The 89,245-nt window shown below is 51.4% G+C and carries 72 protein-coding genes, 1 rRNA gene and 1 pseudogene (1 of these 74 only partly in view); 54 read left to right on the top strand and 20 right to left on the bottom strand.

The window, feature by feature from the left end; genetic code table 11:
* The 16 genes from FGI41_RS13745 to FGI41_RS13820 form a co-directional block, all read left to right on the top strand.
* Nucleotides 1-1,032, top strand: the 3' portion of a protein-coding gene (locus FGI41_RS13745) for a cache domain-containing sensor histidine kinase (RefSeq protein WP_139490865.1). The gene continues 756 nt to the left of window position 1, outside the view; the window shows 1,032 of its 1,788 coding nt (coding positions 757-1,788); the start codon falls outside the window, past its left edge; the stop codon is at nt 1,030-1,032.
* Between the two features lie 7 nt (nt 1,033-1,039).
* The gene (locus FGI41_RS13750; protein WP_139490867.1) at nt 1,040-2,713 is read left to right on the top strand and encodes a response regulator; all 1,674 of its coding nucleotides are present in this window, start codon (nt 1,040-1,042) and stop codon (nt 2,711-2,713) included.
* 30 nt (nt 2,714-2,743) lie between these two features.
* Nucleotides 2,744-4,414: a beta-N-acetylhexosaminidase gene (gene nagZ, locus FGI41_RS13755; protein WP_139490869.1), complete on the top strand. Its 1,671-nt coding sequence runs from the start codon at nt 2,744-2,746 to the stop codon at nt 4,412-4,414.
* A gap of 37 nt (nt 4,415-4,451) precedes the next feature.
* A complete protein-coding gene (nagB, locus tag FGI41_RS13760) occupies nt 4,452-5,222 on the top strand; it encodes a glucosamine-6-phosphate deaminase (protein ID WP_139490870.1) in 771 nt (256 codons plus the stop codon).
* Between the two features lie 69 nt (nt 5,223-5,291).
* Nucleotides 5,292-6,287, top strand: a complete 996-nt coding sequence (locus FGI41_RS13765) for a GNAT family N-acetyltransferase (RefSeq protein ID WP_139490872.1) — start codon at nt 5,292-5,294, stop codon at nt 6,285-6,287.
* Between the two features lie 36 nt (nt 6,288-6,323).
* Nucleotides 6,324-7,088, top strand: a complete 765-nt coding sequence (locus FGI41_RS13770; protein WP_139490874.1) for a hypothetical protein — start codon at nt 6,324-6,326, stop codon at nt 7,086-7,088.
* A gap of 67 nt (nt 7,089-7,155) precedes the next feature.
* The gene (locus FGI41_RS13775; RefSeq protein ID WP_139490875.1) at nt 7,156-7,407 is read left to right on the top strand and encodes a helix-turn-helix domain-containing protein; all 252 of its coding nucleotides are present in this window, start codon (nt 7,156-7,158) and stop codon (nt 7,405-7,407) included.
* Between the two features lie 627 nt (nt 7,408-8,034).
* Nucleotides 8,035-9,669 carry a glycoside hydrolase family 10-like protein gene (locus tag FGI41_RS13780; protein WP_255298457.1) on the top strand — a complete coding sequence of 545 codons (1,635 nt, stop codon included), beginning with the start codon at nt 8,035-8,037 and terminating at the stop codon, nt 9,667-9,669.
* A 250-nt stretch (nt 9,670-9,919) separates the two neighbouring features.
* Nucleotides 9,920-11,392, top strand: coding sequence for a sigma-54 interaction domain-containing protein (locus FGI41_RS13785; RefSeq protein WP_368656708.1), 1,473 nt, complete (start codon nt 9,920-9,922; stop codon nt 11,390-11,392).
* Nucleotides 11,393-11,691: 299 nt separating this feature from the next.
* Nucleotides 11,692-12,381 carry a CoA transferase subunit A gene (locus FGI41_RS13790; protein WP_139490877.1) on the top strand — a complete coding sequence of 230 codons (690 nt, stop codon included), beginning with the start codon at nt 11,692-11,694 and terminating at the stop codon, nt 12,379-12,381.
* An 18-nt stretch (nt 12,382-12,399) separates the two neighbouring features.
* Nucleotides 12,400-13,056: a CoA transferase subunit B gene (locus FGI41_RS13795; RefSeq protein ID WP_139490879.1), complete on the top strand. Its 657-nt coding sequence runs from the start codon at nt 12,400-12,402 to the stop codon at nt 13,054-13,056.
* Between the two features lie 3 nt (nt 13,057-13,059).
* The gene (locus FGI41_RS13800) at nt 13,060-14,379 is read left to right on the top strand and encodes a GntP family permease (RefSeq protein WP_139490881.1); all 1,320 of its coding nucleotides are present in this window, start codon (nt 13,060-13,062) and stop codon (nt 14,377-14,379) included.
* A gap of 58 nt (nt 14,380-14,437) precedes the next feature.
* The gene (locus FGI41_RS13805; RefSeq protein ID WP_438358023.1) at nt 14,438-15,211 is read left to right on the top strand and encodes a 3-hydroxybutyrate dehydrogenase; all 774 of its coding nucleotides are present in this window, start codon (nt 14,438-14,440) and stop codon (nt 15,209-15,211) included.
* A 276-nt stretch (nt 15,212-15,487) separates the two neighbouring features.
* Nucleotides 15,488-16,240, top strand: a complete 753-nt coding sequence (hemQ, locus tag FGI41_RS13810; protein ID WP_139490996.1) for a hydrogen peroxide-dependent heme synthase — start codon at nt 15,488-15,490, stop codon at nt 16,238-16,240.
* 155 nt (nt 16,241-16,395) lie between these two features.
* The gene (locus FGI41_RS13815) at nt 16,396-16,821 is read left to right on the top strand and encodes an SRPBCC family protein (protein WP_139490884.1); all 426 of its coding nucleotides are present in this window, start codon (nt 16,396-16,398) and stop codon (nt 16,819-16,821) included.
* A 1-nt stretch (nt 16,822) separates the two neighbouring features.
* Entirely contained in the window at nt 16,823-17,155 is a 333-nt protein-coding gene (locus FGI41_RS13820) for an ArsR/SmtB family transcription factor (RefSeq protein WP_255298458.1), read from the top strand.
* Nucleotides 17,156-17,186: 31 nt separating this feature from the next.
* Here the strand turns inward: FGI41_RS13820 and FGI41_RS13825 are convergent, their stop codons facing one another.
* Complete coding sequence (locus FGI41_RS13825; protein ID WP_139490888.1) at nt 17,187-17,672, bottom strand: ferritin-like domain-containing protein; 486 nt, start codon at nt 17,670-17,672, stop codon at nt 17,187-17,189.
* 226 nt (nt 17,673-17,898) lie between these two features.
* Between FGI41_RS13825 and FGI41_RS13830 the strand changes: the two genes are divergently transcribed.
* From FGI41_RS13830 to FGI41_RS13855, 6 genes and pseudogenes are all read left to right on the top strand, one after another.
* A complete protein-coding gene (locus FGI41_RS13830; protein WP_139490890.1) occupies nt 17,899-19,287 on the top strand; it encodes a Mur ligase family protein in 1,389 nt (462 codons plus the stop codon).
* Between the two features lie 233 nt (nt 19,288-19,520).
* The gene (locus FGI41_RS13835) at nt 19,521-20,828 is read left to right on the top strand and encodes a C40 family peptidase (RefSeq protein ID WP_255298459.1); all 1,308 of its coding nucleotides are present in this window, start codon (nt 19,521-19,523) and stop codon (nt 20,826-20,828) included.
* A 434-nt stretch (nt 20,829-21,262) separates the two neighbouring features.
* Nucleotides 21,263-22,633: pseudogene (locus FGI41_RS13840) on the top strand (alpha-amylase family glycosyl hydrolase); the annotation flags it as partial.
* Between the two features lie 196 nt (nt 22,634-22,829).
* Nucleotides 22,830-23,438, top strand: a complete 609-nt coding sequence (locus FGI41_RS13845; protein WP_139490895.1) for a zinc metalloprotease — start codon at nt 22,830-22,832, stop codon at nt 23,436-23,438.
* 1 nt (nt 23,439) lies between these two features.
* Nucleotides 23,440-24,030: a hypothetical protein gene (locus FGI41_RS13850; RefSeq protein WP_139490897.1), complete on the top strand. Its 591-nt coding sequence runs from the start codon at nt 23,440-23,442 to the stop codon at nt 24,028-24,030.
* A 102-nt stretch (nt 24,031-24,132) separates the two neighbouring features.
* Entirely contained in the window at nt 24,133-24,555 is a 423-nt protein-coding gene (locus tag FGI41_RS13855) for a hypothetical protein (protein ID WP_139490899.1), read from the top strand.
* An 83-nt stretch (nt 24,556-24,638) separates the two neighbouring features.
* On the opposite strand, the gene FGI41_RS13860 is transcribed toward FGI41_RS13855, so the two are convergent.
* Nucleotides 24,639-26,015, bottom strand: coding sequence for a UDP-N-acetylmuramoyl-tripeptide--D-alanyl-D-alanine ligase (locus tag FGI41_RS13860; RefSeq protein ID WP_255298460.1), 1,377 nt, complete (start codon nt 26,013-26,015; stop codon nt 24,639-24,641).
* A 70-nt stretch (nt 26,016-26,085) separates the two neighbouring features.
* A complete protein-coding gene (locus FGI41_RS13865; protein ID WP_176560271.1) occupies nt 26,086-26,886 on the bottom strand; it encodes a YheC/YheD family protein in 801 nt (266 codons plus the stop codon).
* A gap of 200 nt (nt 26,887-27,086) precedes the next feature.
* Here FGI41_RS13865 and FGI41_RS25460 point away from each other — a divergent pair, with 200 nt between their 5' ends.
* From FGI41_RS25460 to pgoN, 3 genes are all read left to right on the top strand, one after another.
* On the top strand, nt 27,087-28,148 hold the full coding sequence (locus FGI41_RS25460) for a YheC/YheD family endospore coat-associated protein (protein ID WP_255298461.1): 1,062 nt from the start codon (nt 27,087-27,089) through the stop codon (nt 28,146-28,148).
* 16 nt (nt 28,149-28,164) lie between these two features.
* On the top strand, nt 28,165-29,280 hold the full coding sequence (locus FGI41_RS25465; protein ID WP_255298462.1) for a UDP-N-acetylmuramoyl-tripeptide--D-alanyl-D-alanine ligase: 1,116 nt from the start codon (nt 28,165-28,167) through the stop codon (nt 29,278-29,280).
* A gap of 233 nt (nt 29,281-29,513) precedes the next feature.
* On the top strand, nt 29,514-30,356 hold the full coding sequence (pgoN, locus tag FGI41_RS13875; protein ID WP_139490904.1) for a glyoxal/methylglyoxal reductase: 843 nt from the start codon (nt 29,514-29,516) through the stop codon (nt 30,354-30,356).
* A gap of 67 nt (nt 30,357-30,423) precedes the next feature.
* Here pgoN and FGI41_RS13880 read toward each other — a convergent pair whose 3' ends face one another.
* Both FGI41_RS13880 and FGI41_RS13885 read right to left on the bottom strand, forming a co-directional pair.
* A complete protein-coding gene (locus tag FGI41_RS13880; protein ID WP_139490906.1) occupies nt 30,424-31,641 on the bottom strand; it encodes an ATP-grasp domain-containing protein in 1,218 nt (405 codons plus the stop codon).
* Nucleotides 31,642-31,753: 112 nt separating this feature from the next.
* A complete protein-coding gene (locus FGI41_RS13885) occupies nt 31,754-33,541 on the bottom strand; it encodes an extracellular catalytic domain type 1 short-chain-length polyhydroxyalkanoate depolymerase (protein WP_255298463.1) in 1,788 nt (595 codons plus the stop codon).
* A 275-nt stretch (nt 33,542-33,816) separates the two neighbouring features.
* Between FGI41_RS13885 and FGI41_RS13890 the strand changes: the two genes are divergently transcribed.
* Nucleotides 33,817-34,347 (top strand): hypothetical protein, encoded by a 531-nt coding sequence (locus FGI41_RS13890; protein ID WP_139490908.1) that lies wholly within the window; start codon nt 33,817-33,819, stop codon nt 34,345-34,347.
* Nucleotides 34,348-34,685: 338 nt separating this feature from the next.
* A complete protein-coding gene (locus FGI41_RS13895; RefSeq protein WP_139490910.1) occupies nt 34,686-35,306 on the top strand; it encodes an adaptor protein MecA in 621 nt (206 codons plus the stop codon).
* Nucleotides 35,307-35,422: 116 nt separating this feature from the next.
* Here FGI41_RS13895 and FGI41_RS13900 read toward each other — a convergent pair whose 3' ends face one another.
* Entirely contained in the window at nt 35,423-36,250 is an 828-nt protein-coding gene (locus FGI41_RS13900) for a halocarboxylic acid dehydrogenase DehI family protein (protein WP_139490912.1), read from the bottom strand.
* 181 nt (nt 36,251-36,431) lie between these two features.
* Between FGI41_RS13900 and bcaP (FGI41_RS13905) the strand changes: the two genes are divergently transcribed.
* Entirely contained in the window at nt 36,432-37,823 is a 1,392-nt protein-coding gene (gene bcaP / locus FGI41_RS13905) for a branched-chain amino acid transporter BcaP (RefSeq protein ID WP_139490914.1), read from the top strand.
* Nucleotides 37,824-38,273: 450 nt separating this feature from the next.
* Complete coding sequence (gene bcaP / locus FGI41_RS13910; protein WP_139490916.1) at nt 38,274-39,668, top strand: branched-chain amino acid transporter BcaP; 1,395 nt, start codon at nt 38,274-38,276, stop codon at nt 39,666-39,668.
* Nucleotides 39,669-39,799: 131 nt separating this feature from the next.
* Here the strand turns inward: bcaP (FGI41_RS13910) and FGI41_RS13915 are convergent, their stop codons facing one another.
* Both FGI41_RS13915 and fliB read right to left on the bottom strand, forming a co-directional pair.
* Nucleotides 39,800-40,531 (bottom strand): HD domain-containing protein, encoded by a 732-nt coding sequence (locus FGI41_RS13915; protein WP_139490918.1) that lies wholly within the window; start codon nt 40,529-40,531, stop codon nt 39,800-39,802.
* Nucleotides 40,532-40,876: 345 nt separating this feature from the next.
* Nucleotides 40,877-42,073, bottom strand: coding sequence for a flagellin lysine-N-methylase (gene fliB, locus FGI41_RS13920; protein WP_139490920.1), 1,197 nt, complete (start codon nt 42,071-42,073; stop codon nt 40,877-40,879).
* A gap of 171 nt (nt 42,074-42,244) precedes the next feature.
* On the opposite strand from fliB, the gene FGI41_RS13925 reads away from it, so the two are divergent.
* A complete protein-coding gene (locus FGI41_RS13925; RefSeq protein WP_255298464.1) occupies nt 42,245-43,627 on the top strand; it encodes an APC family permease in 1,383 nt (460 codons plus the stop codon).
* Between the two features lie 177 nt (nt 43,628-43,804).
* On the opposite strand, the gene FGI41_RS13930 is transcribed toward FGI41_RS13925, so the two are convergent.
* Nucleotides 43,805-44,932, bottom strand: a complete 1,128-nt coding sequence (locus tag FGI41_RS13930; protein ID WP_139490922.1) for an HD domain-containing phosphohydrolase — start codon at nt 44,930-44,932, stop codon at nt 43,805-43,807.
* 20 nt (nt 44,933-44,952) lie between these two features.
* Nucleotides 44,953-45,747 (bottom strand): MBL fold metallo-hydrolase, encoded by a 795-nt coding sequence (locus tag FGI41_RS13935; RefSeq protein WP_139490923.1) that lies wholly within the window; start codon nt 45,745-45,747, stop codon nt 44,953-44,955.
* A 184-nt stretch (nt 45,748-45,931) separates the two neighbouring features.
* Here FGI41_RS13935 and FGI41_RS13940 point away from each other — a divergent pair, with 184 nt between their 5' ends.
* The 4 genes from FGI41_RS13940 to FGI41_RS13955 all read left to right on the top strand — a co-directional run bounded on the left by FGI41_RS13940 (nt 45,932) and on the right by FGI41_RS13955 (nt 56,564).
* Nucleotides 45,932-47,737, top strand: coding sequence for a CHASE2 domain-containing protein (locus FGI41_RS13940; RefSeq protein WP_139490925.1), 1,806 nt, complete (start codon nt 45,932-45,934; stop codon nt 47,735-47,737).
* A gap of 17 nt (nt 47,738-47,754) precedes the next feature.
* The gene (locus FGI41_RS13945) at nt 47,755-54,330 is read left to right on the top strand and encodes an immunoglobulin-like domain-containing protein (protein ID WP_176560272.1); all 6,576 of its coding nucleotides are present in this window, start codon (nt 47,755-47,757) and stop codon (nt 54,328-54,330) included.
* Nucleotides 54,331-54,359: 29 nt separating this feature from the next.
* Nucleotides 54,360-55,748 (top strand): NHL domain-containing protein, encoded by a 1,389-nt coding sequence (locus FGI41_RS13950; RefSeq protein WP_139490929.1) that lies wholly within the window; start codon nt 54,360-54,362, stop codon nt 55,746-55,748.
* Between the two features lie 162 nt (nt 55,749-55,910).
* Nucleotides 55,911-56,564: a glycoside hydrolase domain-containing protein gene (locus FGI41_RS13955; protein ID WP_139490931.1), complete on the top strand. Its 654-nt coding sequence runs from the start codon at nt 55,911-55,913 to the stop codon at nt 56,562-56,564.
* Between the two features lie 174 nt (nt 56,565-56,738).
* On the opposite strand, the gene FGI41_RS13960 is transcribed toward FGI41_RS13955, so the two are convergent.
* Nucleotides 56,739-57,296, bottom strand: coding sequence for a helix-turn-helix domain-containing protein (locus tag FGI41_RS13960; RefSeq protein ID WP_139490933.1), 558 nt, complete (start codon nt 57,294-57,296; stop codon nt 56,739-56,741).
* Nucleotides 57,297-57,589: 293 nt separating this feature from the next.
* On the opposite strand from FGI41_RS13960, the gene FGI41_RS13965 reads away from it, so the two are divergent.
* The 3 genes from FGI41_RS13965 to FGI41_RS13975 all read left to right on the top strand — a co-directional run bounded on the left by FGI41_RS13965 (nt 57,590) and on the right by FGI41_RS13975 (nt 60,266).
* Complete coding sequence (locus FGI41_RS13965) at nt 57,590-58,003, top strand: DoxX family protein (protein WP_139490935.1); 414 nt, start codon at nt 57,590-57,592, stop codon at nt 58,001-58,003.
* Between the two features lie 6 nt (nt 58,004-58,009).
* The gene (locus FGI41_RS13970; protein WP_139490937.1) at nt 58,010-58,804 is read left to right on the top strand and encodes a dioxygenase family protein; all 795 of its coding nucleotides are present in this window, start codon (nt 58,010-58,012) and stop codon (nt 58,802-58,804) included.
* A 139-nt stretch (nt 58,805-58,943) separates the two neighbouring features.
* Nucleotides 58,944-60,266: a TrkH family potassium uptake protein gene (locus FGI41_RS13975; RefSeq protein ID WP_255298465.1), complete on the top strand. Its 1,323-nt coding sequence runs from the start codon at nt 58,944-58,946 to the stop codon at nt 60,264-60,266.
* A gap of 16 nt (nt 60,267-60,282) precedes the next feature.
* On the opposite strand, the gene FGI41_RS13980 is transcribed toward FGI41_RS13975, so the two are convergent.
* Together FGI41_RS13980 and FGI41_RS13985 are read right to left on the bottom strand one after the other, a co-directional pair.
* Nucleotides 60,283-62,415: a PAS domain S-box protein gene (locus tag FGI41_RS13980; RefSeq protein WP_139490940.1), complete on the bottom strand. Its 2,133-nt coding sequence runs from the start codon at nt 62,413-62,415 to the stop codon at nt 60,283-60,285.
* 191 nt (nt 62,416-62,606) lie between these two features.
* Nucleotides 62,607-64,109: a thermonuclease family protein gene (locus tag FGI41_RS13985; RefSeq protein WP_139490942.1), complete on the bottom strand. Its 1,503-nt coding sequence runs from the start codon at nt 64,107-64,109 to the stop codon at nt 62,607-62,609.
* Between the two features lie 155 nt (nt 64,110-64,264).
* Between FGI41_RS13985 and FGI41_RS13990 the strand changes: the two genes are divergently transcribed.
* The 3 genes from FGI41_RS13990 to FGI41_RS14000 all read left to right on the top strand — a co-directional run bounded on the left by FGI41_RS13990 (nt 64,265) and on the right by FGI41_RS14000 (nt 68,300).
* Entirely contained in the window at nt 64,265-64,798 is a 534-nt protein-coding gene (locus FGI41_RS13990; RefSeq protein WP_139490944.1) for a DUF6932 family protein, read from the top strand.
* Nucleotides 64,795-65,754 carry a hypothetical protein gene (locus FGI41_RS13995; protein ID WP_139490946.1) on the top strand — a complete coding sequence of 320 codons (960 nt, stop codon included), beginning with the start codon at nt 64,795-64,797 and terminating at the stop codon, nt 65,752-65,754. Before FGI41_RS13990 ends, FGI41_RS13995 begins: the two co-directional genes overlap by 4 nt.
* 491 nt (nt 65,755-66,245) lie before the next feature.
* Nucleotides 66,246-68,300 carry a tyrosinase family protein gene (locus FGI41_RS14000; RefSeq protein WP_139490948.1) on the top strand — a complete coding sequence of 685 codons (2,055 nt, stop codon included), beginning with the start codon at nt 66,246-66,248 and terminating at the stop codon, nt 68,298-68,300.
* An 84-nt stretch (nt 68,301-68,384) separates the two neighbouring features.
* Here the strand turns inward: FGI41_RS14000 and FGI41_RS14005 are convergent, their stop codons facing one another.
* A complete protein-coding gene (locus tag FGI41_RS14005; protein ID WP_139490950.1) occupies nt 68,385-68,846 on the bottom strand; it encodes a YiiD C-terminal domain-containing protein in 462 nt (153 codons plus the stop codon).
* 48 nt (nt 68,847-68,894) lie between these two features.
* Nucleotides 68,895-69,251, bottom strand: a complete 357-nt coding sequence (locus FGI41_RS14010; protein WP_139490951.1) for a DUF952 domain-containing protein — start codon at nt 69,249-69,251, stop codon at nt 68,895-68,897.
* Between the two features lie 199 nt (nt 69,252-69,450).
* Between FGI41_RS14010 and FGI41_RS14015 the strand changes: the two genes are divergently transcribed.
* The 9 genes from FGI41_RS14015 to FGI41_RS24995 all read left to right on the top strand — a co-directional run bounded on the left by FGI41_RS14015 (nt 69,451) and on the right by FGI41_RS24995 (nt 78,058).
* On the top strand, nt 69,451-70,971 hold the full coding sequence (locus FGI41_RS14015) for an OB-fold domain-containing protein (protein WP_139490954.1): 1,521 nt from the start codon (nt 69,451-69,453) through the stop codon (nt 70,969-70,971).
* A gap of 15 nt (nt 70,972-70,986) precedes the next feature.
* Nucleotides 70,987-72,171, top strand: coding sequence for an acetyl-CoA acetyltransferase (locus tag FGI41_RS14020; protein ID WP_139490956.1), 1,185 nt, complete (start codon nt 70,987-70,989; stop codon nt 72,169-72,171).
* Nucleotides 72,172-72,174: 3 nt separating this feature from the next.
* On the top strand, nt 72,175-73,320 hold the full coding sequence (locus tag FGI41_RS14025; protein WP_139490958.1) for an acyl-CoA dehydrogenase family protein: 1,146 nt from the start codon (nt 72,175-72,177) through the stop codon (nt 73,318-73,320).
* A gap of 32 nt (nt 73,321-73,352) precedes the next feature.
* Nucleotides 73,353-73,808 (top strand): MaoC family dehydratase N-terminal domain-containing protein, encoded by a 456-nt coding sequence (locus tag FGI41_RS14030; RefSeq protein WP_139490960.1) that lies wholly within the window; start codon nt 73,353-73,355, stop codon nt 73,806-73,808.
* Nucleotides 73,809-74,195: a MaoC/PaaZ C-terminal domain-containing protein gene (locus FGI41_RS14035; RefSeq protein WP_139490962.1), complete on the top strand. Its 387-nt coding sequence runs from the start codon at nt 73,809-73,811 to the stop codon at nt 74,193-74,195.
* A 32-nt stretch (nt 74,196-74,227) separates the two neighbouring features.
* Complete coding sequence (locus FGI41_RS14040) at nt 74,228-75,040, top strand: SDR family NAD(P)-dependent oxidoreductase (RefSeq protein ID WP_139490964.1); 813 nt, start codon at nt 74,228-74,230, stop codon at nt 75,038-75,040.
* Entirely contained in the window at nt 75,040-76,083 is a 1,044-nt protein-coding gene (locus FGI41_RS14045) for a CaiB/BaiF CoA transferase family protein (RefSeq protein ID WP_139490966.1), read from the top strand. Before FGI41_RS14040 ends, FGI41_RS14045 begins: the two co-directional genes overlap by 1 nt.
* A 34-nt stretch (nt 76,084-76,117) precedes the next feature.
* Nucleotides 76,118-77,740: a long-chain fatty acid--CoA ligase gene (locus FGI41_RS14050; protein ID WP_139490999.1), complete on the top strand. Its 1,623-nt coding sequence runs from the start codon at nt 76,118-76,120 to the stop codon at nt 77,738-77,740.
* 147 nt (nt 77,741-77,887) lie between these two features.
* The gene (locus tag FGI41_RS24995; protein WP_176560273.1) at nt 77,888-78,058 is read left to right on the top strand and encodes a hypothetical protein; all 171 of its coding nucleotides are present in this window, start codon (nt 77,888-77,890) and stop codon (nt 78,056-78,058) included.
* A gap of 440 nt (nt 78,059-78,498) precedes the next feature.
* Here FGI41_RS24995 and FGI41_RS14055 read toward each other — a convergent pair whose 3' ends face one another.
* From FGI41_RS14055 to FGI41_RS14075, 5 genes are all read right to left on the bottom strand, one after another.
* Nucleotides 78,499-79,140 (bottom strand): copper amine oxidase N-terminal domain-containing protein, encoded by a 642-nt coding sequence (locus FGI41_RS14055; protein WP_139490968.1) that lies wholly within the window; start codon nt 79,138-79,140, stop codon nt 78,499-78,501.
* 84 nt (nt 79,141-79,224) lie between these two features.
* Nucleotides 79,225-80,997, bottom strand: a complete 1,773-nt coding sequence (locus FGI41_RS14060; RefSeq protein WP_139490970.1) for a glycosyltransferase family 39 protein — start codon at nt 80,995-80,997, stop codon at nt 79,225-79,227.
* 137 nt (nt 80,998-81,134) lie between these two features.
* Nucleotides 81,135-82,073: an FTR1 family iron permease gene (locus FGI41_RS14065; RefSeq protein ID WP_139490972.1), complete on the bottom strand. Its 939-nt coding sequence runs from the start codon at nt 82,071-82,073 to the stop codon at nt 81,135-81,137.
* 70 nt (nt 82,074-82,143) lie between these two features.
* Nucleotides 82,144-83,649: a copper amine oxidase N-terminal domain-containing protein gene (locus tag FGI41_RS14070; protein WP_139490974.1), complete on the bottom strand. Its 1,506-nt coding sequence runs from the start codon at nt 83,647-83,649 to the stop codon at nt 82,144-82,146.
* Between the two features lie 40 nt (nt 83,650-83,689).
* Nucleotides 83,690-84,796 carry a hypothetical protein gene (locus FGI41_RS14075; protein WP_139490976.1) on the bottom strand — a complete coding sequence of 369 codons (1,107 nt, stop codon included), beginning with the start codon at nt 84,794-84,796 and terminating at the stop codon, nt 83,690-83,692.
* A gap of 223 nt (nt 84,797-85,019) precedes the next feature.
* Here FGI41_RS14075 and FGI41_RS14080 point away from each other — a divergent pair, with 223 nt between their 5' ends.
* The 5 genes from FGI41_RS14080 to FGI41_RS14100 all read left to right on the top strand — a co-directional run.
* Nucleotides 85,020-85,595, top strand: coding sequence for a TlpA family protein disulfide reductase (locus tag FGI41_RS14080; RefSeq protein ID WP_176560274.1), 576 nt, complete (start codon nt 85,020-85,022; stop codon nt 85,593-85,595).
* An 85-nt stretch (nt 85,596-85,680) separates the two neighbouring features.
* The gene (locus tag FGI41_RS14085; RefSeq protein WP_139490980.1) at nt 85,681-86,859 is read left to right on the top strand and encodes a YyaL domain-containing protein; all 1,179 of its coding nucleotides are present in this window, start codon (nt 85,681-85,683) and stop codon (nt 86,857-86,859) included.
* Between the two features lie 180 nt (nt 86,860-87,039).
* On the top strand, nt 87,040-88,026 hold the full coding sequence (locus FGI41_RS14090; protein WP_176560275.1) for a GNAT family N-acetyltransferase: 987 nt from the start codon (nt 87,040-87,042) through the stop codon (nt 88,024-88,026).
* A 5-nt stretch (nt 88,027-88,031) separates the two neighbouring features.
* Entirely contained in the window at nt 88,032-88,640 is a 609-nt protein-coding gene (locus tag FGI41_RS14095; RefSeq protein ID WP_139490982.1) for a TetR/AcrR family transcriptional regulator, read from the top strand.
* Between the two features lie 400 nt (nt 88,641-89,040).
* A 16S ribosomal RNA gene (locus FGI41_RS14100) occupies nt 89,041-89,245 on the top strand; the annotation flags it as partial.

Below are 89,245 nucleotides of genomic sequence, written 5' to 3' on the forward strand. Positions count from 1 at the left end.
TATCAAAGCTTCAAGGCCCATGTCGACGGACAGGAGAGCCTTTTATCCATCTATCCGTTGGCAAGCAATGACTGGCATCTCGTCTCTGTCGCATCGTGGGAAGAGATCTCGTATGACGACACGCTCGTCGCCAAATGGGTCGGGACGATTACCTTGTTATGCATGATGGCGGCACTCTTTTTTATCCTGTTCTTCGTTGGCCGGATCGCCACCTCGATGATCGGGATCGTCAATCTGATGAAGCGTGTGGAGCAGGGGGATTTCTCTGTGCGGGCCAAGGTGACGGGCAAGGATGAGACGACCCGTCTGGCGTCAGGCTTCAACAGTCTGGTGACGACGATCACGCATCTCTTAGAGGAGGTCAGGCTGGAGCAGGAGCGCAAAAAGCAGGCAGAGCTGGCCCTCTTGCAGGCGCAGATCAACCCGCATTTTCTCTTCAACACCTTGGAGTCGATCAATGTCCTGGCGATCCAGAACGAAGGGAAAAAAGTGAGCCAGATGATCTACCGGCTGGGCAACATCTTGCGGATCAGCATCAGTGGTGAGGATCATATCTCGATTCGCCGTGAGATTGAGCATCTGAAGAGTTATCTGGAGATTCAGCTGTTCCGGTTCGAGGATATGTTCGAGTACAGCATTGAGATACCGTCTGAGCTGTTGGATGATTCAATCGTCAAGCTGACGTTGCAGCCGCTGGTGGAGAACGCGATCCAGCATGGCTTTGAGGGGCTGGAGCGCAGGGGCTTCATCTCGATTACAGCGAGGGTGGCGGGAGAATCGATTGAATTTTTCATCACGGATAATGGAAGGGGAATCACGGACGATGTGCTGGCTTCGCTGGCCTATGAAAGCATGAAGCCGGTCGGCGTATCCGGACAGCCCGTGTTCAAACGAGAGAGAAGAGGTCTGGGTCTGCAAAATGTAGCCGAGCGTACCCGTATCCAGTACGGCAAGGCATACGGCCTCTATATCTGCAGCCAGGCAGGAGAAGGAACCACGATCAAATGTACCATCCCCCGATACAGAAGGTGAGGTCAGTATGGATATCAAAGCGATGATCGTCGATGATGAGGTTCATATTCTGAAGAATTTGAGCATGGTGATTCCATGGGCTGAGCTGGGGATTGAGATTGTGGCATTAGCCAAAAACGGGGTGGAGGCACTTGAGCAGGCAGAGGTGCACCAGCCTGATCTGATCCTCTCTGATATCCGCATGCCGATGCTCGATGGGATCGGTTTGCTGCAACAACTGCGGGAGCAGAACCACCAGTGTGAGGTCATCCTGCTAACAGGCTTTACCGATTTTGAGTACACCCGCTCGGCGATCCGTTATGGTGTGAAGGATTATATCGTCAAGCCGATCAATTATCAAGAGCTGCATGAGGTGATCGAGCGGATTGCCGGACAGATCCGCTCCCGCAAGCAAGAGCATGTCTCTGAGATGCGGAAGTGGCGGGAGATGAACGAGATGGCCTATCAGAAGCTGTTGTTCGACGCCTTGATGGGCTTGTCCAATCCTGAGAGCCGTTATCTGTTCGATGAAAAAGGGATGGCGATCGAGCAGCTGCGCTTCATCCTCTTTGTAGTCGATGTGGATGAGTATGCCCAGCAGGCCAGGCATTGGGATGAGCGGGAGCGGAAGGTATGGAATTTTGCCATTCACAATGTGTTGTTGGATCTGATCGAGGAGCGGGAGATCGAGGCGACCCTTTTGCAGATGCGTGAGGGGGAGTGGTGCATCCTCGTCGAGCAGCGGGAAGACAGGGGGCTGAGGCAATCAGACGGGATGATCGCGTGGGCCGAGGACATCAGCTATATCGTGGAGCATACGCTCGGCTTTGCTGTTAGCATCGGGGTGCATGAGCAGGCGGTTGGAATCAGCGAACTGCCCCCTGTCTATCAGCAGGCAAAAAAGACCGTCCACCTGCATCTGATGAGCAAGGGCAGCAAAGTGAATGTGACCGCACCGAAGCGGACGGGAGCATCGGGCGAGACTGATAAGTCCGATCACACCGATGACACCAATCCGTTCGGTGAAACAACAGAAACTAGTGAGACGGAAGCCAGCTGGTGGCCCGTGCTAGAGGAGTTCGTCTCCCGGCTCAAGCGCAACGATGTGAGTAATATGCAACAATCGCTGCATGATCTGCAAGTCTACCTCCAGTCCATCTCCCACCTCTCGCTCGTGCGTGCTGAACGGATTCTGCAATACTTCGTCCTCCATCTGGTGCGGGAGATGCGCGACATGAAGATTCTCTCTGCCGAACAGGAGGAACGAGTATGGAGCAAGCTGGAGCACAGTCGCGGGCTGAAGGATCTGCTCCTGTTAATCCAATACCTGATGGAGAGCAGCATCGAGGAGAGCGTCAAGAAAAAGACCAGTGAAGTGCTGATGATCGCAGCCAAAGAATACATCCAGCGCAATTTGGGACGTGACTTGGGCATAGATGAAGTGGCTGGTTTCTTAGAGATCAGTTCGAGTTATTTCAGCCTGATTTTTAAACAGCATGTGGGCGAGACCTTCGTCGAGTATGTGACACGGGAGAGGATGGAGCGGGCTCTGTCGCTGCTCGTGATGAGCAACAAGAGCATCACCGAGATCAGCAGAGAAGTAGGATACCGGGAGCGTCGGTATTTTACCAAGGTGTTTCAGAAGTGTGTCGGCATGACCCCGTCGGAATACCGGGAAAAAGCGATAGCGAATGCCAAGTGATGCCAATCGAGTGAGAGGGGATGCGTGAGGATGAAACCAATACCAGAGATGAGCCTGCGCGAAAAGATCGGGCAGATGGTGATGGTCGGGTTTCACGGGACAGAGCCGTCACCGGAGATTGTGGGGTTGTTGGAAACCTATCATCTGGGTGGAATCTTGTACTTCAGCCGGAATGTCGGCACACCGAAGCAGGTGTATGAGCTGTCCAGTGCTCTGCATGCCAAAGCAGCAGAAGGGACGGATATCCCTCTATGGATCGCGATTGATCAGGAGGGAGGCATGGTCGCACGGATCTGGGAAGGCATCACCTTGACACCTGGCAACATGGCGGTCGGAGCGACACGTCAGGCCACCTACGCCTATGAACTGGCGCGTCTCTGCGGACAGGAACTGCTAGCTCTTGGGATCAATATGAATCTCGCACCGTGTCTGGATATCAACAACAATCCGCTCAATCCGGTGATTGGTGTCCGCTCGTATGGTGAGACCGCAGAGCTGGTGGGCGAGATGGGGGCCGCTGCCGTTCGGGGCTATCAGGAGGCTGGTGTGAGCGCCACGGTCAAGCATTTTCCCGGTCACGGTGATTCGTCACAGGATTCACACAAAGCGCTGCCAAGCCTGCCACATAGCTTGAAACGCTTGAGAGAGCTGGAATTGGTGCCTTTTAAACAATCGTTTAAAGAGGGGGCAGATGCGGTCATGACGGCCCATATCGTCCTGCCAGAGGTAGACCCTGCCGAAGTGCCTGCGACGATCTCCAAGCGCATCATCACGGAGCTGCTTCGCGGTGAGCTGGGATACGAAGGTGTAGTGATGACGGATTGTCTGGAGATGGATGCCATCGCCAAGTTCTATGGTGTGGAAAAAGCAGCGGTGCAGGCGGTCGAAGCGGGAGCAGATATCATCCTCGTCAGCCATACCTACAAGCGGCAGGTAGGGGCGTTGGAAGCGCTGATCGATGCGGTCGAGTCGGGGCGTGTATCAGAGGAGCGGATCGATGAGTCGGTAGAGCGGATTCTGGCGTTAAAGCAGAAACGGCTGTCAGGTGCGGGGGCACAGGCCCATGCCCATGCAGAAAAAGCATACACACATCCGCTCATTCCATCCAGCTGGGAGGAGGCCAAAACCCGTATCAACACCAGCGAAGGCCAGAACCTCGTCCAGTCCGTCTACGAACAAAGCATCACCTTGGTCAAGGACGAATCCAACCAGCTCCCGATCAATCCCCGTGAGCCTGTCTACGTCCTCTGGCCGACCGTGGCCACCGCAACCGAGGTAGACGAGATCTATGAGCAGCAGGGCACACTCGGAGCATATCTTCAGACGTCCGGCGTCACCGTGGTGGAGCGTCTGATCAGCACAGAGCTGACCTTGGAGCAGATCGATGCTATCACCGCCGAAAGCAGGAACTTCCGCCAAATCGTCGCGCTGACCTACAACACCGCCCTTTACCAAAGTCAGGCCGATCTGATCAACAGGCTCAACCAGCGCCAAGACGCACGACTGATCGTGGTTGCGGTACGCAATCCGTTTGATCTGATGGATTATCCGGAAGTGTCGACCTTCCTCGCTAGCTATGAGAACCGGCCGCTGGCGATGAAAGCAATGGCAGATGTGCTAGTAGGCAAAATGCCAGCAAGGGGACGGCTGCCTGTGACACTGTTGGAGACATATCCGCTGGGACACAGACTCGGTAACTGACGACACCACCATACAGATAGGAAAGAGGGAGAGAAGCATGAGAGTTATTGTCGTGGAAGATTACGCAGCGCTGAGCCAAAAAGCAGCGTCACTCACCGCAGACCAGATCAGGCAAAACCCGCGCATCGTCTTAGGCCTCGCTACCGGAAGCACTCCACTCGGTCTGTATCAGGAATGGGTGGAGATGTATAAGCAGGGCACGCTTGATTTTTCCCGTGTCCGCACGTTCAATCTGGATGAATATGTCGGGCTGGCTCCTGAGCATGAACAGAGCTACCACACCTACATGCAGCAGAATCTGTTCTCACAGGTAAATCTCAGACCGGAACATACCCATATCCCCAGCGCCTATCAAGCTGATCTGACACAGGTCTGTAAGGAGTATGACGAGCGGATCGAAGCGGCGGGGGGCATCGACATCCAAATCCTCGGTATCGGAGCCAACGGGCATATCGGCTTTAACGAACCGGGCACAGACCCTGGCATCGGCACTCATATCGTGCAGCTGGCCGAGACGACGATCCAGGCCAATTCCCGTTTTTTCGCGCGTCTGGAGGAAGTGCCTGGGCAGGCCGTGACGATGGGAATCCGGACGATCATGAAAAACAGCCGCCAGATCCTCCTGCTCGCCTATGGCGAAGAAAAAGCGGAAGCGGTACGGCGCATGATCCACGGGGATATCAGTGCCAATCTGCCTGCCTCCTATCTGCAGCTGCACCCCTCTGTGACCGTGATCGTGGAGAAAAAAGCAGCACACCTGCTCGACGAGATCGCGTGCGGTACAGCCGATGCACTCACAGGTAGGTAACAGAAGGGTGGATGACCTCCACCCTTCATCTATGACGCAAATGAACTGGACGAAAAGAGGCGGGGACACATGCGTATTCATTATCTCCCATGGGGCCGGCAGGTGGACGCGGTCTGCCAACTGTGGAATCAGGAAGTAGGGAGCCATTTTCCGATGCGGGAATCGCTTTTTCAGAAAAACAGCATGGATGATCCCAACCTGCTGCACGATGGCTCGTGGATCGCGTGGGATGAGACCGCTGACCGACTGGCAGGGTTTGTCATCAGCAAATCCTGGCAAGACGAGATCGTCCAACAAGCCGCCATCTGGCACGACCCACAGACCGGATGGATTCAGGCCCTGCTCGTCCACCACGATTACCGTGGGCAGGGTATTGGCTCGGAACTGATCAAGCGGGCGGAACAGGCGTTGCGGCGGACGGGGGTAGCGAGAATCCGTCTTGGCAGCGATCTGTATCACTATTTTCCCGGAATTCCCCGTGATTTCACGCAGGCAGCAGAATGGTTCGGGCGAAGAGGCTATCGGCTTGGGATGGAGCAGCATGATTTGTTGGCTGACTTCACGGATTTGCCTGACACCCCGATGCCTGCTCTTTCTGGCGCAACACTCCGCCTGATGGTGCCGTACGACCGCGAAGCGTTTCTGTCCTTTTTGCGTGAATCGTTTCCGGGGCGGTGGGAATATGAGGGGCATCGGTATTTTGCTGACGGTGGCAGTGGACGCGAGTTTCTATTGTTGGAAAAAGACAGGGAGCTGATCGGCTTCTGCCGGCTCAATGATGCGCATTCTCCTGTGATCGCGCAGAACATGTATTGGTCACCACTCTTTGGCGGTGCAGTTGGCGGGATCGGACCACTTGGGATCAGCGAGGCCGCTCGTGGCTCGGGCTATGGTCTGGCGATCGTGCAGGCGGCGGTCCACGTCCTGCAAAAGCGGGGGATTCGCCAGATCGTGATCGACTGGACAGAGCACGTCGATTTTTACGCGAAGCTGGGATTTGGCGTATGGAAGAGCTACGTGTTGGCAGACAAAGAGTGGCAGATAATAGAGGATACAACCAACTGATTCGATTTGCGATGAAAAGGGGACTGCTATCCTGCCATGCCACCAACAACAGACACAGACGCAGACCAAGGTTTGATTCCGGCCCGTTTCCTCCGCCATATCCGTTCCTTGCCCGCCCATGAGCCGCTTACCAAGGAAGACCTGTTGCGGCCTGAGTTCCTTTTGCAAAAAGAGGGGGCCATCGAGGTCTACTACACCCCGCACAACGAGCTGGTCAACCAGAATCCGAAAGTCGTCGTGATCGGTCTCACCCCAGGCTGGACACAGATGGAGCTGGGGTACCGCCAAGCAAGAAAGGATCTGCTCGCAGGTCTGTCCATCCGGGAGGTCTGCCTCCGTGCCAACCTCGCCGCACGCTTCGCCGGAACCATGCGCCACAACCTGATTCAGATGCTCAATGCGCTTGGTCTCGCTCGGTATCTCGGAGTCTCTGATTGTGCCTCCCTGTTCGCAGAGGAGAGCCATCTGCTGAATTCCTCTTCGGTCTGGAAATACCCCGTGTTCGTCAACGGTGAAAATTACACCGGACACACTCCGGTCTACACCCGTTCACCTATGTTGAAACAGATGGCAGACACCTATCTTCCAGAGGAATTACGTAAGTTCGCAAGCCCCTTGCTCATACCGTTGGGGCAGACGGTGGAGCGGGTCCTGCGCGGAGTGGTCGCTGACGGCTTAGCCGATGAACGCCAATGCCTGTTCGGATTTCCCCATCCATCCGGAGCCAATGGTCATCGGCACAAGCAGTTTGCGACCCGACAGGAGGAGATGCGCAGGCGTGTCCGGGAGTTTTTGACATGAACAGCCCCGTCTGTATGAGTTCCCGCCCATTCGGTCACAATAGGGGCAAAAAAAGGGATGGGTTGCCATGTATTACACTGCCAACGAAATCGCTGAAAAATTCTCAGTCACACTGGACAAAGTGGAACGAAGCTGTGCTACTGGTCACTTTGCAGGAGCCTTTCACGTCAACGATGAGTGGCGGATTCCCAAACAAAGCTTTGACGATGCCCTGCGCCGTGACCCGATGCTTTTTGCCCCTGATGGTTCCTACAGCACCGCCGACCGCATGGAGCGGGAGTATGGGAATTATGATGGAAGCGATGATTACGCGGGATAAGATGCCTGTCGTGTATAAGTGAATAGTCTGGTTCATTTGTCATGTGAGTGGGAGTATAAATCCTGCTCTTTTTTTATGGCACACTCACACATTTTATGGCACACCCACACATCCCAAGCTGTTATTACATCGGCAGAATTGTGCAAGCATCCCGACAAACCCAAGGAGGATTGCCGAACCTGACGCACATGGAGTAACAGTCATCCTCTATGGAAAAGGAAGATCTCGGATAGCTATAGGGATTGGTTGGGGTGGAGTAGGGAGGATGGAACCAGTTGCCAGATCTTGATCGAAACAGGTTTTCACATGGCGGGACACATTCATAATAATATCCTCCTGCATCTTGACAATCCGCTATACATTGTTCATAGGTATAGTTCGGAGGCAGATACCTTGAAGGCGGGTATTGTTGACGATAATACAAAGTCAATCACTCCTTATCTTCCCTCTTATTTTCTTGATAGTGTATGGATCTGGATCATTTTAGATGTTTGTCTATGAATAAATGGGCGATTGTCCAACAAATAGACTGTGTCCTTCCACCCTTGACTGGATCTACTGACCAATCCTACAATGATAGAACTATTGGAAAATACAAGAAATGATAGGGAAGGGGATTTGTTTGATATGAAAAAACGCTCGTGGCAACAACTCACCTCCGGCACGCTTGCTCTCGTCTTCGGTACCTCTCTGATGACAGGCTCGCCTGTATCCGCGCAGAACAGTACACCAGCAGGACAAGCCCCTGGCAAGACTGCCCTCACCGCCAACACCCCAGTCACCATCCCGCAAGAAACCAGCTACGCCAAGCGTCAACTCCGCGCAGCCTGGATCGCCACCGTGGTCAATATCGACTGGCCCACCAAGCCCGGTCTCGCAGTAGAAGAGCAGAAACGTCAATACATCGCTATCCTCGACGACATGCAGCGCATGGGCATGAACGCGGTGATCGTTCAGGTGAAGCCGACGTCAGACGCTTTTTATCCGTCTGAATATGGCCCATGGTCCCAATATTTGACCGGCGTGCAGGGCAAAGATCCAGGATACGACCCGCTTGCTTTTCTGATCGAAGAAGCTCACAAGCGCAATCTCGAATTTCATGCCTGGTTCAACCCATACCGCATCAGTATGAATGATAAGCTCGCCAACCTCGTCCCGAACCATCCGGCCCGCCTGCATCCAGACTGGGTGGTCAGCTACGGCGGTAAGCTCTACTACAATCCTGGCATTCCGGCGGCTAAAGATTTCGTCACCAACAGCATTTTGGAAGTCGTGAAAAAGTACGACATCGATGCGGTGCATCTGGATGACTATTTCTACCCATACCGTGTCGCAGACGTGGAATTCCCCGACGAAGCCACCTACCAAACCTATGGCGCTGCCCAATTCGCCAACAAAGATGACTGGCGCCGCAACAACACGGATACGTTCGTCTATCAATTATCCACCGCCATCAAGCAAGAGAAGAGCTACGTCAAGTTCGGGATCAGCCCATTCGGCGTGTGGCGCAACAAAGCGGTAGACCCGACAGGCTCAGATACCCAAGCAGGTCAGACCAACTATGACGATCTTTTTGCCGATACCCGCAAGTGGGCGCAGAATGAATGGATCGACTATATCGCTCCGCAAGTCTACTGGAACTTCGGTTTCGCCCCGGCCGCCTATGAAAAGGTAACCGACTGGTGGATGAAGCAGACCGAGGGCAAGAACATCCATCTCTACATCGGACAAGCCGCATACAAAGTAAATGCCAACAACGAGCAATGGGCACAGCCGAACGAACTGCCCAACCAGCTCACATACAATCTGCAATTCGACCGCATCAACGGCAGCATGTTCTTCAGCGCCAAGGACCTGCGCCGCAACCCGCTTGGTGTCGCCGACCGTCTCGCCAACGATATCTACAAGCATCCCGCCCTAGTACCTGCCATGCCGTGGCTGGACAACGAAGCGCCGAAGAAGCCGAAGCTCAAAACCGCTGATCCGACCACAGATGGCGTCTTGATCGAGTGGGAAGACCACAACAAAAATGATGCCGCTTACTTCGTCGTCTACCGTTTTGACGGGGACAAAGTGGGGAATCTGCAGGACGCAACCAAGCTGCTCACCACCGTGCGCAACAACGGGGCTGAAGTGCAATTCTTCACCGACAAGACAGCGGTAGACGGGCAAGCGTACACCTATGTGATCACGGCTGCCGACCGCCTGCATAATGAGAGCAGCGAGAGCAACAGCATTACGCTGAAAGTGAAAAAGAAATAAGGTTGCTATGGACTATGTTCGTATCTTTGGAATGGCTGTATGCAGTGTGGTTGTATTGGTGGGAGTCAACATGGGAACTTCCTTATTGACAGCCACTCAAGGCAAAGCACACATTGAATTTGTTTAACATCATAGCTTACCGTAAACATCCTTTTCAGTGAAAAGGGTGTTTTTGCCTTGTTCATTTATTTTTTTGAATCTTTTGCAAAAATATGCTCTAATAAAAATAAGTAAAGGGGGAACGCACATCATGCGGATTCATAAAAACGGCTGGGTGCATCACCTGCTGACAGCAGCCCTACAAAAGGCAGACCAGCTCGAACAAGCGATGCATCTCTACAAAACAGCGCTTGACCAGGCGTATGAGGGAATCATCATCGTCGACCCCGTGGGTACTGTCTTGTTTACCAATCATATGTACGCAGCTTTTTTAGATAGAGAAATCGAGCAACTCATCGGCAAGCCTGTCACCGATGTGGTGGAGAACACCCGGATGCATATCGTCGCCCGCACCGGGAAGGCAGAGGTAGCTTCCCTGCAAAAAATCAATGGTCAGCAAATGATCGCCAACCGTGTCCCGATCATCGACAACGGCGAAGTAAAAGCGGTTGTGGGCAAGATCATGTTTCAGGATGTCAACGATCTGTTCGAGATGAATACCAAGTTTGAGCGGGTCAAGCGGGAGCTTGCATTTTACAAGGGGGAGCTGAACAAGCGGCTTAGGGCCAAGTATACCTTTGACAGCATGATTGGCACCAGCCCTGCGCTCGATGAGGTGAAGAAGCTGTCCAGACGCGCCGCCCAGAGCAATTCTACCATCCTGATCACCGGCGAGAGCGGGACTGGTAAAGAGCTGCTCGCCCACGCCATCCACGACGAAAGCAAACGGCACGCAGGCCCGCTCATCCGGGTCAACTGTGCGGCGATCCCGGAGACGCTCTTTGAGTCAGAGCTGTTCGGGTACAAGGAAGGCTCTTTTACCGGGGCGAAGAAGTCCGGGCAGAAGGGGAAATTCGCGCTGGCGGACAAAGGGACGATCTTCCTCGATGAGATCAGCGAATTGCCGCTCAGCATGCAGGTGAAGCTCCTGCGCGTCCTGCAGGAAAAAGAGATCGAACCTGTAGGCGCAGAATATCCCGAACCGATTGACGTGCGCATCATCGCGGCGACCAATAAGCCATTGGACAAGCTGGTAGCTGAGGGCAAATTTCGCCAAGACTTGTTCTACCGCCTGCATGTGGTGACGATCGACATCCCGGCCCTGCGCGAGCGGCCCGAGGATATCACACTGCTGGCTGATCACATGCTCCAGCAGCTCGCCCAAGAGACCGATATCCCGGTCAGAGGCATCGACCAGGGAGCGAAGGATCGGCTCACCCGCTACAGCTGGCCGGGGAATATCCGTGAGCTGCGCAATGTGCTGGAGCGAGCCATCCATGTAAAAGACGGGGAGATGATCACCGAAGAGGATCTGCCGGCGATGGTAAGAGAGGGGACGGCATACACACTGTCAACAGGTTCATCCCACTCTGCCGCCGTCGCATCATCCCAGGAACCATCGCAGCTTACGCTGGACGGTGCATTGGAACAGGCCGAACAGATGATCATCCGGCAAGCCTTGGAGCAGGAGAAGGGGAATAAGCTGGCGGCTGCACGAAGGCTCGGGGTCAGTAAGTCCAGCTTTTATGCGAAGCTGCAGAAGTATCAGATTGGGGACGAATAGTGGAATACTAGTCTGCCTGCCGTCGCGGTGGGCTTTTTCTTTATGTTTGATCCGTTATTTTGGTCTTCTTACAGACTTGTCTATAAACACGATAAATAGACATGAGATTCCATGAAACCGGAATAAAAATCCGTATTCTCGGAAAAACACAACTTGTCTATCCCCGTCCCTTCTGCAAAAAATGGCGAATTATGTACAATCTTAGCTTTTAACTGAATTGGCACGCTACTTGCTATGTATTGAAAGCGGTTACTAATAAAATCAACATAAACAACCAATACAAAGGGGTGTGAATTGAGATGAAAGTACAATCAAGCATTCAACAAGCTCTCGAAGGGATTACCGATGGCATGACCATCATGGTAGGCGGCTTCGGACTGGTTGGAATTCCCGAGCATCTGATCCTTGGTCTGTATGAGAAAGGTGTCAAAGACCTGACCGTCATCTCCAACAACTGCGGGGTGGACGACTGGGGTCTGGGGATTCTTTTGCAGAACCGTCAGATTAAAAAAATGATCTCCTCCTATGTTGGTGAAAATAAAGAATTCGAGCGCCAATTCCTCTCTGGTGAGCTGGAAGTAGAGCTGGTGCCACAAGGTACGCTGGCAGAACGTGTCCGCGCAGGCGGAGCAGGGATTCCGGCATTCTATACTCCGGCAGGCGTCGGTACCGTGATTGCGGAAAACAAAGAAACCCGCACCTTCAACGGCAAAGAATACGTACTCGAAACCGGGCTTCGTGCTGATTTTGCCCTGGTCAAGGCTTTCCGTGGTGACACCTACGGCAACCTGATCTACAACAAAACCGCGCGCAACTTCAACCCAATCATGGCGACAGCAGGGGCAATTACAATTGCGGAGGTAGAGGAGCTCGTGGAAGTCGGCAGCCTCGATCCAGACAGTGTCCATACGCCAAGCGTCTATGTCCAACGCATCATCCAGCGCGACCACTACGAGAAGCGCATCGAAAAACGTACGGTGAAAAAGTAAAAGGAGGGGGAAGAAAACATGCTTACAAGAGAACAAATCGCTATGCGTGCGGCAAAAGAAATCCAAGACGGCTTTTATGTCAATCTGGGGATCGGGATTCCGACACTGGTAGCCAACTATATCCCAAGCGATATGCGGGTTGTACTCCAATCCGAAAACGGACTGCTTGGCATTGGGCCGTATCCATCTGAGGACGAGCTTGACCCGGATATGATCAATGCAGGGAAAGAGACGATCACGATGATTCCGGGAGCGAGCCTGTTTGACAGTGCGGAGTCGTTTGCGATGATCCGCGGCGGTCACATCGACTTGGCGATCCTTGGTGCGATGGAAGTATCCCAGAACGGTGACCTGGCCAACTGGATGATCCCAGGGAAAATGGTTAAAGGCATGGGCGGCGCGATGGATCTCGTTCACGGAGCGAAGCGCATCGTCGTCATCATGGAGCACGTCAACAAATACGGAGAACCGAAGATTCTGAAAACGTGCAGCCTGCCACTCACAGGCAAAGGCGTGGTCAACCGCATCATCACCGACCGTGCTGTCATCGATGTGACCCCAGAAGGTCTCACGCTGGTTGAAGTGGTTGAGGGCTACACCGTAGAAGACATTATTGCCTGTACTGAGGCGGAACTGAGCGTTTCCCCAACACTGACACAACTAAGAGGTGAATAAAACATGCTGAGTATGATTGGATTGGCCGGGGGGCTTGGCCTCCTGATCTGGTTGACGATGAGAGGGATGAACCTGCTGATTGCAGCTCCCTTGTGTGCTTTGTTTTTGGCGGTATTAAGCGGTATTCCATTATTCCCCCAACTCGCTGGTGAAGGTGTTCCCAGCTTGGTTGGTAACTACATGACTGGATTTTCCGGATTCGTTTCTTCTTGGTTCCTCATGTTCTTATTAGGTTCTATTTTCGGAAAAGTCATGGAGGATTCTGGGGCCGCAGATGCTGTCTCCAAGTGGGTCGTTACCCGTCTTGGCATGAAGCAGGCCGTTCTCGCGGTTGTAGCTGCTTGTGCGATCCTGACTTATGGCGGTGTAAGCTTGTTCGTCGTAGCCTTCTCCGTCTATCCGCTGGCGCTTAGTCTGTTTAAGCAGGCGAACCTGCCACGCCGCTTTATCCCGGCTGCATTGGGATTTGGTTCCATTACATTTACCATGACGTCTGCAGGTTCCCCAGAGATTCAGAACTGGATTCCGATCGAATACCTCAAAACCACACCGTTAGCCGGTTGGGAAGTAAGCTTGATCGTTGCTGTATTCATGATGATCTTTGGATACTGGTGGCTGAAACGCATGGTTGCCAAAGCGGTTGCCAATGGTGAAAAATTCGAAGATCGCGAAGGGGACCCTGTGTTTACCGAACGCGATTTGCCGAACCCGATTTTGTCCGTCATTCCATTGCTGGTCGTACTTGTTATTTCTTTCGTCTACCATGATAGCCTGAAGCAGTCTGCCTTGATCATTGCTCTGTTGGGTGGTGTGATTGCGACTTGGGCGCTGAACTACAAATATATTAAAAACGTGTGGGAATCCGCATCTGTAGCTACACTCGGATCATTGATCGCAATCGCCAACACAGCGGCGGTCGTAGGTTTTGGTGCTGTAGCAAAAGAAAGTGCTGCCTTCACTGCAGCGGTGGATGCGTTTACATCTCTGCCGGGGAACCCATTGATCGGCGCAGCGATTGCAGTCAGTGTGGTCGCAGGTATGACAGGTTCTGCTTCAGGTGGTCAGGTTATTGCTCTTCCATTGCTGGCACCTGGTTATTTGGACGCCGGGGTCAATCCAGAAGCGCTTCACCGTGTCGTTGCTCTCGCTTCCGGTGCCCTTGATGCCTTGCCGCACAACGGATATGTAGTTACGACGATCCGGGGTATTTGTGGTGAGACACATAAAGCCGCCTATGGACCACTTGCGATGCTGACAGCTGTCGTACCAACGATTGGTCTTATTATCGCAGTTGTACTGTTTTCATTTGGTCTAGGCCTCTAGGTATCGATATATGAAGAAGATTTCGGTTAAGGGAGCGGAATACAAGATGAGTCAAACCATGCAGGACAAAACGATTTTTATCACAGGAGCGGCAAGCGGAATTGGTCTGGAATTGGCACGAGCGTTCGCTCAGGCGGGCGGCAAAATCGTGATCAGTGACCTGAATGCGGCGCAAGCCCAGCAGGCAGCCGAAGAGCTCAAGCAGCAGGGCTATCAGGCAATCGGGCTTGGATGCAATGTAGCCAATGAAGAGGAGATCGCAGAAGGAATCGCTCAGGCCGTAGAGCAATTCGGCAGCCTGGATGTCGTGATTAACAACGCAGGTCTGCAATATGTCTCCCCGCTCGAAGACTTCCCGACTGAAAAATTCGATCTGATGCTCCGTGTGATGCTGACCGCTCCGTTCGTGGCGATCAAGCATGCCTTCCCGATCATGAAGGAGCAAGGCTTCGGGAGAATCATCAACATGGCCTCCATCAACGGCCTCGTCGGCTTCGCCGGTAAAGCAGCTTACAACAGCGCCAAGCACGGTGTCATCGGCTTGACCAAAGTAGCTGCCCTCGAAGGCGCTGCACACGGCATCACCGTCAATGCCATCTGCCCAGGCTACGTGGACACCCCACTCGTCCGCAACCAACTCGCCGACCTCGCCCGCACCCGCAACGTCGAGCTGGAAAAGGTGCTCGAAGAAGTCATCTACCCACTCGTCCCACAAAAACGCCTCCTCAATGTGCAGGAAATCGCTGACTATGCGCTGTTCCTTGCAAGCGAGCAGGCCAAAGGCGTTACCGGACAGGCAGTCGTAATCGACGGCGGCTATACCGCACAATAAAATCATAGAATCACTTTGTACACAAAGCTGTTGGATTCTCATCCAACAGCTTTACCCATGTTTTGCTATTATTTTATATAGAGGCTGGATACTCCACGGAGAGTGAGGATGGATGATCTGTTTGTAAGGAGACCGGCCGAACGAAGTGAGGGAAAGGCGACTGGAAAACAGATCATCCGTCCTCACTCTTCTCCTCCGGAGTTATACACCTATCGTCCCTTATGCTATACTGATTAATGGTTATCTCATGACAAAAGGAGTTGTTCACTCATGGAATTGAAACCAAGTGAAGCGTTGCTTACTCTGGAAGGCTGGTATTCCTTCCACGATTTTCGCAAAATAGATTGGGAGAAATGGAAACTCACACCAGAAGACGAGCGTCAAGCAGCGATTGAAGAACTGCAGGCCCTCTTCAACGAGTGGGACGAGAACGAACAGGCAGGCCAAGGCAGCACAGCGATCTATACCGTGCAAGGCCACAAAGCAGACATCGTGTTCATGTTCTGCCGCCCAACGATGGAAGAGATTTATGAAATCAAAACCAAATTCAACAAAACAGCGTTCGCTGACTTTACCTTCAATGACTATTCCTATGTCTCCGTCGTAGAGTTGTCCAACTATGTGAACAACCCAGGCGAAGATCCAAAAGCAGATCCACGCGTGCAGGAGCGTCTCTACCCAGCTCTGCCAAAATGGAAACATATCTGCTTCTACCCAATGAACAAGAAGCGTTCCGGCAATGACAACTGGTACATGCTCTCCATGGAAGAGCGCCGCGAGATGATGCGTTCCCACGGGATGTATGGCCGCAAATACGCAGGCCGCATCAAGCAAGTGATCTCCGGTTCTGTCGGCTTCGACGATTGGGAGTGGGGCGTAACGCTGTTCTCCAACGATCCATTGGAGTTCAAGCACATCATCTATGAAATGCGTTTTGACGAAGTAAGCGCGCGTTTCGGTGAGTTCGGCACGTTCTTCGTAGGGAACATCCTTACCAGAGAAGGTGTACATAGCTTGTTGGAAGTGTAAAAAACAGATCAAAAGCGGGTAACGGCCAAATCAGGCGGTTACCCGTTTTTTTATAGGGAACAATCAAGGTAGAAATACATTTGACATAACACTATAAGGTGTTACAATAACTTATGACACCAAATGGTGTTATATTGAAACTTGGAGGCATCATCATGCAAACACAAGGAACCTTACCAGAAATCCGCAAAACGATTGTACTCAATGCTCCGATTGAAAAAGTATGGAAAGCGGTTGCCACATCAGAAGGCATTGCTTCATGGTGGATGCCAAATACGTTTGAACCTGTTTTGGGACGTGACTTCATCCTTCATGCAGGTAATTTCGGGGATTCCCCTTGTAAAGTAACAGAACTCGATCCACCGAACCGACTCAGCTTTGACTGGGGGAAGGATTGGCAGCTTACGTTTGAATTAAAGACAGTAGAGGATGGAAAAACAGAGTTCACACTGATTCATTCTGGCTGGGATGCAGACAAGGTCACTGAATTCGGACAACCTCACTCGGTCATTCGTGGCATCATGGACGGTGGATGGGAGAAAATCGTCAAAGAAAATCTTCCTGCATCGATCGAGGCTTAACTTGGTCACCTCTCCAGCTAAGCACGATGTATTTCAGGCAATCGCAGACCCTACCCGCAGGAGGCTGTTAAAATTGCTTGCCGACAAGGAAATGCCGATCACCGCCATTACAGAATGTTTCCCGATCACACGTACGGCTGTCAACAAGCATCTGCATGTTCTATCCGATGCGGGTCTTGTCAGCAGTCAGAAGGTCGGACGGGAGACCCGGTACAAGCTTCAGCCAGAACCCCTTGTCGAATTAAAACAATGGCTTGCCTTTTTTGAACAATATTGGGATCAAAGGTTGTCTGCTCTAAAAGAATGGGTAGAGGCGGATAACGATTCGCAGTGAAAAGACCGAGATGCGCTCTCGGTTTTTTTGCTTATCTTGTATTTTTCGCGTACAGCCAGTTGTAGTAGGATGCATGCTTGATCTCATCTGTCATGATCTCAAACATGATATCCCTGTATGGATAAGGCAGATTGAGATAGATGATACGGTAATTTTCAAAGGCGCGCAGTTCACCGAGCAGGGCTTGCTCGATTCCGGCGAGATAGCTGGCAGGGCGTTGGAAGGTTTCGGTCTCTGCAGTAGTGGGCGGTTGTTGTCCTGTCAAGGCGGTATAGAGCTGGCGAAACATGCGGCGGTGCTTGCGCTCGTCATTGCGGATCGAGGTGATGATCTGTTTTTCCTGCTGGGTGGGGGCGACACTGATCAGGTAGTCATAGAACAGTTCATCGTTACGTTCTCCGCTGATCCCTTGCAAAATGCCTCTGAGTGCGATGTTGAGGTTGTTGGCATTCATGTCCATGCGTACAGGGGTCATCATAGGGTTGGAATATGGATCAGCGTAGGAATATGGATTCATGTCGGAAGTCTCCTTTTGGTGGGGAATGTTCCTTAGCAGGATATTCACCTACAGAGGGCAGAGTGAGGGGAAAGATGCCCAATTTGACCGTGCTCCATTCGACAATCTTTTTAGCGTGGCTGGTTATGTGCCGTTTCTGTTTGATCCTATCTACATATATTGTCAGTAGCAGGCATACGAAATTACCCGCCTATGTGCGAGTGATAAAGCGAAAGGAGCAACGTTGATGAAAACATTCACTCTCCAACAGATCGCCGACCTCATCAACGGAACGGTCGTGGATGGCGATCCTGATCTGCTTATTCACGATGTTGTCTATCTGCAAAATAAGCTGACACAACCGCATACCCTGATTTTTAAAAGAAGTGAAACCTCCTCACTGAACTGGGGATTATTGCGCAAATATGCTCCTTTTGCGATCGTTGTGGAAGATCGGGACCCCACGTTCATTGAGGAGGAAGATTGTGCAATCATATTCGTGAAGGATATTGAGGACGCTTATTACCGGTTTGTGGAAGCGTATCGCAATCTTTTTGATATTCCGGTAGTCGCGGTCACGGGGACCTGCGGCAAGACGACGACGAAAGAGATGATTCGGCACATCCTGCAGGAGACCATGAACGTACAGGCCACTGTCAAAAGCAATAATTCTTTCCATCGCAATCTATCCTATCTGACCGGGATTGACGAGCATACGGATGCAGCTGTGTTTGAAACAGCGGTAGGAAAACCGGGGCAATTATCCTATCATTGTGATTACTTTCAACCCACCATCGGGATCATAACCAACATCGGTGTTGATCACCTGGACGGGTGCAAGACGTGGGAAGCTTACCTGAATGCCAAGGCCGAAATCCTTGGAGGACTGAAAAATCAAGGCGTTCTGATCATCAACGACGACTGTCCCAATATCAAAAAAATAGATATGAGCCAATACCAAGGGAGGATTGTGACTACGGGCCTCGGGAAGACAGCCGAGTTCGGAGCCGAAAGAATCCGCTATGGTGAGGGCGGCATGCATTTTGTCCTGCGGCATCAGAATAGAAAGTATGCGGCATTCGTCACAGGCTATGGCGAGCATCAGGTGTATAATGCACTTGCAGCGGTGGCGGCCGCTGTAGAGATTGGGGTCAGTGTCAAAGCAGCGATTGACCGGTTGGCATCCTTTCAACCCGTGAGATTGCATACAGAGATGTTTACGGGAATCAATGGATGCACGGTCATCGACGATACCTGGAGCGCCAACATGAATTCGATCGAAGCCGCTCTGAAGGTCCTGCGCGATCTGAAAAAAGGCAGAACCTCAATCTTTATCATCAGCGACATCACGATGCTCGGAGATGCAGTGCAGGAAGTCCACCGCCAAGTAGGGGAGATGGTGACGCGCTACGATGTAGATATCCTCATCACTGTCGGCGAGGCAGCTTCTCTGATTGGCACCAGCGCCTTATCCGTCAAGCCCCAGATGAGGGTGCACATCTACAAGGAACCCGAGCCAGCCTTGGAACTTCTCACCCGGATTTTGAATGAGCGGACCATCATTTTGATGAAATCCGACATGACAGACCGCCAAATGCCAACCGTGATCAAAAAAATAAAACTCAAGAAAAAATAGCGAAAAAAAAGAGGCACTCCGACCTAAAAAAACAGGAATAGAGAACCTTGTCATCATTTATGTATTTGGTATATTAATAGTATAAGTTAATACAAATACAGGAAACGAAAAAGTGAAAACCCGGACCTTGGTACATAAGGTCTGGGTTTTTTTACATATGCTTAACGAGATTAATTATGTTAAAGTTGTTTAGTGAGCAAAACAAGGTAACATAACATCCAAGGAGGCGCATCATGAAAAAGTTTTTACCGTTGACATTGGCTGGTCTTATGGCATTTGGAGCTGTCTATTCTGCTGCACCGGTTGCTCCGGTTTCCGCAGCGACACCACTCAGTGCCACTGCACAAGCGAAGGCTGACGAGATCATCAAGATCGCTGAGAGCCTGATTGGACAAGCCACTTACAGCACAGCCGAGTACAAGACCACTTACCCTTACAAATTCTCCTGCGCGACTTTTATTGACTACGTATTCAAGCAAGCAGGCGTAGACATTGCCACATATAACGAAGACTTCATGCAGCAGATGGGCGAATTCGTCCCACGCGATCAGCTGCAAAAAGGTGACATCATCATCTTTGATGCTAACAAAACCACTCCGGAGCCAGACCACGTAGGGGTCTACTACGGCAACAACAAAGTAATCCACATGGCTGACCCGAAACAACATATCATCATCTCCGACATGGCAGCGAAGCCATACTACACCACTGCATACGTCGAAGCCCGCCGTGTGATTCCAGACTTCCTGCCATCCAACCCACCGACCAAAGCGGACCAAGCAGTAAGCCTGGCCTACAGCCTGAAGACATCTGCTACCATCGCAAACACCAACAGTACCTCCAGCATGACCTTTACCAACCCTGGTTTTGCGAACTATGTATTCGGTCAGATCGGTTATTCCCTCGGAACCAATAATGTTGAAGAGCAGATGAAGCTGGGTACAACCGTTCCAAGATCTGAACTGAAAAAGGGTGACCTCGTCTTCTTCGGCAATACAGCAGGTTCTACCACACCATCCATCGTCGGGATCTATGTAGCGAACAACGTCGTGATCGTTCCGAACTCCAGCAGCGGCGTACTCAGCCGTACCCTGTTCGTGGACTATTACAAAGACCGTTATATCACAGCCAAGCGTGTCCTTCCTGTTGAGGTTGCGCTGACTGAGCAGGACAAGCTGGTCAACACAGCAGAAGGCTTGATCGGAAAAGTGAAGTACGGTTACAGCTACAGCCCAAGCACACTCACCTTCACTGGTGCAGGCTTCACGTACTATGTATACAGCCAATACGGTATTGACCTCAAAGAAAAAATCGCCAGCCGCCAAGCACAGATGGGTACCGCTGTTGCAAAAGCCGACTTGAAAAAAGGCGACCTGGTCTTCTTCTCCCTGAACAATTCCGGTACAGATATCACACATGCGGGTATCTACGCAGGCAACAATGAAGTGATCCACCTGTCCCGCACCAATGGTCTGGTGAAAGAAAGCCTGAGCTCTGACTTCGCAACGAAAAACTACGTAACTGCACGCCGCGTGATGTAGGATCTGTTGCAAACAAGCAATTTCACGAAAAAAGCATATATGCATGAAAAAAACGTGGGAGAATCATTCCCGCGTTTTTTTTGTCTGTTATTCCAGCAGGGAGGGCTTGCAAGGCTTCTTGAAGGAGAAATCTCAGTCAAAAAGCAAGAAGTGCAAACGTTTGTTTTACATACATATTAAAATATTTATTCCTAACAGAAAGAAATAGGTAGTCTTAATTTCGATTTGGGTATTTTTTACTGATTTTTTATAATAAGAAATATTTTACTTGCTGTATGATTTTACCATCCCCTATAATTCGAGATGCAAACGTTTGCATTTTAGAAAAACCATTCATGGAAGGATTGGTTAGAAGGATGAAAAAGTGGTTTGCGACTACGGCATTATTGGCTATGACACTCTCAGGCATTGCACAACCGGCTTCTGCTCTTGGTTCGACGGATTGGGAAAAGAAGAGTATCTATTTCATCATGACTGACCGCTTCAGCGACGGTGACACTTCCAACAACAACTATGGCGGATTCTACGCGAACAAGAGCGACCCCTCCAAGTATCACGGTGGCGACTTCCAAGGGATTATCAACAATCTCGACTATATCAAAAACATGGGCTTCACCGCGATCTGGATCACACCCGTGACCATGCAGAAGAGCGCCAATGCCTATCATGGCTATTGGACCTATGATTTCTACAGCGTGGACGGACATCTCGGCGATATGGTCAAATTCAAAGAGCTGGTCAGCACGGCCCGCACCAAAGGAATCTCTGTTATGCTTGACGTCGTAATCAACCACACAGGGGATTTCCAGCCGTACAACGGATACGCGAAGGCTCCTTTTGACCAATATGACTGGTATCATCACAACGGAGATATTACCGCAACCGACTACAGCAACAACAACCAAGCCAAGATCGAAAACGGGGACGTCGCAAGCTTAGATGACCTCAATCAAGAGAACACGGCTGTCGCGGCTGAACTGAAAAAATGGGGGCAGTGGATCATCGCTCAAAGCGGTGTGGATGGCCTTAGGATCGATACGGCCAAACATGTACCCAAATGGTTCTTGCGCGATTTTGACACAGCGGTGAACACCTTCACGATCGGCGAGGTCTATCACGGTGACCCGGCTTATGTCGGCGATTATACGAACTACACCGATGCCGTGCTTGATTTCCCGATGTACTACACGATCAAGGATGTATTCGGCCACGATATGAGCATGACCAAAATCCGTGACCGCTACAAGGATGACTACCGCTACAAAAATCCGAAAACAAACGGTCTGTTCATCGACAACCACGACGTGAAGCGCTTCCTCCATGACGCGTCAGGCAAGCCCGGAGCCACTTGGGACAAATGGCCACAGCTAAAAGCAGCGCTTGGCTTCCTCTTCACCTCGCGCGGCATTCCGATTGTCTATCAAGGAACCGAGCAGGGCTTCAGCGGCGGGGATGATCCAGCGAACCGTGAAGATATGGTGTTGAACACCAGCAATGAACTGTACAAATACATCGGCAAGCTCAATTTCATCCGCAATACCCATCCGGCTCTACAGAACGGTACCCAAGCAGAAAAATGGGTGGATGACACCTTCTACGGCTTCCAACGCTCCAACAACGGAGACGAGGCGGTCGTGCTGATCAACAATTCTTGGAGCAACCAAAGCCGTACGATCCCGAACCTGAGCAATCTGGCGTCGGGCACTACGTTGTATAACCGATTGGGAACAGATTCTGTGCAGGTGAATAGTGGTTCCATTAGTGTCACGTTGGGGCCGAAGGAAGTTAAGATTTTTACGAAGTAGTTATAATGATGACGTGAATAAAAGGTAATCATCATTAAATAAGCTGAACTACAGCCGTTTCTCGGTATCTATTCTGGGGAACGGCTATTTTATTTATTTACAAAAAAATGATTTTTTTATATTATTTTGTAGTGTAAAAATGGATTTGTAAAAATTGGTTTTCGATTTAGTTTACAAAAATTTCAAGGGGGATAAAATGAAATTAAACCGTCTTTTTAAAAAACCATTAATGACATTTTTGATGTTTACAGCATTAGGCTTCGGAGCAAGTAGCGCTTATGCTGTTTATTTCAGTTGGAAATGGCCTGTCAGTACATACATTATGTACTTTGCTGATGGATATTTTGGAACCGCAGCAACTAATGGTGCAGAAAATTCAAGTCTTTTACAATCGGCTGCTAATGATTGGAGAGCAGTAGGAGCAAAGATTTATCCAATTACGACTTCTTATGAAAATTCATCGATTGATGTTAGGGTTTATTATTATCCAGATGAATATGATACTTCGAATTATGGACAAGCCAGATTGTATGATAATAATTATAACCTTATTTTGGATTACCACACATCTACACCTGTAAGCGGAGAAATCTTAATTTGGAAAAGAAATTGGGACGATATGAGTGTTTATCGGAAGGAGTACATTCTATTACATGAGATGGGACATACTCTAGGTTTGGCCCATGTGGAGGATGGAGTGGCTGACACTACGGCATCGGTAATGGATGAAGATGATACGGCTTATTTAGCACCAACAGCCTATGATAAAACTGAATTGATAAATAGATATGGGAAGGTACAATAATATGAATATCGTTAAGAACATAGGAGTAATCGTTGGCGGGATGTTGTTTGGTATATATCTTTTTGTGGGATATGACAATATTATTAATAAAGATGTCACTAGTTCCGGACTTGTACCCATGTACACATCACTAGATGAGCTATCGAATGAATCAAATATTATTGTAAAAGCTAGCGTTTTAAAGGATTCTAAAGATATTGAAAAGAGTATGGCTGTAGGTAAAGATGCAACTTTATTCAAAGACCATTCTTTGTCAGCAAGACTTTACCAGGTTAAAATTGAAGAAGTACTAAAGAACCAAACAGATCTAAAACTTAAGCAGAATACGAACATTGAACTTATACAAAAACTGGGGATTTCCAACAAGGGACAATTTGGCCCATTTGAAGACAGTGGCTTAAAACTTGAAGAAGGAACTTACCTATTCTATTTAATACATTTTGAATCACAAATCTTTGGAAAAAAAGTTTTTATGCCAAAGACATTAAAGCATATATATAAATTGAATGAGTCCACTGGTGAATATGAAAATATAACAGGAGACACTTTAGAGATTGTGAAATTAGAAGATGCCGTAAATGCTTCAGAGTAGAATATGTAGTTAATTCATTGTATAAGTATACAAACGAGCTATTACCTAATTAGGTATAGCTTGTTTGTTTTCTATTTAAATGAAACAAAAAGGAGTGAACATATGAAACGCGTATGGGGCGGAGTACTTCTCGTTGCTATAGCTGCGATAGTTATTTTCAATATAAAAACTAACGTAAGACTTCATCAAGTCATTTCTACATTAGAACAACAAGGAATCCCCGATATGTATAAAAACCTGAATGAACAGGTCAGGATGGGTCACCCCCTGTATGAATTATTCGGTCATCAACCATACGAAGTGCATATCAGGGATACACAAGATAAAATGTACATCTACACCTACAATTCATATGAGGGACCTGATAGGGCATTAGAGGAACTGGAGGAGAAAGCTGAATACCTAAAATCGGTTTCCTATAAGGCATATAGAAAGAAGAATATCTTGATTCTTTATGTTTTTCCGGAAGGTCAGATGTCTGACATAATAGATCATAAAATCACAAATACAATGACCCAAATATAAAATGACGTTTTTGGAAAAGTGCGTTTATGAAAGAAGCGACCGACCCAAGGTTATTCTGGGCGGTCGCTGTTTTATTGATCTTTTTAAAAATGATGATTCTTCAACCGCTCCGCCAATTCAATCATGGAGCGGCTGCTCATCGGACCTTTGATCAGCAGAAGTGAGTTGGGGTCCAATGTCTTTTCCAGAATAGCTTCGATCTCGGGCGTCACCTTGGGAAACGCATGGATTTTCCCGCGAAAGCCGTCCCGTTTGGCCTGCTTGGCGATTTCTTCTGCTTTTGTGCCGATGGTGATCAGGGTGTGTACCTTGCGCTTTGCGACGAGGCTGCCGATCTGCTGGTGGTATTGCAGCTCATAATCGCCGAGACGCTTGATATCACCGAGCAGCAGGACAACCTTTTTTCCCTGTCCGATGTGATCGAGTACCTTCAGTGCGGCTTCCACAGAGGTAGGATTGATCGTCCAGGTATCATCGATAATCGTGCTGCCGCCGATGCCCTCTGACATCTCCAAGTGGCGTTGCAGACCCCCGAAGGTAGCGAGACGCTTAGCGGCTTCGCTGATCCCGATGCCGATTTCGTGTACGGCGGCAAGGGCAGCCAGTGCATTGTACACCTGATGCTCACCGAAGCCTGGGACGAACACAGGGTATTTCATCTGACGCAGATGGAGGGTGAATTGCATACCGCCATGACCGTAGCGGATATCGGTGGCCCGCAGGTCTGCTGTGTCGTTGACGCCGATGTAGACGACTTTGCCGGTGAAGTCTGCGAGTGAGATCTGTTTGGTATTCTGATCGTCGGCATTGAGGATCAGGACGCCGTCGGGTGCCACTCCCTTGACGATTTCACCTTTGGCTTGGATATAGCCCTCCAGCGTTTTGCACCCGTCGAGATGATGGGCACCGATGTTGGTGATGATGCCGATCGTTGGTTGATAGATCATGCATTGGTGGGTGATATTGCCGGGATTGCCCAAGCCGTGCTCGAAGACGGCCACATCGGTTGTATCGTCGATTCCCAGCAGGTATCCGAAAGATTTACGCGGTTCGTTGATGCTGCTGATAGACGCCTGTACGTTATGATCGACACTGAGCAGGTGCTTGATCATCTCTTTGGTGGTCGTTTTTCCGCAGGTTCCGGTGATGGTGATGACAGGGATGTCGAACAGACCACGGTAATACTCGATGAATCGCCACTGAGCCTGCACCAGATTTTTGACCCGAATGATCGTCTGACCGTGTCCGTCTGCCAGGTCAGCCACAGGTATATCGGTGATGATGACACAAGGGCCACAGCGCTTCAGCTGCTCCCAGCTCACTTCCTCTTTTCTGCTGAGGAAGACCAGTGTGTTGGTCTGTTCGATCTCTTGCCGGTTATAAAAAACAGCTGCGGTCACAACTCCATCATCCGTACCATGGATCAGCTCCCCCTGAAGCAGAGTTCGTATTACTCCCACATTGAGAGGCTTCATTGTCTATCTGGTCCCTCCCTGTAAAGCCAGCTTTTTTGATCCTTCTTGCCAAGTGCTACTCGCTGGTATTGCCGTTGATGGTGTCAGGGTTCTGATTTTGCCGGGCTTGGTATTTTCGGTTATCCACGATTCGTTGCCAGACCGAGAAGTCCATCGTCGCAAAGGCGCGGATTCCCGGTGTGGTATTCACCTCAAAAATCCAAGGTTGTCCGTTCGCATCCAGTCCGATGTCGATCCCGTATTCGCGGCATGGGTATGGACCCGCCATGACCTGTGCCGTGATGATCGATCTGTGTTCCATCTCCTGCATGACTTGCCGTGCCTTCATCTCATCGAACTTCATATAATTCATAAGTAAATCTTCGACCAAGACGATATCCGCCCCGCGGTTACGGTTGACGACCCCGTCGTCCTGCTGTCCGATGTTGCCGAACATGCCGCCGACAATCCAAGCACCGTCGATGAACTGCACATGGCTGCGCACCAATACATACTGTCCGCCAGGGGTGATACTGCGTACGCCCTGCTGGAGGATGTAATCATAGGTTCTGCCTAAGGAAGCGAATGGATGGAGGATCGGATGCAGCTCTTCGACGTGTTTCACTTGACCTTCCAGACGATCGCCGACAACGGTGTATCCGACATAGGCATACCCGCCGGATGGTTGTCTGGTGATACGGATGATTCCTCTTCCCTGACCTGTCGTGTCCATCTTGGCGAAAACCAGTTCGTGGCGCTCCAAGAAGCTTTTCAGATTCTCGAGGCTGTAGGGGATGGTTTCTGGAAAGAAGCGGGACGTAGCGTGATTCTGTAAGAACAGCTCGGCTTGCTCCCTTTTACCGACTTTGTAGACCAACTGGTTTCCCTCCTGAAAAATTTTATCTTCTTCATACTTTATGCGAGACGGTCATGCACGGTTTGGGTAGGGAGGGGGTGACAACCATCTATTTTTCAATTTGTACGGACCTGATGCGACATTTGTCCGTATCTAACTGTCTTGCTTCAACATTTACTATTAGAAGGGAGAGATTATGGGCTAAGGAGTGAGATACGGGTATGACATTGATTGGTATGCTTCACCATCGCAAAGATCCCCGTACCGTCATCAAGGCTTATGCGTACGCTGCTATAGCCAGGGCAGAAGGGGCAGAGTTGGTTTATTTTTCACCGGGGCAAGTGAATCTGGAGGACAAGACAGTAAACGGATATATCTATGAAAACGGGGACTGGGTGCAAACGGTTGTCCGCTGGCCCGATGTGATCTACAACACAGGAAGCCCAGAAAAGCTGTCTAAGCAATATGACATCATCCGGGTCATGAAGCAGTCGATTCCGTTCACGACTCATTCCATCGGGAACAAAATGAGGGTGTATAAGCGGATTGAGGAAGCGGGAAAATTTTCGCAATACTTGATTCCTTCGCAAGTGGTGCGCCATCTCAAATCGTTCTTCGATCAGCTCAATATGTATCAAAAAATCGTGTTCAAGCCGGTCAATGGACGTAAAGGGCAGGGGATTCTGCTGATCGAGCGCTCCCAAGACCGATATGTGGTGCAGAATCAAGACAAACGGGAGTACATCTCCACCGCAGGGCTGCGGGAATTGATCGGCGCCAAGCTTAGGGAAGGCGCCCATATGGTGCAGCCCTATATCCACTGTAAGACCAAAGCAGGCAATGCCTACGACTTCCGTCTGCATGTACAAAAGGATGGCAACGGGGAATGGGTGATCACCACTACCTATCCGCGGATCGCTCCAGCAGGCAGTATCATCGCCAACATCAACAATGGGGGCGCAACCAACTATCTGGAGCCGTTCTTGCTCCAAGAGTTCGGGGAGCGTTACTACGATATCAAGCGCTATCTGGAGCAGTTTTCCCTGATGATGGCCCGCCATCTCGATCAGATCCAGATGGAGAAATTTAATGAAAGAATAGATGAACTGGGCATGGACGTCGCCCTGGATGAATTCGGGAAACTGTGGATTTTTGAGATCAACTGGAGACCGGGCTGTCCGCCTGCCTTTTATCTGGAGCTGGACGTGGTGAAGAACCTGATCCGCTACTGTATCTACCTCGCCAACCAGGCAAAAGAAATTCGGGAGCAAATCCGTCAGTAAGGGGGAGAGATCGGTTATGTTCAATCCTTTTGATGAGCGCCCCATCGTAGCGGTCACGGGCAGCGCGGGGAAGACCACCACCAAAGCCATGACTGCGGCGATTCTGCGTACCAAATGGATCATCTTCGAATCAAAGGATTACTGGAATACAAGCGAACACACGGAGAAGCATGCCGAACAGCTCCAGTTCCACCACCATGCTGCCGTATTGGAATATGGCATGGCCTATCCGGGGGTGATCACCCGCCACTGCTCGATCATCCAGCCCAATATCAGCATCATCACCAACATCGGATTGGCCCACGTCGGCAACTTTTCCGGTAAAATAGAAGATTTGGCGGCAGGTAAATCAGAGCTGATCAAAGGCATGAACCAAAAAGGCATCCTGCTGCTCAACAAAGATGACGAGAATTCCAAGCACCTGCACACCCAGAATTTCAAAGGAACGATCATCACGGTCGGGATCAACCAGGCAGCGGACTATCAGGCTCATTCGGTCTCCTATACCAAGAGCGGGATGTCTTTTCAGGTCAAGCTGGACGGGGTTGACGAGACATTCACCATCCCCATCTTTGGTCCGCACAATGTCTACAACGCCCTGTTCGCACTCGCTGTCGCCCACCGTCTGGGCTTCAACCCATCCGACATCCGGCATGGCCTGTCGAATTTTAAAAAGCCTGACCGCCGCTTGGATGTGTTCGAGCTGCGTGACGGCGTGACCGTCATCGACGACACTGTCCATGCACATCCCACCGCCGTCAAGGCCGCACTCGATGTACTGTGTGAAGTCAGCCCGCAGAAAAAAATCGCAGTGCTGGGCCGCATGCCAGAGCTGGGCGAATTGATGGTTCCGATGCATCACGAGGTGGGCCGCTATCTCGCCACCAAGTCGATCGATCTGCTGTTCACTTATGGCAACAATGCAGACCTGTTCGGGGAAGGGGCTATACAGGGAGGCTTTCCTGCCGACAAGATCATTCACTACCCCAATGGTACACGGGATGAGCTGCACCAAGCCATCGCCGCACAGGTCGAACCGGGAACGACGATCCTTGTCAAAGGAGCAAGCCGTCTCAATATGAATGATACGGTCCGGTTTTTGCGGGACTATTTTAAAGAAGAGAAAAAATGAAGCCAGAATAAATGAGTCCCTTCGGTAGACGATCATCTGCCGAGGGGACTCTTCTATTAATAGAAGAGATAGGTACTTTTAAGTGCTTACATTACTTTTGGGTTCCTATAGAACTTCTAAGTACGTACTATTCATTTCTCATTGATTGACTCATAATATTGCTTGTCAGCCAAATACTACTTCAGTATGGCGTTATCAATCTCACACATTCTAAGTTCGGAGGTTAGTCGATTATGGCGAAGCATCTGCAAGATACAACCACCCTGCACAACGGTATCAAAATGCCTTGGTTCGGCCTTGGCGTATTTAAAGTAGAAGAAGGTGCAACAACAGTAGAATCAGTCAAAGCCGCGATCAAAAACGGCTACCGCAGCATCGATACAGCCGCAATCTATCAAAACGAAACAGGCGTTGGACAAGGGATCCGCGAAGCGTTGGCCGAGACAGGCCTGTCCCGCGAAGACCTCTTCATCACCTCCAAGGTCTGGAATGCTGATCAGGGCTATGAGTCCACACTGGCTGCTTATGAAGCAAGCTTAGAGAAACTGGGTCTGGACTATCTGGATCTCTATCTCATCCACTGGCCGGTCAAAGGCAAATACAAAGAAACCTGGAAAGCTCTCGAAACCCTCTATAAAGAAGGCCGCGTCAAAGCAATCGGCGTCAGCAACTTCCACATCCACCACCTCGAAGATGTCTTGAAAGATGCGGAAATCAAACCAATGGTCAACCAAGTAGAATACCACCCACAGCTGACGCAAAAAGACCTACTTGCTTACTGCAAAGAGCAAGGTATCCAGTTCGAAGCCTGGTCCCCACTCGCGCAAGGCCAACTCTTGGACAACCCAGTACTAAAAGAAATCGCAGACCACTACGGCAAATCCGTCGCCCAAGTCATCCTCCGCTGGGATCTGCAGCACGGTGTCGTCACCATTCCAAAATCGATCAAAGAAGCGCGTATCATAGAGAACGCTGATATCTTTGATTTCGAGCTGAGCACAGAAGACATGGCCCGCATCGACGGCTTGAACAAAGACCTCCGCGTAGGTCCAGACCCGGATAATTTTGATTTCTAATCGAGATTCATGAAAAATACGCCACTCCCTCGTCTTGATCGGGGAGTGGCGTATTTATTCTTATCCTCTACTTCGAATCAAGCACAAACCGTATCAGCTTCGCCGCCGCATTGGCATTATTCTCTGCCTCAGCACTGGTACTTCCGGTGGCCATCACATAGCCATACCGATGACCCATCGAGAGAGGCGGGGTCAGCAGAGTTCCCTTTTTCGGCTTGATGTAGACATCGAGCACTCCATGACTTTTCTGAGCTTTTTTCTTGCCGGTGACCCGTTGCAGGGTACCTTCCTTAGCCACAGTTACATATCTTGTAAAAACAGGTCGTTCGAATTTCCTAGTCAGATCCGGTTTTTGACCCAGAGCCAGACGCAAGGTCTGTTCCACCAGATTGATACCAAAGCCTTGCTCGATAATCTGGTTCATCGCACCACCCGAGATCCGGGGGTTCATCTCAATCAGCTTCCACTGATCCCGCACCCAGCGTAATTCCAGGTGGCAAGGACCCCGTACCAACCCATGCAGTCGGATAATCGTCTCGGTCGCTTCGCGGATACTTTGGTGGATCGAGTCGGGAAGGTCGAGGAGCAGATTATAACCCATCACGATGAAGCGTTTTTTCTTCACGATGTCTTGTTTGAAGATCGCGACGATATGCACCTCACCGTCGAACACCAATGTTTCTACCAAATACTGGGGTCCATCCAGAAATTCTTCGATCAATATCTTGGTGTCGGGATACTTGCGCTTCAGCGTGCCGATTGAGCGGATCAGTTGATCCTGTGTTTCGGCCTTCAGTACGTCTTTGGACCCTGTAGACTGAGGCGACTTGACCATGAGCGGGAGATTGGCCTTCAGATCGGAGAGAAAAGAAGTGACAGGCTGATTCGCATAGACCATGTAGTACGGGGTATAGGGGGTGTTCTCAAGTGCTTGACGGGAACGAATCTTATCGGACATGACATTCATCGCTTCCCGTGTAAACGAGTACAGTCCCCATTCTTCGGACAACATGGCAGCTGTCGGGCAGTGTGGATCAACAAAGCTGACAATGGCTCTTACTTGTAACCCGTTCCTTTGCAAGCGTCGGATGTCCTGACGCAGGCTGTCGATATCTTCAAGATTCGTCAGCCGCATAAGATGGACATCTGGAAATTGAGTACGTCCCTTGACAAAAGACGGGCGAGCAGTAAACACTACGGTAAAGTAACCGAGGCGTTCTGCCGCCCTTATTGCTTCCCTGCTTGACCCTGATTTTTGAGTTTCCAGAAAAACAATGGTTTCCATACCCTGCGCTCCCCATCTTAACGTAGTGGTTGGTGAGTACTTGCCTACTGTTATCTTATTAAACAATGAGCCAAGATGTATGGGTGTTCGGATGGGGGCAAAGCGTACATTTCTAATAGGTAAGAATCAGTTGTGGTTCATAGCCTGCGTTCTCTCCACCATAGATTTCCAGAACGTCAGAGACTGCATCAGTTGTGGTCACCGCATTCAGACGGAATTGGGTGACACCGGTCTTGTTGATCGCAGACAGGGCTGCCGTGGACAGGGAGACCTCGGTGTAGGCATTGTTGGCGGATGGGACAGTCAGGGTAGCCACTTTAGCAGAGGTGGCAGTGGAGTTGAAATCGCCTTGCTCTACACTGCGGCTGGTGCCGAAGTAGCCGGTTTTGACATCGACTTGCAGATTGCTGACACTGCCAGACAGTGACTTGCGGTAGATACGCAGCTTCGCCGAAGTGATGGTCGCTGTGTCAGGCAGAGCGCTGGTGTCAAAGGAGAGGATGGTGCGGTAGGTGTCGAGGTTATACATGCCCTTGTCACCTGCTTTTTGTACAGTGGAGCTGCTGCCGTCTGCGAGCAGTTGACCAGCGAAGCCATCTTCAGTGCCGATCGATTTGAACGTGGTACCGGTACCCGAGCCTGCGCTGATCGTATAGGTCTGCGTCTTCACGGCTTCGGCATTGCCGGCGGTGTCGACACTGAAGTATTTGAGCGTCGTGTTGGTGCTGATGGAGATCGGTCCGGTGTAGCTTGTGGAGCCTGTAGTTGGGGTGGTGCCATTGGTTGTGTAGTAGGTGGTAGCGTTTTCATTCGCAGTGAGGCTGACAGAGACTGCGCTGGTGTATGTGCCGCCTGCTGGAGAAGCGGTTGTCACAGGTGCTGTTGTATCGGTATCGCCACCACCGCCGCCGCCAGTGCCGTTGAGCGGATGCTCTTGGAAGAACTGCCAGCTCAGTTGGGTAGCATTCGGGCCTTGCGGGTCGGTATAAGAGCCTGCGGTGCTGCCACCGGACCAGGCATGCCCCATTCCGTCGACGATATATTTTTTCATGATAACAAGTCCGGACGCGCTATCTTTATAGACATATTCCTTATAAGTACGTCCACCGGATACAGAGCCGTTGATCGTCGCATCTGCTGTCGCGTCGATGTTGTTGTCGTCTGCACCATCAGATGCTCTGTCATTGGTTTGCGCCCATTGCGCGATGACCTGGTCGCCATTGACTGGATAGACGGTATAGTCGGACGTACCGTGGAAGACGACGACAGGGACGACGCGCTTGTATGCTCCCATCGCAGTATAAGCGAGGTTACCTTGATTGATTGGGTCTGGACCGCCGCTGTTCATTGCGGTGAAAGCATTCGTCATGCTTGTCGCTGCTTTGTATTCCAGTCCGGCACCGACAGCAACCGCTGCGAATACGTCAGGGTAGGTTACGCCCATGATCACAGACATCCCAGCACCAGCGGACAAGCCGCCTACATATACTTTGTTGGCATCGACGCTGTACTGGCTCTTTACTTGATCCACCATGCCAGCGATCAGTGCAGGCTCACCGCTCCCGCGTGATTGATGGGCGGACTCGAACCAGTTCCAGCATTTGTTGGAGTTGGCCGATGAGGTCTGCTCAGGATACATCACGAGGAATTTTTCGGTTTCTGCAAGCGCATTCATTTGTGTCCCAGCCGAAAACTGATCAGGGTCTTGCGTACAGCCGTGCAGCATGACCACAAGCGGGATTGGGGTTCCAGCTACATAGCCATCCGGTACGTACAGCTTGTAGGTACGCCCGTTATACGTTTTTGCGGTGAAGCTTCCTGCTGCGGAGGCATACGGAATCAGCGTCACCATCAAGCCCAGTACGACCAGGCAGGACAGCCATTTTTTCATCGCATTCATGTACGGTCACTCCTTCATTAGATAGAATTGATTTTCCTCTTAACAGAATGCAATTTTCATACCAACTGTGAAAAATGGTAAGATGATCGCCTGCCATGCCGGAATGTCGCTCTCGTGAGACGTTATCCCGTAATAAAATGCGACATGTCTTATTATTTTTCGACAAGCAACCGGCGCGTTTTTTCTGTTGAATAATTTTTCCCTAAAATTAGCAGACTGAGATGGAAGCATGAATCACACCTACATCACAGGACGGAAAAGAGGGACCATCCAATATGGAACAGTTTGGTATGTTGAATGTGATGACTAGTCTGGAACAAAATGCAACCCAGCTCAATCAGATGCTGTCCGGCTCCAACCAACCATACGCCGCACCGATCCTGTCCGTCGCCAACGATGTCAGCCAAATGCTCCCGCAGCTGTCCGGCATGAATCCGAACCGTCAGCAGGTGGATCAGCTCCGACAACAGATCACGGACATGCGGATGGCGATTCAGCAAGCGCACAATGATATCCTGCAGGCAGAAGAGGCTCCCCTGCAAACGTACCGCGACAGCCTCGGTCAGCAAAAAGATGAATTTGAGGGTGCCAGCGCCTTCGCTCAGCCAGGCATGAATGCCACAGCGTATGATGCCTTGCAGACGTTTCGCCAGTCGCGCAAACTCCTTGATTGCCTGGATCAGTTCAACTCAGACCTCATGTCGTTAAGCCAGGGTCTGGAGCATCAGGTTCAGCCGCAAGGTAAGACCCCATCCACCACCAACAGCGATTTTGAGCATGACCCGGCTCCGGTGCTTCCAGACTAAGCCTCCGAGGATCAGGAGGGCCAGATCTGCAAACGCTCTTTGACAAAGCAAGAAGCGCACTGCAATCGGTGCTTAACCAATTGAAGGGATACTTAGAAATCCCAGACCGTTATTTTCCCTAGGAAAAGGCGTTTTTTCCTGTATGAAGACACCCGTACCTGCGCGGGTGTTTTTTTATGTGCAATTTCCTGCATTTATCCATTGATTGTCCGCATAAAATAAAATATATTGTAAGGTAACCCCTCAGTACATGACCCGCCATCTCTCTGCGGTTATTCACTATCACTTCACTGGTTTCCCTGTATGCTTACACCGTATTAGGAAAGAGGGTATCGTCTATGAAAATTGAGATCATTGATCAACATCGTATTTCACTGTTCGTCAACATGGAGGAGCTCTCCAAACGTGGATTCAACTCAGTCAACTATGCACAGAATGTCGAGATCTTAAATGAGATCGTCGATGAGGTGCTGATGTTTGCCTTGAGCACACATGACTTTGAGATTGATCATCCGATTGTCACGGAAGCCACGTATGTTCCAGATGAAGGTACGTATATTCTGGTGACAGCCAAGCCGGAAGAGGATGAGAATGAGGCGGACCGCATTTCGCTGACGATCACGGCTTCTGAGGAGACAGAGGAGGACCCAGACATCATCGTTGAGTTGGATGAGGAAGACAAGTGCTTCATGTTTGCTGATTTCGAAGATGTGATTACAGTGGCACAGCGCCTGCGTTATCTAGAGATGCCTTCGACCGCCCTGTATCATTATCAGAATAAATATATTCTTTATATCTCCAAACAGGATTTTGCTGATGACATTGATTTTGAGGATGTCATGGCGGTGCTTCATGAATATGCACGTCCGACCAAGGTAACCAGCCATGTGCTTGCCGAATACGGACGCGTCATCCTGTCTGAGAAAGCGCTTGCCCAGTTGGTGAGCCATTTTGCGTAACGAACCATCGTCGGTCATACGGTCATGGACACAAAAAGCGGTGTTTCCACCCGGTCGCTCTACTTGCGATCGAAGGGGAAACACCGCTTTTATTATTTGTCCAGAGTGGAAGGGAGTTAACAGCGAAGCATCCTTCGGAAAAATTCGGTGTCGATGATCAAGCCGGGCAATACATGCTGACACAGCGAGACCATCCCGATAATCCCGGCGATCTGCTGTGGTGTGAAGCAAGACGCAAGCTCCTCTTGGCTAATCGTCACCGGATAGGGCATCGTATGGGCCAGACGGATCGACTCGGTGAGCAGCCTGCTGTGCTGAAGCTGATATTCCGGGGTCTGCACGTAAGGCTTGAGATGATCCCAGCTGGTGCCGAGAAATTCAGGATAGTACGCCAAGGCCCGGTAATCACACGCGATATCAAAAGCATGATGGGTTCCTGCTATATCTTCCAGCAGCTCTCTGATCCTGTCTGGGGCTTTGGTCGGATGCATCAGGGGGATCTCGGTATTTCCAGGAAACAAACCAGGTGGGATGGAACCGATTGCATAACCTGTTCCTAATATCGGACGGTTGCCAAGACTCTCCGCCCACGCGCTTGTGATCAACAGCAGCTTCGGATTCACATATTGAAAAGCCGACAAGGTACGCCGGAGCTGATCCAATGTCTCCGAGTCGTAATGACTCCCCCAATCGGAGCCGGGTACCTGCCAGTCGAGAGGGGGGTGGCGAAGCGATTTTGCTGCTTGCTCCATGTGAACCGTCAACATGTTGCCTCTTACCTGCTCCCAAGCCGTTATCAAGAATCGGTCAAAAAGTGCTAAGGATCGAAACAGAAAAGGAACCACAGGTACTTTTAGGACAAACTGAATATCCTGATAGAGACCTGCCAGCTGGCCTTGTGCATCTTCGGGCAAAATCTCAGGGACGCCATAGCGGTCAAGCATTTCGCATACCCCCCTCAAATTTCCAACTGTCTATTGTATGCTAGCATGTGAAGAAAAAGTCTTTTAATAAAAAAGATTTTATGCTTTACGAGAGTATGTAATTGTAATAGAATCTGTCATTGTGTTGCACCGACAATTGATACACGAAAAAGTAGAACAATTTCGAAAGTGAGGAGAAGCTATGAATCTATTCAGGAAGAAGTCGATTGTTGAATTAATCCAATCATCTGAAAATAAAGGCGCTTCCCTAAAAAAAGACCTGGGTGCATTTGATCTGACGATGCTCGGGATCGGAGCCATCATCGGTACAGGTATTTTCGTGTTGACAGGGGTGGCGGCTGCTCACCATGCGGGGCCTGCACTGGTGCTTTCGTTTGTCTTATCTGGATTGGCCTGCGTGTTTGCAGCCTTGTGCTATGCTGAATTCGCCTCTACGGTTCCTGTATCGGGAAGTGCTTATACCTATAGCTATGCGACCTTCGGGGAACTGCTGGCTTGGATTCTTGGCTGGGACTTGATTCTGGAGTACGGTGTAGCAGCCTCAGCGGTAGCAAGCGGTTGGTCCGGTTATTTCCAAGGGCTGATCGGTGGCTTGGGTGTGCATCTGCCGACTGCTCTGACCAGTGCATATGACCCGGCAAAAGGTACCTATATCGACGTGCCGGCGATTGTGATCGTCTTCCTGATTACGCTCTTATTGAACCGTGGTGTCAAGAAGTCTGCTAAGTTCAATACCATCATGGTTTTAATCAAAATAGCGGTTGTCGTTCTGTTTATTGCGGTGGGTGCTTTCTATGTGAAGCCGGAGAACTGGTCACCATTCATGCCGTTTGGTTTCTCAGGGGTAGCGACAGGTGCAGCCACTGTATTCTTCGCTTATATCGGTTTTGACGCGGTATCAACCGCAGCAGAGGAAGTCCGTAATCCTCAGAAGGACATGCCGATTGGGATTATCGCATCTCTTGCCGTATGTACACTGCTCTATATCATCGTATCTTTGATTCTTACCGGTATCGTACCGTATGATCTGCTTGGTGTGAAAAACCCGGTAGCGTTTGCACTGCAATACATCCACCAGGATTGGGTGGCCGGCTTCATCTCTTTGGGGGCGATTGCAGGGATCACGACGGTTCTTCTTGTGTTTCTCTATGGTCAAAGCCGTCTGTTCTACGCGATCAGCCGTGACGGTCTTCTGCCAAAAGTATTCTCACGCGTGAATGAAAAAACACAGACACCGGTTCTCAACTCATGGATCACAGCAGCGTTTGTCATGTTCTTCGCGGGTGTCGTGCCGTTGAATAAGCTGGCAGACCTGACCAGTATCGGTACCCTGTTCGCCTTCATCCTCGTATCCGTCGGGGTCATCGTCATGCGCAAAACCCAGCCAGACTTAAAACGTGCCTTCCGTGTGCCACTCGTACCTCTCATCCCAATCCTCGCAATTCTCTCTTGCGGGTATCTGACCGCACAGCTGCCAAGCACGACTTGGATCGGATTTGGGGTTTGGCTTGTGATCGGACTTGTTATTTATATGGTATATGGCTACCGCAACAGTGGATTGAATCGAAAATAAGCGTGTCTGGTTGTATGTGCAAATAATTAATCTTGCATATGAATAAACAAATATTCGTTTATGAAAGAGTTTTCGGTGTCCCGATAGACCAACCGAAAACTCTTTTTGTTTCCCGGACATTTTTTGGGATGAATCAAAAGAGGTGAAAGAGCGAAAGATAAAACTGCCGATAAATCCTAATAAAATAAACCTGATTGTAGGAACATGGCTGTATTCCAATATGTTATATTTTCAGGTAAAATATAGGTAAAAATGTGGAGGTATTCATATGGACAACTCATTAATCTTTTAATATATCTTAATATTGTTTAATAAAAACGAATAAAAATCTTAATAAAAAATATTTTATACTTTACGATCAAAATGAATTGTAATAGAATTTTCACGTTGGGTTGCGACATCAATCGACAATCTAAAAAGTAAAATAATTTCGAAAGCGGAGGAGAGGCTATGAACCTATTCAGGAAAAAGTCGATTACGGAGTTGATTCAATCATCAGAAAATAAAGGCGCTTCTTTGAAAAAAGAGCTGGGCGCGTTTGATTTAACGATGCTCGGGATTGGGGCCATTATCGGTACAGGTATTTTCGTTTTAACAGGGGTGGCTGCTGCGGAACATGCGGGTCCTGCACTTGTTCTTTCCTTCATCCTATCTGGACTGGCTTGTGTGTTTGCAGCATTGTGCTACGCTGAATTTGCTTCTACCGTACCGGTTTCTGGAAGCGCTTATACTTATAGCTATGCCACATTCGGGGAACTGTTGGCTTGGATTCTCGGATGGGATTTGATATTAGAATACGGGATCGCTGCCTCTGCGGTAGCGAGTGGCTGGTCCGGCTATTTCCAAGGCTTGCTTACCGGCTTTGGTGTGCATATCCCAACTGCACTGACGAGTGCGTATGACCCGGCCAAAGGAACTTATATCGACTTGCCGGCGATTTTGATTGTCCTGTTGATCACGCTCTTGCTGACCCGTGGTGTCAAGAAGTCTGCTGCTTTCAATACCATCATGGTTCTGATCAAGGTAGCGGTTGTTATTCTGTTCATTGTGGTGGGTGTCTTCTATGTGAAGCCTGAAAACTGGACACCGTTCATGCCATTCGGTTTCTCTGGTGTAGCGACTGGTGCTGCAACCGTTTTCTTCGCCTACATCGGTTTTGACGCGGTATCCACCGCTGCGGAAGAAGTACGCAATCCGCAAAAGGACATGCCAATCGGGATTATCACATCCCTCGCTGTGTGTACGATTCTCTACATCATCGTTTCCCTCGTTCTCACCGGTATCGTTCCGTATGACCAACTCGGTGTAAAAAACCCGGTAGCGTTTGCCCTGCAATATATTCACCAAGACTGGGTTGCTGGCTTCATTTCGTTGGGAGCGATTACAGGGATTACCACGGTTCTTCTCGTTATGCTTTATGGCCAAAGCCGTCTGTTCTACGCGATCAGCCGTGACGGTCTTCTGCCAAAAGTTTTCTCACGAGTCAATGAAAAAACACAGACACCTGTCGTTAACTCTTGGATTACCGCATCGTTCGTCATGTTCTTCGCGGGTGTTGTACCATTGAACAAGCTGGCTGAACTGACCAGCATCGGTACTCTGTTTGCCTTCATCGTGGTATCTGTCGGGGTTATCGTCATGCGTAAAACCCAGCCGGACCTGAAGCGTTCCTTCCGCGTACCATTCGTACCTGTGATTCCGATCCTGGCCATCCTCTCTTGCGGATATCTGACTGCACAGTTGCCAAGCACGACTTGGATCGGCTTCGGTGTATGGCTCGTGATCGGACTTGTCATCTACTTCGTATACGGCTACCGTAACAGCGGATTGAACAAACAACAGTAACATACGTCCTTGTATGCACAAATACTGACTTGCATAAAAGCGAAAATGTATTACTGAATAACCAAACAACAGCTACAAAGCCAAAGAGTCTTCGGTGGATCGTAAAGATCCTGCCGAAGACTCTTTTTGAGTTATGCCTTGCCGTTCCACTCTGCATAGAATTGCTCCAAAAACCGCTCCATAAACGCGTGCCGCTCTCCGGCAATCCGCTTGGAGGCTGGCAGATTCATCCGGTCTTTGAGCAGCAGCAGCTTTTCATAAAAGTGGTTGACTGTCGTCGTCCGTGCATTCTTATATTCATCAAAAGACTGGTGCATGACAGGGGAGAGAGTGGGGTTATACATCTCCTGTCCCACATGTCCGCCATAGGCAAAGGTACGGGCCACCCCGATCGCGCCAATCGCATCCAGACGGTCAGCATCCTGCACGACCATACCCTCCCGCGTCAAAGCTGCAACCTCTGTACCTGCCCCTTTAAACGACAGATTGGCGATAATCCCAGAGACATGTCCAATCGTCTCCTCCGCAACGCCAAGCGATTCCAACCATTCACGGGCAACCTGTGGCCCTTTGGTATCGTCTCCACCATGGAACTTGTAATCCGCAATATCATGCAAAAGCGCCGCCAGCTGCACGACAAACAAATCCACGTCTTTTTCCTGCTCTGCGATCAGCAACGCATTTTTCCAGACACGCTCAATGTGCCACCAGTCATGTCCAGAGCCTTCGCCTAGAAAAAGGGAGCGGACGTGTTCGATGGTTTGGGAGATGATACGGTCTTGGGGGGATTGGCTGGAATCTGGGGTGGGAGATGGTTTTTGATTTTGATTTGGGCTTGAATTTGAATTTGGCGTGTATGTCATGTCGTTGTACTCCTTTGTATGGAGAATTTGCTTTTCTATCTTTTTCCCTTTTGATTTTGATTCTACCACCAGTCTACACCCAACAGCTGGCAGGGAGAAGGGGGCTTTACGCGCTTCCCCCACCTTTATAAATCCCACCCAGCCCGGAAAACAGCACGGGGAACACGCTTTTGGATGCAACCTTGAATACATCTTCGAATAACCCTTTGTTGCTTCCAGTTCCCCGTGCTTTTTTCCGGGCGGCCAGTCCCTGCATCCTCGCGGATTTATACCAGTGGGAAAAGCGCGTAAAGCCCCCTTCTCCCGAACCAAAACCGGGAGACAGGGGGCTACTAAAAAAATCATCTATTCATTCTTAATCAAATAAACCATAAACTCCATCGTATCAAACTCGTCTTTTTTCAACTCTTCCAATGCCCATTCAAAATAGCTGGAATTGTGCTCATACAGACGGGAGTAGGAGTAGATCATGTTGATTGCAAGCTCGTGATCCAGCTTTTGATAATAGGCGGAAACCCCGATCAGATGCATTTTGACCAGAGCGTAGTGAAGCACCATCCCCACGTAGTCATCCCATACATCTGATGACATCATGAACGGGAAGAGTCGTGTAAAGGTGTAGTTGACCAGATAGTTCTCCATCAGATACTCATGCTGTTCCATATAAGGTGCATAATACTTCGCATAAGCTTCCTGATATCTGTCGACAGATCCGCTGATCACCTCGTTGATCTGCCTATAATACTGAAAATAACGAGGACTCACTTCCGTTTTCCACTTATTTACATAGTCTGAAGTGAGGGTCTGCAGGATGACGAATTGTGCTTCAGTACGGACAGGTAGATCGGCAAGAGCTTCAAGTACCGAGCCTCCTTGAAGCTCTTCTTTGAAGGAAGCGATGATGTCTGGGATCTCATCCATCTCTTCCAGCTCAATGACAGCAGAGAGCTTGCGGATGAAGACGCCGACGAGAAGCAGACGCTCCGGAATGGTATAAGTGCGGTTCTGCAATAGCTCGATGACAAATTCACGGAGCGGATAGAAATGCTCAGCCAAGCTTTCGTCCTCAAGCTGACGGTCGTAGAAAGACGTGTTGATCTTTTCATCTGTTTTCTCAAATTTCATCCCATCCGGGTTAAGCAAAGCAAGCCTCGCTACCTCTGGACAGGAGATCGCCCCTGACAATTCATAGTCCCCGAAGACGACATTATATTCGCGGGGATAGGTAGAACAGACGTGTGAGAGGAAACGTTCTCCTAATTTTAGTTGGAGTGAGCATAATTTATCCTGATTTAAATGAGGACAATAGCCGTCATGTCCCATTTTAATCGTGGCATATTCGGAAAAAGAGGTTTCCATTTTATTACGGCGAAGAGATTTGTAAATACGGGTTTTGAGCTTCTTATCCTTGAGAGTCTTGTACTTATCGAACGTTTTTTTATCGATCGGCACCGTCCAGCCGAAACAGCAGGTATCCTCACAGGCAGAACCCGTACATGAGAAATTTTTCATATATTCAGGGACAAGATTTAGTCTAGGCATACTACCTCCTCCATTCGACCTCCCTACTTTATCATACGAAAGTAGTAGATCAAACTTATCAAAATTCATATTATTAAAAGAAACAAATGAAAGCCCGTCAAGGAAATGATAATATGTTGCCAAGTAACTTTGTTAAAAAAGTTCAAAATAGTGAAGGGGGGCTTTTGCTTTATGGAAACAAACTTGAACGTGGTTGGTGCCGGACCTCAAGTAATGTCTTCAGTCCCAGAGCAAAAAGAGCTTCAACGAGTTTTAACAACTAGAGATCTCGTCATTTTCGGCATGGTGTTCATGTCTCCCGTCGCAGCACAGATTTTATACGGTTCGTTGGTTCAAGGTTCACAAGGGCATGCCGTGCTCGCCTACCTATTTGGTTTAGTTGCAATGATCTTTACTGCTTATTCTTACGGCAAAATGGCATCGGCTTATCCTTCTGCAGGATCAACTTACGCGTATACGGCGAAAGCCATCCACCCTTATCTTGGTTTCTTATCTGGATGGGCGATTCTCTTAGACTATATGCTGATCCCGATGATCCTGTACAAAACCGGAGCGCTGTTCATGGGGGAACTGATCCCCGGAATCCCGATGTGGGCGATGCTGCTGCTGTTCGTCCTGCCGGTTACCGTCATCAACTACTACGGATCACAGCTCAGCTCCCGATTTAACTTCTGGATGATGATCGTCATGCTGGCCAGTATCGTACTGTTCGTCGGCTATGCGATCGTGGCACTGTCCAATGGAGTAGGGGTGGGGCAAGTCTTCGCTCTGCAAGGCATCTATAATGAAATGACCTTCTCATGGGATGCGCTGATTGCCGGAACATCGATTGCGGTCTTGTCCTATCTCGGGTTTGACGCCGTTACCACGATGGCCGAAGACTCCAGCGTAACAGGCAAAACAATCGGTCGTGCAGCGGTTCTCTCTTGCGTGGCAACTACTCTTGTGTTCATCCCGCAGGTATACTTTGCTATCCTGGTGATTCCTGATTTCAACTCCTTCCAGTCTCCAGACACGGCGTTCTTCGAAGTGGCGACAGCAGTTGGCGGGCCGTTCTTGGCGACCATCGTTACTTTGGTTATCGCCATCTCTGGTATTTCCACCGCACTGGCGGGTCAGGCTTCTGCATCGCGTGTTCTGTTCGGAATGGGCCGTGACCGTGTGCTGCCTGGTTTCCTGGCCATCCTGCACCCGAAACACAAAACACCGATGTATGCCATCCTCGTGATGGGTGTGCTCGGATATATCGGTTCCATCCTGATTGATCTCAACACCTTGTTCCTCATCACCGTATTCGGTGCACTCGTCGGCTTCATCTGCGTCAACCTGTCTGTATTTACCGAGTACTTCATCAAACGGAAAGAACGCACAGGCATGGGGCTGATCACCAACCTGCTTTTCCCGCTGATCGGATTGATTGTCTGCGGTTATATCTTATACGGTATGGATACAATCGGCAAGATGGTAGGTATTGGCTGGCTCGTTATCGGCGCTCTGTTCCTCGCTGCGACGACTGGCGGGTTCAAGCGTTTACCGGGTAAATTCGATCTGTAATTCACAATAAAAGACCCTTTTGGATAGCCAAATCACCTTCACCAAAAGAAGGGGAGAGGAGGGGTTATCCAGAAAGGGTCTTTTCCTTATTACTTATTAATGAACGCTTGGGGTAAGACATATGACGATATCATCACTTGTGTATATCCGATTGTCTACATTCGTACAATCTTACGTCTATAGATCCCGATACGAATCCCGGATCATCAAAAACTCATCCAGATTCTCCAAGAACGCATCCACAAGCACAGGGTCAAAGTGACGGCCGCTCTCTTCCTGGAAAAAGTCCAAAATCCGATCCAGCTGCCAGGCCGGCTTGTAGACCCGTTCGCTGCCGAGTGCATCAAATACGTCGGCTACCGCTGTAATCCGCGCATAGATATGGATGTCATCTCCGGCGATTCCCCGTGGGTAGCCGGTACCGTTCCATTTTTCGTGGTGTTCGTGGGCGACGACGGCGGCGGCCCGCATGATGTGGCGGTGGGAGTTCTTGAGCAGGTTGTAGCCGATGATGGTATGGCGCTTCATGATGTCATATTCTTCATCGGTCAGCTTGCCTGCCTTGTTGAGCACCGAGTCAGGGATTGCGACTTTGCCGATATCGTGCATAGGGGAGACGATCCGTAACAGCTCTGCCTCCTCATCGGACATGCCGATATGACGGGCCAGCAGGTAGGAATACTCGGCGACGCGCTTGACGTGGTTGCCTGTTTCCTTGGAGCGGGTTTCACCGATTTCACCCATGCTAAAAATAATCTCTTTCTGCGTCTCTTCGATCTCATTGGAGAGCATCGCCGCTTCGAGAGATTTACCGGTGTAGGAGGCGGCGAGGGTGAGGTATTCCAAGTCCTTCTGGGTGAAGACGCCGCTTGAGGTACGCTTGTTAATCGCTTGGTATGCGCCCATGATCTGACCTTCGCTATTCTCAAACGGGATGCAGATGATGGACTTGGTGCGGTAGCCAGTCTGACGGTCCACCTCTTGATTGAAGCGGGGGTCCTGATAGGCGTCATCGATGTAGACGGGCGCATGGTTCTGGACGGAGTAGCCGACCACGCCTTTTTGCGCGGGAACACGGATTTCATCGACACCGTGGGCGACCCGTGTCCATAATTCATTGTTCTTTTGATCCAGAATCCACAGGGTGCAACGATCAGCACTGATCAGTTCACGCCCCATGTCGGCCATCAGCATCAACAGCCGATCGAGTTGCTTCTCGGATGCGATTTTGGCTGCGTAGGAAAAGATGACTTTCAGTGTCTGCTCGGGTGTCAAATCATCTTTGATGGTCTGTTGCATGACCATGGTTTCACCTCCAAGTTTTCTTAGGAGAAGGTTAGGGGCTTTGATTGCTGGAGGAGTTTTATCCCGTGTTCGGACAATTCGCCCTCAAAGCGTTCGATCTGATCAGGGACATGCATGGCATAGATTTTATGGTAGACAGAGGGTGGATAGTAGTTGAGCACCTGCTTCAGACTCGCATGCACAGCATTCTTTTCGGAGGAAGGCTCCAAATCATGAAAAATCGCGACGGTCTGTGAATTGATGTGATCCCTCAGTGAGCTTTGTTCGATATGCTTGATGTCACTGGTGAACAGCAGATTGCGCCCGCTGCTGAGGTTGGTAATCTTGAGGGCAAAGCTGTGCATATCAATGCAGTGAAGATCGCTCGTATCAATCATCGTCAGCTCATAATCGTTAATCGTACAGGTATACTCACGGGCGCTGGTGTTGGGGATGATCCGTATCTCACAATAATCGGAAAGATCAAGCCCACTGGTGCATAAGCCGGCACGCAGCACCTGGGTAAACAGTTCCTCTTGGGACTCCATCATGATTAGCATGGGTCTGTACGGCTTGTGCTTCCCGTCTGAAAAATTCCAATAACAGCGCAGGAGCAGCTCCTCCAGCCCGCCCACATGATCAGAATGAAAATGAGTGATGAAGATAGAATCGACTTGCGTGTGGTGGAATCCGGCTTCCTTCAGGCTGTATCGCAGGGTGGTCCCGGCATCCAGCAACAGATTGTGGTCCCCCAGTTGAAACAGGTAGTTATTATGAAAAAAACGGTCGGAGAAGGCTCCCCCGATCCCCAGTGGCGTGACGATCAATGGTTTCACCTCATTTGGTAGACGCCTGTTGGTTTATGTATCCATAACTCTATGGCTATTGTACCAAACTGTCTAGGTCATATCTGCCTGTGGAAGAAAAATTTTCGATAAAAAATTCCGATTAAATTCCAATCTCCTGTATAATATGTAATGTTCGAAAAACTACTTTTTTAGATCAAATGGGGGAGTGAGGATGATTCGTTTGGCCCGTAAGCTTTTGACCCCCGTCCTGCTCGTTCTGGTCATTGGAATGATGTTTCAGTTCAACACCTTCCATATGATGGAGAATACGTACTACGATCAAATGACCAGAGAGGTGCGGGCAGCAGACTCGCAGATCGCGGTAATTGGCGTGGATGAGACGAGCCTGGAGAATATGGGGCGATGGCCGTGGCCAAGGTCGATGCATGCAGATCTGGTGGATCGGCTGACCGAGGCCGGGGCAAAAGGTATTTTTCTTGATTTATTATTTTCAGAGCCTTCGGAAGACAGCGCAGAGGATGAACGCATGCAACAAGCGATCCAGGATCGGCCCCATGTGATCATTCCGAGCGCGTTTTTGTTTGAAGAGAGGCAGGATGTGGAGAACGGGCTTCAATATAAAAGCATCCTTGCGCCGATCTACTCCCTCACTGAAGAGCAGCATGCACACATCAATGTGTTGCCGGACCGTGGCGAAGTCGTGCGGCAGATTCTCTTGGGAGTGCCCATCGAGGGGCAGACATTGATGCCTGCCGTCGATGTGCGGATGGCTAACATGCTGCTGACACCAGATCAGCAGATCAGCTATGCCGATGGAGTCTGGAAGCGAGGTGACCAGGCGCTCGTCACCAATGGTCGCAACCAGGTCTACTTCAGCTATGCCCAGCTGCCGGGGGAATTCGGCCCGGTATCGTACTTTGATGTGTACAATATGGACCCGGATGCGATGCGTGCTTATTTTCAAGATAAGCTGGTGCTGATCGGGCCTTATTCTCTGAGCCTTGGTGACCAATACCTGACACCGATGAGCAGTACGACCAAAATGTATGGGGTCGAGATTCATGCCAACATGATTCAGGCGTTGGTGGAAGGTGCGTTCTATACCGTGGCTGAAGGGGAGAGCGGATGGATTGGCTGGCTGATCATCGCCCTCTTGATCACCGTACCGTACTGGCTGATGCAGAGACTGTCGGCAAAAGGTTCCTTCTTTTTATTTGCCGGGTTGATGATTGGCTATACACTCTTCGTGATCGGTGTGTTTGTCTACGGGAAGCTTCTGCTGCCGTTTACGTATCCGACGATGGCGATTGTCAGTGTCTATGTCTGGTCCGTGGTCAGCCGTTATGTGAGTGAGCGCCGTGAGCGCAACCGTGTGACCTCATTGTTCAGCCGTTATGTGTCCCAACAGGTGGTAGATGAGCTGCTTGCATCCGAAGCGGCACAGAGCCTGGGTGGTACACGCAAACACGTCAGCATCATGTTCGTCGACATCAGGGGCTTCACTACGCTGTCTGAGCAGATCGAGCCAGAAGAAGTGATCGGGGTGCTCAATGAATACCTCGACCTTGGGACGCGCGCGGTGTTTGCCCATGAAGGGACACTGGATAAGTTTATCGGGGACGGCATCATGAGTATTTTTGGTGCGCCCCATACGATTGAAAATCATGCAGAGATGGCGGTTCGTGCCGCACTTGCGATGAAGCGCGGGTCAGCCGAATTGGCAGAGAGATTGAATCAGACTTACGGGTACTCGGTCTCATTTGGGATCGGAATCAATACAGGTGACGCGGTCATCGGTAACATCGGCTCCAAGAACAGGCTTGACTATACCGCAATCGGTGACACCGTCAACATGGCCGCCCGCCTGGAATCCAACTCCAAAGCGGGACAAATTCTGATCAGCCAGTCCACCTATGACCTGGTCAAAGACCTGTTCGAGATTGAGGAACTGGGCGAGATCAAGGTCAAGGGGAAAGAGAAACCCGTCATGGTGTACCAAGTGCAAGGAGAAAAATAAGGAAAGAGGGGATGGAGTTGTCGCGATCATTCATGATGCGGCCTGTGACTCTGCTTCTGCTCATCTGCGCGATGCTAATCACGAGCATCGCGCCGGGGCTGGCTGCCGCTGCAGATACGACGAGGGTCGCCAAGCTGACCAGCCTGAAGGGCACTGTCAATGTGAAAAAGGCTGGCGGGCAGAAGCCGTTCAAAGCGTTTCTCAACATGGCACTGGTCAAAGGCGACACGCTGACCACAGGTGCAGACGGCAGTGGTACACTGACGCTGGACAATGGCAGCAAAGTCAATGTAGGAAGCAACTCGACGATCCTGATCAGCAATCTTGCCACCAATCAGAAAGGCGGCAAGGATACATCGATCAAGGTGGTCAACGGCCAAGTCTGGTCCAAAGTCCAAGGAATCACCAACGCCAACGATAATTATAAGTACGAAACACCCACTGCCGTGATGGGGATTCGCGGAACGCTTTTATTTGTCAAAGCAGAACAAAAACAATCCGGCCTGTGGGTGACAGAAGGCGCGGTAAGTGTCGCCAAGCCGTCGACACCACAGAATCAGTCGTTGGTCATAGCCGATCAGACCGTGCAGGCCAACGCAAGCGGTATCCAAGGATCTGTGATCAATGCCAACCAACTGGTGCAACAGATCGATCCGGGCATCCTGCCTGCGGCGACGCAAGATATTATTCAGGCCGTCTATGAAATCAAAAACAACCAAGCGCCGGTTGGTACGGGCAAAGGGCTTGCCAACAAGTTTTTGGAACAGGCCGAAGCTTTCGTTAACGAGGCGAAAAAGAAAGACCCGCAGATTCCTGTACCGCCTGACTTTTCACAAGTAGTTAAGGATGTCAGTACGAAGATTCAAGAGCATCTGAAAAACAATCCAAATCCACCTGGTGTCACACCACCAGCCCAAGTGCCGACGACCACTCCTCCGGGAACCCAACCACCAGCCACTCCACCCGGCAATGGCGGTTCGGGGGGCGGCGGTAACAGCGGCGGGGGAGGAGGAGGCGGTGGTGGCGGCGGAAGTGAACGTCCAACCATCACAGGACTCCTTGTCAACTCTTCCCGATCTGTACTGAACACAGGCGATAGAGAAGTGTTCTCCGCTGTTGCGGCATTCAGCGATGGCACGAGCCAAGAAGTATCGAATCGGGCGACATGGAGCACCTCCAATTCCGAGATTGCCACGATCAGTCCAAATGGAGTTTTGCAAGCCAATAAAGCGGGTCAGGTGACTGTCACCGCTCTGTACCAGAATAAACTCGCAAGCAAGACCATCACGATCCAAGAAGTGGTGCAGCGACTCTCGATCAGTCCGAACCAAGCGACCCTTCAACGGGGTGAGCAGCAAGCCTTCAGCCTGACGCTCACTCACCCGAACGGCACGGAAAAAGATGTAACCAATCAAGCACGCTGGTCCGTCTCCGACCCGGAAGTGGCGAATGTGTCCAAGGCAGGTGTGGTCACCGCGAAAAAAGCGGGCAAGTCCACCACGGTGACCGCTGTATATCAGGGTCTGCAAGCGACGGCCACTATCAACGTGCATGCACCGGAAGTAACGGTGAAGGGCCTCAGCATCAGCCCGCAAGAAGCAACGATGCTAATTGGGGAGGGCACCTCCCTGCGGGTGAGCGCCACCTATTCAGATGAGACCCAGCAGGATGTCACCCGCGAGGCAAGCTGGAGCGTGGCTGACCCGTCTGTAGCGACTATCTCACAGAGTGGGGGAGCACGTGGTCTGGCAGCAGGCTCCACCACCGTCACAGCCACTCTCGGCGACAAAACGGCAACAGCCCGTCTGGTTGTAGCGGCTCCGCCTACACAGCCACCTGTGCAGGAGCCTACCGTGGAGACGGTAGATGTAGATGTTGCCCCAGACAAGACCGTGACGATCAGCGGTACAGCCAGCGACTCTGAGGCGGTCATCATCACCCTGATCAACGGAGGAACAGAAGTAAGCCATACCGTCCAAGTGGTGAATGGCAGCTTTACCTTCACTTCTGCCACACTTCAATCAGGCAACTGGAGCTACAAAATTGAAGCGGTCAAAGGAACAACCCGCTCCAAGCCCAAAACAGGTGTGGTTGACCTGACAGCACCGATTGTCCATGGCATCATGACCGCCATCGACGATACGCATCTCAAGCTTACTTTTAATGAAACACTCGACAAGGCCTCCGCCGAGACGGCTGTCAACTATACACTCGGCGGTACAGGCGGCCTCAGTGGTCACCCAAGTGCAGCGGTGCTTGACGCCAATGGCAATGGTGTCCTCCTGACGATCCCGTCACTGGCCGCAATCATGGGCGGCACAACCGTCACCGTCACGGTGCAGGGTGTCAAGGATGTGGCAGGCAACTCAATCACTGTTGGCCAAAACAAAGCGATCTACACCAAGCCTGCTGATGAGACAGAGATTGATTTTGTCATCAAAGGTACGCCAGCCACAGATGGGAACGCCTCGATTGAGCTTGCTTACCAACCTGCTGGCTCGATCGGCTACGAACCGATTCCGCTCAACTACCATACCAGCGTAGAGGCGGGAGAGGTGCATATCCGTCTGGAGAATCCGACCATCAGCGCTGACCGTTATCACGTGATGATTACAACCAATGGATATGTGTTCACACGGGTACTGTCAGCAGCGGAGCTGAATGAACCAGTCGTATTTACCGCAGACGCGACCTATGTTCCGCTCCATATTCAGATCGCGCAGGCAGGCAATACACTCAGCTTCCAAAAAATCGGCCTGTATGCAGTGGATACCCAAGGCTACTCGACAGTCGGTCTGACCGTGCCATTCGGGGTCCGTGTACAGCCAGGAGCGTATAATCTGCAAATCAATGCAAAAACAGCCAATGCGCTCTACCAGCTCTATAAAATCGGTGCGGTGATTGACAGCAGTCATCCTCTGTTGAATGTGTACGCAGCGGAAATGGCGGAAGTGACGCTGGATATGACCAATTGGGCAGAGGTTCCATTCACGCTAGATGGGGTGGCTGCCCTGCCGGAGACCCATCATTTCAGCAGAACGTACGAGACGTATGCAGAGGGTGGCGAGTACAGCAAGCTTTATCTGAGCAAAAATGCTTATGATGACCTCTTGCTCAGCTACCAAACCGAGGAAGGCTACCGCTATACCTATAGCGTGCCAGACCTGCTCGCTAACCAGAATCAGACGATCTCGCTGAGTAATCATCTCCGTGTCGTCGCGAAGTGGCGCAACGGCATCAACTTACCAGACCTGCTCGAATTCGGGCTTCGTCTCAATCCGGATGTACCACTGGGGAATTTCGCAGAGGTACTGGCGATTCAGGACGAATACGGACACAATCTGATTCGGATGACCGAGCCAGAGGGCGGTATGCTGAATGGTTCTGTTGAGATCATGACCGAGACCGAAGACAGATTCAGCCGCGATCTTCGTGGCTTTGATTACAGCCAAGTGAAGCTGGCCGATGTGTTAGCAGATGTGAATGGATTAATCAGGCTTAGATTGCTGATGGAACAAGGGCCGATTCCGGTCTTCCCGTATTCTACGATTGTCGTGGTGGAAGACGGTGAACTGCCACCACCGCAGGGACTGCCTGTGATCGAGACCACAGAGGTTCTAACCAATATGGACGGCACGGTCACCTTCACAGGGACGACCACCAACACGCAGAAAGTAGAAATCGCACTCACCACCGGCGGCCACACCAGCTATGAGCTTGTGTATACCGAAAACGATACCTTCACCTACACCACCCCGGTGCTGGCAGAAGCCAATTATGCCTACGAGATCATCGGTTACCAAGGCGAAGATCGCTCCGAACCGAAATCGGGAATGATCGACCTGCTCCGTCCAAGTGTGAACAGACAGCTTACGGTCATCGACGATACGCATGTGAAGCTGACCTACTCCGAGCCAGTCGATGAGACAACCGCGCTCCCTGCAACGAACTATTCGGTTACCATTCAGGGAGCAAACGGAAGTATGACAGCGGATGCGAACGATGTCGGTATCTCTTCCGATCTGACACAGGTCACCCTGACGATTCCATCTATGTCCTCAATGGGGGAACTGCAGAAGCTGACGGTCGTAGTCCAGCATGTCAAAGACAAAGCAGGCCACACCATCGGTACACAGAACGAGGCTGTCTATCCATACAACATCGAGGTGCCGGAGAATGAAGCATGGTTCGTGATCAAAGGCACACCAGCGCTCACAAACCAAGCCGACATCAACGTGACGTATAAAAATGACAGCGGAGATTATGACACGCTCCCAGGAGCTGCTGTGACGACTCTGGAGAATGGCGAAGTGCACGTGAGAGTCGACCGCAGTGCATGGAACAGCCTAGAGGTGACTACCTTCCATACAGCCATCCTGACTAATGGATATCTGTTCCACCGTGATGTGGATGTGACTGCATTGGCCAGTCCGGTTGTTTTTGAAGTGGATGAGACCTATCTGCCGTTCGCATTGAGCGTCGAGGGTGACAGCGGAACGGTCGTCACCAGTCATTACTCGGTCAACATTCCAGATGCGGCAGGCTACGCCAAGACGGAGCTGCTGATCCCGGCAGGTACCAAGGTTCCAGCAGGGACTTACAATGTCCACGCTGGATTCCATACCGATTCCAATGCGTATCAGGTATACAAACTCGGCGGAGTGATCGACAGCACGCATCCAACCATCGAGATCACTCAAGCAGAACTGGCTGAAGTAACATTGAACCTGAACAATACGAGCGGTGTGCCAATGACACTGGGAGGAGTGGAAGTTCTTCCGTTCTACCGGAATCAATTCCGCCAGCCGTATGTCCTCTCATTGGAAGGGGTCACCTTCGACAAGCTGTTCATCTCTGATGGATACTATCCAACATTCAATGCCTACTACAGATCAGAGGACGGCTACCAATACCGGTTCCAAAAAAGCTATGCCAGCCTTCAGGAACTGTTCGTGATGAACATGGATACCGATTTTGCCATCCATGCTGATTGGTACCCAGGCGGCAACATCGCGGGCCACGTGGCGAACACTGCGATTACGCCGGATACCACCGCGTCAACCATTCCATATAACGTGAATCCGAGCGACCCACTCGATCGTTTCTCTGACATTTACGTCATGGATGGTTACATGAACCATCTGACACTCACCACACCACAGGACACCGACGTACTGGCAAAAGCGGCCCTTCAGGCGGATGGGCAGGTTTATTCAAAAGAATTGTCCTATGCTGATTTTGGGACTATCACCTTCGGAGATCTGGCTCCGGGAGTAAGCGGCTATGCTGTACTGACTCTCAAAGTGCTGGAAGGTCCGATTGAGGTTGAGGAATACAGCACTCCGCTCTTCATCGAGGCAGATGGTGGTGAGCTGCCGATTCTCTACCTCTATAACCCTGAATACCCAATCGAGGTGACCGTAGGGGAGACCAAGCAGCTTCAGCTTCACAAAATGCTGGCAAATGAATCGAACGAACCAGTCAACAGCAGTGAGGTTGTCTGGACCAGTGACTCACCTGAGATTGCCACGGTAGATGCTAATGGCGTCGTGACCGGAATCGCTTCGGGTACGGCCTTGATCCATGGGTCTTATGAGGGACATTCCTGGGAGGGGGATATCACTGTCACAGAAGCGGGGCCACCGGATGATTCTGACTCTGTGACATTTGACTCCCTGTCCGCAAGCAACCCTTATACAACCGCATTCTCCGACTACACACTGGGGCTTACAACCAGCTCTACAGGTGAGTTGGAGTCGGGTTCCTCGATCGTTGTCGAGCTGGTCTCAGGTGATTATTTCCGTGAAGATGTAAGGGCACAGGTCAACGGCGTTACTGCTGATGTCGGACGCGATCCATACAGCTTATCGATTCTAGTGCCGCCGACGGTCTCGATCGGAGCGAATGAGTCCTTTACCGTGACCATCAGCAATGTGGTACATGATGCGACCCCGAACAATATCTCATGGCGCGCCGCAACCAGTGCTGATACGACTGCGGCCACCAAAGAGCTTATGATCGAACCATCCAGCTCAGATGACACGGATAGCCTGAACGATGCACATTCGATGCTGGAGATTGATTTTAACGGAAGCGACACAGCAGATAGTGTCACCCAGGATGTCTATCTGCCAAGCACAGGGGAGGCAGGTACCAGCATCACTTGGTACTCAACCGAGCCGACTGGCATGGACAGCGCAGGTCACATCTTCCGTCCGGCCTATGGTCAATCCGATGTGCCTGTCTTACTGAAAGCATTCCTCACACGGGGAACCGCAGGGATGACCAAGGAATTTTACCTGACCGTCAAACCTGTCACGGAAGCAGAAGCGATTGAAGAAGCGAAGAATGCACTCACGATTCCTGTGAATCTGGATGCCGTATTTGAGAATCTCGAACTGCCACTGACAGGACACTACGGATCGACAATCACTTGGGAATCCTCGGATGATGGGATCATCTCCATTGGCGGCATCGTCATCCGTCATGCCCTGCTTGACGTTAATGTGACTCTGACAGCTACGATTCAGTTGGGAGACAGCACCGTTACCAAGACATTTAACGTGAAAGTTCTGAGTCTTATTTCGATCTGATCAACTAACCCAACCCGAGAGGAGCAATCATGAAACGAACAGCCCATCTCTTTTGCAAAACCCTGCTGCTCGCCAGTCTGCTCCCGTTAGCCGGCAACGCGACAGCCTCTGCCGAGATGCTCTACCATGTCAGTCAGACCGACGTGAGTACACAAATCTATGGTCTCGGGTACTCCCAAGGCCGCATCTACTACAGCGAGGAAGGCACCCATACCCTTGGCGTGCTTTCCTCCCTCCAACAACCCAGTCAACAGTTGACCACCGACACCACAGCCCTGCTGCAGCCAAAAGGCATCGCCATCGACAGCACAGGCAACCTCTACGTCGCCGACAGTGAGCACAACCAGATTCGCAAGGTGACACCAGATGGTCAGATCACGGTCTTCGCGGGAAGTGGAGAGGGTGGCTTCGCTGACGGCCCTGCTGCTTCTGCACAGTTTCACCAACCGAGTGACTTGACCTTTGGCCCGGACGGCTCCTTGTATGTGGCAGATACGCTCAATCATCGCATCCGCAAAATGGACGCCGCCGGAACGGTCACCACTATCGCCGGGGGCGGCACAGAAAAAGATGCTGACGGCTGGTTGATCGGAGGCTACCAAGAGGGCAAAGGAGGCGCCGCCCGCTTTAACGAGCCGACGTCAATTGCTTTCGATGCTACAGGCAAGCTCTACGTGGCTGACACAGGCAACCAACGCATTCGCCAGATCACCCCAGACGGCACGGTCACCACGCTTGCAGGCTCCGGTACGGAAAAAATCGAAGGCCGCTACATCCAAGGCGGCTATCAGGACGGCAAAGCCAGCCAAGCAAAATTCAACTCACCGCTCGGTCTGACTGTCGCCAAGAACGGTACCATCTATGTCGCCGATACTTGGAACAACAGCATCCGTGCCATCAGCCCGCAAGGCAACGTCACCACCATCGCCGGAAGCCCGCAGAATGGCAAGGTGGACAGCTGGGGAGTGGAAGCCACGCTGGATGGCCCGACCGATGTCATCGTCACCGAGGATGGCAGCCTGCTCGTTGCCGACCGTTGGAACCGTGCAATCCGCCAGCTTCAGCCGATCAACCTGCCGAATCTGACCCATCCAAGCGATGTCCGCGTCGTCATCGGCACCAAGCCGCTTCTGCTCAAAACCAAGCCGAGCATCATCGAAGGCTCCACTTATGTACCGCTGCGTGAGATCGCCGAAGCGCTGCAATTCCAGGTGACCTACGATACCGCCACCAAGGTGATCACCCTCACCAAAGGCACTTATCAAAAAACACTGCAGCCCGCCGATGTCAAAATCAGCGGAAACCGTTCCATCGTCAAGCTGCGCCAGCTCGAAGACCTCCTGCAGATGGATGTCAGCTGGATCAACCGCTACCGTCTCGCCGTCTTGACCGCCAAACCGGAACCCAAGCAGCAGTAGATAACAGGCCATAGTGGCTGCTCACAACGAAAAAAGCTCCCTGCACGTAACCATGCAGCGGAGCTTTTCCAATTTCTGACCCGGTCAGTGATCGTTCCAGAGTGAGCCGAATACGCTGATGGGGGAACACCCTGTTTTTCGAAAAAGAAGGGAGTAGCTGCTGTGGTCCAAACGTACTGGGGAGTCGATTCGGCCCAAGCTGTCAATGAACAGCTCTACAACTGCGTCGTACAGAACTATGGGAAACCAGCATACTGGGGGCGGTACATGCGTACGATTCCCGGCGTCAATGACGGGCTGACCCCACAGGAGATCCAATTCCTGCGTCAGCGTGGGATTAAGATCCTGCCGATTTACAACAATTTCCGTGGGGCGATCGGATACAACCAGGGTCAGCTCATCGCCCGCCAAGCGATCGCCCGCGCTCGGGTGCTGCAAATCCCCCAAGGCGTCACGATCTTTGCCAACATCGAAAAATGGTTCCGCGCTGATGCGGCATGGCTGCGCGGATGGGTCGACGCTTTTTTCCCGTCTGTTTATACCCCGGGCTTCTATGCCAACCCGAGGCAGGGTCCGTTTAACTTCGCCTATTGTACAGCCGCCGCAGGCAATCCGCGCGTCCGCCAGCAAGCCATCATCTGGAGCAGTGAACCGCGCACAGGAGCAAGCAGAAGAGGGGACGCACCAGCGTTCAATCCAGCCAAACCAACCTGTGCGGCCAATGTCTACGGCTGGCAATACGGTGAGAGCGCCCCGCTGTGTCCGATCGACACGAACCTGATTACGGAAGATTTGTACCGGAAGCTGTGGGTCTGAGTTAGCAGGGAAGCACCGGATCGACAAGGGAAGTGTGAGAGGCGCGCAACATCAAAAACCCCGCGAAATCCATCGGCATCGGGCGGTACACCTGTACACGCTTACAAATGGATATGCGGGGTTTCCTATTAGGCTGCGGTGCTGCACTGTCCATACGATACATCATCAGCATGACTAAAGCAGGTCTGAATCCTTGTCGACCCGCTTCTCATCGTAGCTGGCAATCAGCAGCAGGGCAGGCTCTTCTCCGATATTCGTCACAAAATGGGGCACACAGGATTTCCACGAAAACGTGTCACCCTCGTGCAGTACAGCCGAATCCTCACCCTGCTCGGCCCGAACCGTCCCCTTGAGCACATAATGAATCTCTTCCCCACTGTGCGAATGAGGCTCAGGCTCAGTCGGTGACCCCGGTGGAAGCTCCAGCAGCAGCAGCTTGAGACTGCCTTCCTGTCCCAGATGCTCGACCCGAATTTTGTTTTTGCCAAAAAAGCTATGGGCGCGTTCATCACGGCGAACGATATTCATGCGGTCTTCTTTTTCCAAGAGAAGATAGGCGAGGGGCACATTCAAAAACTTGGCGATGCTGTCCAGCGTGGCAATCGACGGGGATGTCTTGTTGTTTTCCACGTGGCTCATAAAGCCCTTGGACAAGCCTGTCCCTTCACATAATTGGGCGATGGTTATATTTTTGCGCTTGCGGATCGCGCGGATCGTGGAACCGATGTCCATAAGATTCTCTCCTCATACACGTAGAAACCTGTTTTCTCTATCGTAATATAAAGTATACTCGATTTGAATCGAGTTTTTACATACAAAACAAAAGTTTTTATTACAAAAAATGTGATTGACAGATATCAACGGGAGATGATACATTGTAGGTGTCAGATAACGAACAAAGTTTTTTAGGAGAAAACAAAGAGGAGTGACCTGGATGAAGTGCTAGCTTGGCAGCATCTCTTTTTTTGGCTCATAAGTTTTGTAATATGAATATAATATTTATAATAAGAAAGGTTGATAATAAGATGAATAACGCAGCTTTGACAGTATTACGAGTAGTAGTGGGGATTATTTTTGCGGCGCACGGTTTTGCGAAGTTCCAAATGGGTTTGGATAATGTATCCGGCTGGTTCTCTTCTATCGGAATTCCGGGCTTCCTGGGTTATGTGGTAGCTGTTCTGGAGCTTGTCGGCGGTATTGCCTTGATCGTAGGTCTGGGTACCCGTGTCATCTCCGCAGCACTTGGCTTTATCATGATCGGCGCGATCATTACGGTAAAAGGCGGCAACGGCTTGATGGGTGCGGACGGAGCAGCAGGCTATGAATTCGACTTGGCTTTGCTCGCGATGCTGGTCGCTCTGGCTATGGCAAAAGGAAGTGCACTCTCTGTAGACGGCTTGTTGTTTGGTAAGAAATCCAGCACAGAAGTAAAGGGATGATCAACGATGATGCCTGCATTTTTTATCTGTCACGGTGCGCCTCTCTTGGCGATCCAAGAGAATGAGTACACCGCACACCTGAAGCAGCTCAAGAACGGACTTGCGGCTAAGCCAAAAGCGATTGTTGTGTTCTCTGCCCACTATGAGCGCGAGGTAACGACGATTACGTACCGTGACGATGTGTACGAGACCGTATATGATTTTTACGGATTCCCAGATGAGCTGTATCAGATCAAGTATCCGGCACGCGGCTCTAAGCAGGTGGCTGATCAGATGGCAGAGCTGTTCCGTGAAGAGGGAGTAGCATTGCAGCTGGATGCCCAGAGTGGTCTTGATCACGGGACATGGGTGGTGCTTCATCACATGTACCCGCAGGCTGAGATTCCGGTCATTCAGGTGTCGGTTAATCTGAATCTGCCGCCGGCTGAACAATACCGCATCGGGCGTGCCTTGCGCAGCTTGCGGGAGCAGGATGTACTGGTGATCGGCAGTGGTGGGACGTCCCACAATCTGCGCAGTATCGATTGGAGTGCGACCGAGCCGGCTGATTGGACCGTCGCATTTGACGACTGGGTGATCGACAAGGCTCGGGTCTGGGATACAGCAGCCTTGTTCGACTACGAGCAACAGGCACCATATGCCAAGATGGCGGTGCCGCGTGCCGAGCACTTTGTCCCATTCTTCCTCGCGATGGGGAGTGCCGACCGCGGGAAGGAAGCAGGCGGCGCCAACCATACACAGGTGACCCACCGCAGTTATGAATATGGAACCTTGAGTCATATTGTATTTTGCTTTGAATAAAAGCAGTCCACAATAAAAAAGGTGGCTTGTCCGACATCGGATGAGCCGCCTTTTTTTCTTAACATTTCTACCTTGATACGTGACAACCTTTCTGGATATAATCAGGGGATGAAAAGAAATGGGAGGGAGAACGGCTTTTATGTTCCGATTACACCCTGCCCAGACCCTTGTATTAGGATTTGCCGGATTGATTATGGCCGGCGCACTTCTATTGATGCTCCCGATTGCGACGCAAGACGGACAGGGTCTTGGTTTTGTGGATGCGCTTTTTACAGCCACGTCAGCGGTATGTGTGACTGGCTTGGTTGTGGTTGATACAGGATCGACGTTTACGAAGTTTGGACAAATCCTGCTGCTGTTTTTGATCCAGATGGGGGGCTGGGGGGTCCTGACCTCAGGAGCCTTGATGTTTATTCTGGCCGGTAAAAAAATCGGACTTCGGGATCGGCTGCTGTTGCAAAGCTCTTTGAATCTCATATCGATTCAGGGGGTCATCCGGCTGATTCAGCGCATCGTCGTACTCACGCTGATAATTGAGTTGGTTGGGGCGGTGTTTCTGACCTTGCGTTGGGCACAGGAGATGCCTTTTGCTCAGGCGGTGTACCGTGGCGTGTTTTACTCTATATCGTCGTTTAATAATGCGGGATTCAGCTTACGACCGGACAGCCTGACCCCGTGGGCCAACGATCCGGTCATCATCTCGGTCATTACGACCTTGTTCATGATCGGGGGGCTTGGCTTTACCGTTGTTCTGGATCTGCTGGACAAGCGTTCCTTCCGCAAGCTGTCCCTGCATTCCAAGCTGACGATCAGTATGACCTTGGCGCTCAGTCTGTTTGGGATGATCATGATTTTCTTGCTGGAGTTTCGGAATCCGCATACCTTGGCACCACTCAGCTGGGATCATAAGTTTTGGGCGTCCTTTTTCCATGGGATGGTACCTCGTTCATCCGGATTTAATTCGATTGATATGACCCAGATCCTGATTCCGACACAGGTGGTCGTGATGGGTCTGATGTTCATCGGGGCTTCCTCTGCATCGACGGGCGGTGGGATCAAGGTTACGACATTCTCCCTGATGATTCTGGCACTCTGGTCGGTGCTGATGAACCGTGAGCATGTCCATGTATTTCGCCGCAGTATTCCGTGGAGCCTGATTACGAAGGCGTTCGCCATTGTGGTCAGCGGGATTTTGTTCGTGTTTTTCTTTTTCTTCTTGCTGACGATTACAGAGGATGCGCCGTTCTCGATGATCTTGTTTGAGACGATCTCTGCATTCGGGACGGTTGGACTGTCGGTCGGATTGACGCCGAATCTCACCCCTGAGGGAAGAGTACTGATCACGATCCTGATGTTCATCGGTCGTCTCGGGCCGCTGACTATGGCATTTGCTCTGCTGTCCAAAGGCAACAAAAAAGGCGGCTACTTCCGATATGCCGAGGAAAAAGTCCTCATCGGATAACCGCGCTTATGCAGGATCAGCGGATCGAGGCAGCAGCAGGGGAGACCACCAGCGGAAGGGTTATCGTAACCGTCGTCCCTTTGCCGACCTCGCTTGCGATATTCATCGTGCCCTGGTGGTCGCGGATGATCTTCTGGCTGACCATCAGACCTAAGCCTGTGCCTTTTTCCTTGGTAGAGTAAAAGGGCTGACCCAGCTTAGGGATGCGCTCCTCGGGGATGCCGCAGCCTTGGTCGATGAAGTGCAGGACGATCCTTTCATCTGCTTGGGTGGACACCTTGATATGGATTTGTCCGCCGTCTGCCATCGAATCGATTCCATTGCGTAAAATGTTGATGAAGACCTGCTTTAGCTGATTCTCCTCACAGGTGATCAGCGGCAGGTCTTTTTCGATTTGGAGGAACATCTGCACGTTGCTCATGATCGCCTGTGTGTCGAGAAGCGTGATGACATGGTGCAGGAGATGGTGCAGGTCGCGTTTTTGGAAGCTGACCACCTGTGGCTTGGCCAGCACCAAGAGCTCACTGACGATAAAATTAATCCGGTCCAGCTCGGTCAGCATGATATCAAAATATTCGTCATGCTGCTTGACCATCGAATGTAGCAACTGGACAAAACCGCGCAAAGCCGTCAGTGGATTACGGATTTCGTGGGCAACCCCGGCGGCCAGCTCACCGATCGCGGAGAGCTTTTCGGAGCTGACGAGCAGTTCTTCTGTCCGTTTTTTCTCGGAGATATCGCGGGTGATGGCAGCGGTGCCGATCACCTGACCCGAAGCGTCACGGATGGGGGAGAGGGTGAGACTGACATGGAGCAGCTGGCCATCCTTGCGCTGGCGGATTGTTTCGTAGCCGGAGACCTGCTGGCCCGTCAGTACCTCTTGGCTTAGTCGCTTGGACTCCAGCTTGTATTCAGGAGGGACGATCATCAGGGGCTGACCGATTGCTTCTTCGGCAGACCAGCCGTACATGCGTTCATAGGCTTTATTGATCTGCACGATCCTGCCGTCGAGATCAATGACGTCGATCGCATCCGTGGTGTTGGTAAAGAATGATTCGAGCAGGTCTTTGGTAGCGCGAAGCTCTTCCTCGGCCCGCTTGCGCTCCGTGATATCGACGCAGGAGGCGATTACCTCTGCGACACCGCCATTTTGGTAGATCGGGCGAAGGGTTGCGACATAGCAGACACCATTCAGTTCGTCCTCATAGGTGACATTTTCACCTGCCATCGCCCGGCGGTAATACTCATCCTTGGGTCTTAACTCGGAGTTAAGCGTCTGGGGTGTTTTCCCGATGACGGTCTCTGGGCGTAAACCCAGACGATAAAGCAATTCGCCATAGGCCATCGTGTAGGTGTATTTTCCGTCGATCTCTCTGAATTTGAAGGTCATGCCTTTTTGTTGCTGCAGGGTGTCCTGCAATTCGCGGCGGGCGTGTTCCAATGCTTGTTCTGTCAGTGATTCACGGGTGACATCCCGCGCGATGACGTAGACACCATCGATTTCATTATGGATAAACCTGGGGAAGCTGATCACGTGTAGATACAGGCGCTCACCTGTGCTAGAGATCACCTCTACCTTTGATTCGTTGCTGCCACCCTGTAGGGCCCACTCCAGACGCGATATAGCAGAAAGCGCTTCCTTAGGTGACAAGAAATCCTGGTATTTCTTGCCCAGCAAGGCATCGGCAGGATAGCCAAACACCCGCTCACACGCTTCATTCGCGCTGGTAAAACGGCCTTCCGTGTCCACCGAATAGACGGGGTGCGGATTATGGGCGAACAACGAGTGGAAAAAGCCATGATCACGGCCCTTCCACTCGCCAAAAAATATCACATAACGGGTATGAGATTTGGAGTGATCGACAGAGATATGTACATCAAGCGGGAGAAATGTTTTGGCCTTGTTGACGGTGCATATCTCTTGTTGAATCGAAACACTCTCCTCTGGAGCGTCCGTCAGCCGTAAAGTGATTTGACCCCAGTCAAGACAAGGAAAAATACGCTGAATGGGCTTACCGGTCATCTCCTCTGCGCTACATGACAACAGCCTGAGCGCTGTGGGATTGAGGCACTGAATCGTGCCGTCTGCGTCCGTGATACCGATTCCCATGGGTGAATGGTTGAATAACACATGAACCGAAGATTCCATCCGCTCACCATCCTTATGAAATTGTAGGTATTTACTAGTTCGGCAGATTTTTCATGTTATCCTGTTCATTCTATCATTTTTGACAGAAAAATACGAAAATACCGAAAAAGTATATACTGATAACGAATATAACGAAAAAGCCCGGATGGAAGGAGAGACTTCCATCACGGGCTGGAATACGGAAAAAATACTTAACGTCGGCCTCCGCTTGAACTGCTGGAGCCACCGGAGCTGCTTCTGCTTCCAGAAGAACTGCCACCCGATGAAGAACTGCTACCAGACGAGCTTCCGCTGTACGATGAGCCACTTGAACGACCAGATGAGGACGAACTGCCCGAAGAGGTGGTTGTGGTGCCAGATGAAGACTTGCTGGTTGATGCGGGACTTGTGACGGTTTTGCTTGATGGGGAGCTAGAGCTATTGGTTGTAGTTTTGCTGGAAGTTGTGGATGTCGATTTGGGAGCGGTACCTGTCGACTTCGCAGGCAGGGTTTTCGATCCTGTGGAAGTGGTCGTTGTGCTCTTGGTGGTCGTGTTTGTGGATGCGGTACCGCTGACCGGCTTCGTGCTCGTTGTTTTCGCTTGAGCTGGTGCAGTTCCGGCGGTGGTGGCAGGCTTCGCAGTTGTACTGGTTGGGGTGGCTGTCTTCGTTGTACCGACGGCGGCAGCTGTCCATTTGCCTGCGACGAGCTTCACCTTCTCTGGGTGGTAGCCATTCGCATCGGCATAGGTTGAGACGGACCAAATGCCCCATTTCAGCTCCTTGGCGCGGTTTTCCAGCTTTCCATACCGAGTTGCATATTTGGCTTTGCCGTACGTCTTCCAATCGACACGGGCGAAGCCTTTTTCGACCAATTCTTCGTTCAGTGGATGACCGCTGGCGTAGACATAGGCGTACGGGTGGCCGTCCTCGTCCGAGGTAAGCGTATCGTCATATTCGAGGAAGAGCTGGTCATTTAAGTGCAAGGTTCGTTCCAGATTGGCAACAGCCTCGGGGGCGTACGGAATGGAACTATCGTTGTCCGTGGTGCTGATGGTATCTGGCGTGTCGACCATGAGCAGACGGATCACTTGGTGTTGCTCCTTTAGCTTCACCTCGATATGCTCCCCGTCGATGAGGCGAACCAGCTTGGCGGGGATGAGGTCGGGGTCTTGATCGAGAGAGTTGGGAGTCGTGGCGACTGGGGCAGATCCAGCTGCCGTTGTTGATGGCTTGGGCTGCGGAGCGATGCTTGCAGGCTCTTTGTACCAGTTGGCTTCACAGGTGAAGATTCGTTCGGTTCCTCCGTTTTTGGAGATGTTGACCAGGCAGAAACTCAGGAACAAGCAGGTCAGTGCCGTGATCATATGGATTTTTCGTTTCTGTGGCTGAACGGCAGCGAGAACGAACGAGACCACCATCATGAAAAACAAGGCAAACCCGATCGATTCAAGCACCTTGAACGTCGTATGCCACCCGAGCGCGAGAGTAGCGCCTGCGGTTGCCACGAAAAAACCGTAACGGCTGGTACCCTCACGCTTTTTGGCTTGGATGCCATACAGCAGTCCGGCAGCCATGATCAACAAACTACCGGGCCAGATGATGCTCTCAGAGATGGAGCAGAAGCGTAGTGAAAATAATGGCAGGATGATCAGCGCTGCGACGAAGACGAGCGCCAATTGTTGTTCTCTGGTTTTGAATAAGTCAAGAAACACATCATCACTCCTACAACTAATGGATAACACGGTATACGAGAGATTCCATGCATGGTTGCTATATTCCTACCAGAAATCGACAACTTTTTTTATCTGGACATGCTAGACTAAGAATCATACGAATGCTTCGGAAGAAAGGGAAGGGGTGGCTTAGTATGCTGGAATGGTTTGACGCACATGGCAATGTAAAACCTGGTATTCACGAATGGAGCTTGACGCAGTTTGCCCAATGCTTTGTCTTTGATCAACAGATGTCTTCCACCAGACAAGAGATTGCCCAAGGCTTCTTGCGTCTGTTCCATGAGATTCTGGATGTGACCGAGCGTGTGGAGGTTCTGGTCGGCGGCCCGTTTGCGACACAGCAGATCAATCCCACAGAGATCAGTCTGGTCACCATCATCCCGGCTCAACACCTGTCAGGACTCACCGCCCCGAAGCGAAAGCGGCTGGCTGGCAAGTTCAACGGCAAAGAGACAGCCAAAGCCTATGGCTGCAATTCCTTGCTGCTCGTCTCCTATGACCCGGCTGATCCTGCCTACCAAGCCTATCTCAACGAACAGAAGCTGTATTATCAGCTCCTCATGTACGATAAAAAGAACCGCCCCCAAGGCATCATCAAGCTGACGATCGACCGTGCGGGTCTGGAGTCTGCTTTTGCCACTCTGTATGCAGGAGGAATTACGGAATGAGCCGACCATCTGACCTTGCCTTAAAAACACTCAACTCCCAGCTGAGCGAAGTGGAGCAGCTCATCGCGGACAAGCAGACGTTGATGGATGGGGAACCCCGTTCATTTGCCTATGAGTTGAGTCTGACGAGTTTATTGTCACTTAAATATCAGCTGTTAAAAGAAAAACAGGATCTGCTCGGGGAGCTGGGCTACGAGGAACTGGACGTCCGCCTGCACGGGGACACCGTCGCCACAGGCATGGCCGCGATCAAAACCGTCAGCCTCGTCCTGACCACCATCCAGACCCTGATCAGCGAGATCGCCCAAGCCGTCGGCAAAGGCATCGGCTCCCGTGGCAAGCTGACCAATGAAGTCCTCGACACCACCCAGCTGCGCCTGCACCAAATCTACGAAGGTCCGGTCGGCTTCAAGCTGCTTTCCCCTAAGCATCAGCTGGAGCTATACCCCCAGAACGATACCATGCACGAATCCCTCGTCATCCTCTTCGACCTCTTAGATGCCAGCGACAACCCTGATGTCATCCTCCGCTACGCCAAAGAAATCGGCTCCCGCACCTTCAACACGCTGATCGAATTCGTCGACACACTCAAAGAAAACGACCTGGAGCTGACCCTCCACTGGCAAAGCTTCTATAAAAAACAACGCCAATGGGCTGGAACCAAAACCCGATTGACCGAACTGTCTGAAGCCTTGAGCGAGATCGAGGAATTAGAAGTTTCCCAAGAGGAGCTGGATGGACTGATTCTGGAAGCCAGTGCGATCAAGGGGACATTCAAGTTCAACATCAGTGAAACAGGGGAGATCATCGCAGGTACGTTCAACGAGGCGATTCGGGAGCAGATTGCGGATGTATATGATAAGCGACCGATTAAAGGATATTTTGAGAAGACGGTTTTGCGTGCGATGAAATCGCAAAAGACACGGACGTTTTGGGTTCTTCAGCATTTGGAGTAGCACTTGGAATAGCTTGGGAATTATCACTTGGTGTTTCATCTTAAGTAGTTGAAGCTTGATTATCCGCAAAAGCTGGCTGGAGAGGGGGAGGTTGGCAAGACGCGAGCCTTTTAGCTCCCAATCCCAGCGGAGAAAAAGACATGGCGTCCTACTTCCTCGAATCCTCTAGGGGCAAAACAGTCTCACTTCCCTGGAACACCCAGATGTTTTTTGCCCCGTCCTAGCCATGTCTTTTTCGTAGCGGCCAGCCCTCACTCCCTTTGCAGGGAGCTAATCGGCGGAGCGGATTGCCAACCTCCACCTTTCCACAACAATGCGCGTTTTTTCATGAAATCTAAACAAGTTCCTAATTCGGAAACTTGCTTGAATTTATAAAATATTGGATATAATGTAATAATGTTGGTGATGAAAAACGATGCTTCCGACCCTTCTAACCCAGGCACCACTGGGGAGCCGATCCCCTCAGTTCAGATTAAGTAGGAGGAGAACCCATGGCACAGCACAAATTGCAAGCGCAGTTTCATGAATTGCTGAAAAGCGTTCCGGCTCCCGCAACGGCAGTGGCGAACAACCGATTGATGGCGGCAGCGCCCCTCAAAAGCAGATTTTCTCCATTCCGTCTTGCCGACATGAACGAAGCGAACCAAGCCACAGAGGAATTGGTCCGTACCTTCAAAGCAGAAGGGATCGACGCGACGCTTGGCAAGGCGAAGGAATGGATGCAAGAAGGACGCGACCCTGAGCTGATCAAGCATGCACTCAAGATGTTTGTCACCCATCATCCGCATGGGACAGGTCTGAGTATCCCAAGTCTGGAGGAACGCGAGCCGTATACCGTTCTTCCTTCTGTTGCCCCGCAAGGCACCAGAGAAGCAGGGAATAAGCGTCTGGTACCACCAAGCCCGGAAGACCAACTTCTATGGTTCCGTGAAGACCCCAAGATGAATGAGCATCACGAGCACTGGCATGTCGTCTATCCGATTACCGGAGTGCCGAGCGAATACAGTCCGTTGGGCGGTAAGCTCAAAGACCGCCAAGGCGAGCTGTTCCTGTACATGCACCGCCAAATGCTGGCCCGCTATGATTCAGAGCGTGTCACGACCGACTTGGGACGCGTTGAACCGTGGAGCACGGATGCGGTCGACCCGTATGGCTACGATCCGGGGCAGTACCTCCGCGACCAGTTCAGCGTGCGTCAACCAGGCAAGAGCTTCAAGGATTATCCAGAGGGTTCCCTCGATCCGTCCGAAGCACCGGACAAAATCTGGGAGCATTACAATAACTTCATCGAAGCATGTACCACCGGCTATTTTACCGTGCCCAACGAGGATGGCGTAGAAGTCAAGCTGCCGGTTACGACACAGCTGTTGGGCTCTTCGCTGGAAGCCGACATTGGTTCTGTGGCGACAGTGGCTTTTAACCCCAAAGACTTCGCGTCTTTTTACAATGGCTTGAACGCTTCCCGCTACGGCAACATTCACAACGATGGTCACGATGTCTTGTCCGTACTCAGTGAGGACCCGATCAATCATCCGGGTGTGATGACGACGACCCGAGTGGCCTGCCGTGACCATGTGTTTTTCCGTTGGCACAAGATGATCGACAACATCTGGGAGACATGGGAAGTCAACAACCGCCAGAAGCCGAACGACTTCAGCGATGCTCCCAAAGCGGTCAGCATACGCCAGTCTATCGATGGTAGCGCACCAGGTGCTGAGGGCAGTCCAGACATCCTGCTCACACTCACCGAGCAGATCAAAGTCCCATGGGATAACTGGCAAAAGTTCGGCCAAGAATATTTTGGCAACCAAAATTGGAATGAAACGTTCTACCAAAGCGACCTGACTACCGATACCTTGGAGACCCAGATGCTCAGACGCGTCATCACCGTTGAGCCGGGGGCAGAGAATCCAGCATCACCAGAGCCACCGCATGAGATCGAATATCTGGATCAAAAGGAATTTTTCTATTTCTTCCGTCTGCAGAACAGCGACCAGACCGCTGACCAAGATGTAACTGCCCGTGTCTTCCTGTGCGATGCCGAATATGTGGACGACCGCCGCATGTGGATTGAGATGGACAAATTCCGCATCACTGTGCCAAAAGGGGAGAACATGGTCGTCTGGCAACCAGCCTCGCTCAGCTCTGTCATCCGCAAGCCAGCGACCAAACCGCCGGCGATGCATCAGACCCCTGTCAGCACATCCTCCAATCCACAGCTGAATGCACTGGTGGATGAGAACTATTGCGACTGCGGCTGGCCGTATAATCTGCTGTTGCCGCGTGGGACGGAAGAAGGGCGCAAGTACCGCCTGATGATCATGCTGACCGATTGGAACAAGGATCATGTCAGCCATTCCAGCAAATGCGGCTCTATGAGCTATTGCGGTGCCAAAGAGGAGTACCCGGATACACGTCCGATGGGCTATCCGTTTGACCGAATGTTCAAGACAGATGAGGCGGGCAAGCCTTCGTTTGACCAGACATTCGCAGGACTGTCCAATGTAGCTTGGCGCGAGATTACCATCCGTCATATCACCGAATAAAAACAAACACCGAATAAAAACAAACAACAGCCGTCTCTCAGTATACTTCACTGGGCAAACGGCTGTTGTTCATTCTTTTATCACCTATTCATTCAGCTTAAAATACCATCCAAACTCCGCTTCTGCACACGCCTCCTCGCCATCAACAGGCTTCACCGTCGCTGTAACGGTAAAGCGGATGCGGTCTCCCGGCTGCTTCAGCGTATTGCGGATCTCTTCCTCCAGATCAGCCGGAATCGTGGCAAATGCGTCCAGGTCACCAATCCCCGGAGCCTTGTAATCAATGGAGGAATGCGTCACGAGCAGGGTAACCTTATTCGGCACCGAAATCAGATCTGGAAAAGTCGCCATCATCACAGCACCGGCGGCGCTTTCAGCCAGAGTGAACTGAGCCCCGGCATGGATCGTTTTCACATGATTGTGGTTGGCCTCGCGGTGAGGCAGGCGGACTTGTACCGCCCCTTTTTCAGCGGCGATGACCTCAGCCCCGATAGTTTGGCTGAACGGGTTATTTTTTTGGAAAAATGCTTGAATGATTTCTTTCATCCTAATTTCCCCCTAGATAAGAGTAGGCTTGTTTCTATGTATATGCGGTTAGATGACGTCTTGGGTAAGAGTTTCTGGATCGATATGGAAATTTCCTTCTGCATCTGGCAAGACGGCTGCTGTTTTTACCACAGCATCCAGATTGAGCGGGCCGTAGATATGCGGATAGAGCTGTCCGTTTTTGGCCTGTTCATATTTGATCTCGGCTGTCACCTTGCTCTCATCAAGGAGCAGTAGCAGGATGTCATTGCGTCCGCGATAGAGTTTGTTCAAGACCGCCTCCACCTGTGCAGGGGTAGAGCAGTGGATGAAGCCCTCTGTATCCAGTGATTCAAAATGAATGCTTTCGGTACGCTGTGCTTCGGCCCATTGGCTGTGATTGGAGGTTTTTACGATGAGGCTCATAGATGGATCCCGTCCTTTTTAGGTAAGTTGAATATGATTGTATTGTAGCCCGCTTCGGAGCGGAAGGAAAGAATAGGCTGATTGGCGTACCAAACTATGCGAAAAAGCACAAGTTTTAAAATTCAATAGCTATTTTTTCGTACCAATTGTTGTAATATAAGGAATAGGAAACGTAAGAAAAGGCGGTGACCTACTTCTCATGCCGAACCAACCATGCGGAATTCTGGGTTTTGGAGCTTACATCCCGTATCATCGTTTGACACGCAGGACGATCGCGCAGGCATACGGAGACCGTGCACAAGCAGGGGAAAAAGCCGTGGCCCACTATGATGAAGACAGCGTGACCCTTGCGGTGGAGGCGAGCTTGGACAGCTTGTTATCCTGTAAAGATTCAGTATCTTCAATTAAATCTGTCTATCTGGCGACCACGACACCCTCGTATGCAGAAAAGCAGGCATCGGTGACACTGGCGGCGGCACTAGATCTCAACACGGCGGTCCGGACAGCGGATGTCAGCCACAGTCTGCGGGCGTCTTCACAGGCGATGCTGGCTGCATTGGACTTTGCTGCGGTGACTGCGGGACTGGGACAAAACACAGCCAATCCCGAAGGTCCAAGTGAAGCCCAACATCAGGAGCCTAACGGAGTAGTGCTGGTCGCTGCCGCTGATACACGGCTGGCTGGTGCACAGGGGGCTTTGGAGGCGGTGCTGGGCGATGGAGCAGCGGCTTTTCTCATCGGTTCAGGGGAACAAGTGATAGCCAGATTCGTAAGCGCTTACAGCATCGCGGCAGAGCAGACAGGACAATGGCGGAGCGCATCAGATGAGTTCGTACAGATGTGGGAAGACCGCTTTGTCGCCAGGATGTATGGTACAGCGCTGCGGGCAGCCGTTCACGGACTGGTCGAGACGAGCGGGGTCATGCTTTCAGAGATCCACCGTGTCGTCCTGCCGGCACCACACGCGCGGATGCAGCAGGAAGCCGCCCGTGCCTTGGGACTTACTGAAGAACAACTTGTACCGGGCTTGGAACAGCATATCGGTCATACAGGGACAGCCTATGCCCCGATGATGCTTGCCAGTGCATTAGAGCAGGCACAGCCGGGGGAACGAATCCTTTTCTTGAGCTTCGGAGAAGGGTGCGACGCTCTGCTGTTCGAAGTGACGGAACAAATCCTTACCTACCGCGAAACCCGCGAAAACAGTGACAACCGAAAGTCCCGCAGCATCCAAGGCTATCTCAAACAAGCTGACAACACGCTCGCCTACACCAGCTACCTCAAATGGAAAGGGCTGCTCCCGCTTGAACCGGGCCGCCGTCCTGACCCTGACCGTCCGTCGGTACCTGCAATGCAGCGCAATCTGCGGCAAAATCTGGCGCTGTACGGAACCGTCTGCACCCAGTGTGGGACGAAGCAGTATCCGAAGCAACGCGTCTGTATTTCCTGTCAGGCGAAGGACGAGATGCAGGAGTACCGTTTTTATGGCCGTCCTGCCCGCATCTCGACGTATACGGTGGACTATCTGGCAGCCAGTGCCTCCTCACCTGTGATGATCGCGGTCGTCGATTTTGACGAGGGGGGACGGATGATGCTGGAGGTAACCGATTGCAAGCCAGAGGAGCTTCGCATCGGGTTGGAGCTTGATCTTACGTTCCGCAAGCTGTCCGTGGCAGGTGGACTGCACACGTATGCTTGGAAAGCCAGACCAAAGCGCTAAAGGGGGGAGAACGATATGAGCAAAAAAGGCATTACCGACCGGGTGGCGATTATCGGGATGGGCTGTACACGCTTCACGGAGCATTGGGACAAAAGCGTCGATGATCTGTTGATCGAAGCGGCGTATGAGGCGTTTGCCGATGCGGGTGTAGAGCCGGCTGACATGGAAGCGGCATGGCTTGGCACGATGGATTCCGGCTACGCAGGCATGACGCTGTCTAGTGCGCTGAAGACAGCATACATCCCTGTCACCCGCGTGGAGAATATGTGTGCCACCGGCTCGGAGGCATTCCGTCAGGCTTGCTATGCGGTCGCATCCGGAGCTTATTACATGGTGCTGGCTATCGGGGTAGAAAAGCTCAAGGATTCCGGCTACAGCGGTCTCGTCCTGCGTGAACCGCCCTCAGACGGCACGGCGCTGAATTTGACGGCTCCCGCTGCCTTTTCCCTGCTGGCGCCAGCCTATTTCAACAAATACGGATTGACCCCCGAGCAGGGCAAAGAGGTTCTCTCCCGGATCGCTTGGAAAAACCACCGCAACGGCGCGCTGAACCCGAAAGCCCAATACCGCAGCGAGGTGCCGATGGAGCGGATCATGAAGTCGCCGATGGTCGCTTCTCCACTCGGTGTCATGGACTGCTCAGGTGTTGCCGACGGAGCAGCAGCGGCGATTATCGTGCGGACCGACCTCGCGGAAAAATACCGCAAAGATCCCGTCTATGTCAAAGCCCTGTCTGTCTCCGTCGGGCCGGGCGATGGTCGTCTGCGGCAAGATTTTGATTTTACGTATATCCAAGAAAATATTCATGCAGCCAAGGAAGCCTACCGCCAAGCAGGCATCACCAATCCGCGTACCCAGCTGGATCTGGCAGAGGTACACGACTGCTTCACCCCGACTGAGCTGATCATCTATGAGGACCTTGGGTTCAGCGAGCGGGGCACGGCATGGCGGGATGTGATGAACGGGGTCTTCGATCTGGACGGCGAGCTTCCGGTCAATCCAGACGGCGGACTCAAATCGTTCGGTCACCCCATCGGTGCCAGTGGTCTTCGGATGATGTATGAGCTGTACCTGCAATTCCAGGGACGGGCAGGACAGCGGCAACTGGACACCCCCAAGCTTGGATTGACACACAATCTTGGCGGCTTTCCGTGGCAATGCGTTTCTTTTATTTCGATATTAGGAAAAGAGAGGTATTAATAGATGACGGCAAGATACGTAACCGATGAGCATAAAATGTTTCGAGATTCCTTGCGTAAATTTTTAGAGAAAGAAGCTTATCCGTATTATGACCAGTGGGAAGTGGATCGCCTGATTCCCCGCGAGCTGTGGCAGAAGCTTGGAAAGAACGGATTCCTCGGCAGCTGGGTGGACGAAGAGTACGGCGGCCTTGGCTTGGATTTTGGCTATTCGGTCGTGCTGGCTGAAGAGCTGGAGCGGCTTGGGTCGAGCACGATCGGGATTTCTCTGCACAATGACATCGTGCTGCCTTATATCACCCACTATGGCACCGAGGAGCAGAAGCAGCGCTGGCTGCCGCGCAGTATCACAGGTGAGCTGATCAGTGCGATCGCGATGACCGAACCGGGAGCAGGGTCTGACTTGGCCGGGATCAAGACGACAGCGATCCGTCAGGGCGACCACTATATCGTCAACGGGACGAAGACCTTCATCACCAATGGGATTTTAGCTGACTGGATCGTCGTGGTCGTCAAGACCGATCCACAGGCACAGCCTGCACACCGTGGGATCAGCCTGCTGGTCGTAGAGCGTGACACCCCTGGCTTCTCACGCGGCAACAAGCTGGATAAAGTGGGGCTGCACAGCCAAGACACGGCCGAGCTGATTTTTGAAGATGCCAAAGTACCTGTAGAGAACCTGTTGGGTGAAGAGGGCAAGGGCTTCTACTACCTGATGAATGACCTGCAGCAAGAGCGTCTCGTCGTCGGAATTCAGGCACAGATCGCTGCGGAAGAGATGCTCGAGATGACGGTGGACTATGTCAAAAGCCGTTCCGCCTTCGGTAAGCCGATCAGCAAGCTGCAGACGATTCAGTTTGCCTTGGCAGAGATGGCGACAGAGGTGCAGATCGGCCGCACGTTCATTGATGATCTGATCGTCAACCATATGGAGAAAAAGGATGTCGTCACCCAGGTGTCGATGGCCAAATGGTGGCTGACCGACATGGCAAAGCGCGTCGCCAGTCAGTGCATGCAACTGCACGGCGGTTATGGCTACATGGAGGAATACCAGATCGCCCGCCGTTTCCGCGACATTCAGGTGTCCTCGATCTATGCGGGAACCAATGAAATCATGAAGAGTGTGATCGCCAAAAACATGGAGCTGTAGTACCACATGGTGAATGAAGGGAGAGGATGAATATGCTCAAAGATATTTCCAAAAAGGAAGGCTATCAGTTCCCACCCTATACGTTTGTGGTGGAGCGTGGAAAGATTAAAGAATTTGCTCTGGCGATCGGTGATATGAATCCGATCTATCACAGCAAGGAGGCGGCACAGGCGGAAGGATACCGGGATGTGCCGATGCCGCTGACGTTTCCGACGGTGCTGGATATGTGGGGCGGCAATGATTTTGAAGCGATCATCAAGTCACTGGACCTCAATCCGCTGAAGGTCTTGCATGGCGAGCAGGAGTATCAGTATTACGGTGAAATCTGCGCGGGTGATGAATTGTACGTCCAGGCCAAGGTGATCTCGACCGAGCATAAGCGCGGGATGAACTTTTTCCTGCTGGAGACTACCTATACCAATGCTGAGGGCGAAACGGTCCTCATCGCACGTTCCAACGTGATCGAACGAGTGGGAGGAGAGCAATAGATGAGCGAACTGACTCCAATCGTCAAAGAACCGATTACCCATACCCAGCTGGTCCGTTATGCAGGGGCGTCCGGCGATTTTAACCCGATCCATACCGTCGTCCCGATCGGCGAACAAGCCGGATTGGGCGGCGTGATTGCACATGGCATGCTCGTGATGGGATTTGCCGGGGAAGCGCTGTCTACATGGTTTCCCCGCCGCAACATCCGCAATTTTCAGGTACGCTTCTCCGCGATGACCCGCCCTGGTGAGTCGCTGACGGTGACCGGCGAGATCACGGGAGAACGCGAAGTAGACGGCGAAGCACGTGTCAGTGGGAAGCTGATCGTCAAGAACGAGCAGGGTGAGACCAAGCTGAAAGGCACTTTTGAAGCGGCAAAATCATAAATCCCAACAGGGAACAGGGAGGCTACCAATCGATGAAACTTCTCGACAACCAAGTAGCGATTATCACCGGCGCAGGCCGTGGCGTGGGACGTGCCACCGCTGAGCTGATGGCCGAGCATGGAGCGCGCATCGTCGTCTCCGACCGTGACGCCGAACCGGCACAAGAAGTGGTAAAAGCGATCCAAGAAAAAGGCGGTCAAGCTGTGGCGATCTGCGGCAGTGTGACCGATCCGGCTTTTGCCAAGCAGCTGATCGATGGAACGATTGCGGCATTCGGCCAATTGGACATCCTCGTCAACAATGCAGGCTACACCTGGGACGGGATGCTGCACAAAATGACCGATGAGCAGTTCCAGGCGATGATCGATGTACACCTGACCGCCCCTTTCCGTCTGATCCGGGAAGCATCCCCATATATGCGTGACGCAGGCAAAGCAGATATCGATGCAGGCCGCACCGTCTACCGCAAAATCATCAATGTCTCCTCTGTTGCAGGCGAGATGGGCAATGTCGGCCAAGCCAACTACGCCTCCGCCAAAGCAGGTGTGATCGGCCTCACCAAAACCGTTGCCCGTGAATGGGGCCAGTTCAATATCAACTGCAACGCCGTCTCCTTCGGCCTGATCGATACCCGCCTGACCCAAGCCAAAGAGATGGGCGAAACCTTTGACGGCATCCCGCTCGGCATTCCGGAAAAAGTGAAGCAGATGTTTGCCCACTCGATCCCGCAAAAACGCGCTGGATCTGCTGAGGAAGCAGCCGCAGGTATTTTCTATCTGGCTTCCCCGTTCTCCAACTATGTGAACGGTCAAGTGCTTTCTATTAACGGTGGGTGGTACACCTAATGCTTACGGGGATTCGCATCGTCGAGTTTGCGAACTACATCCCCGTGCCATATGCGACCCAGCGCCTTGCTGAGATGGGGGCCGAAGTGATCAAAATCGAGCCTCCCCAAGGCGACTTGGGCCGTGCCATGGAGATGGATGGTGAAGCCAATGACGTCGTCTTTCGCGCCAACAACCGTGGCAAAAAAAGCATCGTGCTCGACCTCAAGACTGCGGAAGGACAGCAACACGCCCACAAGCTGATCTCACAGGCGGACGTGCTGATCGAGAGCTTCCGTCCGGGTGTGATGGATCGGCTCGGGCTTGGTTACCAGCAGGTAAGCCAAGCCCATCCACGGCTGATCTATTGCTCGCTGTCCGGATATGGTCAGACAGGGGCACGACGCGATTTTGGCAGTCATGATCTGAATTTTCTGGCACTATCAGGCGTACTGGCCCAGCTCAAGGATACGGCTGGAGTGCCGATTCAGCCAAGCATCACACTCGGGGATCTGATCGGCGGCATGACCGCAAGCGAACGCATCCTCGCCGCCTTGGTGCAGCGCGGGATCAAAGGGGAGGGCTGTTACCTCGACATCGCGATCATCGATGCGATGTACCGGGTGATGAACAATCATCTCTTAATCGCCCGCAAGCACGGCATTCGCACAGGCATCCCCAATCTGGCTGGCGAGATCGTCAACTACGCGATCTACGAGACCAAGGATCAGCGCTATGTCACACTGGCGGCGCTGGAGATGAAGTTCTGGAAGCAGTTTTGCGAAGGAGTGGGCAGAGCGGATTGGATTTTGTACCACATGTCAGCGGCAACGGAAGATAACACTATTTATGCCCAGATCCAAAACCTGTTTCAAAGCTGCACGATGGAAGAATGGTCCCAGTTCGGGAAGCAGGTGGACTGCTGTCTGACCCCGGTTCTGGAGGTGGACGAACTGCCGCCGGAAGCTCTCACCGCGATTTTTGGCCCGCTGCAGGATGTGAGACACCGTGCCCCGGCGCTGGGTGAGCATACCGATGAAGTGATCAGCAAGCTTTTATCATAGAAAAACGAATGCATATGAGGGGGATCTTGTCATGATGATGAATGTACCGTTACTCGTCGCACCACTGCTCGAACGCGCAGAAAAATACTTTGCTAAAAAAGAAGTCGTCTCCCGAACCGCAACCGGCATCCAACGCTTCACCTACCGTCAAATCGGTGAGCGCACCCGCCGTCTCGCCAGCGTCCTGACCCAGCTTGGCGTACAAAAAGGGGAGCGTGTAGGGACACTCGCATGGAACCATCACCGCCATCTGGAAGCCTACTTCGCGATCCCAGGTATCGGTGCGGTTCTGCATACGATCAACATCCGTCTCTCACCGGAACATATCACCTACATCATCAATCACGCCGAAGACCAGGTGCTGCTCGTCGACGAGGACCTCTGGCCGCTGGTAGAAGCGATCAAGGACCATCTGCACACGGTTAAAACATTCATCGTCATGACAGATTACGAGGAGCTCCCAGAGACAAGCCTGGAGCATACCCGTGTTCACTCCTACGAAAAGTTGCTGGAGAAGGGTGACCCGACCTTTGCCTTCGATAAAGATCTGGATGAGAATGCTCCGGCCGGGATGTGCTACACCTCTGCAACCACAGGTAATCCAAAAGGAGTGACCTACACCCAGCGCTCCATCGTCCTGCACTGTATGGCTCTTGGCTTGGTCGATACGCTAGCGCTGTCTGAGTCTGATATCGCGATGGCGGTCGTACCGATGTTCCACGTCAATGCGTGGGGGCTGCCATTTGCCGCTACGTGGTTTGGTACGACACAGGTGATGCCAGGGCCTCGTTTTACTCCACAGCTGCTGGCTGAACTGATTCAGCAGGAAAAAGTAACGACCACTGCAGGCGTGCCTACGATCTGGCTCGGGATGCTGCAGGTGCTCGAAGCGGGCAACTATGATATCTCGTCTCTGCGCAACATCGTCTGCGGCGGTTCTGCGGCTCCGCGTGGGGTGATCCAAGCCTATGAGACCAAGTATGGTGTGCCGTTCCTCCATGCCTATGGGATGACAGAGACAAGCCCGGTCGTCACCTGCGCCCGTCTGAAAAGCTATCAACAAGACCTGTCCCCAGAAGAGAAGCTGGACATCTCTGCCAAGCAGGGTCTCGTCGTACCTGGCTTGGAGATTAAGGTGGTCGGCCCCAACGGCGAAGTCACTCCAGACGGTCAGGAGATGGGCGAGCTTTTGATCCGCGGCCCATGGATTGCTGATGAATACTACAAGGACGAGCGCAGCAGTGAGGCGTTCATCGATGGCTGGCTGCATACCGGCGACGTGGCGACGATTGATGAGGAAGGCACGATTAAGCTCGTCGACCGCACCAAGGATCTGATCAAGAGCGGCGGCGAATGGATTTCCTCCGTGGACATCGAAAACGCCCTGATGGCGCATGAGGCTGTCTTTGAAGCGACCTGCATTGGTGTACCGCACCCAGAGTGGGCGGAGCGTCCTGTCGCATGTGTCGTGCTCAAGGAAGCCTACCGTGATAAGGTGACCAAAGATGACCTGCTCAGCTTCATCGCTCCTCACTTCGCCAAATGGTGGCTGCCAGACGATATCATCTTCATGAACGAAATCCCGAAAACCTCTGTCGGCAAGTTCCTCAAGCGTCAGCTGCGTGACCAGTTGAATCAGCATCTCCAGCAGTCCTAAGGTGATGGCCCGCCTTTCCTTATGCTCCCATGGGGCAGAAAGGCGGGCTTTTTTCTACCGATCTCCCACACAAATTTCCTAGTATTGGGTGTGTGTCCAAACCGACTTTCCTTCCTGCCATATTGTAGAGTATGGGGGTGGAGCATCATGCGGTTCATGACACGCCTTAGGCGGTTTGTTAAACGTTTCTGGTCAAGTGATATCGAACCTGGGTTCATCGAGTACGCCTTGCTGATCGCGCTGTTTTTGGTCAGTTTGTTTGCGTTGCTGTTCGTCTTGGGCGAGCCAATCGGCAGCTTCTTTGATTATCTGTACTAGCGGGCAGGCAAGGAGGTAAGGTAACAGAAATGACCATCTCACCAATCCATATCCCTTCTCACCAAGGCTGCGGTATACTCGTGCCAACAGCCTGCAGCGTATAGGCGGGAAGGGATATTCACCATAGAAAAAGGGGAGAAGAGAGATGGCACGAACCACCTGCACCATGATTCCTACTGGGTACAACGAAACCCTCGCTTTCGCCCACGGATTGTATGAGTAATATGGCTTAGAGCCGTTACATAAGCCGGAGGATGTGCTGCAAAAACACAAAGCTGCACCCTATTAACCGGAGGCACAAGAAAGTAAGCATCTGACGATAGAATGGAACCTCCTCTCATCATCATCTATACAAAAACATGAAAAAAACGAGGAAGCGGCTTAGTAAAGTCGTTTCCTCGTTTTATTTGGAGTGTTCGCGAAATCAACCCTTATGGCCGCTACTGTGGCGGCAAAACCTTACCCGAGTCCGTGCCCACAGAGGTGATATACCATGCATTATCATATTTTTTGACGAGATAGGTTTCCGTCACATCCTTATATGGTCCGGTTGAGGTGGCCAAGGAGTATTTGATCGAGTATTGGTAGGTCTTCTCATCTTTTTTCACTTCTTTGAGGATTTCATACTTGTCGATCCATGGGCTGGATACCCCTGTGACCCAGTTGGAGCTCTCAAAATCCTTTTTGCTCTCCTGCTTCAGCTCAGGGGAGAGCGCGACGTATTGCAGAGCGCCGTTGCGGGTTTTTACGCCTTCTGCATAGGTTTTGATTGCATCCTTGGGTGTATGCGGAGTGAGTGCCGCCTCCAGCTGTTGAATCCGCAGGTTGGTGGATTTGGCTTCTGGAGACTTGACTTCAATCGTGCGGGTCTTAGCATCCCAGTTGACTTGTGCACCCAGCTTTTCCGAGACGACACGGAGCGGGACATAGGTGCGGCTATCGATGATCTTTGGCGAAGCTTCTTGCAAGGAGAGTTTCAAGCCGTTGATGATCAGCTTGATCGGCTGGGCATCAGCGAGTGCGACACCAGCGGTCAGGGTTACGGAGAGGAGAGTGCCTGCTATCATCCATTTCATTTTCATGCGGAATCATTCCTTTTTCTCACGTAATGTCTATTCATATCTGTATAGGATGGACGAAGATAAAAGGCAAAATGTTTCAGCTGGCTACGGCACAGTAGTGACAGATGAGGTGGCAAACGAACCAGACGCATCAGGAGCAGAATCTAAGGTGGGAGTGAGCGCCTCCGCATCCCGTTGCAGACGCTCTACCGCTTCACGCGGCAATTCATAGAGAATCACCGTATGATAGGTCGGATACACGAACGGATCTTGGGCAAACCGCGCCACCTCTCGTACCTGCTGACGCAGCGGATGATCCGGCCCGAAGCCATCGAGCACCGCATTGGTCATGAGAAACTGTGAAGTAGTTGCAGACTGCAACAAAATCGATTTGACAAAATAAGAGTAGCTCCGCACCCGCTCTGAGACATAATCAGGTGCATAATAGTCAAACAAACGCTGTTCTTCCCATGTGTAGATGTAGGCTCCACCCGCCGGATAATGCTTCTGTGTATACTGAATCATCTGCAAAGCAGGCGGGGGAGCCATGTGTGCAAGAAGCACACTCAGCTGGCGATCAGCAAGCGACGCGAATATGACAAGCCCAATGGATGCCGACAGCACCTGCACCGTGCGAAAAGCAGAACTGGTGCGAGCGAGCCCGCGCTGTGCAAATGCAAGCCGAACCTTCCGATACAACTCTCCCCAGCCATAAGCCATCAACAAGAAGACCCACGGCAACAGCGGAAGGATATGCCGTGCTTTCTCGCTATTTTGCCCAAAAAACATCCAAAGGGCATAAGGAACAACCGCCAATAGTCCAAACCAGATGCGGGGATTCTTTTGAAACCAATCGATCAATCGCCCCGCGCCCCGTTTGTGGGAACGCCGCCATGCACCGAGCACCCCGCGTCCACCCAGCCAGACAGCCTCTACCATGAGACCACCGATGAACCACAGCATCAGAGTGGAGAGGGGAGCAGCCGGGCCATTCAAGTCCACCCCCAACAGCCCGTTCAAAAGCATCCGCTCAAAGCTCCACGCCCACATGCGATCCCACATGCCCTGCTCAGACGACAGAGACGTACCGCCCCACTCGGTGAAGTGCCCCACCGTAAAAGCCTGCCCCAGCTGCCAATACGGGAGCAGACCCCCCTCCGTACTTGCTGTCGGCAACAGCCAAGCCAACAATCCGCAGAGAAACACCGCCCCTACGATAAACGTCTGCAACACCAGCCCTGCTAACTGACGGCGTACCGCGTAAAACGTAAGCAACGGGAACAACAGCAGCACCCCGACGGGAAAGTAAGATGTCCGCACCCCCAGCACCATGGCAAAGAGCAGCGCCCCCACGATGCCAATCCCAAGCATCTTTTTCTCATCCGCATCCACCGCACGCGCCAGCCACGCTGTCATCGTCAGTACGAGGAACAGCCCCATCGCCTCCGACATCGGCTGGACAGACGTCAGCGTAAGCAATGGACTCACCGCGAACAGCATCACCGCCAGCCAGACCCGAATCCCGCTCCCGAGCATCCGCCGCGCCAGCAGGTAAAAGGGGACGAGGGACAGACTCCCGCACACCGCAGACACCCATGTCAATGCCCGTACCGGCTCACCTGTCAGCGACAAAAACAAGTGCCCAAGCAAAATAAACAACGGATACCCCGGAAAATGCGGCTGCATCTCAAAAATATCATAACGATCCAGTGCCAACACAAAGTCAACCGCATCCCAGCTCTCCGCATAACCCCCGGAATAGGAGAGGGAGACAGCGAGGTGAAGCAATACCAAGAATGCCAGAGCCAATACCGAAAGACCGCGATGTAAGCGTCCAGCTTGCTTTCCCCGATGCTTGTTCTCATCACCATCACTCATAGCCTTCGAACCTCCTTTCTTTTTGCATGACTTTAACTGGCCATCCACACTTCACAGTCCAAATCCAACGATCCGACATACAGAAAAGGAACCCCATCCAACGAGGTTCCTTTCTAGTTTCTCAACGGGTCATGCGCTTATGCCGTTGTGGTCTTTGCGGATACCGCAGCAGCGTTTGCTTTTTTGCGTTCAATCGCTTTCTCCTGGATACGGATGAAGAAGTAGATCGCCACATAGTAGAGCCAGTAGCTGATGAATTCTTCGACAGACGGATTATGCGTGTAGCCAAGCATCGCTTTGAAGAAGATGCCCACATCACCATTGATCAGAGGATGATTGCCTGTATCACGGATGTAATGCTCCTCATCAACAGGGTGTTCTGGCATGATCGCCGCGATATTATACAGCTCACCGATCTCTCCGCCAGATGTCGTATAGACACTGCCCATCATATCCATGTCTTGCAACAGACCCATGCCCTGGGAGAACAGACCTGCCGCGATGATCAGAATCAACACCTTGGTGATGGTAAAGAACGTTTTCAGCTTGAACTTGCCGCTGCTCTTGAAGAAGAAGTAAGCCAGTACGCAGGAGAGGACAAGACCTGCGATGGCACCCCAGCTGGTGAGGGCGGCCTGGATGTCACCACCACTGATTGCCGCGAAGAAAAAGACGGTCTCCACACCCTCGCGAAGCGTCACGAGGAAGGAGTGGATGATCAGGTTGGCCACACTTCCTGCGGTGAGGATTTTGTTCAGCTTATCCTGCATCTCGCCACGGATATCTTTTTGCTGGCTAGACATCCACGCAGCCATATGGGTCAATAACCCGGCGGAGACGAACAGAATACCGATCCGCATATAGTTTTGGCTTGCCATCGCGGCAAACCCGCTCAACACGACTTGGAACAGAAGCGCCACGAGAAAGCTGGCAACAATCGCGAGCCCGGAACCGACCCACACCCACTTATTCCATTGCGAAGCGCCCACACGATTCAAATACGTAATGATAATACCGATAATCAACAGGGCTTCAAACGCTTCACGCAAGGTGATCAAAAACGCCTGGAAATCCACGCACAATCCCTCCCATTTTACATGAGGAAAACCTCTCTGTGAAAAGAGAGGTTGTACCCGTTAAGATGTCTTAGTTCAATACGATAATGGTTTTGCCAGAGAAGAATACTTTTTTGCCAAACACAGTGGATACGGCACGTACAGGGATGAAGGTGCGGCCTTTTTCGATCAGAGCTGGTTGGTCCAGAACGGTTTCGAGCTTTTTGCCGTCTTGTGTGATTTCAGTGCCGCCGATGAAGAATTCCACTTTGGAACCGTCCTTCTCGATGACTACTTTTGTTTTGCCATCCGCTTTTACTGCTTCGATTTTACCGCCGAGCGCTTCTGCGAGAGCACGCGCTGGAACGAGAGTGCGGCCGTTTTTGATCATGGATGGAGCATCGATTTTCACGTCTTTGCCGTTTACGACGAGTTTGCTTGCGCCTACTTCAAAGTTGATGCCGTTCACGGTGCTGAGCGTGGTAAGTACAGGGTAGAGATGTTTGGTTGCTTCTGCTTTATCTGCTTTTGCAACCGCGTTGAAGTAGAGTTGTCCGCTTTCGGTCAGCTTTTTGTAGCCGTCTTTGCCGAGTTTTTCGGTGAGGAGGGTTTCCGCTACGCTGATGAACATGTTGCCTTCCATTGCCGCTTCTTTTGCAGTCGCGAGTGCATCTTCTTTGCTGAGGTCAGCAGCGATTACTTTGTTTGCATAGTTGGTTGTTTTCCCGATCAGGATTTGGGTAAATGCATCCTTCAATTGAGCGGTATCAAGCTTCGCTGGGTCACCGGAGCCAAAAGATGCTTTGATCAGTTCAGCAGAAGCCTTATGTCCGCCGGAGAAAGAGTTGAAGATCGGGAGGAAGAAGAAGTAGCCTTCGGTCAGACCTACTTTTGCATCCTCGAGCTTGTTCTCAGCAACGAGTTTCGGTACCTTTTCAGCGTAAGTGATCGTGGCGAGAGTGAAGACTTTGATGAGGGATTTATCGAACATTTGGCGGGCTACGTTGTAATCAGTCACGTTGCCGTTCTCAGCTGCTTTGAACAGGGCAGGGATGATGATGGTATCCATCTGCTCTACGATGTTGGTGCCAAGACCTGCGTCACGCTTGGTTGCAGTACCTTTGAGGGATCCGTTGTAGAGTTCAACTGCTTTGTCTACAGCAAAAGCGGCTTCTTCTTTTTTACCTGCGGTGAGAGCTTCTTTGGCAACAACCTTGGTCAGGTTGGAGATTTCTGCGTAGAAGTAGCCTTGCAGACCTTTGTCTACCGCTTGCTTCGCTTGCCCGTTGGAGTAATCACCTTTAGCTGCACCATCGAGAACCGCGATGATGAGCGCGTCTGTATCAGGGATGAGGGCTTTTACTTTGGTTTGGAATTTAGCCACGTAGTCTGCTTTTACTTTTGCGATATCTACGGTTGCGGCATCGAACTGAGCCTTGATTTCGGTGAAGGCTTGGATGTCTGCTTTTTGTACGGCTGTGTCAGCGGCTACTCGGAAATCTGTTACAGGTACGGGTGCAGTTGTTTGGGAAGCGTAAGCAGCTACCGGGCTGAGCAGAAGAGTAGTTGCGATCGAAGCAGCGATTAATTTTTTCATGGATGAGTCACTCCTTAGGTTGTAGGTAAGAAAAATGAGATTAGATCAGACCTTTGCGTTTACCGAGCCAGAAAGCACCGCCGATGAGGATCAACAGACCACCGATTACACTGACGGTGACGAGCGGATTTACTTTGGAGGAGGCAGAGTCGGCAGCTGAATCAGAGGCTGATGCATGGGCAGCAGCTGTCTGTACTTCAGCAGAAGCGCTTGTTGCTTGTGTATTCTCAGACGCGGTGGTAGCTGACGTCTGTTTAGAATCAGTCGTGATTGCAGGTGCTGCTGGTGTTGCCGCAGGCGTGGTGCCTGTTGCGGTGGTCGTCCCTTGCGCTGGTTGTGCAGTAGCAGGGGAGACTTTTGCGTCAGCAGCAGGTGTTGTCGTCGTTGCCGGTGTCTGGGCTGTTTGCGCTGTCGCGGCAGGCTGTGCGGTTGTCGCCTGTGGTTGTGCAGGTGCCGCCGCAGGCTTGGTTGCTGGCGCAGTCTGGGTTGTCGCAGGCTTGGCAGGAGTTGTCGCGGCAGGCTTTGGTGCTGGAGCCACAGGTGTTTTGGCTGGAGCTTGAGCTTGGGCCGAGGCCTTTTTCATTACGAACAACGGCTTTACAGATGCACGGATTTGCGCGGTCTGTTTGAGGAAGGCATCTTTGTCAGCAGGCTCTGTCCCTACACCGAACAGTCCAGGATTCCCCAGTGCCTTGAGCGCCTGGTCAAAGCCGTCGTACACCTTTTTCCCGGTCGCAGCGGAGACGCTGGATTCCAGTACATTGAAGGTTCCGCGTGCTTTGGCAAGCAAGAGCTTCGCTTTCGAATAATCAGAGAACTGCTTCTCAGCATTATCGAGACGGCGGTCGATATTTAATACCAGTACCGCTTTGTAGTTGTTGAGAACCAGATCTTTCTGCTTTTGAGTAAAATTGTTCTCCAGAGTCTGTGCTACAGAGTCGCCAAACTCCAGCTTGATCTCTGCTTTCTTGCCACTGAAGGCTTGATAAGCGCCATTCCAGTCTTCAGGACTCTTGGAGAGGGCAGCAGCAATATCTTTGTACGCTTCCGCGATCTCTTCTTTGTTGGGATCGCCGTAGGAGTATGCCGATGCCTGGGCCGGGAGCGCCAACATCAAACAGATCACGAGAAGGAATCGGATAAACAAAGCAAACCCACCTTTTTTGTTTTGTAGTGAGAATCAGAATGAGAATCATTATCACATGAATATATTAACTTGGAAATGAATTTCGCGTCAAGAAGGATTTTCATTCTCGTTTGGGATTCTCAACTTGTTTTTATCTTTTCTTTATCGCCATTTTATTTGTTTGTGTTACGCTGTTTGTCATTAGTTAATAAAGTTGTCAAATATTCGCTAAGGAGCGATGACCATGAAACAAGGGTTGTGGATGGCCCTGATTGTCATCTGTACCTCGTTGTTTTTTGCTTCTGTCGGCAGTATGATCGATGATCTGGCCAGTGCCGAACCGGAGGGCATCGTAGAACATCTCGAAAAATATAACCACCAGAAAACCCGGTACGACTTCCCGCACATCGGCTACTATGCACCTGATCTGGAGTTGCCCAACCGCAAAGGGGATCTGGTATCGCTTGATCCGGTGGAAGATCCGCAACCGACGCTGATCATGTTCTGGACCTCATGGAGTGATCAGTCCAAGGAACAGATCGAGAAGCTGACCCGGCTGATGGGGGAGCGGGGGGATGGTGTACGGGTGCTGTTCGTCAATTCGACCAACAGTGATCAGGAAGAAGAGGCACGTTCGATGATGGCCAAGCTTGGGGTGAAGCAATCCGTGCTGTTTGACCGCACAGGAGATGCCAGCCATGATTACAGCATCAAGGTGTATCCGACTTTTCTGCTGGTTGGCGCTGATGGCAAGATCAAGGACCGCTGGCATGAATCATTAGATGATAAAGAATGGAAACAAAAGCTTTCGGAAGCCTAGTCCGGAAGCTTTTTTTGCTGATTGAGACTGGTGATGCGTGGAAAAGCCGCCTTCAGGAGATGATAAGGGGACGGAGGTGAGGCCCGTGTATGGGTTATGGTATCGACGCATCTTCCTTATGATCGTAGTCTTGGGTATGACAGCAACAACCGGCACAGCCTGGGGCTTAGAAAAAGCTCCTGATTTCACCGATCCCACCTGGCGAATAGAACAGATCAGGCGTACCGCTGCGTTTATCTATTCAACTCAGGACGAGCATGGGGCGATGAATGAATCCGGCTACATCAATACAGATTCCAACATGCTGTATGCCGTGATGGGGCTGATCGCCGCTTATGATCTCACCCACGAAAAAGAGTATCTGCACAGGTCCGAACGTGCCATGCGCTGGCTGATGAGTGTACAGAACCCAGATGGTGACTGGTATCTGTCGTACAAACGGGAAGGAGACCGCTATGTCGCCACCTTACCAAAAAGCTACCGACATTTTAAGGCCATACGCGGAGTGGATACGACGATGGCATTGTTTATCCATGCAACCGCTCTATTAGATGAACGAAGCAAGGACGAGTCTCTCAAAAGAGGCTTGCGCGACTCTGCCAGACGAGCCTACCAGTTCCTGACCGCCCACAATCTCGACCCGTCAGACGGACTGTACTGGAGCTCCTATCAGCTTTTGGCGAAGCCTCATGCGGACCCGAACGATCTATCCGGATATCGGCGCTATCGGGTCAAATACGCCACCGACAACGCCGAGACCTATCTCGGACTGATCGCATACGCCAAGCTTTTTCAAGATCAAGCGGCCCGACAGCATGCATTCAGACTCAAAACTCAGTTCACCAAATTCATAGATGAGCAGGCAGGCACCTATGCCGTGATGCTCGACCGTCATGACCGCACCAAAATGCAGCCAAGCTATGCCCGCCATTTTGCCACAGGCTGGTCTGCCTATCTGTTTGATGACCCGTCAATGTTCACACGGGCCCAGACGATGCTGGCGATCCAGGTGGACGAGGATGGTTCCTTTACGGAGGAGGACGGGACCTATGCCTTGTCGACCCTGTCCTTTCTATTAGGAGAGAGCAAGCGGACGATCCGATTCGCCCAGGTCGACCCGGCACAGAAGTTCCTCACCACCATGCTCACCCCCTCAGGCGGTGTGGCCGATGATGTGAAAAGCCGGAATACCTACGTCAATATCGCAGGCATGTGTCTGTTGTACCTGTGTGAAGAGGCAAAACGGGATCAGTTACGTGGCTGATATCGATCATGAATGCCCATCAGATGAGAAAAAATAAGGTCTTCTTTTCTTGTTTCGTGTTTTCCAGTTCCATCCGAAACGAGGGGGAGACCTCTTTACTTTGGTGGGAATATTAGGTATATTTTTTACAAACCAAACAGTCGGTTTTTATAGATGAGGGAGAGGAAAGGGGTTTTTCGTATGGAGATTACCTATCGTCGTTTAAGCACACTGCCGCTGGAGGAAGCCGTGCGGGTGTGGAATGAAGGGTTTTCAGGTTATTTGGTTCCGATATCAATGACGGTGGAGAGTTTCCTGACCAAGCTCGGGCTGGAAGGGCTGGTACCGTCCAAATCGCTTGTCGCTTACGTAGACGGGGAAGCGGCGGGCATGGTGGTCAATGGCTTCCGGACTTTTAACGGGCAAAAGGCAGCCTGGAACGGTGGCACGGGAATCGCACCGAAGTTTCGCGGCAAAGGCGTCGGTAAGGCACTGATGGAGGCGACGCTTGCCCTGTATGAAGAGGAAGGGGTAGAGCTGGCGATTTTGGAGGCATTGCATCAGAACGAACCGGCGATCAGGCTGTATCAGAGTGTTGGGTATGAGATCGTGGATCGGCTTGTTTTCTATACAAAAGAAGGGGTGTTAGAGGAGGGTGCGTTTGGCGGTCAAGTGGGTGTTGTGGGTGATCTGGGTTCTGTCGGTGCTATCGGCTCGGTAGCTGGTCTGGATGCTGGTCTGGCGGATTCGGGGGTAGCTTCAGGGAGGTCTGGCTACGTGGTTAAGCGGGGCGGAGGTCATGATGTGCGCAATCTCGGTTTCTACCGTCACCTCTCCCCGTATCAGACACAGGCGTCTGTCCTGCGTGACGGGGAATCCGTGATCGTGCTGGATGCGGCAGGTGAGGCTGTCGGCTATGCGCTGTTTCGCCGTACATTTGATGATGCAGGGAAGCTGATTCAGATTAACCTGATGCAATGCGAGGTAGCCGCGGAACAGCAGGATGCCCGGACGATTGCACAGCTGCTGCTCCGTCATGCCTATGGCCCGCTTGAGGTGGAGACACGGCGTGGTACCTTTAACTATCCCGCGTCCAACACATTGGTGGCCGAATTATTGCGAGAGGAAGGATTTTCACTCACCAACGAGCAAGTCTATATGATCAAACAGATGGAGAGGAAATCATAACCGACATGCCCAAAGTACCCGACGACTACAAAGAACAGCGTCGTGCAGCCATCCTGCAAAGCGCCACCCACTGCTTTGCCGAAAAAGGCTACCAGGCGACCACCATCGATGACATCATGCGCCACGCCCAGGTCAGCAAAGGCGCTGTTTATCATTACTTTAAAAGTAAAGAAGAGATCTATATTTCCCTCTTGGATCAAAAAACAGAGCAATCCTTTGAAACGGTTCGTACTCTTTTTGCCTCATGCCCGACCGCTGTAGAGAAGCTTTCTCTGTTGTTTGCCCGCTATCGGGAGCAGCAGCACGATTCGGAGCTGCGCAGTATGCAGGCGGTGCAGCTGGAGTTCTGGCTCTATTCGTCCCGCTACCCGGAATGGAAGGCTTTGATGGAAAAGCGGGCCGAGATATTTTTTTCCTTCTTTCAGGAGATTCTGCGTGAGGGCCAGAAGAATGGTGAGTTCCGGCCAGATATTAACGAGCAGGTGGCAGCTTCCCTCTTCTGGGCGGTACGTGACGGGATCGGCCTGCATTTTGCCAAAATGGGGAACGAAGCAATCCACGAGCGTGTCTGGCTTGAAGCGGAACGGATGGTACTTGGTTACCTGCGTATGTAACTCTTGATGAATCCTGACGAATGAGCGTTCGGTGGATCCTGTTGCAAAAAGTAGCTTTTCTTTAGTAGGCGTGTATAAAAGGTGCACCTACAGGAAAAGCTGTTTTTGTATTCAACTTTTTTGGATAAAGATTCATATTGCCATAGGTCTTTTTACATGATAAGATTCTCCTTGTGTCTGCAAGAGATGACACGAAACATGTCGGATCAATAGATAAAAAGTCGAATGGTGACGAAATGTGTCTTGACTTTTGAAATCTGGTCTGGTAAAGTAAATACCTGTCGCCACTGATTGGATAGATTCGGTGTGCGTGAGAGAAAATGTTCTTTGAAAACTGAACAGCGAAAGCAAATGAACATTCAGCCAAGCAACAAGTTTTTGACCTAGATCAACTTCAACTTTATTGGAGAGTTTGATCCTGGCTCAGGACGAACGCTGGCGGCGTGCCTAATACATGCAAGTCGAGCGAGGGTCTTCGGACCCTAGCGGCGGACGGGTGAGTAACACGTAGGCAACCTGCCCGTAAGACCGGGATAACATAGGGAAACTTATGCTAATACCGGATAGGGCGTTCTCTCGCATGAGAGAATGCGGAAAGGTGGCGC

The sequence above is a fragment of the Brevibacillus dissolubilis genome (genome assembly GCF_006170445.1).
Lineage (GTDB): Bacteria > Bacillota > Bacilli > Brevibacillales > Brevibacillaceae > Brevibacillus_B > Brevibacillus_B dissolubilis.

Coding starts and splice junctions, on each gene's coding strand:
- fliB (WP_139490920.1), bottom strand. CDS start 42,073: ATGCCTAGACTAAATCTTGTCCCTGAATATATGAAAAATTTCTCATGT.
- FGI41_RS13915 (WP_139490918.1), bottom strand. CDS start 40,531: ATGACATACACGCCAAATTCAAATTCAAGCCCAAATCAAAATCAAAAA.
- FGI41_RS13885 (WP_255298463.1), bottom strand. CDS start 33,541: ATGAATGCGATGAAAAAATGGCTGTCCTGCCTGGTCGTACTGGGCTTG.
- FGI41_RS14015 (WP_139490954.1), top strand. CDS start 69,451: ATGCCGAACCAACCATGCGGAATTCTGGGTTTTGGAGCTTACATCCCG.
- FGI41_RS13835 (WP_255298459.1), top strand. CDS start 19,521: ATGAAAAAGTTTTTACCGTTGACATTGGCTGGTCTTATGGCATTTGGA.
- FGI41_RS13975 (WP_255298465.1), top strand. CDS start 58,944: ATGTTCCGATTACACCCTGCCCAGACCCTTGTATTAGGATTTGCCGGA.
- FGI41_RS13815 (WP_139490884.1), top strand. CDS start 16,396: ATGCAAACACAAGGAACCTTACCAGAAATCCGCAAAACGATTGTACTC.
- FGI41_RS25465 (WP_255298462.1), top strand. CDS start 28,165: ATGTTCAATCCTTTTGATGAGCGCCCCATCGTAGCGGTCACGGGCAGC.
- FGI41_RS14095 (WP_139490982.1), top strand. CDS start 88,032: ATGCCCAAAGTACCCGACGACTACAAAGAACAGCGTCGTGCAGCCATC.
- FGI41_RS13970 (WP_139490937.1), top strand. CDS start 58,010: ATGATGCCTGCATTTTTTATCTGTCACGGTGCGCCTCTCTTGGCGATC.
- FGI41_RS14040 (WP_139490964.1), top strand. CDS start 74,228: ATGAAACTTCTCGACAACCAAGTAGCGATTATCACCGGCGCAGGCCGT.
- FGI41_RS13830 (WP_139490890.1), top strand. CDS start 17,899: ATGAAAACATTCACTCTCCAACAGATCGCCGACCTCATCAACGGAACG.
- FGI41_RS13825 (WP_139490888.1), bottom strand. CDS start 17,672: ATGAATCCATATTCCTACGCTGATCCATATTCCAACCCTATGATGACC.
- FGI41_RS13930 (WP_139490922.1), bottom strand. CDS start 44,932: ATGGTCATGCAACAGACCATCAAAGATGATTTGACACCCGAGCAGACA.
- FGI41_RS13790 (WP_139490877.1), top strand. CDS start 11,692: ATGAAAGTACAATCAAGCATTCAACAAGCTCTCGAAGGGATTACCGAT.
- FGI41_RS14090 (WP_176560275.1), top strand. CDS start 87,040: ATGGAGATTACCTATCGTCGTTTAAGCACACTGCCGCTGGAGGAAGCC.
- FGI41_RS13990 (WP_139490944.1), top strand. CDS start 64,265: ATGCTGGAATGGTTTGACGCACATGGCAATGTAAAACCTGGTATTCAC.
- FGI41_RS14060 (WP_139490970.1), bottom strand. CDS start 80,997: ATGAGTGATGGTGATGAGAACAAGCATCGGGGAAAGCAAGCTGGACGC.
- FGI41_RS14030 (WP_139490960.1), top strand. CDS start 73,353: ATGCTCAAAGATATTTCCAAAAAGGAAGGCTATCAGTTCCCACCCTAT.
- FGI41_RS14035 (WP_139490962.1), top strand. CDS start 73,809: ATGAGCGAACTGACTCCAATCGTCAAAGAACCGATTACCCATACCCAG.
- FGI41_RS13940 (WP_139490925.1), top strand. CDS start 45,932: ATGATTCGTTTGGCCCGTAAGCTTTTGACCCCCGTCCTGCTCGTTCTG.
- FGI41_RS14045 (WP_139490966.1), top strand. CDS start 75,040: ATGCTTACGGGGATTCGCATCGTCGAGTTTGCGAACTACATCCCCGTG.
- FGI41_RS13925 (WP_255298464.1), top strand. CDS start 42,245: ATGGAAACAAACTTGAACGTGGTTGGTGCCGGACCTCAAGTAATGTCT.
- FGI41_RS13950 (WP_139490929.1), top strand. CDS start 54,360: ATGAAACGAACAGCCCATCTCTTTTGCAAAACCCTGCTGCTCGCCAGT.
- FGI41_RS13775 (WP_139490875.1), top strand. CDS start 7,156: ATGTATTACACTGCCAACGAAATCGCTGAAAAATTCTCAGTCACACTG.
- FGI41_RS14050 (WP_139490999.1), top strand. CDS start 76,118: ATGATGAATGTACCGTTACTCGTCGCACCACTGCTCGAACGCGCAGAA.
- FGI41_RS14080 (WP_176560274.1), top strand. CDS start 85,020: ATGAAACAAGGGTTGTGGATGGCCCTGATTGTCATCTGTACCTCGTTG.
- FGI41_RS13850 (WP_139490897.1), top strand. CDS start 23,440: ATGAATATCGTTAAGAACATAGGAGTAATCGTTGGCGGGATGTTGTTT.
- FGI41_RS24995 (WP_176560273.1), top strand. CDS start 77,888: ATGCGGTTCATGACACGCCTTAGGCGGTTTGTTAAACGTTTCTGGTCA.
- FGI41_RS14070 (WP_139490974.1), bottom strand. CDS start 83,649: ATGAAAAAATTAATCGCTGCTTCGATCGCAACTACTCTTCTGCTCAGC.
- FGI41_RS14025 (WP_139490958.1), top strand. CDS start 72,175: ATGACGGCAAGATACGTAACCGATGAGCATAAAATGTTTCGAGATTCC.
- FGI41_RS13780 (WP_255298457.1), top strand. CDS start 8,035: ATGAAAAAACGCTCGTGGCAACAACTCACCTCCGGCACGCTTGCTCTC.
- FGI41_RS14005 (WP_139490950.1), bottom strand. CDS start 68,846: ATGAAAGAAATCATTCAAGCATTTTTCCAAAAAAATAACCCGTTCAGC.
- FGI41_RS13980 (WP_139490940.1), bottom strand. CDS start 62,415: ATGGAATCTTCGGTTCATGTGTTATTCAACCATTCACCCATGGGAATC.
- FGI41_RS25460 (WP_255298461.1), top strand. CDS start 27,087: ATGACATTGATTGGTATGCTTCACCATCGCAAAGATCCCCGTACCGTC.
- bcaP (WP_139490914.1), top strand. CDS start 36,432: ATGAATCTATTCAGGAAGAAGTCGATTGTTGAATTAATCCAATCATCT.
- pgoN (WP_139490904.1), top strand. CDS start 29,514: ATGGCGAAGCATCTGCAAGATACAACCACCCTGCACAACGGTATCAAA.
- FGI41_RS13960 (WP_139490933.1), bottom strand. CDS start 57,296: ATGGACATCGGTTCCACGATCCGCGCGATCCGCAAGCGCAAAAATATA.
- FGI41_RS14055 (WP_139490968.1), bottom strand. CDS start 79,140: ATGAAAATGAAATGGATGATAGCAGGCACTCTCCTCTCCGTAACCCTG.
- bcaP (WP_139490916.1), top strand. CDS start 38,274: ATGAACCTATTCAGGAAAAAGTCGATTACGGAGTTGATTCAATCATCA.
- FGI41_RS13750 (WP_139490867.1), top strand. CDS start 1,040: ATGGATATCAAAGCGATGATCGTCGATGATGAGGTTCATATTCTGAAG.
- FGI41_RS13805 (WP_438358023.1), top strand. CDS start 14,438: ATGCAGGACAAAACGATTTTTATCACAGGAGCGGCAAGCGGAATTGGT.
- FGI41_RS13880 (WP_139490906.1), bottom strand. CDS start 31,641: ATGGAAACCATTGTTTTTCTGGAAACTCAAAAATCAGGGTCAAGCAGG.
- FGI41_RS13770 (WP_139490874.1), top strand. CDS start 6,324: ATGCCACCAACAACAGACACAGACGCAGACCAAGGTTTGATTCCGGCC.
- FGI41_RS13795 (WP_139490879.1), top strand. CDS start 12,400: ATGCTTACAAGAGAACAAATCGCTATGCGTGCGGCAAAAGAAATCCAA.
- FGI41_RS13855 (WP_139490899.1), top strand. CDS start 24,133: ATGAAACGCGTATGGGGCGGAGTACTTCTCGTTGCTATAGCTGCGATA.
- nagB (WP_139490870.1), top strand. CDS start 4,452: ATGAGAGTTATTGTCGTGGAAGATTACGCAGCGCTGAGCCAAAAAGCA.
- FGI41_RS13800 (WP_139490881.1), top strand. CDS start 13,060: ATGCTGAGTATGATTGGATTGGCCGGGGGGCTTGGCCTCCTGATCTGG.
- FGI41_RS13785 (WP_368656708.1), top strand. CDS start 9,920: ATGCGGATTCATAAAAACGGCTGGGTGCATCACCTGCTGACAGCAGCC.
- FGI41_RS14000 (WP_139490948.1), top strand. CDS start 66,246: ATGGCACAGCACAAATTGCAAGCGCAGTTTCATGAATTGCTGAAAAGC.
- FGI41_RS13900 (WP_139490912.1), bottom strand. CDS start 36,250: ATGCTTGACCGCTATGGCGTCCCTGAGATTTTGCCCGAAGATGCACAA.
- FGI41_RS13765 (WP_139490872.1), top strand. CDS start 5,292: ATGCGTATTCATTATCTCCCATGGGGCCGGCAGGTGGACGCGGTCTGC.
- FGI41_RS13895 (WP_139490910.1), top strand. CDS start 34,686: ATGAAAATTGAGATCATTGATCAACATCGTATTTCACTGTTCGTCAAC.
- nagZ (WP_139490869.1), top strand. CDS start 2,744: ATGAAACCAATACCAGAGATGAGCCTGCGCGAAAAGATCGGGCAGATG.
- FGI41_RS13845 (WP_139490895.1), top strand. CDS start 22,830: ATGAAATTAAACCGTCTTTTTAAAAAACCATTAATGACATTTTTGATG.
- FGI41_RS13965 (WP_139490935.1), top strand. CDS start 57,590: ATGAATAACGCAGCTTTGACAGTATTACGAGTAGTAGTGGGGATTATT.
- FGI41_RS14010 (WP_139490951.1), bottom strand. CDS start 69,251: ATGAGCCTCATCGTAAAAACCTCCAATCACAGCCAATGGGCCGAAGCA.
- FGI41_RS13995 (WP_139490946.1), top strand. CDS start 64,795: ATGAGCCGACCATCTGACCTTGCCTTAAAAACACTCAACTCCCAGCTG.
- FGI41_RS14020 (WP_139490956.1), top strand. CDS start 70,987: ATGAGCAAAAAAGGCATTACCGACCGGGTGGCGATTATCGGGATGGGC.
- FGI41_RS13890 (WP_139490908.1), top strand. CDS start 33,817: ATGGAACAGTTTGGTATGTTGAATGTGATGACTAGTCTGGAACAAAAT.